Origin of the sequence: Bradyrhizobium sp. HKCCYLS3013 (assembly GCF_051167615.1) — a bacterium.
Classification (GTDB): Bacteria; Pseudomonadota; Alphaproteobacteria; order Rhizobiales; family Xanthobacteraceae; genus Bradyrhizobium.
Genome location: NZ_JBNPTK010000021.1, coordinates 1 through 114,891 on the forward strand (window position 1 = coordinate 1; position 114,891 = coordinate 114,891).

General features: G+C 67.1%; 89 protein-coding genes. 36 read left to right on the forward strand and 53 right to left on the reverse strand.

Annotated features, from left to right (window positions below; all coding sequences use genetic code 11):
- The first annotated feature begins 18 nt into the window (after window positions 1-18).
- Genes ACQR1F_RS28165 through ACQR1F_RS28190 form a run of 6 tightly spaced genes read left to right on the forward strand, consistent with a single transcriptional unit; the run spans window position 19 to window position 28,544 of the window.
- Complete coding sequence (locus tag ACQR1F_RS28165) at window positions 19-10,203, forward strand: amino acid adenylation domain-containing protein (RefSeq protein WP_434914247.1); 10,185 nt, start codon at window positions 19-21, stop codon at window positions 10,201-10,203.
- Window positions 10,200-16,592 (forward strand): SDR family NAD(P)-dependent oxidoreductase, encoded by a 6,393-nt coding sequence (locus ACQR1F_RS28170; protein WP_434914248.1) that lies wholly within the window; start codon window positions 10,200-10,202, stop codon window positions 16,590-16,592. The genes ACQR1F_RS28165 and ACQR1F_RS28170 overlap by 4 nt, the downstream gene beginning before the upstream one ends.
- Window positions 16,589-20,566 (forward strand): type I polyketide synthase, encoded by a 3,978-nt coding sequence (locus ACQR1F_RS28175; RefSeq protein WP_434914249.1) that lies wholly within the window; start codon window positions 16,589-16,591, stop codon window positions 20,564-20,566. The genes ACQR1F_RS28170 and ACQR1F_RS28175 overlap by 4 nt, the downstream gene beginning before the upstream one ends.
- Window positions 20,563-21,750: a cupin-like domain-containing protein gene (locus tag ACQR1F_RS28180; protein WP_316182728.1), complete on the forward strand. Its 1,188-nt coding sequence runs from the start codon at window positions 20,563-20,565 to the stop codon at window positions 21,748-21,750. Before ACQR1F_RS28175 ends, ACQR1F_RS28180 begins: the two co-directional genes overlap by 4 nt.
- A 13-nt stretch (window positions 21,751-21,763) precedes the next feature.
- Window positions 21,764-27,328: a type I polyketide synthase gene (locus tag ACQR1F_RS28185; RefSeq protein WP_434914250.1), complete on the forward strand. Its 5,565-nt coding sequence runs from the start codon at window positions 21,764-21,766 to the stop codon at window positions 27,326-27,328.
- Window positions 27,321-28,544 (forward strand): trans-sulfuration enzyme family protein, encoded by a 1,224-nt coding sequence (locus tag ACQR1F_RS28190; RefSeq protein WP_434914251.1) that lies wholly within the window; start codon window positions 27,321-27,323, stop codon window positions 28,542-28,544. The genes ACQR1F_RS28185 and ACQR1F_RS28190 overlap by 8 nt, the downstream gene beginning before the upstream one ends.
- A 3-nt stretch (window positions 28,545-28,547) precedes the next feature.
- Here the strand turns inward: ACQR1F_RS28190 and ACQR1F_RS28195 are convergent, their stop codons facing one another.
- Together ACQR1F_RS28195 and ACQR1F_RS28200 are read right to left on the reverse strand one after the other, a co-directional pair.
- Complete coding sequence (locus ACQR1F_RS28195) at window positions 28,548-29,129, reverse strand: DUF697 domain-containing protein (protein WP_434896274.1); 582 nt, start codon at window positions 29,127-29,129, stop codon at window positions 28,548-28,550.
- Window positions 29,126-29,773, reverse strand: coding sequence for an AAA family ATPase (locus ACQR1F_RS28200; RefSeq protein WP_434885972.1), 648 nt, complete (start codon window positions 29,771-29,773; stop codon window positions 29,126-29,128). Before ACQR1F_RS28200 ends, ACQR1F_RS28195 begins: the two co-directional genes overlap by 4 nt.
- Before the next feature lie 225 nt (window positions 29,774-29,998).
- Between ACQR1F_RS28200 and recQ the strand changes: the two genes are divergently transcribed.
- Window positions 29,999-31,804: a DNA helicase RecQ gene (gene recQ, locus ACQR1F_RS28205; RefSeq protein ID WP_434914252.1), complete on the forward strand. Its 1,806-nt coding sequence runs from the start codon at window positions 29,999-30,001 to the stop codon at window positions 31,802-31,804.
- Window positions 31,805-31,891: 87 nt separating this feature from the next.
- Here recQ and ACQR1F_RS28210 read toward each other — a convergent pair whose 3' ends face one another.
- From ACQR1F_RS28210 to ACQR1F_RS28225, 4 genes are all read right to left on the reverse strand, one after another.
- Window positions 31,892-32,797 carry a biotin/lipoyl-binding protein gene (locus ACQR1F_RS28210; protein ID WP_434914253.1) on the reverse strand — a complete coding sequence of 302 codons (906 nt, stop codon included), beginning with the start codon at window positions 32,795-32,797 and terminating at the stop codon, window positions 31,892-31,894.
- Window positions 32,798-32,999: 202 nt separating this feature from the next.
- The gene (locus ACQR1F_RS28215) at window positions 33,000-33,566 is read right to left on the reverse strand and encodes a cytochrome b (protein ID WP_434914254.1); all 567 of its coding nucleotides are present in this window, start codon (window positions 33,564-33,566) and stop codon (window positions 33,000-33,002) included.
- 81 nt (window positions 33,567-33,647) lie between these two features.
- Window positions 33,648-34,556, reverse strand: a complete 909-nt coding sequence (locus ACQR1F_RS28220) for a sigma-70 family RNA polymerase sigma factor (protein ID WP_434914255.1) — start codon at window positions 34,554-34,556, stop codon at window positions 33,648-33,650.
- Complete coding sequence (locus ACQR1F_RS28225) at window positions 34,553-35,311, reverse strand: SDR family oxidoreductase (protein WP_434914256.1); 759 nt, start codon at window positions 35,309-35,311, stop codon at window positions 34,553-34,555. Before ACQR1F_RS28225 ends, ACQR1F_RS28220 begins: the two co-directional genes overlap by 4 nt.
- A 143-nt stretch (window positions 35,312-35,454) precedes the next feature.
- Between ACQR1F_RS28225 and ACQR1F_RS28230 the strand changes: the two genes are divergently transcribed.
- Together ACQR1F_RS28230 and ACQR1F_RS28235 are read left to right on the forward strand one after the other, a co-directional pair.
- Window positions 35,455-36,660: a M20/M25/M40 family metallo-hydrolase gene (locus ACQR1F_RS28230; RefSeq protein ID WP_315804982.1), complete on the forward strand. Its 1,206-nt coding sequence runs from the start codon at window positions 35,455-35,457 to the stop codon at window positions 36,658-36,660.
- 631 nt (window positions 36,661-37,291) lie between these two features.
- Window positions 37,292-37,975 carry a GNAT family N-acetyltransferase gene (locus tag ACQR1F_RS28235; protein WP_434885219.1) on the forward strand — a complete coding sequence of 228 codons (684 nt, stop codon included), beginning with the start codon at window positions 37,292-37,294 and terminating at the stop codon, window positions 37,973-37,975.
- A 225-nt stretch (window positions 37,976-38,200) separates the two neighbouring features.
- Here the strand turns inward: ACQR1F_RS28235 and ACQR1F_RS28240 are convergent, their stop codons facing one another.
- Window positions 38,201-38,353, reverse strand: coding sequence for a hypothetical protein (locus ACQR1F_RS28240; protein WP_316182718.1), 153 nt, complete (start codon window positions 38,351-38,353; stop codon window positions 38,201-38,203).
- Between the two features lie 416 nt (window positions 38,354-38,769).
- On the opposite strand from ACQR1F_RS28240, the gene ACQR1F_RS28245 reads away from it, so the two are divergent.
- Window positions 38,770-39,147: a hypothetical protein gene (locus ACQR1F_RS28245; protein ID WP_315804984.1), complete on the forward strand. Its 378-nt coding sequence runs from the start codon at window positions 38,770-38,772 to the stop codon at window positions 39,145-39,147.
- A 271-nt stretch (window positions 39,148-39,418) separates the two neighbouring features.
- Here the strand turns inward: ACQR1F_RS28245 and ACQR1F_RS28250 are convergent, their stop codons facing one another.
- The 3 genes from ACQR1F_RS28250 to ACQR1F_RS28260 form a co-directional block, all read right to left on the reverse strand.
- Entirely contained in the window at window positions 39,419-39,874 is a 456-nt protein-coding gene (locus ACQR1F_RS28250) for an RbsD/FucU family protein (protein WP_315804985.1), read from the reverse strand.
- Between the two features lie 69 nt (window positions 39,875-39,943).
- On the reverse strand, window positions 39,944-40,282 hold the full coding sequence (locus ACQR1F_RS28255) for a hypothetical protein (RefSeq protein WP_315804986.1): 339 nt from the start codon (window positions 40,280-40,282) through the stop codon (window positions 39,944-39,946).
- Between the two features lie 216 nt (window positions 40,283-40,498).
- Window positions 40,499-41,146, reverse strand: a complete 648-nt coding sequence (locus ACQR1F_RS28260; RefSeq protein WP_434914257.1) for a hypothetical protein — start codon at window positions 41,144-41,146, stop codon at window positions 40,499-40,501.
- 171 nt (window positions 41,147-41,317) lie between these two features.
- On the opposite strand from ACQR1F_RS28260, the gene ACQR1F_RS28265 reads away from it, so the two are divergent.
- The gene (locus ACQR1F_RS28265; RefSeq protein ID WP_434914258.1) at window positions 41,318-42,055 is read left to right on the forward strand and encodes a hypothetical protein; all 738 of its coding nucleotides are present in this window, start codon (window positions 41,318-41,320) and stop codon (window positions 42,053-42,055) included.
- A 24-nt stretch (window positions 42,056-42,079) separates the two neighbouring features.
- On the forward strand, window positions 42,080-43,660 hold the full coding sequence (locus ACQR1F_RS28270) for an endonuclease/exonuclease/phosphatase family protein (protein WP_434914259.1): 1,581 nt from the start codon (window positions 42,080-42,082) through the stop codon (window positions 43,658-43,660).
- Window positions 43,661-43,823: 163 nt separating this feature from the next.
- Here the strand turns inward: ACQR1F_RS28270 and ACQR1F_RS28275 are convergent, their stop codons facing one another.
- The 7 genes from ACQR1F_RS28275 to ACQR1F_RS28305 all read right to left on the reverse strand — a co-directional run bounded on the left by ACQR1F_RS28275 (window position 43,824) and on the right by ACQR1F_RS28305 (window position 52,023).
- A complete protein-coding gene (locus ACQR1F_RS28275) occupies window positions 43,824-44,834 on the reverse strand; it encodes an ABC transporter ATP-binding protein (protein ID WP_315805006.1) in 1,011 nt (336 codons plus the stop codon).
- Complete coding sequence (locus tag ACQR1F_RS28280; RefSeq protein ID WP_434914260.1) at window positions 44,831-45,826, reverse strand: ABC transporter ATP-binding protein; 996 nt, start codon at window positions 45,824-45,826, stop codon at window positions 44,831-44,833. Before ACQR1F_RS28280 ends, ACQR1F_RS28275 begins: the two co-directional genes overlap by 4 nt.
- Window positions 45,826-46,731: an ABC transporter permease gene (locus ACQR1F_RS28285; RefSeq protein ID WP_316218590.1), complete on the reverse strand. Its 906-nt coding sequence runs from the start codon at window positions 46,729-46,731 to the stop codon at window positions 45,826-45,828. Before ACQR1F_RS28285 ends, ACQR1F_RS28280 begins: the two co-directional genes overlap by 1 nt.
- A complete protein-coding gene (locus ACQR1F_RS28290; RefSeq protein ID WP_316182707.1) occupies window positions 46,728-47,708 on the reverse strand; it encodes an ABC transporter permease in 981 nt (326 codons plus the stop codon). Before ACQR1F_RS28290 ends, ACQR1F_RS28285 begins: the two co-directional genes overlap by 4 nt.
- 50 nt (window positions 47,709-47,758) lie before the next feature.
- Window positions 47,759-49,354, reverse strand: a complete 1,596-nt coding sequence (locus ACQR1F_RS28295; protein WP_434914261.1) for an ABC transporter substrate-binding protein — start codon at window positions 49,352-49,354, stop codon at window positions 47,759-47,761.
- Window positions 49,355-49,435: 81 nt separating this feature from the next.
- Window positions 49,436-50,380 carry a CobW family GTP-binding protein gene (locus ACQR1F_RS28300; protein ID WP_434914262.1) on the reverse strand — a complete coding sequence of 315 codons (945 nt, stop codon included), beginning with the start codon at window positions 50,378-50,380 and terminating at the stop codon, window positions 49,436-49,438.
- The gene (locus ACQR1F_RS28305; protein ID WP_434914263.1) at window positions 50,377-52,023 is read right to left on the reverse strand and encodes an amidohydrolase; all 1,647 of its coding nucleotides are present in this window, start codon (window positions 52,021-52,023) and stop codon (window positions 50,377-50,379) included. The genes ACQR1F_RS28300 and ACQR1F_RS28305 overlap by 4 nt, the downstream gene beginning before the upstream one ends.
- 183 nt (window positions 52,024-52,206) lie before the next feature.
- Here ACQR1F_RS28305 and ACQR1F_RS28310 point away from each other — a divergent pair, with 183 nt between their 5' ends.
- Window positions 52,207-53,748, forward strand: coding sequence for a PLP-dependent aminotransferase family protein (locus ACQR1F_RS28310; protein WP_434914264.1), 1,542 nt, complete (start codon window positions 52,207-52,209; stop codon window positions 53,746-53,748).
- A 4-nt stretch (window positions 53,749-53,752) separates the two neighbouring features.
- Here ACQR1F_RS28310 and ACQR1F_RS28315 read toward each other — a convergent pair whose 3' ends face one another.
- A complete protein-coding gene (locus tag ACQR1F_RS28315; protein ID WP_434914265.1) occupies window positions 53,753-54,571 on the reverse strand; it encodes a sulfite exporter TauE/SafE family protein in 819 nt (272 codons plus the stop codon).
- Window positions 54,572-54,752: 181 nt separating this feature from the next.
- Here ACQR1F_RS28315 and ACQR1F_RS28320 point away from each other — a divergent pair, with 181 nt between their 5' ends.
- Both ACQR1F_RS28320 and ACQR1F_RS28325 read left to right on the forward strand, forming a co-directional pair.
- On the forward strand, window positions 54,753-55,166 hold the full coding sequence (locus ACQR1F_RS28320) for a nuclear transport factor 2 family protein (RefSeq protein WP_315805015.1): 414 nt from the start codon (window positions 54,753-54,755) through the stop codon (window positions 55,164-55,166).
- Window positions 55,163-56,551 (forward strand): NAD(P)/FAD-dependent oxidoreductase, encoded by a 1,389-nt coding sequence (locus tag ACQR1F_RS28325; protein WP_434914266.1) that lies wholly within the window; start codon window positions 55,163-55,165, stop codon window positions 56,549-56,551. Before ACQR1F_RS28320 ends, ACQR1F_RS28325 begins: the two co-directional genes overlap by 4 nt.
- A gap of 58 nt (window positions 56,552-56,609) precedes the next feature.
- Here ACQR1F_RS28325 and ACQR1F_RS28330 read toward each other — a convergent pair whose 3' ends face one another.
- From ACQR1F_RS28330 to ACQR1F_RS28375, 10 genes are all read right to left on the reverse strand, one after another.
- Entirely contained in the window at window positions 56,610-57,242 is a 633-nt protein-coding gene (locus ACQR1F_RS28330; protein WP_316182696.1) for an urea amidolyase associated protein UAAP2, read from the reverse strand.
- A 9-nt stretch (window positions 57,243-57,251) separates the two neighbouring features.
- Complete coding sequence (locus tag ACQR1F_RS28335; protein WP_434914267.1) at window positions 57,252-58,061, reverse strand: urea amidolyase associated protein UAAP1; 810 nt, start codon at window positions 58,059-58,061, stop codon at window positions 57,252-57,254.
- Window positions 58,058-58,660: an urea carboxylase-associated family protein gene (locus ACQR1F_RS28340; protein WP_315805019.1), complete on the reverse strand. Its 603-nt coding sequence runs from the start codon at window positions 58,658-58,660 to the stop codon at window positions 58,058-58,060. Before ACQR1F_RS28340 ends, ACQR1F_RS28335 begins: the two co-directional genes overlap by 4 nt.
- Window positions 58,661-58,671: 11 nt before the next feature.
- Window positions 58,672-59,064, reverse strand: a complete 393-nt coding sequence (locus tag ACQR1F_RS28345; protein ID WP_257165825.1) for a RidA family protein — start codon at window positions 59,062-59,064, stop codon at window positions 58,672-58,674.
- 29 nt (window positions 59,065-59,093) lie between these two features.
- Entirely contained in the window at window positions 59,094-59,861 is a 768-nt protein-coding gene (locus ACQR1F_RS28350) for an amino acid ABC transporter ATP-binding protein (RefSeq protein WP_434914268.1), read from the reverse strand.
- 12 nt (window positions 59,862-59,873) lie between these two features.
- On the reverse strand, window positions 59,874-60,530 hold the full coding sequence (locus ACQR1F_RS28355) for an amino acid ABC transporter permease (RefSeq protein WP_316182685.1): 657 nt from the start codon (window positions 60,528-60,530) through the stop codon (window positions 59,874-59,876).
- Window positions 60,527-61,171, reverse strand: a complete 645-nt coding sequence (locus ACQR1F_RS28360; RefSeq protein WP_316218580.1) for an amino acid ABC transporter permease — start codon at window positions 61,169-61,171, stop codon at window positions 60,527-60,529. The genes ACQR1F_RS28355 and ACQR1F_RS28360 overlap by 4 nt, the downstream gene beginning before the upstream one ends.
- A 136-nt stretch (window positions 61,172-61,307) precedes the next feature.
- The gene (locus tag ACQR1F_RS28365) at window positions 61,308-62,162 is read right to left on the reverse strand and encodes a transporter substrate-binding domain-containing protein (protein ID WP_434889941.1); all 855 of its coding nucleotides are present in this window, start codon (window positions 62,160-62,162) and stop codon (window positions 61,308-61,310) included.
- 25 nt (window positions 62,163-62,187) lie between these two features.
- The gene (locus ACQR1F_RS28370; protein ID WP_434914269.1) at window positions 62,188-63,021 is read right to left on the reverse strand and encodes a nitroreductase family protein; all 834 of its coding nucleotides are present in this window, start codon (window positions 63,019-63,021) and stop codon (window positions 62,188-62,190) included.
- 435 nt (window positions 63,022-63,456) lie between these two features.
- The gene (locus ACQR1F_RS28375; protein WP_434914270.1) at window positions 63,457-63,945 is read right to left on the reverse strand and encodes a MarR family winged helix-turn-helix transcriptional regulator; all 489 of its coding nucleotides are present in this window, start codon (window positions 63,943-63,945) and stop codon (window positions 63,457-63,459) included.
- A gap of 174 nt (window positions 63,946-64,119) precedes the next feature.
- On the opposite strand from ACQR1F_RS28375, the gene ACQR1F_RS28380 reads away from it, so the two are divergent.
- The 4 genes from ACQR1F_RS28380 to ACQR1F_RS28395 are packed head-to-tail and all read left to right on the forward strand — an operon-like array spanning window position 64,120 to window position 69,794.
- Complete coding sequence (locus ACQR1F_RS28380) at window positions 64,120-65,397, forward strand: amidohydrolase/deacetylase family metallohydrolase (RefSeq protein ID WP_315805027.1); 1,278 nt, start codon at window positions 64,120-64,122, stop codon at window positions 65,395-65,397.
- Between the two features lies 1 nt (window position 65,398).
- On the forward strand, window positions 65,399-67,771 hold the full coding sequence (locus ACQR1F_RS28385) for a xanthine dehydrogenase family protein molybdopterin-binding subunit (protein ID WP_434914271.1): 2,373 nt from the start codon (window positions 65,399-65,401) through the stop codon (window positions 67,769-67,771).
- Window positions 67,768-68,598 carry an FAD binding domain-containing protein gene (locus tag ACQR1F_RS28390; protein ID WP_315805029.1) on the forward strand — a complete coding sequence of 277 codons (831 nt, stop codon included), beginning with the start codon at window positions 67,768-67,770 and terminating at the stop codon, window positions 68,596-68,598. The genes ACQR1F_RS28385 and ACQR1F_RS28390 overlap by 4 nt, the downstream gene beginning before the upstream one ends.
- Window positions 68,595-69,794, forward strand: a complete 1,200-nt coding sequence (locus ACQR1F_RS28395; RefSeq protein ID WP_434839036.1) for a 2Fe-2S iron-sulfur cluster-binding protein — start codon at window positions 68,595-68,597, stop codon at window positions 69,792-69,794. Before ACQR1F_RS28390 ends, ACQR1F_RS28395 begins: the two co-directional genes overlap by 4 nt.
- Window positions 69,795-70,571: 777 nt before the next feature.
- Here ACQR1F_RS28395 and ACQR1F_RS28400 read toward each other — a convergent pair.
- The 8 genes from ACQR1F_RS28400 to ACQR1F_RS28435 form a co-directional block, all read right to left on the reverse strand.
- The gene (locus tag ACQR1F_RS28400) at window positions 70,572-72,305 is read right to left on the reverse strand and encodes an ATP-dependent nuclease (RefSeq protein ID WP_434914272.1); all 1,734 of its coding nucleotides are present in this window, start codon (window positions 72,303-72,305) and stop codon (window positions 70,572-70,574) included.
- Entirely contained in the window at window positions 72,233-72,547 is a 315-nt protein-coding gene (locus ACQR1F_RS28405) for an AAA family ATPase (RefSeq protein WP_434914273.1), read from the reverse strand. Before ACQR1F_RS28405 ends, ACQR1F_RS28400 begins: the two co-directional genes overlap by 73 nt.
- Window positions 72,548-72,800: 253 nt before the next feature.
- Entirely contained in the window at window positions 72,801-74,408 is a 1,608-nt protein-coding gene (gene guaA, locus ACQR1F_RS28410; protein WP_434914274.1) for a glutamine-hydrolyzing GMP synthase, read from the reverse strand.
- A 502-nt stretch (window positions 74,409-74,910) separates the two neighbouring features.
- Entirely contained in the window at window positions 74,911-76,209 is a 1,299-nt protein-coding gene (locus ACQR1F_RS28415) for an RsmB/NOP family class I SAM-dependent RNA methyltransferase (protein WP_434914275.1), read from the reverse strand.
- Window positions 76,210-76,222: 13 nt separating this feature from the next.
- Window positions 76,223-76,555 carry an MAPEG family protein gene (locus ACQR1F_RS28420; RefSeq protein ID WP_316216338.1) on the reverse strand — a complete coding sequence of 111 codons (333 nt, stop codon included), beginning with the start codon at window positions 76,553-76,555 and terminating at the stop codon, window positions 76,223-76,225.
- Between the two features lie 142 nt (window positions 76,556-76,697).
- Window positions 76,698-77,720 carry an NADP-dependent oxidoreductase gene (locus ACQR1F_RS28425; RefSeq protein WP_316182665.1) on the reverse strand — a complete coding sequence of 341 codons (1,023 nt, stop codon included), beginning with the start codon at window positions 77,718-77,720 and terminating at the stop codon, window positions 76,698-76,700.
- 185 nt (window positions 77,721-77,905) lie between these two features.
- Window positions 77,906-79,393 carry an IMP dehydrogenase gene (gene guaB / locus ACQR1F_RS28430; protein WP_316216336.1) on the reverse strand — a complete coding sequence of 496 codons (1,488 nt, stop codon included), beginning with the start codon at window positions 79,391-79,393 and terminating at the stop codon, window positions 77,906-77,908.
- 254 nt (window positions 79,394-79,647) lie between these two features.
- On the reverse strand, window positions 79,648-79,896 hold the full coding sequence (locus ACQR1F_RS28435) for a hypothetical protein (protein WP_434914276.1): 249 nt from the start codon (window positions 79,894-79,896) through the stop codon (window positions 79,648-79,650).
- A gap of 134 nt (window positions 79,897-80,030) precedes the next feature.
- On the opposite strand from ACQR1F_RS28435, the gene ACQR1F_RS28440 reads away from it, so the two are divergent.
- Window positions 80,031-81,518, forward strand: a complete 1,488-nt coding sequence (locus ACQR1F_RS28440) for an MDR family MFS transporter (RefSeq protein ID WP_316182661.1) — start codon at window positions 80,031-80,033, stop codon at window positions 81,516-81,518.
- Between the two features lie 15 nt (window positions 81,519-81,533).
- Here the strand turns inward: ACQR1F_RS28440 and ACQR1F_RS28445 are convergent, their stop codons facing one another.
- A complete protein-coding gene (locus tag ACQR1F_RS28445; protein WP_434914277.1) occupies window positions 81,534-82,709 on the reverse strand; it encodes a sialate O-acetylesterase in 1,176 nt (391 codons plus the stop codon).
- A gap of 218 nt (window positions 82,710-82,927) precedes the next feature.
- Between ACQR1F_RS28445 and ACQR1F_RS28450 the strand changes: the two genes are divergently transcribed.
- Complete coding sequence (locus ACQR1F_RS28450) at window positions 82,928-84,307, forward strand: O-antigen ligase domain-containing protein (protein WP_434914278.1); 1,380 nt, start codon at window positions 82,928-82,930, stop codon at window positions 84,305-84,307.
- Here ACQR1F_RS28450 and ACQR1F_RS28455 read toward each other — a convergent pair.
- The 11 genes from ACQR1F_RS28455 to ACQR1F_RS28505 all read right to left on the reverse strand — a co-directional run bounded on the left by ACQR1F_RS28455 (window position 84,292) and on the right by ACQR1F_RS28505 (window position 96,455).
- Window positions 84,292-85,350 (reverse strand): acyltransferase family protein, encoded by a 1,059-nt coding sequence (locus ACQR1F_RS28455; RefSeq protein WP_434914279.1) that lies wholly within the window; start codon window positions 85,348-85,350, stop codon window positions 84,292-84,294. The two genes, ACQR1F_RS28450 and ACQR1F_RS28455, sit on opposite strands and share 16 nt — an antisense overlap.
- Before the next feature lie 300 nt (window positions 85,351-85,650).
- A complete protein-coding gene (locus ACQR1F_RS28460) occupies window positions 85,651-87,627 on the reverse strand; it encodes a glycosyltransferase family 2 protein (RefSeq protein WP_434914280.1) in 1,977 nt (658 codons plus the stop codon).
- Window positions 87,627-88,844: a hypothetical protein gene (locus ACQR1F_RS28465; RefSeq protein WP_434914281.1), complete on the reverse strand. Its 1,218-nt coding sequence runs from the start codon at window positions 88,842-88,844 to the stop codon at window positions 87,627-87,629. Before ACQR1F_RS28465 ends, ACQR1F_RS28460 begins: the two co-directional genes overlap by 1 nt.
- Window positions 88,841-90,316 (reverse strand): HlyD family secretion protein, encoded by a 1,476-nt coding sequence (locus ACQR1F_RS28470; protein WP_434914282.1) that lies wholly within the window; start codon window positions 90,314-90,316, stop codon window positions 88,841-88,843. Before ACQR1F_RS28470 ends, ACQR1F_RS28465 begins: the two co-directional genes overlap by 4 nt.
- 198 nt (window positions 90,317-90,514) lie before the next feature.
- The gene (locus ACQR1F_RS28475; RefSeq protein WP_315805044.1) at window positions 90,515-92,014 is read right to left on the reverse strand and encodes a tripartite tricarboxylate transporter permease; all 1,500 of its coding nucleotides are present in this window, start codon (window positions 92,012-92,014) and stop codon (window positions 90,515-90,517) included.
- Window positions 92,014-92,508 carry a tripartite tricarboxylate transporter TctB family protein gene (locus ACQR1F_RS28480; RefSeq protein WP_315805045.1) on the reverse strand — a complete coding sequence of 165 codons (495 nt, stop codon included), beginning with the start codon at window positions 92,506-92,508 and terminating at the stop codon, window positions 92,014-92,016. The genes ACQR1F_RS28475 and ACQR1F_RS28480 overlap by 1 nt, the downstream gene beginning before the upstream one ends.
- Entirely contained in the window at window positions 92,505-93,473 is a 969-nt protein-coding gene (locus ACQR1F_RS28485) for a Bug family tripartite tricarboxylate transporter substrate binding protein (protein WP_434839024.1), read from the reverse strand. The genes ACQR1F_RS28480 and ACQR1F_RS28485 overlap by 4 nt, the downstream gene beginning before the upstream one ends.
- A 244-nt stretch (window positions 93,474-93,717) precedes the next feature.
- Window positions 93,718-94,080, reverse strand: coding sequence for a hypothetical protein (locus ACQR1F_RS28490; RefSeq protein ID WP_316182646.1), 363 nt, complete (start codon window positions 94,078-94,080; stop codon window positions 93,718-93,720).
- Window positions 94,081-94,160: 80 nt separating this feature from the next.
- The gene (locus tag ACQR1F_RS28495) at window positions 94,161-94,439 is read right to left on the reverse strand and encodes a DUF3551 domain-containing protein (protein WP_315805047.1); all 279 of its coding nucleotides are present in this window, start codon (window positions 94,437-94,439) and stop codon (window positions 94,161-94,163) included.
- Window positions 94,440-94,539: 100 nt separating this feature from the next.
- Entirely contained in the window at window positions 94,540-95,235 is a 696-nt protein-coding gene (locus ACQR1F_RS28500) for an RlmE family RNA methyltransferase (RefSeq protein ID WP_316182643.1), read from the reverse strand.
- Between the two features lie 146 nt (window positions 95,236-95,381).
- Complete coding sequence (locus tag ACQR1F_RS28505; protein WP_316182641.1) at window positions 95,382-96,455, reverse strand: Ppx/GppA phosphatase family protein; 1,074 nt, start codon at window positions 96,453-96,455, stop codon at window positions 95,382-95,384.
- A 200-nt stretch (window positions 96,456-96,655) separates the two neighbouring features.
- On the opposite strand from ACQR1F_RS28505, the gene ACQR1F_RS28510 reads away from it, so the two are divergent.
- From ACQR1F_RS28510 to ACQR1F_RS28565, 12 genes are all read left to right on the forward strand, one after another.
- A complete protein-coding gene (locus ACQR1F_RS28510) occupies window positions 96,656-99,031 on the forward strand; it encodes a xanthine dehydrogenase family protein molybdopterin-binding subunit (RefSeq protein ID WP_316239136.1) in 2,376 nt (791 codons plus the stop codon).
- Between the two features lie 423 nt (window positions 99,032-99,454).
- A complete protein-coding gene (locus ACQR1F_RS28515) occupies window positions 99,455-99,745 on the forward strand; it encodes a RebB family R body protein (protein WP_315805051.1) in 291 nt (96 codons plus the stop codon).
- Window positions 99,746-99,806: 61 nt separating this feature from the next.
- Window positions 99,807-100,076, forward strand: coding sequence for a RebB family R body protein (locus ACQR1F_RS28520; RefSeq protein WP_315805052.1), 270 nt, complete (start codon window positions 99,807-99,809; stop codon window positions 100,074-100,076).
- Window positions 100,077-100,148: 72 nt separating this feature from the next.
- Window positions 100,149-100,418 (forward strand): RebB family R body protein, encoded by a 270-nt coding sequence (locus ACQR1F_RS28525; RefSeq protein ID WP_172108194.1) that lies wholly within the window; start codon window positions 100,149-100,151, stop codon window positions 100,416-100,418.
- 74 nt (window positions 100,419-100,492) lie between these two features.
- Window positions 100,493-100,765, forward strand: a complete 273-nt coding sequence (locus ACQR1F_RS28530) for a RebB family R body protein (RefSeq protein ID WP_172108192.1) — start codon at window positions 100,493-100,495, stop codon at window positions 100,763-100,765.
- Between the two features lie 68 nt (window positions 100,766-100,833).
- The gene (locus ACQR1F_RS28535) at window positions 100,834-101,055 is read left to right on the forward strand and encodes a RebB family R body protein (RefSeq protein ID WP_315805053.1); all 222 of its coding nucleotides are present in this window, start codon (window positions 100,834-100,836) and stop codon (window positions 101,053-101,055) included.
- A gap of 1 nt (window position 101,056) precedes the next feature.
- Window positions 101,057-101,689 carry a RebB family R body protein gene (locus ACQR1F_RS28540; protein WP_434914283.1) on the forward strand — a complete coding sequence of 211 codons (633 nt, stop codon included), beginning with the start codon at window positions 101,057-101,059 and terminating at the stop codon, window positions 101,687-101,689.
- A gap of 98 nt (window positions 101,690-101,787) precedes the next feature.
- Complete coding sequence (locus ACQR1F_RS28545) at window positions 101,788-102,132, forward strand: hypothetical protein (RefSeq protein WP_315805055.1); 345 nt, start codon at window positions 101,788-101,790, stop codon at window positions 102,130-102,132.
- A gap of 6 nt (window positions 102,133-102,138) precedes the next feature.
- Window positions 102,139-103,194, forward strand: coding sequence for a hypothetical protein (locus ACQR1F_RS28550; protein ID WP_316216324.1), 1,056 nt, complete (start codon window positions 102,139-102,141; stop codon window positions 103,192-103,194).
- 26 nt (window positions 103,195-103,220) lie between these two features.
- Window positions 103,221-103,904 (forward strand): hypothetical protein, encoded by a 684-nt coding sequence (locus tag ACQR1F_RS28555; protein WP_434884410.1) that lies wholly within the window; start codon window positions 103,221-103,223, stop codon window positions 103,902-103,904.
- A gap of 122 nt (window positions 103,905-104,026) precedes the next feature.
- Entirely contained in the window at window positions 104,027-104,749 is a 723-nt protein-coding gene (locus tag ACQR1F_RS28560) for a hypothetical protein (protein WP_434839022.1), read from the forward strand.
- 178 nt (window positions 104,750-104,927) lie between these two features.
- Window positions 104,928-106,484: a hypothetical protein gene (locus ACQR1F_RS28565; RefSeq protein WP_434914284.1), complete on the forward strand. Its 1,557-nt coding sequence runs from the start codon at window positions 104,928-104,930 to the stop codon at window positions 106,482-106,484.
- A 102-nt stretch (window positions 106,485-106,586) separates the two neighbouring features.
- Here ACQR1F_RS28565 and ACQR1F_RS28570 read toward each other — a convergent pair whose 3' ends face one another.
- A complete protein-coding gene (locus ACQR1F_RS28570) occupies window positions 106,587-108,242 on the reverse strand; it encodes a helix-turn-helix domain-containing protein (protein WP_315805060.1) in 1,656 nt (551 codons plus the stop codon).
- Between the two features lie 304 nt (window positions 108,243-108,546).
- Window positions 108,547-109,344: a hypothetical protein gene (locus tag ACQR1F_RS28575; RefSeq protein ID WP_316182627.1), complete on the reverse strand. Its 798-nt coding sequence runs from the start codon at window positions 109,342-109,344 to the stop codon at window positions 108,547-108,549.
- A gap of 125 nt (window positions 109,345-109,469) precedes the next feature.
- Here ACQR1F_RS28575 and ACQR1F_RS28580 point away from each other — a divergent pair, with 125 nt between their 5' ends.
- The 3 genes from ACQR1F_RS28580 to ACQR1F_RS28590 all read left to right on the forward strand — a co-directional run bounded on the left by ACQR1F_RS28580 (window position 109,470) and on the right by ACQR1F_RS28590 (window position 113,011).
- The gene (locus ACQR1F_RS28580) at window positions 109,470-109,964 is read left to right on the forward strand and encodes a YaiI/YqxD family protein (protein WP_316182626.1); all 495 of its coding nucleotides are present in this window, start codon (window positions 109,470-109,472) and stop codon (window positions 109,962-109,964) included.
- Between the two features lie 4 nt (window positions 109,965-109,968).
- Window positions 109,969-111,780 (forward strand): ABC-F family ATP-binding cassette domain-containing protein, encoded by a 1,812-nt coding sequence (locus tag ACQR1F_RS28585; protein WP_434914285.1) that lies wholly within the window; start codon window positions 109,969-109,971, stop codon window positions 111,778-111,780.
- A 151-nt stretch (window positions 111,781-111,931) separates the two neighbouring features.
- The gene (locus tag ACQR1F_RS28590; protein WP_316216318.1) at window positions 111,932-113,011 is read left to right on the forward strand and encodes a D-TA family PLP-dependent enzyme; all 1,080 of its coding nucleotides are present in this window, start codon (window positions 111,932-111,934) and stop codon (window positions 113,009-113,011) included.
- A 167-nt stretch (window positions 113,012-113,178) separates the two neighbouring features.
- Here ACQR1F_RS28590 and ACQR1F_RS28595 read toward each other — a convergent pair whose 3' ends face one another.
- From ACQR1F_RS28595 to ACQR1F_RS28605, 3 genes are all read right to left on the reverse strand, one after another.
- A complete protein-coding gene (locus tag ACQR1F_RS28595; RefSeq protein WP_434848028.1) occupies window positions 113,179-113,466 on the reverse strand; it encodes a hypothetical protein in 288 nt (95 codons plus the stop codon).
- On the reverse strand, window positions 113,463-114,701 hold the full coding sequence (locus tag ACQR1F_RS28600) for an NAD(P)/FAD-dependent oxidoreductase (protein WP_434914286.1): 1,239 nt from the start codon (window positions 114,699-114,701) through the stop codon (window positions 113,463-113,465). Before ACQR1F_RS28600 ends, ACQR1F_RS28595 begins: the two co-directional genes overlap by 4 nt.
- Before the next feature lie 4 nt (window positions 114,702-114,705).
- Window positions 114,706-114,891: hypothetical protein (locus tag ACQR1F_RS28605; protein WP_434914287.1), on the reverse strand; the 186-nt coding region annotated here is incomplete at its 5' end.

Below are 114,891 nucleotides of genomic sequence, written 5' to 3' on the forward strand. Positions count from 1 at the left end.
ATGTTCGCCCCCGCCAGCATGGCGCGGCTGGCCGGCCATGTCGCGACCCTGCTCGGTGCGATGGCGAGGGCCGACGGTGCGGCACGGCTCAGCAGCCTCGCAATGCTCGGCGCCGACGAACGGCGCCAGCTACAAACGTGGAACGCGACGGCAGCGCCCCGCGCCGCCGACGAGACCATTCTCGATCTGCTCGATGCCGCCGCGCGCGACCATGCCGAACGCCCCGCGATCATCCATGCCGGCGGCGAGATCTCCTATGCCGATCTGCACCGCCGCGCCGATCATCTCGCGGGACACCTCGCTGCCCGCATTCCGGCGACCAACGCGCTGATCGGCATTGCGCTCAACCGCGGGCCGGAGCTGATCGTCGCGATCCTCGCCGTGCTCAAGGCGGGACACGCCTATGTGCCGCTCGACCCCGCCTATCCGGCCGAGCGGCTGCGCGTGATGGCCGCGGACGCCCGGCTACAGCTGGTGCTGACCGACGGCAGCACCGCCGCGTTGCCCGATGATCTCGTGCAGCTCCGGCTCGACGATCCCGCGCTGCTGCGACCGCCGCCGGCGCGACCGCAAATCCGTCCGCTGCCCGATGACCTCGCCTATGTCATCTTCACCTCCGGCTCCACAGGCCGACCCAAGGGCGTCGCCATCCCCCAGCGCGGCCTCGTCAATCTGGTCCACGCCCAGACGGCCGCGTTCGAGATCGAAGCCGGCGACCGCGTCCTGCAGTTCGCCTCGCCGAGCTTCGACGCGTCGGTCTCGGAGATCGCCACGGCGCTCTCGAAAGGCGCCGCGATCGTCACCGGCGACGCAGAAACGCTGCGCCCCGGACCGTCCCTGGCGACGCTCGTCCAATCCTGCGCAGTGACCCATGCGACGCTGCCGCCGACGGCGCTGCGCGTGATGGAGCCGGACGATCTCGCCGGCTGCCGCGTCCTCGTCGTCGCCGGCGAAGCATGCCCCGGCGATCTCGTCGCGCTGTGGTCGCCACATCGCCGCATGCTGAACGCCTACGGCCCGACCGAGGTCTCGGTCTGCGCCAGCATCAGCGCGCCGTTGTCGGGCGACGCGCCGCCGCCGATGGGCGCACCGATCGAGAACGCGCGCATTCACCTGCTCGACGCCCAGTTCAACGAAGTGCCGGTCGGCGTTGCAGGCGAGGTGTATGTCGCCGGCGCGGGGCTTGCGCAGGGCTATCTCAACCGCCCGGATCTGACGGCGGAGCGCTTCGTCGCCGATCCGTTCGGACCGCCGGGCACCCGGCTGTACCGCACTGGCGATCGTGCCCGCTGGCGCGCCGACGGCACGCTGGAGTTCCTGGGACGCGCCGACCACCAGGTCAAGATCCGCGGCTTCCGCATCGAGCCCGGCGAGGTCGAGAGCGCGCTGCGCCGTCACGATGGCGTCACTGCTGCCGCCGTGGTGCCGCAGGAGAATCCGCAAGGGCGGCGTCTCGTCGCCTATGTGGTCGGACGCGACGGCGTTGCGCCGTCCATCGCAGGGCTTCGCAGCCATCTCGGCACACTCTTGCCGGACTACATGGTGCCGGCGCTGTTCGTCACGCTCGATGCGCTGCCGCTCACCCCCAACGGCAAGCTCGACCGCAAGGCGCTGCCCGAGCCCGATCTCGCTGCTGCGTCCGAGGCACCCCACCGCGCGCCGCGCTCACCGTCTGAGCAGGTGCTCGCCGCGATCTGGGCCGAGCTGCTCGGCCACGACACGAACGGCATCGACGACAATTTCTTCGCGCTCGGCGGCGATTCCATCACCAGCATCCAGATGGCGACGCGCGCGCGACGCGCCGGGCTCGTGATCACGCCGCGCGACGTGTTCCAGCAGGGCACGATCGCGAAGCTCGCGAGCGTTGCAACCGCGGCCCAGCAGGTCACCGCCGACGATCGCGCGGACGGCGGCCCCATTCCGCTGACGCCGATCATGCGCTGGCTGCTCGAGCGCGGCAGGAATGTCGACCGCTTCAGCCAGAGCATGACCGTGCGGCTGCCGCGCGGCCTGACGTCGCAGCAACTGATCGCCCTGCTCGATGCCACGTTGTCGCGCCATGCCATGCTGCGGTCCCGCCTCGCATTCGATCCGATCGATGGCAGGCCGTCGCTGCACATCGCGCCCTCCGACACAGCGCTGGCGCGGCGCCGGCTGCGCCAGGTCGATGTCGCCGCGTTGACGCCGGAGCAGCGCGCGCAGCGGATCAGCCAGGAGATCGGCGCTGCCGAGGCGCGTCTCGATCCCGCAGGCGGCGTGATGCTGCAGGCGGTTCAATTCACGGCCAGCGTAGCTGATAACGACGCGCTGCTGCTCGTACTGCATCATCTCGCCGTCGACGGCGTGTCGTGGCGGATCCTGATCGAGGAGCTCGCCGCGTCGTGGCACGCTACGACGGCCGGCCAGCCGGCTCAGTTGCCTGCGCTCGGCACCAGCTTCGGGCAGTGGTCGCGGCTGCTTCAAGCGCGGTCGCGACATTCCTCCGTGCAGGCAGAGCTGCCGCATTGGCAGCGAACATTGGCGGCAAGCGCCGCTCCCCTGCGGCTGACGCCGCCCCGCCAGCCCGTTGCGAACAGCGTCAAGCATCTGACGCTGACCTTCCCGGCAGCGGTGACTGCGCGCGTGATGAGCGAGGCGCCGCGACGGCTCGGCGCGCGGGTGCTCGACATCCTGCTTGCGGCTTTCGTCACGACGCTCGCCGATGGCGATGCGGCAGCGCAGACCATCGTGATCGACCTCGAAGGCCACGGCCGCAACGAATTCGACCCTGCCATCGACCTGTCGCGCACCGTGGGCTGGTTCACGAGCCTCTATCCCGTTCGCTTCGACCTTCCCGCCGGAGATTCCACGACCACCGCCGGCGACGCCGAACGCCTGCTCGGCGCGCTGCACGCCGTGCAGTCCGGTCTCGCCGACGTCCCTGACGACGGGCTCGGCTTCGGCCTGCTGCGCTACCTGAACGAGGACGCGGCGCGGACGCTCGACCGCCTGCCGACGCCGCAGGCGGGCTTCAACTATCTCGGCCGTTTCTCGACCGATCATGTTGCGGATTGGAGCATCATCCCGACGGCACTGCCCGGCGACCTCGTCGAGCAGGCCGAGTTGCGTCCGGCCCATGCGATCGAATTGAACACGGTGGTGATCGGCCAGGGCGCCGACGCCCGCCTCAGCGCCACCTGGTCCAGCGACCGAAGCCTCGTCGATGACGACGTCGTGCAGGTGCTCGCGACGCGCTGGTTCGCCCTGCTCGAGCGCCTTGCCGAACTGACGCCGGCCGCGCCGCATCCGGCCGCAAAGCCGTCGGTCCGTCAGCTCCGGCTGTCGCCATTGCAGCGCGGCCTGCTCTACGAGAACCTGTCCGATCCCGTCCGTGCCGACGTCTATGTCGTCCAGCTCGAAGTGGAGTTTGCAGGTGAGCTCGATCGCGACCGGCTGCGCGGCGCGATCGCCGCGCTGATCGCGCGGCACGACAATCTGCGCGCGGCGTTCCGGGCCGACGACAGCAGCGGCTTCACCCAGAGCGTCGTGCCCGCGGTCGATCTGCCCTGGCGTCAACTGACGGTCGACGCTGATATGAACTTGCAGGCGGCTCTCGATCAAGTCCGCCACGACGACCTGACGCGCCGCTTTGACCTGGCGGCTCCGCCCTTGCTGCGCAGCAGCCTGGTCAGCGCCGGCGCGACCAACGTCCTGATCCTGACGCTGCATCACATCCTGATCGACGGCTGGTCGATGCCGATCGTATTGCGCGACCTGATGCAGCTCTATCACGGGAAGGCCGAGCTGCCGCCGGCGGTGCCGTTCAGCCGCTATCTCGACTGGCTCGACCGTCAGGATCGCGCCACGGCGCTGACAGCCTGGCGCGCGGCCTTCGACGGCTGGAGCGGCCCGCTGCTGGTCGCGCCGAACCTGTCGGGCCATGGCAACGCAACGCAGACCGACGTCGCGCTCGACGAGCACGAGACCCAGCGGCTGGTCGCGGCCGCGCGCTCGCTCGGGATCACGCTGGCCACCTTGATGCAGGGCGCCTGGGCGCTGTGGCTCGCGGCGCGCGCCCATCGCGACGACGTCGTGTTCGGCATCACCGTCGCCGGGCGTGACGCCGCGCTCGACGGCGCCGACCAGATCGTCGGCCTGCTTGCCAACACCGTCCCGTTGCGCGCACGCGTGTCGCCCGCGCGCATGATCAAGGCATTCCTCGGCGAGTTGCAGGACCGCCAGGCCGCGCTGATCGCCCATCAGCATCTCAGCCTCGGCGAGATTCAGCAGATGCTCGGCACCGACGCGCTGTTCGACACGCTGCTGGCGTTCGAGAACTATCCGCTCTCGGCTGATGCCATCGACAATGCCGAAGCGTTGCGCATCACCCGGGTGCAGGGGCGCGACGCCAACCACTATCCGCTGAGCCTTGCGGTGCTGCCCGGACCGCGGCTGACGCTGCGGCTTCACGTCCGGCCCGGTCTGTTCGACGGCGCGTCCGCGACCGAGCTGATTGCGGAGCTGCGCCGGCTGCTCATGGCTCTCGCTGACGATGGCGACATGCCGATCGGCCGCGTGCTGGGAGCCCACGCGAGCCGCGATCCGCGGATTGCGGCCTGGAATATGACCGCGCAGCCGGAGCCGGCGGGCCACCTCCTGGATGGCTTCCTGCGGCAGACCCGCGTCGCGCCGTCCGCGCCCGGCCTGATCTGGCGCAACGAGACGTTCGACTATGCGCGGCTGGATGCGATGTCCGGCCGGCTCGCCGGCCAGCTTGCGGCGCGCGGCGTCGGCGCCGACGATCTCGTCGCGCTGCATCTGCCGCGCTCCCCCGCGCTGCTGATCGCAATTCTCGCGGTGCTGCGGATCGGCGCCGCCTACCTGCCGATCGATCCTTCGTTGCCACGCGATCGCATCGGCTACATGCTGGATGACGCCCGGCCCGCGCTTGCCATCACTGCCGACGCGTCGGCGGATCTGCCAGCCCCGGTGCCAGTCCTCGCGATCGATCTCGGCGCTGCGGCTGCCGCGCCCGCCTTGCATCAGGCGAATCCGCTCCAGGCCGCCTACCTGCTCTACACATCCGGCACGACCGGCCGGCCCAAGGGCGTGACCGTCACCTATCGCGGCTTGGGCAACCTGCTGGCGGCCGTACAGTCGGAGCTCAAGCTCACGCCCGACGATCGCTTCGCCGCCACCACGACGGCGGCGTTCGACATCTCGATCGTGGAATTGCTGCTGCCGCTCGTCACCGGCGGCTGCGTCGTGCTGGCGGCTGAGGACGAGGCCACCGCTCCCGACCGGCTGGCGGCGCTGATCGCCGCGGCCGGCGTCACCGCGATGCAGGCGACGCCGACGGTCTGGAACATGCTGACCACCGCAGCGCCCGGCGCACTCGCCGGGCTGAGGGTCGTGAGTGCCGGCGAAGCGCTGACCGAGGCGACATTGCGCCGTCTCGCCACCTGCCGCGTTGCCAGCGTTCATAACTACTACGGCCCGACCGAGACCACGATCTATTCGACCATGATGCGGTTCTCGGCCGACGACGGCGGGCGGCCGCCGATCGGCACGCCGATCGCCAACACCGTCATCCGCATCCTCGACGACTGGCTGGCGGACGTCCCGGCCGGCGTCGAAGGCGAGATCTACATCGGCGGCGTCGGGCTCGCGCGCGGCTATTGCAACCGGCCCGGTCTCACGGCCGAACGCTTCATCGCCGATCCCGGCGGCCCGCCCGGCGCGCGGCTCTATCGCACCGGCGACCGCGGCCGCTGGCGCGACGATGGCGTGCTCGAATGCTTCGGCCGCGTCGATCACCAGATCAAGATCCGCGGCCTTCGGATCGAGCCCGGCGAGATCGAGCACGCGTTGCAGCGTCATCCGGAGATCGCCGACGCCTGCGTGATGGTGCGCGAAGCCCGCGGCAATCCGCAGCTCGTCGCCTATGTGGTGCCGCGCCAGGACGACTGCCCTTCGCTCGACGCGTTGCGCAGCCATCTCACCTCGTTCCTGCCGGACTACATGGTGCCGTCGCGCATCATCGATCTGCCGGCGTTGCCGCGCAGCCGCAGCGGCAAGGTCGACCGCGCCGCGCTGCCCTGGTCCGAAGCGGAAGCGGCCGAGCGCGCGCGCCGTGCGCCGGACACCGTCACCGAGAAACGCCTCGCGGAGATCTGGGCGTCAGTCCTCGATCAGGATCACATCGGCATCGACGAGGATTTCTTTGCGCTCGGCGGCGATTCCATCCTCGCCATCCAGGTGGTGATGCGCGCGCGCCAGGCCGGCCTCGTCTTCAGTGCGCGCGACATCTTCCGGCAGCCGACGGTCGAGCGCCTGGCGGCCCATGTGCAACATCAGGCCGCAGCGGCGCCGGCGGTCCGCACGCCGGATATTTCGTGGCCAGAGACGGAAGAGCTGCAGCTCACACCGTTGCAGCTCGGCCTGCTGCGCCACAGCCTTGATGACGACGCGGCCGGCGCCTATCGCATGCAGACCGCGATGATCATCACGGGCAGCCTCGATGAAGCGGTCCTCCACGCCGCCTGGAAGGCGGTCGTGGCCCGCCATGCCGTGCTGCGGACGACGATCGGCGAGCGTGACGGCCGCTACGTCATGGTTATCAGGCCCGATGCCGAGGCACCATGGCAGACGCGCGATCTCAGCACTGACGACGATCCCGAGCAGACGCTGCGCGATCTCCTGGCGCATGACATGACGACGCCGTTCCGGTTCGACGGCACGCCGCTGCTGCGGCTGATGCTGCTGCGCCTCGCGCCGGATCGCCACGCCCTGGTGATCAGCAATCATCACGTGCTGCTCGATGGCTGGTCATTGTCGCTCGTGCTCGAAGACCTGTTCGTTGCGCGCGCGGCCCTTGCCGCCGGCCGTATCGAGGCGCTGCCGCCGCGCGCGCCGTTTGCCGCGTTCGTCCATTGGCTCGCCCAACGGGATCGCGAGGAGAGCGCAAGCTTCTGGCGCCAACACCTTGCCGACGCGGCGACGATGGCGCGCATCTCGCTGCCGACGCCGGCCCGAGGCAGCGGCCAGCGCGCCTTGAAGCGGATGCTCGGCGAGGACAGGTCGACCGCGTTGCGCCATGCGGCACGGCGGCACCATGTCAGCGCCAACACGCTGCTCCAGGGCGCCTGGGCGATGATGCTGTCGCGCCTGTGCTCGTCCGAGGATCTGGTGTTCGGGACCACGATCGCCTTGCGCCCGCCGGAAGTGGAGGGCATCGCGCGGATGGCGGGGCTGCTGATCAACACGGTCCCGGCGCGGATCAGGCTCACGGAGCAGGCGAGCGCCGGCGAGTGGCTGGCGCGGCTTCATGCCGAGCAGGCGGAACGGATGAGCTACGCATATGCTGGCCTCGGCGACATCATGCGCTGGACCGAGCGCGCGGAGGGCGAGCTGTTCGAGACCCTGATGGTGTTCGAGAACCAGCCGGCCACGTCGATGGACGGGATGCTCGACGATCTCTCCATTCGCGCGCTGCCCGTGGAACAGCATACGCATTATCCCCTGGCCGTCGCCGTCATGCCGGGCGACTCCTATGAGCTCGCGTTCAGCTACGACGCCGGCCGGTTCGCGGCGGAGGATATCGCGCGACTGGCCGACGACTTCATCGCCGTCATCGAGCGCCTGGCCGCGGCGGACCGCGATCTGCCGCTGCATCGCCTGCTCGGTGCCGACGCCAGGGATCTGCAGCAGATCGCGGCCTGGAACGCGACCACGCCGATGGTCCTTGCCGAGGAGACGCTGACCGAGCTGCTCGACGAAACCGCCCGGGACCATGCCGACGAGCCGGCGCTGATCGGCGATTTCGGCCACCTGACCTATCGCGAGCTGCACGACGCCGCCGATCGCCTGGCCGGCCGGCTGCGCGATGACGGCGCGCGCCCGGGTGAGTTCATCGGCATCGCCTGCGAACGCCGGGCCGGCTTCGTGACCGCCGCGCTGGCAGCTCTCAAGGCCGGACTCGCTTACGTGCCGCTGGATCCGTCCTATCCGCCCGACCGCCTCGGCTTCATCATCACTGACAGCCGCGTGCAGCGCGTGCTGACCGATGGCGCGGCGGCCTGGCTCCCTCCGGCAGTCCGCCGCATCGGCATCGACGAACAGGACGTGCCTGCTGCGACCGGCAATAAGCCGCGCCAGCCGCGGCCCGCGATCTCGGCCGACGACCTTGCCTACGTGATCTACACGTCCGGCTCGACCGGACGGCCGAAGGGCGTCATGGTTCCGCATCGCGGCGCCGCTAACCTGATTCGCGCCCAGCGCGCCGCGTTTGGCGCAGGGCCTGGCGATCGCGTGCTGCAATTTGCCTCGCCCAATTTCGACGCCTCGGTGTGGGAGATCTGCATGGCGCTCGGCAGCGGCGCCGCACTCGTCGTTGGCACGCCCGATGACCTGTTGCCGGGTGACGCTCTCGTCGACTTCGCCCGGCGGCACGGCGTCAGCCACGCCACCCTGCCGCAGAGCGCGCTCGGCGTCATGGCACCGCGCGATCTCGACGGTTGCCGCGTGCTGGTGGTTGCCGGCGAGGCCTGCCCGGCCGAGACGGCACGGCTGTGGGCTCCCGGCCGGACCTTCATCAACGGCTACGGCCCGACCGAAACGACAGTGTGCGCCTCGCTCAGCGCTCCGCTTGCCGGCGACCGCACGCCGCCGATCGGCCGCCCGATCCTCGGCCTGCGCTGCCACGTGCTCGACGACAGGCTCACTCCGCTGCCGATCGGTGCCGCGGGCGAACTCTACGTCGCCGGCCGCGGCCTTGCGCGCGGCTATCTCGATCGACCGGGCCTGACCGCCGAACGCTTCATCGCCGACCCGTTCGGCCGACCGGGCGAGCGGCTGTATCGGACCGGCGACCGCGCTCGCTGGCTTCCCGACGGCACCCTCGAATTCCTCGGCCGCAGCGACGCTCAGATCAAGCTGCGCGGCTTCCGCATCGAGCCGGGCGAGATCGAGGCGGTGTTGCGCCGGCACGCGACGGTGGAGGCTGCGGCCGTCGGTCTCGAGGCCAGCCGCGGCGATCAGCGTCTGGTGTGCTGGTGGTCAGCGAAAAGCGGTGCCGACGCTGCGCCGTCCGAACTTCGCCGCCATCTCGCCGAGCACCTGCCGTCCTACATGCTGCCGGCACAGTTCATCCGGCTCGACAGCCTGCCGCTCAACCCGGCCGGAAAGATCGACCGGCGTGCGCTGGCGACGATGCACGGATCGGATGTCTCATCCGATGGTCGCACCATCGCGCCCCGCGACGACATCGAGTTCCGGCTGCAGGCGATCTGGCAGGAGCTGCTGCAGACGCCGTCGATCGACGTCACCACGAGCTTCTTCGAGCTGGGCGGCGACTCGCTGATCCTGATCCAACTGATCGCGCGCTGCCGCAATGAGTTCGGCCTCAAGCTGCGAGCCGGCGACATTGCCGCCGACCCGACCATCGAAGGCATGGCGCGGCTGTTGCGCGGCACGGTCCCGGCGCAACCGGCGAAGGCGCTGGTGACGCTGCGCGGCAACGGCGCCGCGCCGCCGCTGTTCTGCATCCATCCGGCGACCGGAACGGTGTTCTGCTATCTCGACATCGTCTCGCGCCTGTCGGTGCCACGCCCGGTCTATGGACTGCAGGATGTCACCGGCCGCAACGCGGGGCCGGCGAGCCTCGTCGACCAGGCGCAGAGCTATCTGCGGGAGATCCGCAGCGTTCAGCCGCACGGCCCCTATCATCTCATGGGCTGGTCCTTCGGTGGCGTGGCGGCCTTCGAAATCGCCCGCCAACTCGCGGCGGAGGGAGAGACGGTGGCGTCGCTGCTGCTGCTCGACGCGCCGGTCAAGCCCGCGGGCGGATGGGAGGTCAGCAAGGCGGAGATCATCGCCGACCTCACGGGCGAGGCCTCCGACGATGCGACGCTCGACTATGCGAGAGCCGCCGCGGTGCTGAGCCGCAGCGGCGAGTTTCCGCCGGACATCACCGCCGCCCAGGTGGAGGAGATCGTCGAGGCTTATGTCCGCTGCGGAAAGCTGCTCGGCACCTATCAGCCCACGCCCACCATGGGACACGCCACCTTCTTCCACGCGCGCGTGCGCGGCAATCCGGCTGCGCCTGCGGGCTGGCGCGAGCTGATCGGCGGAGAGTTCGAGCTGATCGAGCTCGATTGCGATCATGATGGTCTGATGCGCGGCCTTCATGCCGAGCGCGTGGCCCGGCGGGTGGATCAGTCATGACCGAGCATCGTTCCTCACCACTGTCGCATGTGACGATCGAGGCGCCGATCCTCCAACGCCTGCAGCGCGCCGTGGCCGAGCAGCGCATTCCCGCACCGAGCCCAACCTACGATGAGGCGCGGGCCTGGTTCGCCATCGACACCGGGGCGGATCAGTCGGGCATCGTGGTTCGCGCGGCCCGCGAAACCGATCTCGCCGGCCTTGTCGCACTGGATACGGCCTGCTGGCCGGAGCCGCTGCGCAGCCGGCCGGAACGCCTCCTGCGGCGCATCCACCAGGCTTCTGGCGATCATATCGTGGTGCTGCGGCAGGAGCGCATCATCGGTGCGATCTACACGCAGCGGATCGCAGATGCGCGGGCGTTGCGCGATCTGCCCGCGGAACAGTTCGAGACGCTGCACGCGCCCGACGGCACGGTTGCGCAACTGCTCGGAGTCTGCGTCGATCCTGATCACGCCCAGACCGGCCTCGGCGAGGCGCTGGTGCAGTTGGCGCTGCGGCTCGCCCGCGCCGCCGGCGCGACGACGATCGTCGGCGTGACGCTGTGCCGGGACTTCGCCGCCTCTGACGACGACATCATCGCCGCCTATGTCGCCCGCCGCGATGCCAACGGGCTGCCGGTCGACGCGATTCTGCGTTTCCATGCCGCACGCGGCGCTCGCATCGTCGACGTGCTGCCCGGCGCCTTCCCCGGCTACGCCGCAGGCGGCGAGGCCGGCGTGCTGATCGAATACGACGCGGACCGCCTGGATGCGATCACCACGAGCAGCGCCGGCCAGCCCATCGTCAGCGCGCGCGATCTGCCCGAGATCGTCGCCGCTACCTTGCGCGATGTGCTGGGGCCGGCGCGCGCGAAAGATTTCGCGCCTGGACGCACCTTGCATGCGATGGGGCTGGACTCGCTCGACCTGCACAGCCTGAGGGCCGGGCTGAACCGCGCGCTCGGCACCGCGATCGATGCCACCTTCTTCTTCCGTCATCCGACGCCGGAGCAGATCGTCAACGGCCTGATCGCGCCATCCTCTGCGCCGAAACGTGCGGCCGCCCCGCGCGGCAGCGCCTCATCATCGACCGCTCGCCAACAGCAGACAGGCCAGACCGCGGCGCCGGTGGCGATCATCGGGATGGCGTGCCGCTTCCCGGGCAACGTAACCAGCCCGGAGGAGTTCTGGACGCTGCTCAGCGAAGGCCGCGATGGCATCACCGATGTCCCGGCCACGCGCTGGAATGCGGACGTTCTCTGCAATCCCGCCGGCGGTCCCGGACGCATCACGACGAGGCGCGGTGGGTTCATCGCCGATGTCGATCAGTTCGATCCCGGATTCTTCGGGCTGTCGCCGCGCGAGGCGGCGGCGATGGATCCGCAGCAGCGCCTGCTGCTCGAATGCAGCTGGGAGGCGCTGGAGCATGGCGGCATCGATCCCACCGCCCTCGCCGGTTCGGACACGCAGGTCCTGATTGGCCTGTTCGGACACGACTATGAGCGCATCGCCGGCGCCGCCGGACGGCTCGACGGCCACTACGGCACAGGCAACGCCGGATCGATCGCCTCGGGGCGCATCGCCTATACGCTGGGGCTGCAGGGCGCGGCGCTGTCGGTCGACACCGCCTGCTCTGCCGGCCTCGTTGCCGTGCATCTCGCGGTCAAGGCGCTGCGCGCCGGCGATTGCCGGATGGCACTGGCAGGCGCCGTCAACCTGATCCTCGGCCCCGAGCTCAGCATCGCCTTCTCGCAGGCCAGCATGCTGGCACCCGACGGACGCTGCAAGCCGTTCTCCGCCGAGGCTAACGGCTATGTGCGCAGCGAGGGCTGCGCCGTGCTCGCGCTCAAGCGGCTCGACGACGCGCTGGTCGATGGCGACCCCGTGCTCGCTGTGATCGAAGGCAGCGCCGTCAACAATGACGGCCCGAGCAACGGCCTCACCGCGCCGAACGGCCTGGCGCAGCAGGCTGTCATCCGCCGCGCGCTCGACGATGCCGGCATCGCCGCGTCCGACATCGACTATGTCGAAGCGCATGGCACCGGCACGCCGCTCGGCGACCCCATCGAGTTCAACGCGCTGGCCGCCGTGCATGGCGGCCGCGAGCATCCGCTGCTGATCGGCTCGGTGAAGAGCAATATCGGCCACACCGAGGCGGCCGCGGGCCTCGCCGGGTTGATGAAGGCGGTGCTTGCGCTTTGCCATGGCGCCGTCCCGCCGCAACTGCATCTCGGCGCCATCAACCCGCTGCTCGAGCTCGCCGCGATTCCGGCCAGCATTCCAACGCAACTGCAAGCCTGGGAGCGGCGTGATGGCCGGCGCCGCCGCGCCGCCGTGAGCTCGTTCGGCTTCTCCGGCACCAACGCGCACGTCGTCCTCGCCGAAGCGCCGCGGCCGGACGACCGTCCCGACGATCCGCGGCAGCACCATCTGCTCGTCCTCTCGGCGCGCTCGCCCGCGGCGCTGCACGAGCTCGCGCGCCGCTACCTCGATCATTTCGCATCCGTCGTCGGCACGCAGACGCCGGGCGACATCGCCGCGACTGCGGCCGCCGGCCGCAGCGCGCAGCCGCATCGGCTCGCGATCGTCGGCAGTGGCCCGGGCGACTGGCAACGCGAGCTGAGCAGCCATCTCGCAGGAGAGCCGTATTCCGACGTGATGGCGGGCACGGCCGGCAAGGCGCCCGTGGTCGCCTTCCTGTTCACCGGACAGGGCTCGCAATATCCGGGGATGGCCGAGGAGCTCGCCGGCAGCCATCCGGGTTTTGCTGCCGCATTGCACGAATGCGCTGAGCTGTTTGCGCCGTTCCTCGACAGGCCGCTGCTGGAGATCATGAACCCCGCCCCCGGCGAGCCGGACATGATCGCGCAGATGCGCTACGCGCAGCCCGCGCTGTTCGCGCTCGAATATGCCCTCGCGCGGCTGTGGATCGACTCCGGCATCACGCCGGCCGTGGTGATGGGTCACAGCCTCGGCGAAGTGACGGCGGCGTGCATCGCCGGGGCGCTCGACCTTGCCGAGGCCGTCGAGCTCGTCGCGATGCGCGGACGGCTGATGCAGGCGACGCCTGACGGCGCGATGGGCGTCGTGTTGGCCGACGCCGCCTTCGTCGAGCGCCGCGTGGCCGGCCAGGAGGTCGTGATCGCGGCCTACAACAGCCCGCAGAATTGCGTGATCTCGGGCGCGCCGGCCGCGGTCGAAGCCGCGCTCGCCGATTTCGCCCGCGAGGGCATCGAGGTCCACCGGCTGCATGTCTCGCGCGCGGGTCACTCGCCGCTGATGGACAGCATGCTGGCGCCGTTCGGCGACACCTGCCGCAAGCTGCATCCGCGGCGGCCGCGGATCAGCATCGTCTCCAACGTCACCGGACGATCGATCGATGACGAGCTGATGGACCCCTTGTACTGGGTGCGCCATGTGCGCCAGCCGGTCCGCTTCCGCGACGGCATCGCGACGGCCGCTGCGCTCGGCGCCAATGTGTTCATCGAGATCGGGCCGCGGCCGGTGCTCACCGGTGTCGCCCGCGATTGCCTTGCCGACAATGCGGTCGCGCTGCTGCCGAGCCTGGTGCCGACGGAGTCCGCGTGGCAGACCCTGTCGCGGGCGGCAGGCGAGCTGTTTGTGCGGGGCGCTGAGATCAATTGGCGCAGCCTCGATTGCCGGCCGCCGCGGCGCGTCGCACTGCCGACCACGCCGTTCGAGCGCAAGCGCTACTGGATCGACCCGAGCTCGGACGCAGAACCGCAATCATCCCCACGCGTCGAAGTGCCGACACCCGATCCGGCCACCCTGATCGGTCCGATGATCCCGCTCGCGCTGGACGGAGCGGTTCATGCCACCAGGCTCGGCGGCGGCCGGTGGCCGGCCCTGGAGACGCACCGCATCGGCGAGAGCGCGACGCTGTCGGCGGCGGCGATGCTCGCGATGATGGTCGAGGCGCATGGCAGCGGCCCCGGCGGAGCCTGCCCGATCAGCCTCGCGCCGCTGCGCCTGTCGTCGCTGGTCTTTCATCGGCCGCTGCATCTGCCGGATCACGGCGTCGACGTGCAGACCGTGCTGCTGCCGCAGGGCGCCGGGACGAGCCGCGTGCGGATCGCAAGCCGTAACGCTGCAGCGAGCTGGACGGTTCATGCCGAAGCCGAGATCGGCGACGTCGTCGTGGACGGGCTTGGCACGGCGACGGCAGAGCTCGACGCGCTCCGGCATGAACTAACAGACGACACGATCGATCGACTCGCCGAATGGCTGCGTGCCCAAGGCTGCGAGCCGGGCATCTCGATCGCGAGTCTCGCGGCTCTTACGACCGGCCGAGGCGAGGCGCTCGGGCAGATCGGCGCCGCCGACGTGCCGCCAGCGCTCGCCGGTGCGATACGGCTGGACGCGGCGCTGCTGGTCGCACAGGCCGCGCTGCCGGTTGCCATCCCTTGCGGCATTCCGGCCGGATGCGAGCGCATCGACCTGCTCGGGGACATAGGGACCATCGCCTGGTCGCACGCGCGGCTGCGCAGCGTCACGGCCGACGGCAGGGCCGCCGTGGTCGACCTCGATGCCTCCACGGCCGATGGCGCACCGGTGCTGCGCATCAGCGGCCTGACCTTCGTCCGTGCCGTCTCGGCGCGTCCGGCCGAGACGCCCGCGCACAATTTGCACGTGGTCGAATGGATCGACGCGCCGCCGCGCAAGCTCCCGCCCCGCGCGTCGATCGTACGGCCGTGGCTGCTGCTGGCCGATCACGCCGCGCAGACTCTACTGCTCGCAACATCGCTCGGCCGCCGCGGCGTCCGCTGCATCGTCGCGACCGACGATGTCGATGGCTGCCGCCATCTCGACGACGGCGTCGAGGCCGTGATCGATGTGCGGGCGTCGTCCGCCGAATTCACGGCCGAAAGCACGCCGGCCGAGCGGCTGACGACGATGGGACCACGCCTGCTCGCATTGTTGCAGCGGCTGACCCGGCTCGCGCGACCGCCGAGGCGGCTGTTCTCGCTCAGCCGAAGCGCCATGGCGGCCAGCGCAGAGGACCGGGTCGACGTCGCGCTCGCCGCTTTGCAGGGCCTCCCTCTCGTGCTCGGCCGTGAGCAGACCTGGCTCGGCATGAGGCTGGTCGACATCGACGCCTCGGCCCTGAGCGACGCCGCCTTTGCCGACTGGCTGATCGGCGACCTCACCGACAGCGCACCGGCGGAGTGGCGCATGGCATGGCGCAACGGTCGCGCGCGCGTGCCACGGCTGCGCGCGTCCGGAGCATCGGCAGCGACGCCGCCGCTGGGTCTTGCCGGGCGAACCCAGCTGATCGCCGGCGGCGGCGCGCTCGGCGCCGCACTCGCCCGCTGGCTCGCCACCAGCGGCGCCACCCACATCGTGATCGCGAGCCGCTCGGCCGAGACGGCAGCGCGCGCGCTTGCCGATGAGCTGCGGGCGCAGAACGTCACGGTGATGCTGCGCTCGACCGACCTCGGCCGGCGTGACGAGGTCGCCGCATTGCTCGATGCATGCAGCCGCGAAATGCCGCCGCTCGGCGGCGTCTTCCACACCGCCGGCAGCCATGATGACGGCGTGATCGAGACCCAGAGCTGGGATCGCATCGGCGCGGTGCTTGCGCCCAAGCTCGACGGCGCCTGGCATCTGCACGAGCTGACCCGCAGCCAGCCGCTCGATCATTTCGTGCTGTTCTCCTCGGCGTTCGGGCTGCTGGGCGCTCCCGGCCTCGCCGGCTATGTCGCCGCCAATGCCGGACTGGACGCGCTCGCGCAGCATCGGCGCGCGGCGGGGCTGCCGGCGCTCAGCATCAATTGGGGACCGTGGTCCGGCCTCGGCATGGTCGGCGCCGGCGAGCGGGCGACGCGGCGTGAATGGACCCGGCAGGGCCTGCGCGAGATGCCGGGTGAAATCTGTCTCGCGGCGCTCGGCGAACTCATCAGGACCGATCTGCCGCAGGCCGCGGTGCTGGACGTCGACTGGGCGCAGTTCGCCAGCGCCTGCGCCGGCGCGCCGCCTGCCCTGGTCGATGCGTTCGTGGCGCCGCAGCCCAAGGCGGCCGCGACGGCCGGCGCCGTGCCGTTGCGCGTGGTCCGGCCGGAGCCTTCGGCGGACGATCGGTTGCGGATGGAGCTTGCGCGCCTGCCCGCACGCCGCCGCCGTGCTGCGCTCGCCGACCATCTTGCCGGCCTAGTCGCCGCGGTGCTCGGCTTCGCCGGTGCTGCCGAGATCGATCGCACGCGCGGCTTCTTCGCGCTCGGCATGGACTCGCTCGCCACGCTGGACCTGCGCAACCGCATCCGCGCCAGCCTTGGCCACCGCATCGAGCAGACCACGCTGTTCAGGCACGGCTCCGTGGACCAGCTCGCAACCTTCCTCGACGCCGAGCTGTTCGATCGGCCGTCAGAGCTGACCGGAGTGCGGGCATGACGCGACGACGTGCCCCCATTGCCATCATCGGCGCCGGCTGCCGCCTGCCGGGAGGCATTGCCGACCTCGACACCTATTGGGATCTGCTCCGCTCCGGCCGCGACGCCATCGGCGAGCTGCCGGCGGGCCGCTGGGACAATGACGCCCTGTTCGATCCCGATCGCCGCGCGCCCGGCCGCACCTATGTGCGGCGCGGCGCCTTTCTCGACGATGTCGACGGCTTCGATCCAGAATTCTTCAACATCAATCCGCGTGAGGCGGCCTCGCTGGACCCGCAGCAGCGGCTGCTGCTGGAGGTCGCATGGGAGGCGATCGAGAATGCCGGCGTGCCCATCGGCACGCTGCGGGGCAGCCGCACCGGCGTGTTCGTCGGCATCGGCCAGCCGCAATATGGACCGCGCGAGCTCTACGGCGCCGATCCCGCGTGCATCGGTCCCTATTCCGGCACGGGCGCCCTGCTCTGCTTCGCGTCGGGACGGCTGTCGCACGAGCTCGGGCTGAACGGACCGAGCCTGTCGCTCGACACCGCCTGCTCCTCCTCGCTGGTGGCGCTGCATCTGGCCTGCCAGAGCCTGGAGAACCGCGAGTGCGACCTCGCACTGGTCGCCGGTGTGCATCTGCATCTGACGCCCCAGGTCACGCTGTTCCTGTCGCGCACCGGCGTGCTCGCGCCGGATGGCCGCAGCAAGGTGTTCTCTGCCGACGCCGACGGCTTCGGCCGCGGCGAGGGCTGCGTCGTGCTCGTGCTGCGCCGGCTGGAGGACGCTGCCGCAGACGACGTGCTCGGCGTGGTGCGCGGCGCCGCGGTCAATCACGACGGACCGGCCAGCGGGCTCACGGTGCCCAACGCAATCGCGCAGGAGCAGGTCATCCGTGATGCCCTGACGGCGGCGGATGTACCACCGGAGGCGGTCGGCTATGTCGAGACCCACGGCACCGGCACGCGGCTCGGCGACCCGATCGAGCTTGAGTCGCTCGCCGCCGTGTTCAACACGCCGCAGCGCACGACGGAGCTTCCGCTCGGATCGGTCAAGAGCAGCATCGGCCATCTCGAAGCCGCGGCCGGCCTTGCCGGGGTCGTGAAGACGCTGCTGATCCTGAAGCATCAGCAGCTGCCGCCGCAGCCGGGTGTCGGCACGCCGAACCCCGACATTCCCTGGCACGCCCTGCCATTCACGCTGCCATCGCGTCTCGAGGACGCGCGCGATGAGTTGCGCTTTGCCGGCATCAGCTCATTCGGCATGAGCGGCACCAATGCGCATGTCGTCGTGGAGCGTTCAGATCCCAGGTCGGAAGCGGAGCCCGTCTCAGTTGCGCATGCGTCGACGCTGCTGTTGTCGGCGCAAGGACCGCAAGGGCTGACGCTGCTGGCCGGTGCGATGCGCGACCGGCTCCAGGGCGTCAACCAGAATGAATTCGCCGGCATTTGTTCGAGTATGCTTCGGCACAGGACGCCATTGCGGCACCGGCTCGCCATCGTCACTGATCAGCCTGACCAGGCGCGAGCCGCGCTCGATGCAGCCGTCTCGGGCAGTCGGCATCCGGCGCTGCTGATCGGCGAGGCCAGCCGCCGCAGCGGAGGCGCGGTCGCGTTCCTCTTCACCGGCCAGGGCGCGCAGCGCCCGGCAATGGCGCGCGCGCTGCACGCCTCCGAGCCGGTGTTCCGCGACAGCATCGAACGCTCGATCGCGCTGACCGCGCGCGAGTTCGACGTGCCGCTGCGTGATCTCCTGCTCGGCGACGTCGATCCCGGACAACTGCGCCGCACCGGATGGGCGCAGCCGGCGCTGTTTGCATTTGGACTTGCATTGGCCGAGCTGTGGCGCGCCTGGGGCGTGGTACCGGATGTCGTGCTCGGCCATAGCCTGGGCGAGTATACTGCGGCCTGCGTCGCCGGCGCCTTCAGCCCTGAAGACGGTTTGCGCCTGGTGTGCCGGCGCGCGGCCCTGATGCAGTCGCTGCCCGAGGGCGGCGCCATGGCGGCGGTGCGCGCCGATGCCGGGCGGCTCGGCGCGCTGGTGCAGCGCTATGGCGGCGAGGTCGAGATCACGGCGACGAATGCGCCGCGCAGCGTGACCATCGCGGGGCCGACGCGGGCGATCGAGGATGTCATCGCGCGCTGCGGCCGCGACGGCGTGGCCGCGCAGCGCCTCGACGTCTCCCACGCCTTCCATTCGCAGGCGATGGAGCCGATCCTTCCGGCGCTGCGGCAAGCAGTGTCCGAGGTCCGGTTCATGACGCCGGCCGTCGAGCTGATCAGCAATCTCACCGGCGCCGCCGTGAACGCCGACGACATCGCTGATCCCGAGCGCTGGTGCCGGCACACGCGCGAGCGCGTGCGTTTCGAGGACAGCCTGCGGCAGCTCGCGGAGCGCGACGTCACGGCCGTCATCGAGATCGGCCCGCAGCCGGCCCTGATCGGACTCGGCCGCCAGACCCTGCCCGATGCGGACATCTTGTGGCTGCCGAGCGTTGCGCCCTCCGGCGCCGATGCCTGGCAGATGCGCCATTCGCTGGCCACGCTCGCGGTCGACGGATCGGCGGCCGATGTCGTAGCCAGCCAACCGCCGGCGCCGCGCGTGCCGCTGCCCAATACGCCGTTCAACCGGCGGCCGATCCGCCTGGCGCCGGCCGCCGCGGCGGCCACGCCGGCACAGCGCAACACGCGGGTGATCGGCCGCAGGCTTGCGCTGCCGCAGTCGCATGGCGAGGCGCGGTTCGAGACCGAGCTCGCCGGGCGCGATCCGTTCCTCATCGAGCATCGCGTGTTCGGCGAGGTGATCGTGCCGGCCGCCTGGCATCTCGCCACGATCTTCACCGGCCTGCGGACACTGTCCGCGGCCGGTCCGCTGACGGTGCGCGACGTGACCCTGGTGCAGGCCGCGCATCTGTCGCCGCAGGGCATCGTCATGCAGCTCATGCTTACCCCGCAGCCCGGCGGCCATCGCATCCGCCTCATCAGCCGGCGCGCCGATTCCGATCCGTTCGACGACGAGGCCTGGACCACCCACGTCACCGGTCGCGCCGATCTGCCTCTCAGCGCTCCCCGCGATTGGGAGCGGCACGGCGGCGCGCCAGCTCGATCCGGCGCGCTCGATGGTAGAGCATTCTACGACGACCTCGTGGCACAGGGCTTCGACCTCGGACCGTCGTTTCAATGGGCCGATGCGATCCACTGCGATGGCCGCGAGCTGACAGCCGAGCTGCGGCGTCCCGCGCATCTGGTCGATGTCACGGATGCCATCATTCATCCCGGGCTGCTGGACAGCGCGTTCCAACTGCTCAGCCGCTTCTGGGACCGCCGCGACACCGACATCGCGCATCTGCCCTTCCGCATCGACCAGCTCCGCCTCTGGCCACACCGCATCGAGGCATCGCTTGCATGCGTCGCCTGGCGCGAAGACGGTCCGAACGCTCAGGGAAATTCTCCGGCGGCGAACGTGCAATTGATGATGGGCGACACGCCGCTGCTCGAAGCCAGTGGCTTCGTGTTCCGCGCCGCCAGCCGGCGCGTGCTGACCGGCGATACCGCGGCCGCATCCGGCAGAGCACCAATCAAGGCTGCGTCCCCGACATCAGCGATGATCTCCGTTGCGGGGCGCCATGCCACCGACCGCAGCCGCGCCGCGATCGAGCGGCATCTGCGCGAGCTGCTCGGCCATGTTCTTGGACTGGCCGATGCCGATACGATCGCGCCGCGGACGCGGCTGTTCGATCTCGGCCTGGACTCTCTTGCCGCCCTGGAGCTGCGCGAAGATCTCGGCGAGCGGCTGGGGGCGCCGCTGCATGCCACCCTGCTGTTCGACTATCCGACCATCGAGGCGCTGCTCGACCATCTCGGCGGCCTGTTTGTGGATCCCGCTGCACAGTCCGCACCTGCCATGCCTCAACCGGTCGCGACGGCCGAGATCGACGATCTGTCCGAGGAAGAGGCCGAGCTGTTGCTGCGTCAGGAACTGGAGCGACTGCAATGACGTCATCTCGCCATGATCAGCCGGTGATCGCGACCTATGATGCCGCCGATCTGCCCGCACGCCGGGACGAATTGCTCGAGCGCCGCCAGCCGGCGGTCATCTCCGGCCTGTTCAAGGGACAATTGCTCGGCGAGCTGACCGACGCGCAGAAGGTGCGCGAGGCGCTCGGCGACCTCCAGGTCATGATCGGCGTCAACTACATCGATGCGCATCTCGCCAACATCCGCAACTTCGTGCAGGGCAGCAGCGCCCCGATCGCAATCGACAAGAAGCCGGGCCTGCTGCGCGACTATCTCGATCTGATCGAGCGCGAGCCCACGACGCGCGCGCTCACCAGCGAGCAGCCGACGCCCGAGAGAATCCTGGACGATTGCAATCTCGGTGCGGTCGGAATCGAGAAAGTGCATGGCGGCTACGGCAATCCGCTCGCGCAGCGCAGCGCGAGCGAGGCGCATTCGCTGATGTTCGTCGCCAATGCCGGCAACGCCTCCGATCTCCACACCGACTGGGACGGCCGCGACGTCCTGCTGCATCAGGTGTTCGGCCGCAAGCGCATCGTGCTGTTTCCGCCGAAATCCGGCTTCAAGCTGTTTCCCATCGACATCTTCTCGACCGTCGCGGTCAACGCGATGGACGATGCCGAGCGTGCGGCGCTGATCGCCTATGCCGGCGGCGTCGAGGTCGTGGTCGAGGCCGGCGAGACCATCCTGATGCCGGCGTTCTGGTGGCATCACGTCGGCTATGTCGATGCCGCGATGTCGGTGAGCTTCCGTTTCGGCGGCGTAACCGATCCCGACGCGGTCGCCCTGATCGGCAGCGTGCACCGCGATTGCCACATCCAGAACATCGTCGCCGGCACGTTGGATCCACGCCGTGCGGAGGCGAGCAAGGCCGCCGCGCGGCGGCTGCGCGCGGCTGCGGCCGAACCGGCGCCGAGCGCACGCGAGAAGTACCGTGCGATGCGCATACTCGCCGCCGAATGCTATCGCAGCACGCTGCTTCCGGGCGAGCAGGCACCGGCCGAGCCGGTGATCACCGCCGAGGACTTCCTCGACGGCGCGCTGTGCGCCTTCTACCGGCGCCCGCCCAAGGGCCCGGCTTGGCGCCAGCGCATCTGGCAGAAGCGCGAGGCGTTCAACGAGGCCGTCCGCCGCTTCGGCCGGCGGCTGGCCTATCAGGCCTGACGTAGCGATGGTCATGAGCAGTCCAGAGCCCAAGGACCCGTCCCTCATCAAGCAGGCGCTGCTGACGATCCGCCGCCTCGAGGCGGAGATCGCGCGCCTCAAGACGCCGGCGCCGATCGCGATTGTCGGCATGGCCTGCCGCCTGCCCGGCGCCGGTACGCCCGCGGAGCTGTGGGACAGTCTCGCCAATGGACGTGACGCAGTGACCGAGACGCCACGGGATCGCTGGGACAACGCCCGCCTCGTCGATCCGGATCCCGCCACGCCGGGGCACATGACCGCGCGCCACGGCGCGTTCTGCGCAGGCGTCGATCGCTTCGATGCCGACTTCTTCAACATCGCGCCGCGCGAAGCCCACGCCATGGATCCGCAGCAGCGTGTCCTGCTCGAAGTGAGCTGGGAGGCGCTGGAGCGCGCCAACCAGGATCCGACCGCGCTCTACGGCAGCGCCGCCGGCGTGTTCGTGGGTCTCGGCACTTTCGACTACGCAACGCTGCAGGCGGCGCCCGAGGATCGCGACCGCGTCGGGCCCTATCATGTCAGCGGCACGGTGCTCAGCGTGGCCGCCGGCCGCCTGTCCTATGCCCTCGGCCTCACCGGTCCGAGCATGACCATCGACACCGCCTGCTCGTCGTCGCTGGTCGCGATCCACCAGGCCTGCCGCAGCCTGCAGCAGAACGAATGCAGCCTCGCGCTCGCCGGCGGCGTCGGACTGATCCTCAGCCCAATCCCGAGCATCGCCTTCTCCAAGGCGCACATGCTGTCGCCGCGCGGGCGCTGCCGCACCTTCGACGCCGGCGCCGACGGCTATGTCCGTGGCGAGGGCTGCGGCGTCGTGGTGCTGAAGCGTCTCGCCGATGCCGAGGCCGACGGCGACACCATCCTCGGCATCATCAGAGGCAGCGCCGTCAACCAGGACGGCGCCAGCGGCGGCCTGACCGTGCCGAGCGGAGCGGCGCAGGAAGCCGTCATGCGCGAAGCGCTCAGCCGCGCCGGCCTCGCTGCGTCGGACGTCGCCTATGTCGAGGCTCATGGCACCGGCACCCCGCTCGGTGATCCCATCGAGCTGCGGGCGATCGGCCGTGTCTATGCCACCGAGCGCAACGAGCCGCTGCTTGTTGGATCGCTGAAGACCAATTTCGGGCATCTGGAAGCCGCGGCCGGCGTTGCCGGGCTGATGAAGACCCTTCTCAGTCTGCGGAACGGCATCGTGCCGCCGCATCTGCACTTCGAGACACCCAATCCGAACATCGACTGGGATCACTACCGGCTTGCAGTGCCGCGCAAGCCGACGCCCTTGCCGCCGGGCCGACGCGTCGCCGCCGTCAGCGCCTTCGGCTTCTCCGGCACCAACGCCCATCTCGTCATCGAGGTGCCCGTGCCCGCGGATGTGCCGGCCATTCCGGCGCCTTGCGGCGACGAGCTGCTGGTGATCTCGGCAAAGTCCGCCGCGGCGCTGCGCGAGCAGGCCGAGCAGCACGCGGGTCTGCTGGACGCATTGCCGGCGGCCGAGCTCCGCGATTATTGTGCGACAGCCGCGACCTGCCGCGGCGCGTTCGGGCATCGCCTCACGGCGATCGCATCCGAGCCCAGCGAGTTCGCGCGGCAGCTACGCGCCTTTGCACGCGGTGACGCCACCTCGCAGGCCGCTTCCGCGGTCGCTCGCAGCGTGAGTGGCGACGGCGAACGAACAACCGACCGCCACGCCGCCGCTGCGGCGTTTCTCGCGGGCCGCAGCGTCGACTGGTCGATGCTCTGGCCACGGCAGAGCTGGCGCAAGCGCGATGTCGCCACCACGGCGTTCCAGCGGCAGCGTTATTGGTTCGACCTCGCAAGCGGCACGCCCCGCTCTCCGATCGGCGCTCTCGTCCGCTCGGCCGCGCTCGACGCGACCTTGTTTCATTTCCGGCTTGGCCCTTCGCTGCAGCCGCTGCTTGACGATCACGAGGTGCAGGGCGCGATCGTTGTCGCCGGCGCCGTATGGATTGCGGCCGCCCGCGAGGCGGCCATGCGCCTCGGCGTCAGCGACCTCAGCGACATCAGGCTGCCACAGCCCCTCACGCTGCCGCGTGGCGCTGACGTGGAGGTGGAAATCGCCGTCACTGATGGCGATGCCGATGGCGGCCAGCTCAAACTGATGGGCCGTGCCGCTAATGAGTCGGCATGGCGGCGGTGCCTGACAGCGCGCTTGCAGGACGTCAGCGGGGCTGCACCCGCGAGCGATCTCGCTGCGCTCCGCGGCGCTTGCCCCGACGCGCTCGATGTCGTCGCGCTCTATGCGCGCGCCCGCCGGTTCGGGATCGCGCTCGGCCCGCGCTTTCGCCATCTGCAGCAGGTCTGGCGCGGCCGAGACCAGGCCCTGGCGCGCTGCGCGCCACTCGATCATCTCACCGCGGATGAAGCAGGTCCGCTGCATCCTGGCTTGATCGATGCGGGCTTTCAATTGCTGCTCGCGGCGCTCGGCGACGACTACAATGCGCCGATCGTCCCGGTGCGTTGCGCCGGCCTGCGATGGACGGCTGGTCCGGACCAGGCGACCGGCTGGTGGCACATGCGCCTGACGCGCCGCGATGCCGACAGCGTCACCGCCGACCTGCGCCTGCTCTCGGACACGGGCGATACGCGGCTCGTGATCGAAGGCTTCGAAGCGCGCGCCATGCCGGCCGACTGGCTGGCCCACGCGGATGCCGCGCCCGACGCCTGGTTCATCGCCGAGCATTGGCGCGCGCAGCGGCTGCACCGGCCCGCCGTCCGCAAGATCGCGGCATCGGTTGCCGCGACAGGCGAACGTCTCGCGACAACGCCGGCCTACGTCGCCTATCGCGACGGCCAACGGCTGCTCGATGAGGTCAGCCTTTGCTATGCCGCCGGCGCGCTCCATGCGCTCGGCTGGCGCCGTCACCTCGCGCTCGACGGCTCGGTGGAGACGATCGCGGTGCGCTTCGGCATTGCTTTGAACCAGCGCGCCCTGCTCGCGCGCATGCTGTCGATGTTGGCGGAGGCCGGCCTCATCGCCACGATATCCACCGGCTTTGTCGATCGGCCCGACCGGCCGCTGCCGCCGCGCGCGCCCGCCAATTTGCCCGACATCTCGATCGCCGCCGAGTGGCGGCTGCTGTCGCGTTGCGGACCCCGGCTGCACGAGGTGCTCACCGGCAAGCTCGATCCGCTCGAATTGCTGTCACCCGCCGGCGATCCGCGCCAGCTCGCTGAGCTCTATTCTGAGCCGTTGCCGACGCGCTGTATGAACACGCTGCTGAAGCAGGCGCTGGCGTCCTGGGCCGAACAGGCAGCCCCCGGTCAGATCCAGGTCCTGGAGATCGGTGCCGGGACCGGAGCGACCACGGCCGCCGTGCTCGATGCGCTGCCCAGAGATGCCACACGCTACGTGTTCACCGACATCGGCACCGTGTTCCTGACCGATGCACGCGACCGCTTCGGCGAGCAGATCGAGACGAAGCGTCTTGATATCGAAGCGGAGCCAGCGAGCCAGGGTCTCACGCTGCGAAGCTTCGACATCGTGGTCGCCGCCAACGTGCTGCATGCGACGCGAGACCTTGCCGTCACGCTCGCCCACGCGCGCCAGTTGCTGGCGCCTGGCGGTCTGCTGGTGCTCGTCGAAGCGGTGACGCCGCAGCGCTGGCTCGATCTGACCTTCGGCATGACCGACGGCTGGTGGCGCTTCGATGACGACCGGCGCAAGACCGGCCATGCTTTGCTCGACATCGCCGGCTGGGGCCGGATGCTCACACGACACGGCTTCGACGAGATCTCACCGCTGCTTGGCGCAGAGCCGTTCGGTCAGACCGTCATCCTCGCGCGCGCCGGCCATGTCGTTGCCGAAAGCGAATGGCTTCTCGTGGCCGACGAGGGAGGTGAGGCGGCACGGCTGGCGCAGGTGCTGGCCGAAGCCGGCGCGCAATGCAGCCTGCTGCAACCACCCGAGCTGCATCGCCGTGCGGCCGAAGCGACGGGCCGCGTTCACGTTGTCGACTGCACGGCGCTGGATGCGGCCGGCGCTCCCGACGTCGCAGTCGAAACCATGCGCGCGGCGATCCTCGACACGACGGCGCGCAGTCTCGCCACCTTGCAGCTTGCTGCAAGCCTGTCCTCGCCCGCGCGCGTCAGCATCCTGACCCGCGGTGCGATCGCTGCATCACCGGGCGACCAGGTCGATGGTCTGGTCGCAGCCTCGCTGCCGGGGCTGATGAAAGTGGCAGCGCTCGAGCTGCCGAATCTGGCCGCACGACTGATCGATATCGACGCCAGCACGACCAGCGCCGATCTGCTGGCCGCGCTCGATTGCGACGAGGGCGAAACGCTTCAGGCGGTCCGCAACGGGCGCCGTTTCGTGCCGCGGATTGCGCCAGCCCCGCCGAAGCGGACCGAGGGTTCGCCCGCCACACTTTCGTTCGACGGCATCCAACTGATCACCGGCGGCTATGGCGGTCTTGGCCTGGCGCTCGCGGAAGCGCTGATCGCGAAGGGCGCGCGCAACATCGCGCTGCTTGGTCGCCGCCCGCCCGATGAGACCATTGCGCGGCGTCTCGCAGGCTGGAGCGCCGCGGGAATCCAGATCCATGCGCTGGTGGCCGACGTCGCGAGCGAGCATGCAATGCAGTCGGTGCTCTCTTCATTGCCCGCCGACGTCCCCATCCGCGGCGTGTTTCACGCGGCCGGCGTGCTCGACGATGCGCTGTTGACTGAACAGTCGCCGGGGCGGCTGGCCCTGGCGTTCGATCCCAAAGTGGCCGGCGCGTTGGTGCTGCATCGGCTGTTTGCGCAGCATGACCTCGGCTGCTTCGTACTGTTCTCCTCCGCCGCATCGCTGCTCGGCTCGGCCGGACAGGCCAGCCATGCGGCCGCCAATGCCTGGCTCGATGCGCTGGCCGCCCATCGGCGTGCGCGTGGGCTTGCCGCAATCAGCATCAACTGGGGCGCCTGGTCGGAGACCGGCGTCGTGGCCGAACACGACCATCAAGGCAATCTGCAGCGCCTCGGCATCGGCGGGATCCGCACCGCGCAAGGTCTCGACGCGCTCTGGCGCATCCTGAAAGCCAATCCGGCGCAGATCGGCGTGGTGCCGCTCGACGTCGATCGCTTCCTGGAGCGCCGCCCGGCGGCGCCTCAACTCGCGGAGCTGCGCGCCGGCCGCGAGCGGCACGTTCCAGCAAAGGCTCGGACGGAGATCGCGGAGCCACGTCCTTCGGATGAGACGCTGCTTGCCAGGGTCCTGGCCGATCTCGCCCGGTCGCTCGGGCGTGATGCAGGCGATGGCATCGATCCCGACCGGCGCTTCGCGGAGCTTGGCCTGGACTCCCTGAGCGGCCTCGACCTGCGCAACCGCCTGCAGGGCCGCACCGGCATCCGCCTGCCGGCCACCGTGATCTTCGACCATCCGACACCGCGGCTGCTCGCATCGCATCTCGAAACGATGCGGGCGGATGCGCCTTCCGCCGAACCCGTTCCGGCAGGCGACACGCCAATCCTGTCCGACGGCGAGCTCGATGCCCTGTCGGAGGACGAACTCGATGCGCTGATCGACATGCTCGCTGCGGAGGGCACCGGCCGTGACTGAGAACAATGCCATCAGACTGAGCACGTCGCGGACCGGGACCGGGATGCCGGATCAGCCTTGCGGACCACAGCTCCATCTGTCCACCCGTGCCGTTCAAGCAACCGCAGAGCGGCAGACTCCGCAGCCCGCGATCCAGCCGGCCTCGACGGTGTTCTTCGACACTGTCGAGACTCTGCACGAAGCCGAGGCCAATCCGTTCGACGTGTTCTTCTATGGCGGCATGGGCACGCCCGCCGTCAGCAGGATCGAGACGGCGGTCGCCCAGCTCGAGCTCGGCGAACGCGCCATCCTGGTGTCGAGCGGCAGCGCCGCGGTGACCGCGGCCCTGATCGCCTTCGCCCGCGCCGGCCAGCATCTCCTCGTCGCCGACACCGTCGCGTCGAGCACCCGCCGGTTCTGCGAGACCGTGCTGCGCGGCCTTGGCGTCGAGATCGAGTTCTACGATCCGGCCGCCGGCGCCGACATCGCCCGGCTGCTGCGGCCGGGGACCTGCGCGGTCTATATGGAATCGCCGGGCTCGCTGTCGCTGGAGATGCAGGACGTACCCGCCATCGCGGCTGCGGCGCGATCGCACGGCGTCATCACCATTCTCGACAACAGCTGGGGCGCGTTCGGCGCGTTCCGGCCGTTCGAGCACGGTGTCGACGTGGTCGTGGTGTCGCTCGGCAAGCAGGCGGCGGGCCATGCCGACCTGATGCTCGGCGCCCTCGTCACCTCGCACCGCCATGCCGCGCGGCTGAAGGACATCGCCGTACAGCTCGGGCACGTACCCGGCGCGCTGGAATCGTATCTGGCGCTGCGCGGCCTGCGCAGCCTGCCATTGCGCGGCGAGCGCCAGCTGCGCACCACGATCGAGCTCGGCCGCTGGTTCGCCGCACGCGCGGACGTGCGCCGCGTGCTGTGCCCGGCACTGCCTGGCGCGCCGGGGCACGAGCTGTGGCGGCGCGACTGCAGGAGCGCAGCCGGACTGCTGACGATCGCCTTCGCCGCCGAGGCCCGCGACGACGTCATCGCCGCCATCAACCGCCTCGCTCTGAGCCGGCTCGGCTTCGGCTGGGGCGGCGCCGAGAGCCTCGTGCTGCCGATCCTGGAGCCGCCGCCGCGGCAGTTCGCCAAACAGCCGGCGGATGAATTCTGGGTGCGGCTCTCGACCGGCCTCGAGGAGGCTGCCGATCTGATCGCCGACTGGTCGCGCGCACTCGATGGAGACGCGTAGCGGTCACGCGCCGAGGTCGGCAAGGCTGCCGCCCTGCTCGAAATGATCGAGGAAGATGCCGCCGAGCACGCGCGTGGTGGTCATCGCCGTCAGCGAGAACACCGCGATCCCGTACAGGTTGGCGCCGGGCACCACACGACTCAGCGCCGCCGTGGTCAGGCCGCCCGCCACCACAGGCGCCGCAGCCGCCATCAGGCTGGCAACGATCGGGCGCGCCTGATCGTATTGGAACGGCACGCTGTACTCCTCGGCGAGCTTCTTCAGCATATGCAGCACGATCAGCCCGACCCCGACGGGGCCGGCGAAGGGAATCGGGATCAGCCCACCCGCGGCGGCATAGGCGGCATAGCGCTCGACGATCAGCTGGCCGCGCTGCCGGTGCGGCGGCACGACCGCCGACGACACGCCGGACACCAGCGCCGGCGCGATCACCTCGTCGACCGGGTCCGAACCGGCATCCGCAGGCGCCGCCTTGGCCTTCACGCTCTTGCCCTCGGCGACCTGCGCGTCGTCGCCATCAGCAGCGCCGGTGCCGCGCATCTCCCCCATGGTCCGGCCGACCGCCTTCGGCAGCTTGCGGCTCATGCCGCGGCCTCGTGGAGGAACAGACGATCGATCTCGTCGGCGATCGCCGCGATGTCCTGCGCCGCGCGCCCGCCCTCGTCGATCAGATCCGGCGTGGCGCCATACAGCGCGGCTTCCGGATAGGCGACGCGGTTCTGCATCTCGCTGTCGAGCAGCGGGAAGCCGGCCTTCATGATCTCCGCACGGATGTGCTTGGCGATCACGGACTCCCGCGTCGTCTGCGTCAGCAGGCAGCGGAACAGCGGCCGCCAGCCCTTGATGCCGTTGACCAGGATCGCAAGCGTGTCGAGCATGGCATCGACATCCAGCGGCGACGGCTTCACCGGAACGATCACGAGATCGGCCGCGGCCAAGGCGCCGAGCGTCGAGGGCGTGCGGAACCCCGGCGTGTCGATGATCACCAGCGCCGATTTTGCGAGCTCCTTGGCGGTGCGCCAAACGCCTTCGGTGGCATCCTCGACGACGCGCAGGCCGGCGAGCGCACGCTCCCGCTCGGCGAGCCGCACCACCGATCGCTGCGGATCGGCATCAACCAGCACCACCCTGCGCCCGGCGAGGTGCCAATGCACCGCCAGGCAGGTCGCGACCGTACTCTTGCCGCTCCCACCCTTCAGCGTGGCCAGCGTGATGATCCGATTAGTCATATCAGCTCACCCCGGGAGCCCATGCGCGTATCAGGATAGGAGCATAATGCGATGCAAGTCGATTCTGCCATAACTCCTCGGCTTGTCCAACGCGCCCCCTGCCGCTGTCCCCCGCCCCATGCATCGCCTGGCCGAAATGCGCGCCAGCGGGCAGCTTTCGCTTGACGGCGGCGGGCTGCGACGGGACTTATCCAGTCCCTCTGTCCGTCGAAGAAGTGCGTTGCCATGGCCGCCGATCCGCTCTCGATCCTCAAGACCGTGTTCGGCTATGACAGTTTCCGCGGACGGCAGCGCGACATCGTCGAGCACGTGATCGCCGGCCATAACGCCTTCGTGCTGATGCCGACCGGCGGCGGCAAGTCGTTGTGCTACCAGATTCCGGCGCTGGCGCGTCCCGGCCTCGGGCTGATCATCTCGCCGCTGATCGCGCTGATGGAGGACCAGGTCGCGGCGCTCCGGCAGGCCGGCGTGAAGGCCGCGGCGCTCAACTCGCGGCTCTGGGGCGCGGAGAAGGATCTGCTGTGGCAGGACATCGAGCGCGGCGAGCTCGACCTGCTCTACATGGCGCCGGAGACGCTGCTCAAGCCCGAGAACCTCGAGCGCCTCGAAACCGCGCAATTGTCGCTGATCGCGATCGACGAGGCGCATTGCGTTTCGCAATGGGGCCATGACTTCCGGCCCGAATACCGCGCCCTCGACTGCCTCGCCGGGCTGTTCCCCACCATACCGCGCATCGCGCTCACCGCCACGGCCGATGCGCCGACCCGCGCCGAGATCGTCGAGCATCTCGCCATCGGCGACGGCAACAGCTTCATCGCCGGCTTCGACCGGCCGAACATCCGCTATGGCGCGGCCGAGAAGGTCAACAGCATGCAGCAGATGCTGGCCTTCCTCAAATCGCGCGAGGGCGAGAGCGGTATCGTCTATTGTCTGTCGAAGCGCAAGACCGAGGAGGTCGCGGCCTCGCTCAGCGATCACGGCTTCCCGGCGCTGCCCTATCATGCCGGCATGGAGATGAAGGCGCGGGAGAAGAATCAGCGCCGCTTCCAGCTCGAGCAGGGCCTGATCATGGTTGCCACCATCGCCTTCGGCATGGGCATCGACAAGCCCGACGTGCGCTTCGTTGTTCATGCCGACCTGCCCTCCAGCATCGAGGCCTACTATCAGGAGACCGGCCGCGCCGGGCGCGACGGGCTGCCCTCCGAGACACTGATGCTGTACGGCGCCGAGGACATCGCGCTGCGCCGCCGCTTCATCGACGAGTCCGACGCGCCCGATGCGCGCAAGCGCACCGAGCGCCGCAAGCTCGACGCGCTGCTCGGCTTCGCCGAGACCTGCCAGTGCCGCCGCCAGGTGCTGCTGCGCTATTTCGGCGACGATTGCGCGCCCTGCGGCAATTGCGACATCTGCCTCGACCCGCCGGAGACCTTCGACGGCACCATCGCCGCGCAGAAGCTGTTGTCCTGCATCCACCGCACCGGAGAGCGCTTCGGCCAGGCCCACGTCATCGCGGTGCTGCTCGGCGAGAGCGACGAGCGCATCGAGCGGCTCGGCCATGACAAGCTCTCGACCTTCGGCATCGGCAAGGAGCACGACCGCAACGCCTGGCGCTCGATCGTGCGCCAGCTCGTCGCGCACGGCCTGATCAGCGTCGACGTCGCCGGCCATGGCGGCCTGTCGATCTCGCCCGAAGGCCGCCAGTTCCTGCGCGACAGGCCGCAGCTCAGCCTGCGCGTGCTGAAGAAGGCGAAGCGCGACCGCAAGGTCCGGGAGCGCCAGACCGCGACGGCGTTTCCCGACATCGACCGCGAGCTGTTCGACAAGCTGCGCGTGCGGCGGATGGAGCTCGCCAAGGCGCAGAACGTCCCGCCCTACGTCATCTTCCACGACAAGACGCTGGCCGAGATGGCGGCCCGCCATCCACGCTCCGTCGCGGAGCTCGCCAGCATCCCCGGCGCCGGCACGGTCAAGCTCGCGCGCTACGGCGAGGCCTTCGTGGCGGTCATCAACGCGCATGATGCGGGCGATTGAGACCGGCGGCACGTTCGCTGGGCGCGCGCAAGGTTCCTCTTTACCAAGTTCACGGCGGCATTCGAGGTTGCGCAGGGATGGTCATGGTCAGATGCGCCGCTGCATCGACGCGGGTTGGAGATCCTGCTCGCAGCGACAGCTCTTCTGCGCCCTCTCCCGCAAGATCTGCGAAACCATCCGCTCCGTCCCGGTCAGGCCAGTCAGGATCGTCGCACCGACCGCCATGCCTGATCTCAATCCGGTGGGCATCGCCGCCCTCGGCAGGCGGATCCTCAGCGCGATCCGGTCTTCGTTGTCCGGCGAGCCGGACGCTGCGCCGATCAGTTCGGCATCCGCAACATGTCCATACAGCCGGATGGAAGGCAGGCCCGGCACGTCGATCGTGACCGCCTGTCCGATCGCGACATAGGTGATCTCGGAGACCGCGAGGGCAGCGATGATATCGGGCTCGCCCGGCGTGACCACGGCCATCAACGACCGATCTGCCCTCACGACGTCCCCGACATGGAGACCGCCTGCGGCCACGACGCCGGCGACGGGAGCGATGACGTCGTTCAGCGCGACCGTCGCGGCGCGCTCGTCCCGGTGCTCGATCCGTGCCAGAACCTGTCCCGCAACGATCTCCTGATTGTCGGTCACGAGCAGGTCCCTGACCCGGCCGGACACCGCCGACCTGACCGGGACTTCGTTCATCCTGACATAGGCATCATCGGTGTGGACGAGATACTGGCCGACGGTCACATATTCGACCATCCATGGCAGCGCGACGAGCATTCCGATCATCAGGCCGAGCCCGGCGAGCGGCCACAGCGCACGTCCAGCGGCCCCCCTGGGTGTGGCGCGCGGGTCCGCCGGCGAACGCTCCTTATGCACAATGCCCGGCCGGGATCCGCCCGGCGCTTGCTGTCCGTCCACCGTTCGCTCCTCACGACCACGGCATCGGGCGCGTTTGCTGCCTCGGCGCCGTCCTCGTGACGTGAGGGTCGCGCCCACCGGATGCTCGTGACGCCGATGTGGCGGCTCGCAGGCCGGTTGATAATGGCGCCTGGACCGAATTGGGTCTTCAATTTCTCGAAACAATGCCCGCATCGACGGCACCGCGACGCCACCTCACAGCTCGACACGAGACGGCTCTGACGACCGCGGCGGAAGCGACCGGTGCAATCCATGATTTCCGACAGGCGTGTCGCCTTCCCTAATCGTCCGAGTGAGGCAGCATGCGAAGCAGCGTCCGGTCCCGGAAGATCCAGTGATGGATCAGCGCGGCGGCCGCATGCATTGCGGCCACGATGACAAGGGAGTGGGCGAGAATTTCATGCACTTCCTTGACGTTGTGAGCAAACGCGCGATCCTTGGGCCAGGGCGACGCGATCTCGGCGATGCCAAACAGCGGCAAGGACTCACCGCGCGCAAACTGCAACACGATGCCAATGACGGGCACGGCAAAGAGCAGCGCATAGAGAACATAGTGCGCGAAACGCGCGGCCGGATCCTGCCACTTTCCCATCCATGTGGCGAATTCGGTCGCTTCCGGCGGCGGAGATGGATCGGCCAGCCGCCAAGCCAGGCGCACCACCAGAAGCATGAGGATCGCGATCCCGGCCGTCACATGGACGAGCAGGCCGGACTCGCGCGGCGCGCCCTTGGGCAGCACGTCACCGAACACCCCAAGCGCCCAGGCGACGGCCACGAGAACGACCGTCAGCCAATGCAGCGTCTGCGGAATCGCGCCGTAGTCCCTCGTCGAGTTGAAGAGCTGCATCTCAGACCTCTGTTAATAAAAGATGCTCCTGGCGCGACCGTCCCTCGTTGATGTGGATCAAGCCCTTGCAGGTCTGGGTGCTCAGACCGGCAGGACGAGTGCCAGCTCTGCATCGGCCATGACATAGCGGACGTAGCGGTAGTCGCGGATGAAGCTGATCTTGCCGTCGCGCCAGCTCAGCCACATGAAGTAGCTGGGCTGCGGATCGCCCGGGCGTTCGAACACGGCGATCACTTCCCGGCCCTCCAGCCGGGCCGGCGCCAGCCAGACGCCGTCCATCCCGGCATAGATGCTGAAGAACATCCCGACATCGGTCGAGCCGACACGGACGGGATGAGTGGACTGGTGCAGTTTGACGTCGTGCGCCAGCAGCGCACGCAGGCCGTCCCAATCACGCCGGTTGAACAGGCTGACATAGCGTGTCACCGCATCGGAGGCGGGTCTCGCCGCCGGCCGTGCCTCGGCCACAGCGTTGATCTCGGAGAGCCGCGCCCGGGCGCGGGCGAGATGCGCCTTCACCGAGTCCACCGTCAGGCCGAGCAGCGCCGCGATGTCGGCGAGCGGCTCGTCGAGCACGTCCTTCAGAACGAGGACGCTGCGCTGAGTGATCGGAAGCTCCGCGAAGCGCGACACCGCGGTCCGCACCGCCTCCTCGCGCATCATCATCTCCATGGCATCGGGCACGGTGTCGTCGGCGACGCCGTCGGCCGCCTCCATCGGTTCGGCAGCCCGGATCACACGGCTGCGCAGCAAGTCGAGCGCCCGGTTGTGCGCGACCCGGAACAGCCAGGCGCGCAGCATCGCGACGTCGCGCATCTCGTTCACCGCGACGAGCGCTTTTGTCAGTGTGTCCTGCACGACGTCCTCGCCGTCGATCACCGAGCCCATCAGGCGCGCGCAATAGCGATGCAGCTCCGGCCGCAGCTGCTCCGCCAGGGCCACGAGCTCGGCGCTGCGCACGCCGGGCGAAGCATGTCCGCCGTCACTCAAGCTGCCGCTCCTTCCATCACCGTCACGCCGTCGTCGCCGTTCAGACCGAACACCACACCATCGGCGAAGCGCTGGTCCTCCAGCACGGAGACGACGCGATCGCCGAACGCGCGCGGCAGCATCGGCGCGCCGAAACGGGCGACGAACGCTTCCGGCGTAATGCCCATCGCGCCCGCATAGGCGCCCGCGGCCGTATCCCCCACTCCCGTGCCGAGGATCATCATGCGCGGCACGATCGCCTGGAAGCGGATGCCGAGCCTGTCGTCCTGCGACACGCCGTTGGCGTATTTCGCCATGAACCAGAGCATGCGCTTGGCGCCGCCATAGCCGCCTGACATCTGTGAACCGCCCACCGCCGCGCCGCTCGATCCGACCAGGACGCGGCTTCCTGGTTTCAGGGGGAGCTTGAGCGCCGCCTGGATCCAGTACAAGCCCGCCTTGACGTCCGTGTCCCAGGCAACCGAGAAATCCCTCCAGGTCAGCCGATCCAGCCGGTCCATGTGCGGCGTCGTTCCGGCGTTCAAGATCAGGATGTCGGGGCGGATATCGCCGACGATGCGATGCGCGGCGGCCTCGTCGGTGACGTCGGCCGCGATCGTGGCCACGCCGAGGCGGGCGGCGACGGCATTCAACGCGCCGGTTCCACGCGCGACGACGGTCACCTTGGCACCGCGATCGACGAGGGCCTCCACGACTCCCAGGCCGAGGCCGCGGCTTCCGCCGGTGACGACGATCGTCTTGTCTTTCAGGCTCATGATGATGCTCCAATGTCGAGATGACATGAAGACGATCGAGGCATCGGAAAAGAGTCAGGCGGCGAAACCAATGCGAGCCCTCTTGCGCAACCGGCCGCCCGGCTGGATGCTCCGGGTACATCGTTCATCATGGGAATCGCTTCATGTCCGTCGACACCGCCGCCGCCACCGATCGTCTGATGCGTTTTCTCGCCGTGCAGGGCGTGACTGGACAGGAAAAGGCGATCGGGCGCGAGATCATGGCGGCGCTGAAGCAGGCGGGGGTCCCGGCCAAGGCGATGCGGCTCGATGATGCCAACACCCGGATTCCGCTGCCGACCGAGACCGGCAACCTGATCGTCGAGCTGCCCGGCCGCGGCACGATGCACAACCAGCCGCGCGTCATGTTCATGACCCACATGGACACCGTGCCGCTGTGCGCCGGCGCGCAGCCGAAGATCTCCGGCCGCAAGATCGTCAATCAGGCCAGGACCGCGCTCGGCGGCGACAATCGCTGCGGCTGCGGCATTCTCGTCACCCTCGCGGCCGAGCTGATCCGCGAGAGGCTCGATCATCCGCCGATCACCCTGCTGTTCTGCGTGCGCGAGGAGAGCGGGCTCTATGGCGCGCGGCACGTCAACACCGACGACCTCGGCGGGCCCGAGATGGCGTTCAACTTCGACGGCAGCTCCGCCTCCGCCGTCACGATCGGGGCTGTCGGTGCCGACCGCTGGGAGGTCGAGATCTTCGGACGCGCCTCGCATGCCGGCGTCGCGCCTGAGCGCGGCATCAGCGCCACCATGATCCTGGCGCTCGCGCTCGCCGACGTCAAAGCCGGCGGCTGGTTCGGCAAGGTGGTGAAGGGCAAGGGCAAGGCCGCGAGGCTTGGCACCAGCAATGTCGGCCCGGTCACCGGCGGCGAAGGCCGCCCCGCGGGCGACGCCACCAACGTCGTGACCGACTACGTCCACGTCCGCGGCGAATGCCGCAGCCACGATGCCAAATTCATCCGCGAGATCACCAAGGCCTACAAGACGGCTTTCGAGAAGGCGGCCAAGCAGGTCACCAACAGCGAGGGCAAGTCCGGCCGCGTCAAGTTCAAGGCCGAGACCGACTATCATCCGTTCCGGATGAAGGAGACCCTGCCCGTCGTCAAGCGCGCCACCGCGGCCGTCGCCGACATCGGCGCCACGCCGACCTTGCGCGCCGGCAATGGCGGCCTCGACGCCAACTGGATGGTCCGCCACGGCATCCCGACCGTGACCTTCGGCACCGGCCAGAACGAGCCGCACACGACAGACGAATGGATCAACCTCGACGAATACGACCGCGCCTGCGCGCTGGCGCTGCGGCTCGCGACGATGGGCTGACACGACGCCGATGCAGGAAGCCTGCGCAACGCCGGCGCGGGACATCGTCACCACCACTTCCCTCCTTCGGGCGATCGATCTGCAGACAAGGCCGAGCGATCTCGCGGCGGCGTACGCCCGAGTTTTGCATGGAGCTGACCTCTCCTACGAAGAAGAGGCGCAGGGAAGACCGGGTATCGGCTGATACCCGCGGTCCGCGTGCAACAAGAAGCACGCGGCAGAACCACAGGTTCAGCCCAATATCCGGCCTTCCCTGCGCGACGGTTTGACAGCTTATACGAGCTCTCCCCGGGGAACGGCTGTCTTGCCCCCGTCGCCTGCGGATCATCACCGCCGGCTTGGCATCAGCACCGCGATGCCAGGACCACACGATTTCGCCGTCGCGTCGCTCCGTTCGTCGGCTCGGCTGTGACACCAGGCTGCGGAGCAACACGCCCATCGCATCTTCCGGCTCGACGCTCGTGACGATCGCGAAACGTCCCTCTTCAGCGAGCCGGGATGTCCGGAAATGTGGAGGTGATTTGCCCGACGTGACAAGGGAGAAGTCCGCGACAAACTGGCACGACGGCCAGTTGGCGCATGGAGGGCATGCGAGGATTGCCCGTCGTGCACATCGGCCGGATCCGCGCGCGTGCCGGCTGGCACACTGCGCTTGCGCCTGGCGCGACCAGACGATTCCGTTCGGCCCATGTCAGACGGCGGTAAGCTTGATGACGTTCACATCACGTGGCGCAGGTCGCATAGGCAGCTTTTGGAGCGAGGAGAGCCTTTGACTCATGACATCGGCGAGAGCCGCGTGACACTCGAGATCGCGGACAACCGGAATCTGCAGGGCTTCAAGAAAGAATTGCGGGAGGCCTTCTCGGCCGCCGTGATGGACGAGGTCGGCTCGGTCCCGGACCAATCGATCCCCTCCGACGACGACATCGAACAGTCAGTCAACGCGGCGGGCGCCGTGACATATCAAATCCTGTTGGACGGCACACCCGTCGGCGGCGCCGTCCTGACCATCGATCCAATCTCGCATCACAATTCGCTCGATCTGTTCTACATCTCGATCCGGCAGCATGGCCGCGGCATCGGGCAAAGGGCCTGGCACGCGATCGAGGCGCGCTATCCGGACACCAAGGTGTGGCAGACGTTCACGCCCTATTTCGAGAAGCGCAACATTCATTTCTATGTCAACAAATGCGGCTTCAAGATCGTCGAGTACTACAACGCCTACAACCCGCTGCCGCACCAGCCGCCGCTGCAAGGCATGCCTGACGACGGCGACTTCTTCCGCTTCGAAAAGCTCATGCAGGACGGTCGGTGAGCGGATGGAGCACGTTGGCGCTGAGCGATCGATCAGTTGTCTTGCGCACGGTATTTCGGCCGTCAACGCATGCTTTGCGTGGGGGCCGCCGGTGTTGCGGCGACCCGTCGCTTCATCCTCACGGCGCAGGCAAGCGGGCCGGTGCCCCGGCAAGCCCATCGCACGTGTCGCGCAAGCTCATCTAAACGCGCATCTGTTCATGGACGAGCGCTCGTGGTCGGGTCGTCAGCTCTTTCGCTCGAGCGTCGAGACGACTTCGTAGAGGCCAGGGTCGGCCTGGCCGAAAGCGTTGTTGCCCTGGATCAGGCCGCGCGCCATGAGGCGCTCGATGACGCGCGCTGCGGCGTCTTGATCCGCGCTTTGCGCGTAGTTCACCACGCGCGTCCCATCCAGGCTGCGATGCAGGCTCGCGGATATCCACCCGTCCACCTCTCGAGCCGCTTCGGCGGCCCTTGCGAGATGGTCGATCAGTGGCTGCTGCTGACGCCGGAGACGTAACGCCGAGGTTCCAGGAAGTCAATCCGCCGACAGGCCCACCTCCACGGCGATTCGACGACGCGCACAAGTTCGGTCGGCGACCCGGAACTCCAAAGGGCAGCAGCGGTTCTAATGCGGTGGACCCTGACATTCACTTTGGGAGCGCCGCTGGCACCTGAAGCGAAGTCGGATCCAGCACGGCAACTGATCATCCGTCTACCGGCATGCCCCGCTTCTGACAGTCGTCAACAGTTCTCGGCAGAGCCGGACACCTCAAGACATCCGCCGATCACGGCGCACTTCACTGGAGGCCTGACATGTCGACCAAGAAATCTCTGCTCGGCCGCACGGCCGCAATCGCTTCATTGACTGCACTCGCGATCGGCGCCTTGACCCCGACCAGCGCCGACGCTCGGAATGGGCGCTGGCACGGCGGTGGTGGCGCTGCCGTCGGCGCGGCGCTGGCGGCCGGAGCCATCGGCACCGGTCTTGCGATCGCCGCAAGCCGCGACGCCTATGATTACTACGATGGTCCGGTCTATGGCGGCCCGGCCTATTACGAGGCTCCCGCCTACTATGGCGTGAACCCGCACGCCTATGGCTACTACCGCAAGGGCGAATACCCCTATCAGGTCTATGGCGGCGACAGCCCGAACGCGGTCTGCGCGCAGGGCACGACCTGGAATTGCCGCTGAGGCCGCTTCTGATTGAAACCTCGGCGCGGCACCGGGCGAGGTCTCGTGGCGCTCGCCCGGCGCTGGACTCCCTTTTCTGCCGTCGTGACCAGTCCCGTAGCCGCCATGAGCGCAGCGACATGCAAGACCGACCTCTCGCCGGGTCGCTTCCCCTGACGCCCATTGAGCCGCGGCGGGCGCGACGCGTCGAACGCGAAGCGGATGACCGATCGCGACCTACTGGCATGCACACCCCTGCCCAGATGCGGCGCGCCAGCCCGCATCGTGATCGCTATGCGCCATCCAGCGGGATGACGCCCTTGCTGAAGATGAAGCAGCCGTAGAACCGGCGCTCGCCGGTCGCGATCACGCAGTAGGCGCTCTTGGCCATTTCATAGAATGCGTAGCGCTCGACGCCGACCAGCGGCCACGGCCTGCCTTCGGCGCTGTTGGTCACCGCCTGGACCTCCTGCTGCACCGGCGTCACCTCCTCCGGCTTGCCGACGACCTCCATCCGGATGGCGGCATCGTCGATGAAGGTGTCGAGCGGAAGCACCGACAGCACCGCCTGGACGGCCCTGGCCGCACTCACATTGTCGATGCGCAGCAACTCGCCGAAGACGGTCTGCCGCGCGATCGCATCCGCCGGAAAGTTGGTGTCGCAGATCACGAGACGGTCGCCATGCCCCATCGCTCTGAGCGCGTAGAGCACGTCGGCATTGAGCAGCGGATCGATCCCCTTGAGCATGTGGTCTCCCTGTCAGTTTTCATGGACGGACCATGTCGGCAGTTGCGACCGCAGCCATCGCATTGCGGGCTACGCTCGCCCCTCGCCGACCAGCCGAAGATCGATGCTGCCAATCAGGTCCGCGCGCAGCGTTTCAGCGGCAGCCATCGCCGCCATGGTCTGTCGCAAGGTGCTCACGTTCGATCCGAGCGAAACGATGCCGCCGAGCACCGCGGCAATCGCCCCGAGGACGACGACCGCATTGGACCCGAGCAGGCCCAGTACCGCCCCGAGCAGCAATGCGGCGCCGCCGGATATGACGATCTTCGAGGCCAGGATGATCTTTCGACACCGCTCGGCCATTTCGGCAAGCTGTTCGATCCGCCGCTCGATGAGGGAGATTTGATCGCTCGGGTCGTCCTCATCCATCAGACCAACTGTTCTCCACGGTGTTTGCTTTGGGCTAATTCCGTCCCGCCCACCAACGTACGGCCATTGACTGGACATTCCAAGAGATGGTTTGCAGCCGTGAGGAATCGACCTTGATGAAGTTCGCGATCATCCGACATGGTACGGTGTTGGATCACGCCAACACATGACATTTGGCTTTGCCACGGCGCGACCAAGGCGAGGAGGCTCTCGAGGCTAGGCCGGCACGGGAACCCCGGCCTTCTTCTCCAGCGCGGCCACCCGGTCGCGAAGGCTGCGGATCTCCGCGACCAGGTCGAGGACGTCCGGCGCGGGCTGATGCCCGATCATCCCGACATGGGTCGTGGTCACACGAATGGTCGACGAGTTGATCTCCATGCTGGTGTGGGAGCTCGCAACTGGACCCGGTTGCAGTGCAGGCGTTGCGGGGACTGCGATCGTAACGCCACCGGCCACAATTCCGTCTGGAGCGGCAACGGTTTTCTCGAACCGCGCGGCGCCTTTAACGGTCATGTCTTCGAGTTTCGCAGCACCGTGAATCGAAACGCCCCCCGCGTAATGCTTGCCATCGTTGAGAACAAGCTCGTCTGCCTGGGAGTGCGAGAGCGCCGCGCGCGCCGCCGGGGGCACTTTCGGGCTCTGGAGCTGCACCGTCTCGACGTTGCATACCATCATCGCTCGCCCCAGCCAGGCCGGAGCCAGCAAGAGACGCCCCGCGTGGGCCTCCGCGCCGTCAAAATCGATTCTGAGCATGCCGGGATAGCCCTGCGCGTCGACGGGAATCCTGACGTTGCCGCTCTGCAGCACAGTCGTTGATCCTTCCAGGATGACCGACGTGTCGGTGAGTTTGATGTCGCTCGTCATGTTCGCCGCCTCCCGTTGAAGATGTAACTTAAAATATCGTCAACTCGGCCGCCGCGGGTTGATTCACGTCAACGCTCCATCGGCTGGCGCCTGCGACCGTTAGCTATCAAGTAGGATGTTCTGGCGCGTGACAGGCCGCGCTCAGAACATGCGAACTGGCGGGGTCTTGAAATGCCCAATGATCTGCACACCGTCCTGAGCGGCATTCACGGATTGAAGGTCGACGCAGTCGAGAGGTCGGTTCCGGCCTGCGCGGACCATGCCTTTGCCTGGGCAGGCAAGCTGCTCGCCGCCCCCCATCCTCGCGCCCGCGCCGATTTCGGCTCGGCTCATCAGCGGGCCTGGCTCGATGCCATGAGCAATCTAAGCGCATGGAAGACGCGGCAGATCGATGTGAACCTGCCGGCATCGGAGAAGCTGCTGATTGTCGGATGGTACTTCCCGGAGCTCGCGAGCCTGCTCGGCACTGCGAAAGAAAAGCATGTGGTCGTTCTGGTATCGAATGATGCTCCCTGGCTCTCCGAGCTGAAGGACGCGGGCACCACACTGAACTTCCGGGCCGAAGGCGGTGCGTCGGCGCTCGCCGCGTACATGCGCGAAGGCCGCAACGTGTTCGCGATGATGGACAACATTCATCCGGGCACCGAGTTCATCCGCAGCCCATTCTTCGGGCGCCCCGCCAAGACCCCGGCCGCCATTCTGAGGCTTGCGATCCGCAACGGCTACACGCTGGCGCTGATAGCGCCCAGGGACAACCGTGTGGAGGTGGTGGCGACACTGCCCACCGCCGGCAAGCAGCCGGAGGATCTCGCTGCCTGGGTGAACCAGAAGATCGAACAGGAGGTCAGACGGGCGCCGGAACGCTGGCTGTCCTGGCCGACGCTCGCCTACCGCTTCCAGGCAAGCTGATTCACCAGTCAGGAGGACGCGCGCATGCCCACCACGTCGTTCAATCAGCTCGCGCAGCAGGCCGACGCACTTCACCCGCCGCAATCGCTGCACAGCCTCTTGTCCAGGCTGCGCTACCCCGGAGCGGCACCGGGAACGACCCTGCCGACGGCTTCGTTCGCCGACGCAGCTTGGCGCCTGTCGGGCCCCTCCACGACACGAATTTCATTCTTGCACTACAACATCTGGTGCCTGCGCGCGAAGATCGGACTGAAGGAGATCGTCGCCGCTGCCGGGGGAGTGGGCCACTTCGCGGCTTGTCTCGGGGTCTCGTCGGCCGAGTTCATCGGCAAGGCACTGGAGATGGTCGGGGCCGACATCGGAGATGTCTGCGACCGCATCTTCCCACCGATCGTGGAAGTCTGCGGCGTTTCCGTCAACCCGCTGAACGATGCCTGCAAGCTGGTGGGCGACTGCCTCTCGCTCGGCGGATACATCATCGAACATCTCAGTTCCGACCTCGACTGGCTGATAAGCCTCTTCTCGATCCCGGAGGAGGTCGTATTCGAGCTGCTGATGCAGATGGTCGCGCCGGTACTTGGCGTGTTCGAAGTGAGCGCCATGGAGAAGCCGGTTATCCCCGAGCGCGCCGACGAAATCGGCCGGAGGGTGTTCGCCTACGACCTCGTATCGCTGGTCGAGGCTTGGGACCAGGATACGAGGGATAAGATCCTGGCACATGGCACCGCGCAGCATGTCGAGGGACCGACCGGCTCCCTCGCCTACAAGCAGCTGCAGAGTGGGATTCTCGTACTCAGCCCGACGCGGACGATCGAGAATGGCGGCGGGCATGTCTATGCCGCGGACGGCGTGTCGCGAGTCATGCCCGGCGGATGCGAGATGAGCTACATGTTCGATTCCGACAAATGGGCGAACAAGGGGGTGCAGCTCACGCGTATCCCGGTTGGCTTTGGTGCGATCGAGCTATATTCGACGCACGTTTATGCCGGCGACGGCGGCCTTCTGTCGCCCGGCCCGACCGACGCGGAGAAGATCGACGTCAGGCGCAGGCAGATTGACGAGTTGATTGCCTTCATCAAGGCGACGCACCTTCCATCCAACGTGGCCATTGTCGCCGGAGATTTCAACATCGGCGCGGACACCGACGAATACCACAATCTGGTCGCGGCGATGGAGCAGGCCGGCTTTTATGACCTGTGGACCGTCCCGTTCGATACGATGAAAAGCGATGGTTTGACCGACCGTCACGGCGAGGGCGACGAGCCGATCTACAACGACTTCAATACCAACTGTAAGGTCTATCGCGCCAGCGAGGCATATCGGCAAGCCTACGATCCGGCCCTTGCCACGCCAACGATGTCGGACGATGTCGATTACTACTGCGACGACATGCAGCCGGACGACGCGAATCCCACCGGATCCAGGATCGACTACCTGTTCATGGAACGTGCGACTGCATTTCACGGCTTCATTCTCGACGTCTCGCGTGTGCGCCGGCGCGCTTTCAAGTCACGCATTCGCTGGGTCGTCACCCCCGGCCCGCAGGACTATCTCTCGGACCACATCGGATTGGAGACGACTTTGTTCGCCAGCCCAAGGCACTGACCCAAGATGCGTTTCGGCGGAAGCGCATCATGATCTCATCCCTTTGTTGGAGCATGATCTCCGCGGAAAACATATTTTTGATTTTCCGAATTACACTCCAGCTGGAGCCGAGCAGGCTCGCGTGCGCCGAGCTGATATCGCGCGATTGCACGGCCCGCTTGTCTCAGGGCAGCTCGGCAGCACGGTGGCACGCAACGTAATGATGTGATCCGATCGCATCCAGAACGGGGAGACGCTGCGAGCATTCGTCGATCGCCATCGGGCAGCGCTGCGCGAAACGGCAGCCGGGCGGCGGATCGACCGGGCTCGGCGGATCGCCCTTGACGAGATAGCGGCGCTTCAGGTCCTCACGCATCGGGCCGGGCGGCGCGGCGGCCGCAATCAGCGACCACGTATAGGGATGACGGGGCGCGGCGAAGATGTCGGCCGCCGGCGCCTGCTCGACGATCTTGCCGAGATACATCACCGCGACCTCATCGCAGAATTTCTGAATCACGCCGAGATCGTGCGAGATGAAGATGTAAGTGAGATCACGCTCGCGCTGCAGCCGCTTCAACAGATTGAGGATCTGCGCCTGGATCGCCACGTCGAGCGCGGACACCGCCTCGTCGCAGACGATCAGGTCGGGCTCTGGCGCCATCGCCCGAGCGATGCACAAACGCTGGCGCTGGCCGCCGGAAAATTGATGCGGAAACAGGTCGGCGGCTTGCGGCGGCAATCCAACCTCGGCCAGCAGCCTGCGCACCCGCTCGTCGCGCTCGCTGCGCGTCCCGATTCCGAGCAGGTCGAGGGGCTCGCGGATCTGATCGCCCGCGCGGCGGCGCGGATTGAGCGCCGAGAACGGGTCCTGGAACACGATCTGCAGATGCCGCCGCACCTCGCGCAGCGGCTGGCCGGTGAGGCCCGCAATGTCGCGGTTGCCGAACACGATCTGGCCGGATGTCGCCGGCACCAGCCGCATCACGGCCTGCGCGGTGGTCGACTTGCCCGAGCCGCTCTCGCCGACGATGCCGAAGGTGGTGCCGCGGCGAACGCGAAAGCTGACGCCGTCGACCGCGTGCACGAAGGACGGCTTGCCATGGCGGCGGCCGGCCGGAAAATGCACGACGAGGTCGTTGACGTCGAGCAGCACCTCTTGGGCGCCTGTCCCGCGGATGGCTTCCGCCATGCTCATGCCGCGATCTCCGTCCTGCGCCAACACGACACGGCGTGCCCCGGGGCAATCGGCTCGAGCGCAGGTTGCAGCTTCGCACGGCAGATGTCGCGGGCCTGCGCGCATCTTGCGAGAAAGGCGCAATCGGCACCGCGCGCGCCGAGTGGCGGCACCATGCCGGGGATCTCGCCGAGATCGACCCAGGGCCGCGGCGGCTCGCCAAGGGCGAGGTGCGGAACACAGTTCAGCAGACCCCGCGTATAGGGATGGCGCGGCGCTGTCGCGATCGCGTCCGCGGCCCCCGCCTCGATGCAGCGTCCGGCATAGAGCACCAGCATCTCGTCCGCGAGCTCGGCGACCGCGCCGAGATCGTGGGTGATCAGCAGGATCGCCGTGCCGGTGCTGCGCTGCAGCTCGGCCAGCAGGTCGAAGATCTGCGCCTGCACGGTGACGTCGAGCGCGGTGGTCGGCTCATCGGCGATCAAGAGCTTCGGCCGCCCGGCCAGCGCCATTGCGATCATCACGCGCTGGCGCATGCCTCCCGAGAGCTGGTGAGGATAGGCATCGATCCGCTGCCCGGCCGCGGGAATCTGCACGGCGCGGAGCAGCTCGATGGCGCGCGAGCGCGCCGCCGCGCGATCGAGCCCCTGGTGCCAGCGCAGCACCTCTCCGATCTGATCACCCACGGTGAACAGCGGGTTGAGTGCGGTCATCGGCTCCTGGAAGATCATCGACATGGCGCTGCCGCGCAAGCTCCGCATCTCCTTCGGCGACAGGGCCAGCAGGTCCCTGCCCTCCAGCACGATGCGGCCCGACGTAATGACGAAATCCTCCGGCAGCAGCCGCATAAGCGCCAGCGCCGTCATGCTCTTGCCACAGCCGGATTCGCCGACCAGCGCCAGGGTCTGCCCCGGCGCGACCGTGAACGACAGGTTCTCGATCACCGGGACGAGGCGGCCGGCCCCGTTGCGCATGCTGACGTTGAGATCATCCACTTCGAGCAGCGCACTCATCACGACCTCCGCCGCAGACGCGGATTGATCGCGTCGTTGAGACCGTCGCCGACCAGGCTGATCGCGAGCACCGCAAGGAAGATCGCCGCTCCCGGGAACATCACCGCCCACCAGGCATCGAGAATGTAGTTGCGGTTCTGGCCCAGCATCAGTCCCCAGCTCATGACGTTCGGGTCGCCCAGACCGAGGAAGCTCAGGCCGCCCTCGAACAGGATCGCGACGCCGATCGCCAGCGTCGCCGACACGATCACCGCGGGCAGCGCATTGGGCAGCAGCACGCGCAGGATCAGGTTCGCGTTGGAGGCGCCCGCCGCGCGCGACGCCTTGACGAAATCGAGATCGCGCAGCCGCATGAACTCCGCCCGCGTCAGCCGCGCCACAGAGGTCCAGCTCACGCCGCCGATCGCAAGCGTGATCGTGGTCAGCTTCGGCCCGAACAGTGTTACCAGCACCATCGCGAACAGCAATGGCGGCAGGATCTGGAAGAACTCGGTGATCTTGACCATGGTGGCATCGATGGCGCCGCCGAAAAAGCCGCCGACCGCGCCGATCACGAGTCCGATTGCGATCGTGATGAGCGCCGCGACGGCGCCGACGGCGAGCGTCGCGCGCCCACCATGGATGAGGCCGGCCAGGACGTCGCGTCCGAGATAGTCGGTGCCGAACCAGGCATCAGCATCCGGCGGCATGAACGGGGCGCCGACGAGATCGAGCGGATCGACCGGATACAGCGATGGCCCGACCACGGCCACCAGAATGATCAGGATCAGCATGCAGGCGCCGGCGACGCCCGACGGGCTCTTCATGAACTGCCGCAGCGCCAGGCGGCCCGGCGACGCGGCGGTTCGCGCGGGCAGATCGGCCGGCGACGTCGACACCTGCGAGGTGCTCTCGATCACCGTCATCGCCGTCCTGTCCGAATTCGCGGGTCAACGAGGCGGTAGACCACGTCAGTCAGAATGTTGGCGGTCATCACCATCAGCGCAGAGAAGAACAGCACCGCCATCAGGGTCGGATAGTCGCGACGCAGGATGGAATCGAACACCAGCCGGCCCATGCCGGGCCAGCTGAACACGGTCTCGACCAGCACGGCGCCGGCGAACAGATTGCCGAACTGATGGCCGGCGACGGTGACGATCGGGATCAGCGTATTGCGCAACGCGTGTTTGCCGACCACCAGCCATTCCGGGAGCCCCTTGGCACGGGCGGTTCTGACATAGTCGGCCGACAGCGCCTCGATCATGTTCACCCGCGCCAGCCGGCTGTATTGCGCGATGAACACGAGCGCGAGCGTCAGCGAAGGCAACACCAGATGGCGGCCGACATCGAGCGCGTAGGCGAAGCCCTGCTTGGGATTCACCACGTCGGTCATTCCGACCACGGGGAGGATCGGCCATACCGAGCCGAACAGCAGCAGCAACATCAGCCCGGTCCAGAAGATCGGCGCGGCATAGCCCGCCAGCGAGACCACGGTGACGGCGTGGCTGAAGGGGCCGTTCGGCCGCCGCGCGCTGACCACCCCGAGCAATGTGCCGATCGCGAGCGCACCGGAAAGGGCGCACAGGGTCAGATAGAGCGTCGCCGGCAGCCGCTGCAGGATCAGGCCGAGCACGGGCTGGTTGAAGTAGTAGGAGTAGCCGAAATCGCCGACGGCGACGTTCGCGAGATAGATGGACAGCTGCTGCAACAGGCTCTGGTCGAGGCCGTATTTGGCCCGCAGTGCCGCGACGACCTCCGCCGATGCGCCGCCCATCTCGCCGGCGATCACCTGGACGGGATCGCCGGGAGCAAGATGGATCAGGCAGAAGTTGAGCACCAGCACGGCGATCAGCAGCGCGACAGCATTGATGATCTGCCGGGCCAGATGGGTGGCGAATGCCATGGTGCAGCAAGTCTCCTCGTGGCTCTCACGAAACCGGGGATAGCTCCGCCTCAGGTCTTCGGCGGCGTTTCCCAGTAGAGCTCGTCGAGCGGCGACATCATGCCCCAGATCGAGTTCGGGAGATTGCCCAGCCCCTTGGCGAAGGCATTGTAGTACGGGCTGACGTTGATGAAGTAGATCGGCACATCCGAGACGACGATCTTCTGGAACTCCGAGTACAGCGCCTTGCGCTTCTCGGGCGAGGTTTCGACCGCCGCCGCCTGCAACAGCTCGTCCACCTTGGGATTGGAGTATTGCTGCGTGTTCGACCAGATGACGCCCTTGCGGATGTTCGACGTCAGATAGGTGCGGTTGACGCCGATCACCGGGTCACCCCAGTTGTAGACGGTGTCCATGGTGAGGTCGAAATCGAAGTTCGAGACGCGCTGCGCCCAGGTCGGGAAATCCGGCGCGGCGCGCACCTCGAGATTGATGCCGACCCGCTTGAGCTGCGAGCGCAGGTACTCGGCGACGTTGCGCTGCTGCTCGTCGGCGCCCGGAATGTAGTCGATGGCCAGCGAGAAGCGCGAGCCGTCCGCCCCCTTGGCGTAGCCGGCAGCATCCAGCAGCGCGGCCGATTTGGCGTAGTCGACCTTGTAGGGTTCGACGGCGGCTTCGGCGAGCGGCGAATCCGGTGCGATTGGCCCCAGCGACGGCGTGGCCTTGCCGCCCATCAGCTTGGAGACGATGAAGTCGCGATTGGCCGCATAGGCGATGGCCTGGCGCACGCGGACATCATCGAGCGGCTTCTTTTTGGTATTGAAGGCAAGCCAGTTGAGCGGGCCGACGCCCGCCATGCCCTTGTCGGTCACGACCAGGTTCGGCGCCTTCTGCAGACGATCGATGTCGCGCGCGCCGGCGATGAAGGGCAACGCGCTGAAATCACCGCGCTCCATCGAGACGACGGCCGCATTCTGATCCGAGACCAGCCTCACCACGATCTTGTCGAGCTTGGGCCGGCCAGGGATGAAGAACTTGTCGAATTTCTCCAGCGTGTAGTATTCGCCCTGCTTGTACTCGGTCAGCTTGAACGGGCCGGACCCGATCGGCTTCAGATTGGCCGGATGCGTCTTGAGGTCCTGGCCGTCGCCATAGATGTGCTTGGGCAGGATCGGCATCAGCGCCGGCGACATCGCCAGGAGCAGCGACGGGCTCGGGTTTTTCAGACGGAGGATGGCGGTCGCGGGATCAGGCGTCTCGACCTTGTCGACCGCCGCCAGCATCGTCTGGAACGGATGGTTGGCCTTGATGGCCATGATCGAAAACGCGACGTCCTCGGACGTCACGGGGTGGCCGTCGTGGAAGACGGCGTCCTTCACCAAGTGAAGCGTGACTGAAAGCCCGTCAGCCGCGACCTCCCAGGACTGCGCCAGATAAGGTTGCGGATTCCACTTGTCGTCATAGCGCAGCGGGCTCGCGAAGATCTGGGCGGTCGGCATGGCCGTCGCCATGCCCGACTGCACGGCGCCGTTGAAATGCCGCGGCACCTGCGTGGTCGCGACCACCAAGGTGTTGCCGCCGGATGACTGCGCCTGCGCCGCGGGGGATGCGGCCGTGGCCGCGACGAGACCGAGAGCTCCGAGCACAAAATGTCGTCTGATCAACATGGCTATCCCGCTTCCTGATTCACGACCGGGTGGATGATGAGAAACTGGCGTGGTGGTCCAATGGGCTCTGATGTCATTGCGTCACGCTGCGGTAGACAAAGCACGGTCGAGGATCGCGTCGAGCTCCTGATCCGATGGCAGATCCGCGGTCCCCACGCCGGCGAGCGTGATCGTCTCCGACGCGGTCGCCGGACCATCCTCGGCCGGCGTCAGCGACCAGTTGCGCGACACCAGTTGGAACACCTGCGCGCGGCCGTCGCCGTCGACCCGGCAAATTCCCTTCAGCCGCAGCAATTCGCGCGGCAGGGCGCGCACCGCGGCGGCCAGCCTGTCGCGATTGAAACGTCCGGCCCGCTGATAGGTCCAGCGACGGAAGTCGTTCTCGTGGTCGACCGTCTCCGCGACCAGATCGGCGCGGAAACGCGCCGCCCGCCCCCGCCCGAAGACCGCCTGATGCACAGGCGTCAGGGTCGACAATTGTTCGATCGGCACATTCGGCCGGATGGCGCCGATGGCGGCGCACGCCGCCTTGCGCTGGCTCTCGCTGGCCAGATCGCATCTGCTCAGCAGCACCACGTCGCATTTGGCGAACTGATTGCGGATGGTCTCGCCGATGTGCCGGTCCTCGCACTGCACCGTGATGCGGGTTGCATCGGCCAGCACGACGACGCCGTCGAGCTGCAGCGACGGCTCGACCAGCGCGATCTCCGCGATGCGCCAGGGATCGCCGACGCCGCTGGCCTCGATCACCACGCGATCGAAGCGCCCGATATCGTCGAGCAGCCGCGCCAGCGTATCGAGAAAGCCCGTCCCGATGCTGCAGCAGACGCAGCCATTGGTGAGCGACATCGTCGTGCCGTCGTGGCTGCGGATCAGCGCGGCATCAACATTGATCTCGCCGAAATCGTTCACCAGCACGGCGCAGCGCTCGGTGCTAGCCGACAGCAGACGGTTGAGCAGCGTCGTCTTTCCGGCGCCGAGAAAGCCGCCGATCACGGTGAACGGAATGGGCGCGGATGCCGTCATGCGCGCGGCGCTTCCTTGACGATGCCGCCGACGACAGTGCCCCAGACCGCAACGTCCTTCAATGTCTCCGGCGTGACCGTCAATGGATCCTGCTCCAGGACCGCGAAGTCCGCGTACTTGCCGGTCTCGATACTGCCGATGAGATGATCGAGCTTGAGCGTGTAGGCTGCGCCGATCGTGATGGCGTTCAGCGCCTGCTCCACGCTCAGCGCCTCGGTCTCGGCACCGAGCTTGCGGCCCGACGAGGAGACGCGGTTCACGGCGCACCACGCGGTGAACAGCGGCGACAGCGGTGTGACCGGCGCATCTGAGTGGATCGAGTAGGGAACGCCGATCCGCTGTGCCGTGCCTGTCGCATCGAGGCGGTTCGCCCGCTCTGGTCCCATCGTCAGCTCGTAGTGGGAATCGCCCCAGTAGAAGACGTGATTGGCAAACAGGTTGACGCAAAGACCGAGCGCCTTCATGCGGCGGAACTGCGCGGCGTCGGCCATCTGGCAGTGCTGCAGCGTGTGGCGATGATCCAGCCGCGGGTGAGCGGTCTGCGCCTTTTCCACGGCGTCCAGCGCAAGCTCGGTCGCCTCGTCGCCATTGGTGTGGATGTGAAGCTGGATGCCGGCCTTGTGGTAGAGCTCGACCAGGCGCGGCAGCTCCTCCGGCGCGATGTACCAGAGGCCGTTCGGCGCGCCGTTGTGATATCCAGGCCACCGTAGGCGGGCCGTGAAGCCCTGGATCGACCCGTCGACGACCAGCTTGACAATGCCGTAATGCAGCTTGTCGTTGCCGGACTCGCGCAGCGCCGCGATCTTTTCGATGGCCTTGTCCGGAGGATGCGTGGCCGAGGCCAGCGCCGGTACCAGGCGCACACCGAACTCCGCCTGCTGCGTCGCGGAGCGATAAAGGTCCAACGTGTTGTCGGTGAGATCGTTGTGCAGATCGGTGATCGTGGTGACGCCCTGCACGCAGGCCGATGACGCGTAGCGCTGCACGTCGGACATGGTCAGCAGCTCCGACAGCGGATTGCCCACCAAGCGGAACGCCCGCAGCCGGGCTGCGATACCCTGCAGTTCGCCGCTGGCCAGACCGCCGGCTCCGGCGACGACACCGGAGATGTCGGTGGCATGCAGAAGCTGCGTGCGCTCCAGCACCAGCGTGTTGACCACACTGATATGGAAGCTGGCGTGGATCACCATGATCGGCCGCGTCGTCGAGACCCGGTCCAGTGCTTCGCGCGTCAGCTTCTCACCACCGATATGCAGCGGATCGAAACCCCATGCGAACAGCGTTGCGTTCGGATCAGCCATGCCGGCTTCGGCCTCGCGGAGGCGTGCCACGATCGCATCGATGTTGGGAACGCCGGCGACCGCCCTGCCCTCCGGCGAGCGCCGTTCGAAGGCCCCGACATAGGGCAGCGACCACATCATGCCTTCCATGATGTGGCTGTGGCCCTCGACGAACCCAGGTAACAGCACCTTGTCGCGGAAGCGCGTGTCGATCCGACCATCAGGAGCGAATTGCGCGATCTCCGCTTCACTGCCAACGGCAACGATCCGCCCCTCCCGCACCGCAACGTGCGTCGCAAACGGGCGTGACGGATTCATCGTCACGATCCTGCGGGCCGCGTAGACGACGGTATCTGAGCTCACCGCGAACTCCCTCAACTTCCCAAGCCGTTGTCGAAACCTGCGGTGTCGGATGGGTCCAGGCCAGCGCCAGATGCCATGCACAAATGGAGCCAGCCCATGCGAGCCACGCCCGCAATCATTCCGCTATGGCGCGGTTTTTGCTTTAGTTTGAGCGCCTCACGGCTTTCAGGACCAAATACCTCGATGGCAAAATTCGCGCCCCTGCGGCGATCCCAAGCGACCGGACCGGCTGTTCCGATCCATGACGTGCTGTTCTGGATCTCGCTGTTCGACGGCCTGGACCGCGGCGGCACCTTCCTGCAGCTTCAGATCCGGCAGATGATCGTGACCGCGATCGAGGACGGCCGTCTGCCGCTCGGCGTCCGCATGCCGTCGAGCCGCGATCTCGCAGCCCTGCTGAAGGTATCGCGCAACACCATCGTCATCGCCTATGAGCAGCTGGTCGACCAGAACTTCCTGGTGTCGCGCGAGCGCAGCGGCTACTTCGTGGCCGGCCTGCCCAAGCACATCGGCGAAGCCCGGCAGCCTGCGACGGAGGTCTACAGCCGGCGCTGGACCGAGCGGTTCGCGCTGCAGCCGTCGGCGCTTCGCAATATCGTCAAGCCGCTCGACTGGCAGACCTATCCGTATCCCTTCATCTTCGGGCAGTTCGACCCGAGCCTGTTTCCGACCAACGACTGGCGCGAGAGCGCGCGCGCGGCGCTCAGCGTCCCCGAGATCAACAACTGGGCGCGCGACATGATCGACGGCGACGATCCGGCGCTGATCGAACAATTGCAGCGGCAGGTGCTGCCGCGCCGCGGCATTCGCGCCCGTGCCGACGAGATCATGCTCACGATCGGAGCACAGCACGCCCTCTATTTGATTGCGAAGCTGTTCCTGCAGCCCGACACCCCGATCGGCATCGAAGATCCCGGCTATCCCGACGCACGCAACATCTTCGGCATGATGACGTCGCAGGTTGTGCCGCTTCAGCTGGACGATCAGGGCCTGGTCCCTGACGGGGCGTTCGCGCGCTGCGCGCTGGCCTATGTCACGGCGAGCCACCAATGCCCGACCACGACCGCGATGTCGCGGGCGCGGCGCGAGGAGATTCTCCAGGTCGCTCGCGAGCGCGACATCGTCCTGATCGAGGATGATTATGAAAGCGATCTGATGCCGGAGGGCAGCAGCCTGCCGCCGCTGATGAGCCTGGACCGCGACCAGAGCGTGCTCTACGTCGGCAGCCTGTCGAAGGCCTTGGCCCCCGGCCTGCGGCTCGGCTACGTCGTGGCGCCTGCGCCCGTCATCCGCGAGTTGCGCGCGTTGCGCCGGCTGATGCTGCGCCATCCGCCGCTGAACAACCAGCGCGTCGCGGCCTTGTTCATCGGTCTCGGGCACTACCGCTCCCATCTGCAGCAGGTCGGCCGCGTGCTGCTCGAACGCGCCACCCTGCTCGACGCGCTGTTGCCGCAGGCGCTGCCGGGCTGCACCTGGTCGCGCGGCCCGGGCAGCACCAGCTACTGGATCACCTGCCCTGCGGGAACGGATACGATCAAGCTGTCAGAGGTCGCACGCGCCGAAGGCGTGGTCATCGAGCCCGGCGACGTGTTCTCGATCAACCCGGAGGCGACGCGCAACTGCTTCCGTCTCGGCTTCTCCTCGATCCGCACGGACCGGATCGCGCCGGGAATTGCCAAGCTGGGCCAGATCTTCACGCGGTACATGTCGTCGCAAACGACCTGAGCGGCTACAGCAGGTCGCTCAGCCCCTTGAGCGCACTACCGAGTGCGACCACCGCGAGACTTGCGATCGACACCCGACGATGCAGCGTGTCGCTGCCGCGATGAAAGCCGAGATCGCCGAGCCAGGTGCCGACCAGCATCACAGGAATGCCGAGCGCGGTCAGGACCGCAATGTGCAGGTCCAGGAGATCGAACCAGGCGAGGCTGGCGGTCGCAACGATAGAGGAGACCAGGAAGAACACCATCATCGACGCGCGGGCGGCAACCCGGTCGAATGCGCCCGCGTTGTAATAGACGATCACAGGTGGCCCGGGCATGCCTGCAAGGCCGTTGAACAGACCGGCGGCGAGGCCGACCAGCGCCGTGATCCAGCGCGCTGGCGCCGCCGTCAGCCGAAACCCCGCATTGAGCAGCACGACCGCGCCGATGGTGATCAGCGCGATGACAACGCGTGCCACTGAGGCGGATACCAGACTCAGGACCAGCACACCGGTCGGTGAGCCGATCAGGCCTCCGAGAGTCAGCCAGCGCAGAGACGACCAGTCGCAGACCCGCGAGGCGCGCGGCAGATCGCCGAGCCCGATCAGAAGCTGCAGACAGACTGCAACCGGCACCGATTGCGTCGGCGGCATGAACAGGCCGAGCAGCGGCACGGCCGTCAGCGCAAAACCGAAGCCCGTGAAGCCGCGCACGAGCGCCGCGGCAAAGATCGACAGCGCCGCAGCGAGCACCAGGGCCGGGCTCGGCAGCGATGTGGCGGCGATGTCATGGACCGCGACGGCCAGTTCCTGCAGGGCCATCGTCAGCGTGGGGCGTGAGAGCACAAAGGCGGCATCATCCGGCCAGTCAGCAACTCCGCCATGGTGATGAAAGGGCCAGCCGGCGCCCCACCATCGGGCCAGTTCTGGCCGCAGAGGTCGCGCGCTCTGGTTCTAGGGCCTCCAGCCGATCGCGTGGCACATGCGAGCCAAGCTCCAGCCGCGGCGCGATGCGCAAGGACATGACATGGCCGATCTCGAAACCGTCCGCAGCGAACTGCTCGATAATCTGTTCGCCGCCTTCAACCGGCACGATGGCGCAGGCGTGATGGCCTGCATGACCGACGACATCGTGTTCGACGCGGCCGCAGGGCCCGACAGCTGCGGCCGTCGCATCAGCGGCGCAGCCGACGTACGCGCCGCGTTCGAAGCGACCTGGGGCGGCATGCCCGACGTCAGCTGGGAGTGCACGCGCCATACGGTGTTCGGCGATCGGGCCCTGTCCGAATGGATCTTCCGTGGAACTGCACCGGACGGCCGGCGCATCGAGGTGCAGGGCTGCGACCTGTTCGGCTTCCGCGGCGACAAAATCTGTACGAAGAGCGCCTTCCGCAAGGACCGCCCGCCGCAGCCGGCCACGAGCGCGAGTGCCGCGCGATGAACATGCATGCTTTGCCCACGGCTGCGTATGATCCCCATTACGACCCGCTGGTCGCCGACGGCCCGGGTCGCAACCGCGACTACGCTCCGACCTACTGGATCGCAACGGCTGGCACCCCTCCGGAGAGCGACGGTCCGATCACGACCGACACGACGGCCGATGTCGCCATCATCGGGTCGGGCTATACCGGCCTTGCCTGCGCGATCTTCCTGGCGCGCGAGCACGGCATCAAGGCGGTCGTGCTCGAAGCCAACCGCGTCGCCTGGGGTTGCAGCACGCGCAACGGCGGCCAGGCCCAGAATGCCTCGGGCCGCCTGACGCGCTCGCAATGGATCGAGCGCTGGGGGCTCGACGTCGCCCAGCGCATGCATGCCGAGGTGTCCGAAGGGTTCGAGGCCTTCGAGGAGCTGGTGCGATCGAGCCCTGTCGATGTCGAGCCGCAGCGCGGTGGGCACCTCTACGTCGCTCACCGCCAGCGCAATCTCGACAAGATCGCGGCGGAGTCGAAGGTGCTGAATGACGTGTTCGGCTACGCCTCGCGCGTCATCTCGCGCGAGGAATTGGCAAGCGACTTCGTCAATGAGGCCGAGGCCGTCGGCGCGGTGCACGAGCCGCTCGGAACCGGCGTGCATCCGGCCAAGCTCGCCTTCGGCTATTTGCAGATGGCGCGCGCGCTCGGCGTGCGGGTTCATACCGCAAGCCCCGTGACACGCATCGAGCAGTCCAACGGCAGATTCGTTCTGCATACGCCCGGCGGCGCCGTCAGCGTGAACGGCGTCGGCATCGCCACGGGGGCCTATACGTCGCTCGGGCTGACGCCGGAATTGTCGGGCCGCTGCATGCCGATCCTGTCGAATTCATTGGTGACGCGGCCACTCTCCGCGGCCGAGCTTGCTGCGACCGGCTTCAAGTCGCGGCAGGTGATCACGGACACGCGCACCTTGCGCTTCTACTACCGGTTGCTGCCGGACGACCGGGTTCAGATCGGCAGCCGAAGCGCCATCACCGGCGCCGATGCCACGCATGACCGGCACCTCCAGCTCCTGATCGACGGCCTGCACCGCAAGTTTCCCGCACTCACGGGCATCGAGATCGATTACTCCTGGTGGGGCTGGGTCGATGTCAGCCACGACATGATGCCGCGCATCGTGCGTCCCGATCCCAAGGCGAAGCTCGTCTATGCGCTCGGCTATGGCGGCAACGGCGTATCCTATTCGGCGCAGGCTGGCCGCCGCATGGCGCAGATGCTGGCGGGCCAATCGTTCAAGGGACAGGACCTGCCGATCTTCACCTCGCCGCTGCCGACGCATCCCTTCGCGCCGTTCCGACGCATCGGCCAGCGCCTGCTCTATCGCTGGTATCACCTGCGCGACGAAGCAAGTTGAGCCTCTCAAGCTTGATGCAACATCGATCAAGCGAGCTTGCGAGCAGAATTGACAGCTTTCATGGCACAGAGGCCTGCCTGATCTCCACGCGGATTGGTGTCGGATCGAAACCGTTGCAGGGATTGTTGACCTGCGGACAATTCGAGATCACGAACAACACGTCCATCTCCGCAGTGACGTCGACGTAGTTGCCGGCCGCCGAGGGGCCGTCCAGCACGGTGAAATTGCCGTTTGGGTCGATCGGCACGTTCATGAAGAAGTTCAGGTTGGAGACGATGTCGCGCTTGGTCAGGCCGTAGCGCGACAGCTCCAGGATGAAGTTCTCCCGACAGGCGTGCAGGTAGCGGGTCGCCTCGCCGAAGCGCACGGCATTGCTCTCGCACGAACAGCAGCCCGCCGAGGTGTCATGGCGGCCGCAGGTGTCGGCAGTGATCCGCGCCATCACCCGGCCGCGGTTGGAGATCAGCCGCGTCCCGAGCTCGAGATAGGCCGAGCCCTGGACACGCAACGTGTCCTGCGCGCTGTAGCGCTCGGCGGTGTCGTCGGCGGCATACATCAGCGCGTCCACCGCCTGCTCGCCCTCGCTGTCGATGATACGCAGCGTCTGGCCCTTGTTCAGCACCCGTGACCAGGGCTGCTCGGCGGGAATGTCGAAGACATAGACGATGCGGTCCGGATCGGTCGGCGACATGAGCGCTCCTCAGGCGAACAGCTGATCGGTGAAGGCGTAGGCGCGCGACGCTTCCGCTGATGCCGTGCGGCAGACGTCATCGGCCGCGGGCGGCGGCAGCCGATGCTGGATCAGGGTGATCGGCGCGCTCGCCACCGGCCGTGCCGGATCGAGCGGATGGGCGCAGTTGGAGACCGCGACGATCAGGTTCATCTCGGCGCGCAGATCGACGAAATCACCGGGTCGCTTGCGCGCGGCGTGCCAGACGAACCGCCCGGTCACGTCCGTCGTCACGGGCGCAAAGAAGGTCACGCAGGGCGGGATGTCGCGCACGCCCAGTCCGATCTTGGCAGCGGCGGAGATGAAGTTCGCCTGCGTGTTGCGCGTCACCTCGCCATAGGCCGCGAGCGTCGAGTCCGCGGTCGAGCCGCCGACCAGAAGATCGTGCGCACCTGAGGTATCCTCGATCACCGACAGCAGCACCCGTCCCATGTCCGACAGGATCATCCGGCCCTTCGACAGCGCTGCGCTCCATTGCACCTTCACCGTGTCGGCACAGTTGATCCGTTCGCTCGGATCCTCGGCGCGCCATGCCAGCAACGATACGCTCGAGCGCCCCTGATCATCGATGATGCGCAACCCCTCGCCGCGCGACAGCCGCACCGTCGTGTGCCAGCCGGGCGGCACCTGCTCGGTCTGGATGATCGCGTCCGGCGCAATCGGCGCACCGTCGAGCGCCGTCGGTGCAGGCAATTGCTTGAGCTCCTGCCCCGCCGCGCGAAGTTCCTCGTAACGGCGGCGGTTGGCGGCGGCGCGCTCCGCCTTGTTCCCTGCGCTCATGCTGATGTCACCGTGAAATGCGCCTCGACCGGCTGCCCCGCCTTGCCGTTGATCGGCAGGATGTCCTGCGGACAGGCCGAGAACGCGATCACCAGGTCCATCTCCGCGCGCAAGCGCACATGGCCGCCGGGAACGGGGCGCGGCGGCGCGGCAAAGCCGAGCGTGCCCTCGGCATCCCACGGAATGTTCATGAACAGGTTGAGCGGGCTCGGCACCTCCGGCGGCGTCAAGCCAAGCTCCGCCATGCCGGCAAACAGATTGTCGGTGCAATTGTCGTGGTGGCCCTCGTGTCCGAGGAACGCGTAGCGATGGCGGTCGCAGGCCGCGATCAGCGTGTCGTGGATGCCGCCCGAGGTGTCCTCGACCAAGGTCAGGATCGGCCGGCGCATATTGGTCCGGAGCACGTCGCCCGGCCGCGGCACCAGATGCAGCGAATGTGCCCGCGTGTGCTCGTTCGACATGAACTCAGACAGGTCGGCGCGGTTGAAGGCCCAGGTGTCGACCACCTGCTCGCCATGGGTGTTGATCACGGTGACCACCTGGCCTGCCCTGACGAAGGCCGCCTTGCCGCGCCGTGCCGGAATCTCGATCGGATCCATTGACCTCTCCCTCAGGGCTTGTAGGCGACCATGTCGATCTCGACGATGCCGCCGCGCGCCAGGTCGCAGACACCGATCGTGGTCCGGCCCGGCCGGTGCGCATCGTCGAAATGGCTCGAAAAGATTGCGTTCATCGGCGCGTAGTCGCGCTTGAAGTCGGTCAGGTAGATGCGGGCAAACACGACGTTCGCGAAGCTCATGCCGCAGCCCTTCAGCACGCGCGCGAGATTGTCCATCACCTTGCGGGTCTGCGCCTCGATACCGTCGGGCAGCGGCAGCGCGTCGTCGTCGGGATCGGTCGCCAGCTGGCCGGTGACGAACAGGAACGGGCCTGCCTGCACCGCATGGCTGTAGGGCGTGACCGGCTTCGGCGCATCGGGGAGCAGATGATAGATCGGATCCATGGCGTGTCTCTCCTCGTGTCGTTTCTGGTTCATCCGGCGGCATAGCGCTGGATGAACTGGCGCGCGCGCTCGGTATCCGGGTTGACGAAGAAGCGCTCCGGCGGCCCGGTCTCGACGACGCGGCCGCGATCCATAAACAGAATGCGGGTCGCAGCGTCGCGCGCAAAGCCCATCTCGTGGGTCACGATCACCATCGTCCGCCCCTCACGCGCGAGCTCGCGCATGACCACCAGCACCTCGCCGACCAGCTCCGGATCGAGCGCACTGGTCGGCTCGTCGAACAAGAGAACATCCGGCTTCATCGCCAGCGCCCGCGCAATTCCGACGCGCTGCTTCTGGCCGCCGGACAGCCGCGCCGGGAACACATCGCATTTGTCGGAGAGCCCGACCTTGGCGAGCAGCGCCATCGCCTCCTCGCGCACCTCGGCCACGGGGCGCTTCTGCACCTGCACCGGCGCCTCCATGAGATTCTGAAGGACGGTCAAATGCGGCCACAGCGCGAAATGCTGAAACACCATGCCGATCCGCGTGCGAACTCGCGACAGCTCGCGATCGGACATCACGACACCGCCATTGTTGATGCCGATGCGGTCGCCATTGAGATAGATCTGTCCGGCGTCGGGCCGCTCCAGCCAGTTGATGCAACGAAGCAGGGTCGACTTGCCGGAACCGGACGGGCCGAGCACGCAGACCGTCTCGCCACGCGTCACCGTGAAGCTGATGTCGGAGAGCACCTCCAATTCGCCAAAGCGCTTGGAGATGCCGGCGACGTCGAGCACGGCCATGTCGTCGGTCATCCCAGGTTCCTTTCAGCGCCGCGCCGCCGCCAGCCGGTCGATGCCGCTGACGGCGGCTTCGATCACCAGGCAGAGGCCCCAATAGAGGACCACGGCGGTGATGAAGGCGGCGAACGGCACGTAGTGGCGCGACTGGATCGAGCTTGCGGCATGCGTCAGCTCGGGCAACGCAATGATGGTGAGAAAGGCGCTGTCCTTGACGATCTGGATCATCTGGTTGCCGATGACGGGCCCTGCCGCGAGCAGCAGCGGCGGCAGGATGATGCGGCGGAACAATCGCGCCCCGGAGAAGCCGAAGGCGACACCGGCCTCAAGCGGCTCGCGCGGCTGTGCCGCCCAGGCGCCACGCAGGATCTCAGCAAGGTAAGCGGCGTGATAGACCGTCAGCGCCACCAGCCCGGAGCTCCAGTTGTCGAGCCGGATGCCGAACGAGGGCAAGCCATAGTAGACGATATAAGCGAACAGCAGGAACGGCACGCAGCGCATGCCGTCGACGAACACGCGCACGGTGAGCGCCAGCCAGCGCCGCTGCGACATCAGCGCCGGCGTCAGCACGAACGCGATCACGAGGCCTGCGATGGCCGACAGCACCGACAGGATCGTGGTATTGCCGAGCCCGCTCAGCAGCAGATCCCGCTCGCTCCAGACGATGGCGAAATCCCGGATCATGCCGCCTCGCTTGCGCGCTGGCGCTTCTCGATGAAGCGCTGCAGGGAGACGAGCGCGAACACGATCGGCGCATACATCGCGATGGCCACCAGGAACGGCGGCAGCGGCTCATAGGTCTCGGCGCCGATCCGCACCGCCGCGCGCGTGATGTCGACCACGCCCACGACCGCGAGCACGGGCGTTACCTTGATCAGCAGCGACATCTCGTTGACCAGGCCAGGAAGACTGACCCGCACGATCTGCGGCAGCACGATGCGGCGGAAGCGCAGGCTCGCATGCATGCCCACGGACTGCGCCGCCTCGTACTGCTCCTTGGGAAAATTCATCAGGGCGGCGCGCCAGACCTCGCAGTTGAACGCCGAGGTATTCATCACCAGCGCCAGGATCGCCGCCGACACCGGCCCGATTGCGATCCCGATATTGGGCAGCGCGAAGAACAACAGCAGCAGCAGGGTGACGAGCGGCGTCGCGCGCAGGACCGAGACGTAGACGGCCACGATCCGTGCGATCACCGGCACGTCGGCCCAGCGCAACAGCGCGAGACCCAATCCGATGGGAAGCCCGATCAGGATGCCGACGAAGGACAGCGTCACCGTGACCACGGCGCCCTGCAGGATGGCCAGGACGTCGGCCGTGCTCATGACCATCCATCCGCAGCGCCGCGCGGGGGCCGGCGCCCTGCACCGGCCGACCGCGCCCGCTGGAGGACCACGCGACCGTCAAGCGGACGGGCGCGCAGCGATCGCCACCCGCACATGAATTGCCCTCGCCGCGCCGTCAGAATTCCGGCTCGAACGTGACCGGCAGATCAGGGAAGGCTTCGCCGAACCACTTCTTCTGCAACTCGGCGAAGCGCCCGTTTTCCTTCTCCTTGGCGATGAAGCCGTTCAGGAATTCCACCAGCTCAGTATTGCCTTTCGCGACCGCCCAGGCCGGATACGACTTGCCGGAGACAGGCTGGCCGACCGCGAACACGTTCGGCTTCTCGGCGACCAGCGCCTTGATGTTGATGATTGTGTTGACGACGTAATCGACGCGGCCGAGCGCGAGATCCTGATAGGCTTCCGGATAGGAGGTGTATTCGACCACCTTGCCGAGCTTGCCGCCCTCCTTCTCCAGCATGTCCTTCAGCTCAGGCAAACGACCGAGCAGCGCGCTGCCGGCCTGAACGCCGACCGTCTTGCCGCTGAGATCCTTGATCGCGTTGATGCTCTTGTCGTCCTTGCGCTTGACGTAATAATGCGTCGCGTCGGCAATCGGACTGGTGAAGTCGAGCGACTTCTTGCGCTCCTTGGTGATGATCGCCGCGGTGATGGCGACGTCGTATTTGCCGGTGGAGACGCCGGCCAGGATGCCGGTCCAGGGCAGGATCTGCTGCTTGATCTCGAACGGCGCATATTTGCGCAGATCCTCGATCAATTCGTTGTCGAAGCCGGTCGGCTTGCCGTCCTTGACGAACTCGAAGGGCCGGAAGTCGTCCTCCGTGGCAACGATGAGGCCCCGCTTCTTGATCTCGTCCATGCTGCCGGCCTTGGCGGTGAACGCGGCCGGCAGCGTCAGCGCGGCCGCCAGCAGGGCCAGCGCGACGCGCCGCGACGGCGCCGACAGGCGGAGAAACGAAGGCTTGGTCATCTCACATCTCCTCATATGAAACTGATCAGTCGAAGCTGAAGCCGTGCGCGCGCAGATAGGGTGGGAAGGCCGCGCCCTCCGCCTTGGCGGCCTGACGCGCCTTGTCCTCCGACCAGCCGTAGAAGTCGGCCTCGCCGAACTCGGCATTGCCGCGCTGCTGGTCTTTCGGGATCGCGTGCCGGGCATGCCGCCGCCGGTCGTAATCGTCCAGCGCCGCGGGCAGCGCATCGTCGCCGTAGCGGTCGACATGCGTGGTGATGCTGCGCGGCAACCGCAGGCTGACATGGCCCTCCACAGCGGGATAACCGAGACACAACCCGGCGACCGGAAACACCATGTCGGGTAGTTCCAGCACCTTGCCGACCGTGTCGATCTCGTTGCGGATGACGCTGATCGGACAGGTTCCGAGACCGGCCGATTCCGCGCACAGGATCATGGTCTGCAGCGCCAGCGCTGCATCGACCGAGGCATTGAAGAAGCCTTCCAAGGTTCCGTTCTTGACGGGCTTGCCGCGCAGCTCGCCGATGCGCTGCAGCCGCCGGGCATCGCCCAGAAACACGAAGAACGCCGGCGACACTCCGATCCAGGGCATGCTCGGAAACAGTCTGCCGATCGCCGCCCGCTTCTCCGCGTCACGCACGCGCATGATCGAGGCCTGCTGGAAATCCGACTTGGCCGAGGCGCTCAGCGCGCAGGCGACGAGCAGATCGAGCAGCCCCTCTTCCGGCATCCGGTCGCTATAGCGGCGCACCGTCTTGCGGGACAGCACGCCGTGCAGAAATGCACTGGGCTCGGCGTCGCCGCCGTCGGGCCCGCCATCTCCGAAGCGTGTTGCGATCGCATCAGCATGTTCGGACATCACGACGCCTCTCCCGCGTCGCGCGCAACACACCGCGGCGCACGGACGCCATTGACCGGAGCAATGATCGGCGGATCGCGCCGCGGCAGACATCGCATCGCTCACTCCACACGCCGCGACATCGGTGTCGCCGCCCGGATTCATGTCGCTGCGACTTCCGCGCAGCTATCATTCGAAGCGTCAGCAAGGGACATGCCAAACGTCGGAGCGCCTTGCGCATCGGCGTTGGCGCACCGGGTCCCGCGACGACGTCCGGGGAAATAGAGCTACCAAATAGCTCGTTTGCGGACAAAACGCCGCGGTGCGGAAATGCGGAGCATGCTTCGTAGTTGCGGCGGCTGGCACCCTTACGGGGTACCGCGCTCCGGCGAGGCGCTGCTTTTCGGGCAGCACCATGCCCATTATCTAATCGGAGCTCATCGCCATCGGTTGCCGTCAGTCGGGCGACCTCGTCGCATTGAGCCTTTGCTCCTGTGCCTTGACGATCGTCTGCATCATGGCAATGAACCGCTTCTGATCGACCCTGGTCAGATCCGCAACCGTCGCGAGATGCGCCGCCCGTGCCGGCCGCTCGATCTTGCGCAGCAATGCCGCGCCAGACGGGGTCAAACGACAGGTCCGCGACCGTCGGTCGTGCTGTCCGACGCTGCGATCGACGAAACCCCGCGCCTGCAGCCGCTTCAGCGCGCCTGTCGTGGTGGTCCGGTCGAGGGCGATGTCCTGGGCCAGCGCCGTCTGATCGGCCGCTCCCCGTTTCGCCAGCGCCGTCAACAGGCTGTACTGCAACGGCGTGATCTCATAGGCGGCGCATTTCTCCTGGAACAGCGCGACGTGGATCTGGTGCAGCCGCCGGATCAGGTAGCCCGGACGCTCCTCGAGCGGCCAAGACGATCTATCGGCTTTAGGCTTGTTCCTTCCGGCCATCGAACGGCTCCCGCATAAGCGCTGATCACGTTGCATCAATTTGAAGCTGTCTATGGCACGGATCTTGATGTAATGCGAAGCATGCTTCGTAACTAAGTCGGCGCATCATTTGCGTTGGCTCGTCGAAGAAGGCTTTGACCGGGACGACCACGCGCCCCGGAAAGGAGACCTTGCATGTCCGTGAGCGCCTCGTTCGACCTCCTGCTGCGCGGTGGCCGCGTCATTGACCCCGCTTCCGGCATCGATGGCTTGAGAGACGTCGCCATCCGCAACGGCCGCATCGCGGCCGTCCAATCCGACATTCTGCCGACCAGCGCCAAGGACGTCATCGATGTCAGCGGCCAGCTCGTGCTTCCGGGACTGATCGACACCCACGCCCATGTCTATCAGTACGTCACCGGCCGCTTCGGCATGAACGCGGACATGGTCGGCGTGCAGTCGGGCGTCACCAGCCTGATCGACCAGGGCGGCCCGTCCTGCATGACCCTGCCCGGCTTCCGTCACTTCGTCGCAGATCAGGCGCAATCGCGCGTCTATGCCTTCCTGTCGGCCTATCTGGTCGGCGGCCTCGAGGGCCACTACTATCCCGATCTCTACCGGCCGGATTGCGTCGACATCGATGCGACGGTGAAATCGGCGGTCGCCAACCGTGACCTCGTTCGCGGCATCAAGGCGCATGCCGAGATCGGCGGCTTCGCGCGCTGGGGCATCCGTGTCATCGAGATGGCGGCCGAGATCGGCCGCCGCGCCGAGCTTCCCGTTTACGTCCATTTCGGCCAACTGTGGGGACTGCCCGCAAGCGGCACCAATGGCGAGGATGTCGACACCATCCTGGAGCGCGTGATCCCGCTGCTGCGTCCGGGCGACGTGCTGGCGCATCCGTTCACGCGGCATCCCGGCGGCTTCGTCAACACCAAGGGCGAGGTGCATCCGGTGATCCAGGCCGCGCTCGATCGCGGGCTCAAGGTCGACGTCGGCCATGGCAGCCATTTCTCCTACCGCCTGGCACGCAAGGCGATCGACGCCGGCATCGTGCCGCATACGCTCGGCGCCGACATCCACGGCTACAACACCCATGTGCCGGCGCCCGCGGGGACGCCGGACGAGCATGCCGACGACGAGAACCATCCATTCGCGGGCCAGGCCAAGTTCAGCCTCGTGCAGGCGATGAGCTCGATGGTCGCGCTCGGTCTGACCTTGGAGCAGGTCGTGCCGATGGTGACGTCGAACCCCGCCGCCATGCTCGGCCTGTCCGATCAGATCGGCGCGCTGCGCCCCGGGATGGCGGCCGATGTCAGCGTGCTCCGCGAGCAGCAGGGCCGTTTCGTGCTGCGCGACAACGAGAAGACCGAGGTGATCGCCGAGAAGCTGCTGCAGCCGGTGTTCTGCCTGCGTGCCGGCGTCCGCCACGATGCGACGGCCCCGATCCTGCCTGCAGCGGTCGCGGCCTGACGTGACGGGCGCGGCCCCGCCCGTCTCGGATGCCCGCGCGCCGCGTGGCGTCGGCGCGCGCCTGCCGCGCAAGGAAGACGACCGTTTTCTGCGCGGCCGCGGTCAGTATGTCGCCGACATCAGGCTGCCGGGACTAAAGGACGTCGCCTTCGTGCGCAGCCCGATCGCGCATGCCAGGATCAAGGCGATCCACGTTCCCGCTGAATACCGCGACGTCGTGTTCACGGCCGATGACCTCACTGGCATCAACCCGATCCGCGCGGTCTCCGGCCTGCCCGGCTTCAAGATCTCCGAGCAGCCGGTGCTGGCGACCGGCAAGGTGCGCCATGTCGGCGAGCTCGTGGCGATGTGCGTCGCCCGCAGCCGCGCCGAAGCGGAGGACATCGCCGCGGCGGTCGAGCTCGACCTGGAACCGCTGCCGGCGGTGCACGACATGCGCATGGCGCGCGAGGCTGGCAGCGCGCTGGTGCACGAGCACTGGGGCGACAACGTCTTCCTGGAAACCAACTTCGAGGTCGACATATCAGCCGCGCTTGACGCGCCGATCAAGGTGACGCGCGAGATCACGACCGCACGCCAGTGCATGGCGCCGCTGGAGGGCCGCGGTGTCGTCGCGACCTTCGATCACCGGCTCGATCAGCTGACGCTGCACACCGGCTCGCAGATGCCGCACATCGTGCGCAACGGTCTGTCCGACTGCCTCGGCATCGAACAGGGCCGCATCCGCATCATCGCGCCTGACATCGGCGGCGGCTTCGGCCACAAGGGCATCCTGCTGCCCGAGGAGGTCTGCCTCAGCTGGCTCGCCATGCACAGGGGCTGGACGGTGCGCTGGCTCGAGGACCGGCGCGAGCATCTGAGCGCCAGCGCGAATTGCCGCGAGCACGCCTATCGCATCACCGTCTACGCCGATCGCGACGGCCGGCTGCGCGGCATCGACTGCGTGGCCACGGTCGATTCCGGCGCCTATTCATCCTATCCGTTCTCGGCCTGCCTCGAAGCGGCGCAGATCGCGAGCATCCTGCCGGGGCCGTATCGGATGCCGGCCTATCGCTGCCGGACCTACTCGGTCGCGACCAACAAATGCCCGATCCTGCCGTATCGCGGCGTCGCCCGCACCGGCGTCTGCTTCGCCCTCGAGCTGCTGCTCGACGCCGTCGCGACCGAGGCCGGGCTCGAACCCGGCGAGGTCCGGCTGCGCAATCTGGTGCAGCCGCAGGACATGCCGTTCGACAACATCACCAACAAGCATTTCGACAGCGGCGACTATCCCGGCGCGCTGCAGCGGGCGCTGACGGCGATCGATGTCCCCGCCGTGCGCGCACGACAGCAGCGCGGCGAGCCGGACGGCCGGCTGATCGGCACCGGCGTGTCGATCTATTGCGAGCAGGCCGCGCATGGCACCTCGGTCTATGCCGGGTGGGGCATCCCGATGGTGCCCGGCCATGAGCAGGCCACCGCGCGGCTGACGCCCGACGGCGGACTCGAGCTGCGTGTCGGCGTCCACTCCCACGGCCAGGGACTGGAGACGACGCTCGCCCAGGTCGCGCACGAGATCCTCGGCGTCGATCCCCACAAGATCCGCGTCGTGCTCGGCGACACCGCGATGACGCCCTACTCCACCGGCACCTGGGGCTCACGGTCGATGGTGATGGCCGGCGGCGCCGTGGGCACGGCCTGCGCGCAACTCGTCGCGCGCGCCACGCGCATCGGCGCCAAGCTGCTGCAGCTCGCGCCCGAGGCGGTCACGTGGCGCGAGGGCCAGGCCTGCGGGCCGAACGGCAGCGTCAGCCTCGCCGAGATCGCTCACACCTGGTACCGCCGGCCGCAGGACCTGCCCAACGACGTCGATCCGGCGGGCCTTGAGGCGACCGGCGGCTACAAGCCGGTGCGTGACAGCGGCACCTTCTCCTACGCGGCGCATGCCGTGACGGTCGCCGTCGATCCGGATCTCGGCGAGGTCGAGCTGCTCGACTACGTCGTCGTCGAGGACGGCGGCGTCCTCGTCAATCCGATGATCGTCGACGGCCAGATTCTCGGCGGCCTCGCCCAGGGCATCGGCACCGCGCTGTACGAGGAGATGCCGTTCGACGATGCCGCGCAGCCGCTGGCGACAACCTTGGCCGATTACCTGCTGCCGGGTCCGACCGAAGTCCCGGAGCCGCGCCTGTTCCACATGGAGACGCCGTCGCCCTACACGATGTTCGGCGTCAAGGGAATCGGCGAAGGCGGCGCGATCGCGCCGCCGGCGGCAATCGCCAACGCCGTCAACGACGCGCTGCGGCCGCTTGGTGCTGAAATGATGCAGTCGCCGCTGTCGCCGCGCCGGATCGTCGCGGCGGTGCTGGCAGCGAAACAGGCGAGCTCGCCGTGAAGGCCGCCTCCTTCAACTACGCGCGTCCCCAGAGCGTCAGCGACGCGGTCGGCCTGCTCGCGAAGGCCGAGGACGGCACACGGATCATGGCCGGCGGACAGTCGCTCGGTCCAATGCTCAATCTGCGTCTCGTGCAGCCGCCGCTCATCATCGACATCGCCGGCCTTGCCGAGCTTCGTTCGGTCGAGCGCGATGGCGATGCGCTCGTGATCGGCGCCTGCGTCACCCATGCCGACATCGAGGACGGCCGCCTCCCCGACGTGACCCATGGCATCTTGCCGCGGATCGCCCGTGGCATCGCCTATCGCGCCGTGCGCAATCGCGGCACCATCGGCGGCTCGCTAGGTCATGCCGACCCGGCCGCCGACTGGGTGACGACGCTCACGGCCCTCGGCGCCAGCGTGCAACTGACAGGCGCGGCGGGACGGCGTGACCTCGCCGTGACGGAGTTCATCCAGGGCGTGCTGCAGACGGCGCTGCGTCCCGGCGAGCTGGTCACCGCGATCCGCCTGCCCTCGCTGTCACCCACGGCACGCTTCGGCTACGCCAAGGCCTGTCGCAAGCCTGGAGAATTCGCCCATGCAATGGCCGCCGTGCTGATCGAGCCCGACACCGCCCGCAGCCGCATCGTCATCGGCGCCATCGACACGACACCGATCATCATCGACGATTCATCCCTGTTCGGCGGCGCGACCAGCCATCTCACCCCGCAGTTCGATCGCGCCCTCGCCGACCGCCGGCTCATCCAGGCCGGCGTGGCCGATCCGGCCGCCCGGCACATCCATGTCAGCGTGCTCGCGCGGGCGATCGCGGAGGCGGCCGCGTGAACAAGATCCAGCTCACCGTCAACGGCAGTGCGATCGAGCCAACGGTCGAACCTCGCACCCATCTCGCCGACGTCCTCCGTGATCAGCTTGACCTGACCGGGACGCATCTCGGCTGCGAGCACGGTGTCTGTGGCGCCTGCACGCTGTTGCTCGACGGCGCTCCGGCCCGTTCCTGCATCACGCTCGCCGTGGCCTGCGCTGGCGCTGCCGTGACGACGATCGAAGGCCTGGACGAGGATGAGATCGCCGCCGAGCTGCGCGTGGCTTTCACGCGCGAGCATGCCCTGCAATGCGGCTACTGCACGCCCGGCATGATCATGTCGGCGCGCGACCTCGTGCTGCGCCTCGATCACGCGGACGAACACGCCATCCGTGTCGGCCTGAGCGGCAATCTGTGCCGCTGCACCGGTTACGCCGGGATCGTACGGGCGGTCGGCGCTGTGATCGCGGCACGACGGCAGCGAGGCATCGCGGCCGTGATCGGCGCAGGTCGGACATCGCTCGGCCCGCTGGGATCGCAGCCCGGCGCCATCGCTGCCGCGGCCTCGCCAGCGCGGCCAGCGGCGACGGGCATCAAGCGCTCCGGCGACGTGGCCCTCGGTTCGCTCGATCCTTCCGAGGTCATGCCCGCCAAGAGCTTCGATGCGTCGTTCACGGTGAACGCCGCGCCAGAGCAGGTCTTTGCGCTGTTCGGTCAGCCCAAGACCCTCGCCGCATGCTTTCCCGGCGCCACCATCACGGATCTCCCTGCGCCCGATCGCATCGAAGGCGCGATCAGTGTCGCCATCGGCCCGCTCTCGGCCGTGTTCCGCGGTTCTGCGCGCATCGACCGCAACGCGGCGGACTTGTCAGGCCGGCTCATCGGCACCGGACGTGACCGGCTGAGCCGCACCTCGACCTCCGGACAGATCAGCTGGCGCATGCTTCCGATCGACGACGGACGAGCCACCCGCGTCGAGCTCGCGATCGGCTACAGCCTCTCCGGCCCGCTGGCGCAGATCGCGCGTGATGGGTTGGTGCGCGATCTGGCGTCGCGCATCACCACGACCTTCGCGCAAAACTGCGAGCGGCATCTCAACGGCACCGCGGGCCCGGCGGAGACACCGGAGCCGCAGCGCCTCAACGCGCTTGCCCTGCTGCTCGACGTCGTACGCAAACGCCTCACCGGCTTGGCCCATCGCCTGCGCGGGCCATGAGACCGCCGCGCACCGGCGAACCGGCTCTCGCTCACGGCCGGCTGTGACATCGGCGCTGAAAACCCGCGCGCGCCTCGTCCCGGCACCTGTCTCCACGTTTCAAACAACGGGCATGCCCCGGCTTTCTCGCGGCGAGATTCGCCCGAGCTTTGCCATCAATCGACCTCTTCGTCCGAAGAAGAGGCGCAGGGAAGACCGGGTATCGGCTGATACCCGCGGTCCGCGTGCAGCAAAAAGCACGCGGCAGAACCACAGGTTCAGCCCAATATCCGGCCTTCCCTGCGCGACGGTTTGACGGGTTATAGGCGCTCTCCCCGGGGACCGGCTTTTTGCCCCCGTCGCCAGCGGATCATCATCACCGCCGGCTTGGCATCAGCACCGGGATGCCAGGACCACACCACTTCGCCGTCGCCTCACTCCGTTCGTCGGCGCAGGCTTTGACACCCGGCTGCAGAGCAACGCGCCCATCGCATCTTCCGGCTCGACGCTCGTGACGATCGCGAAACGTCCCTCTTCAGCGAGCCGGGATGCGCGGAAATGTGCAGGTGATTTGCCCGACGGCGCAAGGGAGACGTGCGCGACAAACTGGCACGACGGGCAGTTGGCGCATGCGGGGCATGCAAGGATTGCCCGTCGGGCAGATGCTCAGTTGGACGACGACGGACTGTCCGCGCATGGCTCTCGCCGTCGCCACGTCTCGACCAACTTTCTCGATGGTAGCGAAGGGACAACGAGTTTGGCGCAATGTCGTCACAACCCTGTACAGTAGCTAAGAAGCTATTGACTCGGCGGCAAGAACCTTGCGATTCGCACGAACGCAGCCTCAAACCGCGCAAGGGTTTCTTGAATTGGCTTGCCTTCTCCTTTAAGCAACTCTGGGTGCTGCAGAAGGTAAAGAGCTGGATCAAAGTGACTGTACTCAGCAATCTCAGCCGGGAGCAGCTTGAAGTAGGCTTCGGCCTTTTTTACTAGCCTAGCCGTACTAGTATCCGCTGCCTCCAACTTTTCAACCGTTAGCTCATGAACGCCTCTTAGCGCGTATGTTTTGTTGACAAGATCGACAAAGAAAGCTGGGTCGAAAAAGTCTTCGATATCCGCCTCATCTTTCCCCGCAACTTCGGTAGCAAGAATTATACGGTCATTGTTGAGGAGGGCCGCCTTGTAAAGATCTTCTAACTTTCGCTTCTGCCCGCGCTCATAGTCGGTTAGCACGGCCACATTGAGCTTATTGCCGTAGAACAGTCGCACGAACGGCAATACTTTATCGATGCCACCCGACGGGCACACAGCCCAGGATGGAGAAAGGTGCGACCTCCCCGCCTCCTTAAGCGCCGACGAAGCTGCCTGAAGAAAAAGAATATCACTCGGCCCTTCGACTAACAATGTATTGGTGCCGATAACAAGAGTTTGCGTGACTTCAAATCCCATTGCCCCAAAAATAGGAAAATTGGTTTGAGGATCGGTCGTGAGCACGTCAGACCGAATCTTAGTACCGATCAACACTTTCCGACCGCGCCTATCGATCTCAACAACATCCTCAACAGTGCGAACTGAAACGAGATCGTTAGCAGGCACCATAAAAGGTGAATGCGTCGACCAGATTACCTGATGCTTAGGCGCAATCTGCTCGTAGAAAAATCGCAGAAGATCCTTTTGCGCAGTCCCGTGAAGCGTAAGGCCAGGCTCATCCAGCAATAGGATCACATTGCCGTTAGTCTTTCGAATTTGAGCGAACTTGACCAAGAAGGAGAAGAACCAGATGAAGCCCGCCGACCGCTCAGAAAAGGGCACTGTCACGCCATGAAGCGCGTTTTCGACGCGAGCACGCGCGACCGGTCCGGAGTTAAACGGAGCCGGATCACCGCTCTTTCCCTCCGAGAATACTACCTTTATCTTCAATTCATCATTTTGCGTCCAATACTCAAAAATTTGATCTGTGATACGGAGCGCAGCCGCTTCACACTTCGCATTTAGCTCCTCAAAATGAGTGGTAGCTACCAAGTCCTCCAACGTAGTTCCAGCATACTCAAGAAAATCGAGAAATACGCGATCTCCGCTCGACAGCAGCGCCCCATTTTGCTTCTCTTGATTCAACTGGTTGACCGAGAGAGCGCCACTCATTCGATCGTAATGCGAGAAGTACATAAACTTGGGCATTCGCGCCGAAAGAATATCGATTGCGCGCAGCACTGCCCGATGCTTACGCCACTTCCCGATGACCGCAATCATGCTTTCTTGGCTAGGGGTCCGACTTGTTATGCCAGCCAGAGCTTCGTAAACCTTTGCCGTGGTCTTTGCGGCACTGATCGGAGCCGCATCTTCTTCAGTCAGTCCTGCCAGCTTGGAGAGATGCCCAATAACCTTTTCTTCATCGACATCGATCTCCCACGTGGTTGTTTCAGATTCATAAGTTTTGGAAACGCAGACACAGGAGCTTTTTAGCGCCCCTTGTCCAAGCTCAGCCTCCAAAGCTTTGATGTCGAAAGCGTCAAGCTCCCAATACGTTCGCATGACTTCAGCACCCCGTCTGGATGTCGCTCAGCATAATCGGCTAGATGCCGACGGGGGTAGTTTTCGATCTTACCATAGTCCTTGAAATTGGGATCGACCGAGCGAATGCCTTCGATGGCCTTAAGGAAGGCCGACTTTCCAGCCTCATTCTTGCCGACTAAGCAAGTAGTTTGCGCGATCTCGACTTCATTAGAATCAATGATGTTTCGATAGTTGGTCGCTCGCGCTTTGATGAGCCTCATTGAACGCCCTCCTAAATCAATATCCAGAATGTTGCTCGGTACAAAAACAAACCTGAAACGAACGAGCGTCTACTTCAAGTGGTATCTGTGAATGATAATCGTCGGTGCGAGGCACTCCAATCGCTGCACTCTTTACTGAAAGCGGCCCTGCACCGCGACTAGTGGCTAAAAAAGAGGTTAGACGATCGACAAACTCCATCTCAAGATGGTAGGTGGCTTTCGCTGAAAAGCACCATCGAAGTTGACGTTTCCCCTACTCCCACTCGATCGTCCCCGGCGGCTTACTGGTCACGTCATACACCACCCTATTTACGCCCTTCACCTCGTTGATGATGCGCGTCGCCGTGTTGCCGAGGAACTTCATGTCGAACGGATAGAAGTCCGCGGTCATGCCGTCCGTCGACGTGACGGCGCGGAGGCCGACGACGTAGTCGTAGGTGCGGCCGTCGCCCATGACGCCGACGGTCTTGACGGGGAGCAGCACGGCAAAGGCCTGCCAGATGGTGTCGTAGAGGCCGGCCTTGCGGATCTCGTCGATGTAGATGGCGTCGGCCTTGCGCAGGATGTCGAGCTTGTCGACCGTGATCTCGCCGGGGCAGCGGATGGCGAGGCCCGGGCCCGGGAACGGGTGGCGGCCGACGAAGACGTCGGGCAAGCCGAGCTCGCGGCCGAGCACGCGGACCTCGTCCTTGAACAGCTCGCGCAACGGCTCGACCAGCTTCATGTTCATGCGCGCCGGCAGGCCGCCGACATTGTGGTGCGACTTGATCGTCACCGAGGGGCCGCCGGTGAAGGAGACGCTCTCGATCACGTCGGGATAGAGCGTGCCCTGCGCCAGGAAATCGGCGCCGCCGATCTTCTTGGCCTCCGCCTCGAACACGTCGATGAAGAGTCGTCCGATGGTCTTGCGCTTCTGCTCGGGGTCGGTGACGCCGGCGAGCTCGCCGAGGAAGAGTTGTGAGGCGTCCACATGCACCAGCGGGATGTTGTAGTGGTGCCGGAAGAGATCGACGACGGTCTCGGCCTCGTTGAGCCGGAGCAGGCCGTGATCAACGAACACGCAGGTGAGCTGGTCGCCGATCGCCTCGTGGATCAGCACCGCGGCCACCGCAGAGTCGACGCCGCCGGAGAGGCCGCAGATCACCTTGCCCTTGCCGACCTGCGCGCGGATCTTCTTGATCTCCTCCTCGCGGAAGGCGTGCATGGTCCAGTCGCCGCCGAGGCCGGCGATGTTGCGGACGAAGTTGCGGATCAGTTTTGCGCCGTCGGGCGTGTGCACCACTTCGGGGTGGAACATCAGGCCGTAGTACTTGCGCGTCTCGTCCTGGATCACGGCGAAGGGCGCGTTCGGCGAGACGCCGGCGACCGAGAAGCCCGGCGGCATCTGCGTGATGCGGTCGCCATGGCTCATCCACACCTGGTGCTGCTCGCCCTTCTGCCAGACGCCGTCGAACAGCAGGCTGTTCGTCTTCACCTCGACGTCGGCGCGGCCGAACTCGCGGTGGTGGCCGCCCTCGACGGTGCCGCCGAGCTGGGCGGCCATCGTCATCTGGCCGTAGCAGATGCCCATCACCGGGACGCCTGAATCGAAGATCAGCTGCGGGGCGCGCGGGGAGCCCTCTTCGTGGACGGATTCGGGGCCGCCGGAGAGGATCACGGCCTTCGGGTTCATCTGCCGGAAGGCGGCCTCCGCCTTCTGGAACGGCACGATCTCGCAATACACGCCGTCCTCGCGCACCCGGCGCGCGATCAGCTGCGTGACCTGGCTGCCGAAATCGACGATCAGGATCTTGTCATGGAGCGCGGCCACCGAGGTGTCGGCGGCGGCGGTGGTCGGGGTGTTGTTGGCTGGGGCTGTCATGGCAAGGAATTACGCCGCTGCGGGGGGACTCGCAACCCTTGGCAGCGGGCGATTCACCGGCGCGTGCCGCGCCCACCGCTGTCGTCCCGGCCAAGCGGGCTGGGGCAATGCGCAGCATTGCGCCGGGCCGCGCCGAGCCGGGATCCATAACCACAGGATGCGGGGCTCGGGCAGGCTGGCCGCTCCATCTCGCACCTCATAACGGCCGCGGCGTATGGGTCCCGGGTCGGCGCACCACGCGCTGCGCGCGCGGGGCTTGCCCGGGACGACACTTGTTTTGTGGCCCCGGCCTTCGTCCCGGCCAATCGGGCCGGGCAATGCGCAAGCATTGCGCCGGACCGCGCCGAGCCGGGACCCATAACCACAGGATGCGGGGCTCGGGCACGCTGGCCGCTCCATCTCGCGCCTCATAACGGCCGCGGAGTATGGGTCCCGGGTCGGCGCCCCACGCGCTGCGCGCGCGGGGCTTGCCCGGGACGACAGCGGAGGGTGTTCGCGGCAGCTAGGCCTTCTTCAGCACCGACACGAAGAACCCGTCCGTGCCGGTGCGGCGGGGGGTCATCAGCCAGCCTTCGGGGGTCTGCAGGGCGGCTTCGGCGAAGGCTTCGGCCTTGTCCCAGAGAACGGTAGCGGTTTGCTCCGGCGGCTGGACCGCGAATTCCGGGTGCCGCGCCACGAACGCCCGCACCTGCTCGCCGTTCTCCGGCTGCAGCACCGAGCAGGTGATGTAGGCGATGCGGCCGCCGGGTTTGACCAGGCGGGCGGCGCGGTCGAGCACTTCGGCCTGGTCCTTGAGGCGGATCTCCAGGGCGCCGGGGCGCATGCGCCATTTGGCGTCGGGGTTGCGGCGCCAGGTGCCGGTGCCCGTGCAGGGGGCGTCGATCACCACCAGATCAGCGGAGGCGCTGATGTCGGCGAGCGGGTCGGCGTCGCCCTTCGGGGTGCGGATCTCGGCGTTGTGGACGCCGGCGCGCGACAGCCGCTCGTGGATCGGCGCGAGCTGGCGCTTGTCGGCGTCGGTGGCGATCAGGCGGCCCTTGCCCTGCATCATCGCGGCCAGCGCCAAGGTCTTGCCGCCGGCGCCGGCGCAGAGGTCGATGACCTGCTCGCCGGGCTTGGCGGCGGTGAACAGGGCCGCGAGCTGCGAGCCCTCGTCCTGGACCTCGATCGCGCCCTTGATGAAATCCTCCTCGGCGTGGATTCCGGGATTGCGCGCGTCGGCCCCGAGCGTGATGCGCAGGCCGAGCGGCGACCACGGCGTCGGCACGGCGCCGAGATGCTTGAGCGACGCCTGAACCTTCTCGCGCTTCGCTCTCAGCGTGTTGACGCGCAGGTCGAGCGGCGCGCGGCTGGCCATCGCCATGGCCTCGGCGACGCGGTCGTCGCCGAACACGGCGGCGAGATACGGGTCGAGCCAGTCGGGATAGTCGCCGGCGACCGGCGGCGGCGCGCCCTCGGTGGTGCGCGCGGCCAGCGCCTTCTCCTCGGCGGCAGTGAGCGACGGCGGCGCGAAGCGGCTGCCGTCGCACATCGCGGCGATGGTCGGCACATCAAGGCCGCGCTCGAGCTTGAGCATGCCGAGCACCCGCGCCCGCGCGGTGTCGTCCTCCATGACATAGGCGCTGGAGGCGCGGCGGCGCAGCACGTCCCAGACCAGGCCGGCAATGGCGGCTCGGTCGCCGGAGCCGGCGAAGCGGTGGCTGGTGCCCCAATCCTTCAAGGCCTTCGCCGCCGGCGCCCGCTGGGACTCGATGGATTCGATGATGTCGATGGCGGCGGACAGCCGGGCGGCGGGGGTCATTCAGTATCCAGTCTCAGATCAGGAGAAGCATCTTCAGGGCGAAATACAGCCACATCGCCAGCAGCACCAGCGCCGAGGCGGTCCAGGCCAGCCCGCGCTTGTCTGCCCCACTGATAAAGCCGGCATTGACGAAGCGGGTGACGACGAACACCCAGGACAGCAGCACGATCACCAGATCGGCATGGCGCAGCGGCAGCGCCAGCGCGATCAGGGCATAGAACAAGGTCGGCAGGCCGAATTCATCGGCGGCATCCGTGGCTTGCGCCTTCCTCTTATTCCAGAACAGCAGCGCGAAGGTCAGTGCAACCTCGACGAAAACGGGCAGCAGCACCATGGGCAGCGACATCGACAATCCCCCCTTGGGAAAAGTGAAGGCCCGGCATGATGCCGGGCCCTCGTGGATGAACCGGTTCCCTCAGGACTCCCGATAAGGGGCTGTGGTTCCCGTGATTTTACGGTCGCGCTGAAGAATCACATCAAGTGTGGCTTCAGGCCTTGTCCGGCCCGACCCGTACCAGCTGCTTGCCGAAATTGGCGCCCTTGAGCAGGCCCATGAACGCCGCGGGCGCGTTCTCCAGGCCCTCGGTGACGTGCTCCTTGTACTTGACCTTGCCGTCGCGAACCCAGGCCGACATGTCCTTGAGGAAGTCGCCGTGGCGGGAGGCGAAGTCGGAGACGATGAAGCCGCGGATCAGGAGCCGCTTGGTCAGCACGTTGCGCATCAGCGCGCCGGCCCATTTCGGCGCCACCGACTGGGTGTCGTTGTAATGGGCGATCAGGCCGCAGACCGGCATGCGCGCGAAGGCGTTGAACAGCGGGAACACTGCCTCGAACACCGCCCCGCCGACATTCTCGAAATAGACGTCGATGCCCTTCGGGCAGGCTTCCTTGAGCTTCGCCGCCAGATCGGGATCGCGATGGTCGAGGCAGTCGTCGAAGCCGAACTCGGATTTCACGTAGTCGCACTTGTCCTTGCCGCCGGCGATGCCGATGGCGCGGGCGCCCTTGATCCTGGCGATCTGTCCGACCGCCGAGCCGACCGCGCCGGAGGCGGCGGCGACCACCACGGTCTCGCCCGGCTTGGGCTGGCCGATGTCGAGCAGGCCGGTGTAGGCGGTCATGCCGGGCATGCCGAGCACGCCGACGGCGGTCGAGATCGGCGCGAGGCTCGGGTCGATCTTCGCAAGACCCTTGCCGTCGGAGACCGCATGCGTCTGCCAGCCGGCGCGCGCCAGCACGATGTCGCCGGCCTTGAAGCCGGGATTGTTGGAGGCCGCCACCTCGCACACGGTCCCCGCCTCCATCACGCCGCCGACCGGCACCGGCTGGGCGTAAGACGGCCCGTCGCTCATGCGCCCGCGCATGTAGGGATCGAGCGACAGCCAGATCGTGCGCAACAGCACCTCGCCGGCGCCGGGAGTCGGGATGGCGTGCTCCTCGAGGCGGAAATCAGACGGCTTGGGCTCGCCGACGGGACGGGACGCGAGCACGATGCGCTTGGCTTGGGACATGGTGTTTCCTCTTGTTTGTTGATGTGGCGTTCGGTGCCGACCCCACGGGAGCCGTCATTGCGAGCGAAGCGAAGCAATCCAGGGCCGCGCGCGCAACCCCTGGATTGCTTCCGCCGTCGCCCTTCGGGCTATGGCGGACAAGTCGTCGCTTCGCTCCTCGCAATGACGGAGAGAGCGGTGGTTGTTTACACCCCGCCCGGATAGTTCGGGCTCTCGCGGGTGATCGTCACGTCGTGGACGTGGCTTTCGCGCAGGCCCGCGCCGGTGATGCGGACGAACTCGGCCTTGCCGTGGAATTCGGCGAGATCCTTGGCGCCGACATAGCCCATCGCCGCGCGCAGGCCGCCGGCGAGCTGGTGCATGACGTTGCCGACCGGGCCCTTGTACGGCACCTGGCCCTCGATGCCTTCCGGCACGAGCTTCAAGGTGTCCTTGATGTCCTGCTGGAAGTAGCGGTCGGCCGAGCCGCGCGCCATCGCACCGACCGAGCCCATGCCGCGATAGGCCTTGTAGGAGCGGCCCTGCCACAGGAACACCTCGCCGGGCGTCTCGTCGGTGCCGGCCAAGAGCGAGCCGACCATGGCGACGTCGGCGCCGGCGGCGAGCGCCTTGGCGAGATCGCCGGAGAACTTGATGCCGCCGTCGGCGATCACCGGCACGTCGGCCTTCTTGGCGGCTTCCACCGCATCCATGATCGCGGTCAGCTGCGGCACGCCGACGCCCGCCACGATGCGGGTGGTGCAGATCGAGCCCGGGCCGATGCCGACCTTGACGGCGTCGGCGCCGGCATCGATCAGCGCCTGCGCGCCGTCGCGGGTGGCGATGTTGCCGGCGATTACCTGCACCGCGTTGGAGATGCGCTTGATGCGGTTGACGGCTTCCAGCACGCGCGAGGAATGGCCGTGCGCGGTGTCGACCACGACGAGGTCGACGCCGGCCTCGATCAGCTTCTCGGTGCGCTCGAAGCCGCCCTCGCCCACCGTCGTCGCCGCGGCGACGCGCAAGCGGCCCTGCGCGTCCTTGCACGCGAGCGGATGCGCGACCGCCTTCTCCATGTCCTTCACGGTGATCAGGCCGACGCAGCGGTACTGGTCGTCGACGACGAGCAGCTTCTCGATGCGGTGCTTGTGCAGGATCTTCTTGGCCTCGTCCTGGCCGACGCCCTCGCGCACGGTGACGAGGTTCTCATGCGTCATCAGATCGGAGATCTTCTGCCGCGGATCGGTGGCGAAGCGGACGTCGCGATTGGTCAGGATGCCGACCAGCTTGCCGGGGATGCCCTTGCCGCCGCCGGTGACGACCGGAATGCCGGAGAAGCCGTAGTCCTTCATCAGCGCCAGCGCGTCGGCCAGCGTCGCCTCCGGCGAGATCGTCAGCGGGTTGACCACCATGCCGGATTCGAACTTCTTGACCTGGCGCACCTGGGCGGCCTGGCCCTCGGGATCGAAATTGCGGTGGATCACCCCGACACCGCCGGCCTGCGCCATCGCAATCGCCATGCGCGCCTCGGTGACGGTATCCATGGCGGACGCCATGATCGGAATGTTGAGCGGGATCTCGCGCGTCACGCGCGAACGGATGTCGACCTCGGAGGGCAGCACATCGGACAGGCCCGGCTTCAAGAGCACGTCGTCGAAGGTGAAGGCTTCGCGAAGTGTCTGGACGGTCGCCATCGTCAACTCCTTGTCTGCGGCCAAAACGGCCGCGATGCGGTTACGGATGAGCGGCGCCGCCGTCGAGACCATGCCTCGCCGTCGAATCGGTGCCCATCGGTGGGGTTGACGCGGGTCGATAGCATGGGCCTGTGACGAATCAAAGGGCCGATCCGCCATCCTCCCGCGATTGCGAAGAACGGCCCAGACCGACCCCTGATACGCAACAAAAAGTCGTCAAAGCCCCGATTCCGGGGCAGAAGTTCCGCGCGCCTCTAGCGCCAGGCGCCAGGCGGCGGCCCGTAGCGGCGGATGGCGTCGACCACCTCGCGGTGCCGCCGGTCCTCGCGCCGCATGCGGACGGCGATCAGCGCGTGCGCCGACGGCACCAGCAGCAGCACGTGGAAGAACAGGCCAAGGACGAGGCAGATCAGGCAGAGCAGCAGATTGAAGATGGCCGCGAACGGCTGCCCGTTGAGCAGCAGGCCCAGCGGCGGCACCAGGGCGGCGAGCAGATAGATCATCGGCACATCTCCAATAACGATGACGCGGCAGCGTCACGCTGCATCTAGGGGGCCATGCCAGCAGCGCAATGGCCTCGTTCGTCGCAGGGTGCTACAGCCGCGGCGCCGGCCTTCCCCGTCCCTCCCGAGATTCGATGAACAAACAACGCGTCATTCCGCTGATCGTCGCCACCGCCCTGTTCATGGAGAACATGGACTCCACGGTGATCGCGACCTCGCTGCCGGCGATCGCCAGGGATATCGGCACCAGCCCGCTGACGCTGAAGCTCGCCATCACGTCTTATCTGCTGTCGCTGGCGGTGTTCATCCCGGCGAGCGGCTGGACCGCCGACCGGTTTGGCGCGCGGCGGGTGTTCTCCAGCGCGGTCGCCGTGTTCATGATCGGCTCGATCGGCTGTGCGCTCGCCAACTCCGTCGAGAACTTCGTGTTCGCGCGCATCCTGCAGGGCATGGGCGGCGCGATGATGACGCCGGTCGGACGTCTTGTCCTCTTGCGCTCCGTCGACAAGAGCGCGCTGGTCGGCGCGATGGCCTGGGTCACGATCCCCGCGCTGATCGGTCCTGTCATCGGACCGCCGGTCGGCGGCTTCATCACCACCTATTTCTCCTGGCACTGGATCTTCCTGATCAACATCCCGATCGGCATCGTCGGCATCATCATGGCGCTGCGCTTCATCGATCCGATCAAGAGCGACAATCCCGAGCCGTTCGACCTCACTGGCATGGTGCTGGCCGGCATCGGCCTCGCCGGTCTCGCCTTCGGCCTCTCGGTCGCCGGTCTCAACCTGCTGCCGTGGTCGGTGGTCGCGAGTCTCGTTGCGATCGGCGCGATCTCGATGACGCTCTACGTCCGCCACTCCTGGCGCACCAACTCGCCGGTGCTCGATTTCTCGCTGCTGCGGCTGCCGACCCTGCGCGCCTCGATCGTCGGCGGCTTCATGTTTCGCCTGGGCATCGGCGCCCTGCCCTTCCTGCTGCCGCTCTTGATGCAGCTCGGCTTCGGCCTGTCGCCGTTCCAGTCCGGCCTCGTCACCTTCGGCTCCTCTGCCGGCGCAATGGGCATGAAGGCGCTGGCCGCGCGGCTCATCCGCGCCTTCGGCTTCCGCCATCTGATGACGGTCAATGCCGTCGTCAGCTCGGTCTTCCTTGCCGCCTGCGCGCTGTTCACGCCGGCGACGCCGCTGCTGCTGATCCTGATCATTCTCGTCGTCGGCGGCTTCTTCCGCTCGCTGCAGTTCACCGCGATCAACACCGTCGCCTATGCCGAGGTCGAGACCGCCCAGATGAGCCGCGCCACGACGCTCACCAGCGTCAACCAGCAGCTCGCGATCTCCGCCGGCGTCGCGGTCGGCGCGTTCTCGGTGGAGACCACGATGTGGATGCACGGCGCGAGCCAGCTCACCGCGGCGTCCTTCGCGCCCGCCTTCATCGTCGTCGCCATCACCTCGGCGCTGTCGTCGATCCTGTTCTGGCAGATGCCGGATGACGCCGGCAGCGAGATCTCGGGCCGCAAGGTCGCGGCGATCGCCAGTCGCAAGGGCGCCGAGAAGGGCGCGGAGAAGGCCGCCAGGAAGTCGGCGAGCGAGACCACGCAGGATGCGCGGGATCAGCGGCTGGGGTAGCGGACGGTTCTCCGGTCAAGGTCTCCGCGCGCCGGACCTCCAGAATTCGGCCAGGCGATCGGCCCACATCCGCGCGTGCTGCTCGGTGCCGGCGTGGCTCATGTGGCAGCGGTCGTGGCGCAGCGGAAGGCCGATCTGGTCGGTGTCCGGCCCCGGATAGACGCCGATCGCAGGGTTCGGCACGGCGGCCTGTGCCGACCGGATGATCTCGTCGGGAACGCTGCCGCAGAGCGTCGCCGCGGCAACGAAGATCGGCGCGGTCACGTCGGCCGCGCGCAGCCCGGCAACGATCTCGAGATCGTTCCGCAAGTAGGACAGCCGTCCCGCCTCCTTCATCTTCGCGGTGACCTGCAATTGCGTGCCGTCCTCCGCACCATTGGTCGAGAAGGCGAAGGCGTTGGACTCGCCCTGATGCCAGAGCACCGCGCTCGGCTCGAGACCCGCGTCGCGCAGGCCGGCGATGGTCGCGAGCAGCACCTCGAAATACTTGCCGCCGCGGGCGCGCCACTCCTCGAGATAAGTCCCGCCGATCGCAACGGGTGCGATCACGACCGTCTTCGCCAGTCCGCGATCGATCAATTCGTCGCCCAGCCGGGTGGCGACGTTCTCGCCCTCGCCCGGCGTTCCCAGCAAGGGATTGCGCGCCACGTAGCAGCGGCCGTCGAAGCGGTCGAAATTGTAGAACCGGTTGTGAGGCTGATAGAGCCGGCCACTCTGATCGGGCGCGCCGGTGTTGGAGATGTTCGACTGGCCCGCGGTCAGAAGCACCACCAGCCCCTCGCGCGGAATCGCGTCGCAGGCAATCGGCGTCGCCCTGGCTCGCGCAGCCTCGTTGTCCGGCACGAGACAGCGCGAGGCGCTGCCGCCCGCGATGAAATCCGCATCAGAACCGTACAGCGCACGGGCCAGGTTGCGTCCCTGCAGCAGGTTCTGGACCTCCGGATCTCCGCTGGCGCCATCGATACGACGGTCGATGTCGGCAAAGGCGGCGCGCCGCGAGCGCACCTGCTCCAACAGTGCCAGGAAGCCTGGGGCGGTCGAGATGGGTCCGACGGCGCAGGGAACGCAATTGCCGTCGCGCGATTTGGCCGAGGTGGTCGGCTGGCAGACGTCGCGGGCCGGCAGCACCTCCGCGGCTCCTGCCGTCGCAGTCAACGAGACGACCAACCACGCGGCGAAAAGTGTGGCCATGATTACGCGTCGGATCATGCTCGGATCACTTCTTTCGTCGCCTCGGTTGACGGCCGCCTTGGGCGCCGGGCCTCTGACTTTCCAAGCCATGCGGCTGTCCCAGCCATGCGCGCCGGCACGGTCTCGTTCGAACGTGCGTCGGGAGCCGGGGTTTTCCATTATAGTCCGACTTCATGAAAGAGAGCCGAATCGACCCGCAGCCGCTTGCGGCGATGGCGATGAACTGTTGGCCGTCCGCGCTTCTCCTGGCAGCGACGGCGCTCGCCGTGCCGGCACTCGGCGGCATCGTCAGGCCGGCTTTCGTGCTCGGCTGCGCGGTCGCCGGCTGGTTCGCGTGGCGTCGCAGCCCCGCAGCCCACGTGCAGTCGGCGATCCTGATGTTCGCCTTCGCTCCCTTCGTGCGCCGCCTGGTCGACATCTCCGCGGGATTCGATTCATCCGGCATCATGCTGAGCGGCCCGCTGCTGTTCATCATCGCACCAGTTCCAAGTCTGGTGCTCTCGCCCTCGGACAAGGACAGGCCGGGCAATCCATGGCTCGTGGCGCCCCTCATCGTCCTCGCCTGCATCGTTTATGGCGGCGCGCTGTCGATATTCCAAAACGACTGGTTCAACGCCGCCAATGGCGGAATGAAATGGGCCGCGCCCGTGCTCTATGCGATCGCCCTGCAGCAGCGGTCGCGATCCGACGGCGCCCTGCTCGATGCAATCACGCGCGTCTTCCTGCTGGTGCTGCCGGTCACCGGCCTCTACGGCATCTGGCAATATGTCGATCCGCAAGGCTGGGATCGGTTCTGGATGGTGAATGCCAGCATCACCTCGGCCGGCTATCCGCTGCCCTACATGGTCCGCGTGTTCAGCACGATGAACGGCCCCGCCAGCTACGCGACCTTCACGGCCACCGGCCTGCTGCTGGTGGGCTTCCTGCGCCCGGGATGGCTGTCGATGGCGGCGATGGCGCCCGCAGCACTCGGCCTGTTGCTGTCGCTCTATCGTACCAGCTGGATCACGCTCGCGGTGGGCGTGCTGTTCTGCATGCTGCTCCCCGCGACGCGGCGTCGCGCCGTATCGATCACGGTCGGACTGGTCGGCGCGGTGATCGTCACAGTCATGTTCACGCCGTTCGCGGAGGTCATCACCTCCCGTCTGGAATCGCTCGGCAGCGTGTCGCAGGACAGCAGCGGCAGCGAGCGGCTGGATGAGTTCGTCACGCTGTGGAATGCGCCGAACAGCATGGTCCTGGGATCGGGCTTCACCATCACCGACGTCGGCGTCGCCGGCGCGATGCCGATCGACGGGCAGATCATCGCAAGCTGGGTGACGATGGGCATTCCGGTCGGACTGATCTGCCTCGCGGCCTATGTCTGGGTCGGGCTCGCCGCCACCGGAGCCGCGTGGCGGATGCCGACGCGCGAGGGCGCCGTGCTCGGGGCGCTCGCCATCAGTGCGCTCTTGGTTCAGCTGCCGCTGACCAGCATCTCCTCCGGCGAGGTTTCGGCGCTGTTCTGGATGCTCGTCGCGATGGCCTGTCCGCTCGACCAGACGGCCGGCGCAGCACGGCGCACCGTCGCCGCGCGGCAGCATCAGGCCGGCGCCTGATCGGACGTTGCAACGCGCGGCGTGATCGCCGCGGTCTGCGGCTTGCGGGAGGCCGGCGATGCGAGCCCAAAGACGGCCAGCAGATTGAGCCGCCGCAGGATGGCATGCGCGATCAAAGGAAGCACCACGCCGGCCGCCGTTCCGGCCAGCAGGTAGACCCATGGCAATGGCGGGATGTGCAGCTTCAGCATGATGATCCGCACGCCCGAGCCGGCAAGGATGTGCAGCACATAGATCGTCATCGACGCGACGCCCGCGGCCGCAAGCCAGCGATGGCGCGTTGGCGCGAGCAGCTTGCAGAGCCCGACCGTGCCGGCGATCCCGAGCACACAGGCCGGCAGGGAGGCGAGCCCGTTGGCGTCCATGCCGGACAGCTGGCCGCCCAGCGCCACTGCGGCCGCAAACGCAATCCCGATCACGACCGGAGAGGACCAGCCGAACGGCCGCCATTCCGCCACCACGCGGGTGCCGTAGACGCCCGCAACGTAGAACGGCAGATGATGCAGGGTGAGTGCGAGGTCAGGCCGGATCGGCAGCGCGAGGAACACACCAAGCCCGGCCAGCGCGAGCGGGATCAAAACCGTCCGCGACGGAACCAGCACCGCGAACACATGGCAGATCATCAGCGCGTAGAGGAACCAGAACTGTGCGATCGGACGATACCATATCGCGGCGAGATCTCCGGGATGGATCGGGATGTTGGCATCCCGCGCCAGCAGCATCGTGATCCCGCCTTGGATCAACGACCACAGCACGTAGGGATAGGCGATGGTCCAGAGCTTGGAGGTGAGGAAGGAACGCGCGCCGCGCCGCAAGCTGTGCTGCACGTTCAAGCCGGCCAGGAAGAAGAACAGCGGCATGTGGAACGTATAGAGCGTGTAGTCCATCCAGCGCGCGACGGCTCCATCCGGGAAGATGCCCGGGCGCACGAGACCGCCAAGCACATGACCGTACACCACCAGGATGACGCCAAGGCCACGCGCGAAATCGATCCACGCCGTGCGCGCGGTGTCAGCCGTTGCCCTCTGCGTTCCAGCGTCCATGCCCGACATGTCCTGCTTCTGTCGCGCAGCCCGCGTCCAGTCCGCGATGCTGCGAAGTCAGCGCGCCCCAAGTCATATCGCAGCCGGCTTTGCAACGCCGTCGGCGCCTGCAAGGACATCGGGGGTATTCTCGCGTTAGTCTTAACCAACCGATAAGCCTCTGCCGGATGGCTGCACCTCCGCCGGGGATCGCGACCGAAGCCAGGCACGAGGTGGAGACGCTCGCCATCCCGCCCGGCCGGTGGGTACGCTGCCGCCTGCGGCGGCTGCTTTGCCCACCCTACCGCTGGATCCGGAACGTCAGCGACCGACGAAGCCGCGGCGCGCCAACCCTGCGAGGGCCCCGCGCAGGCGGGCGCGGCCGGTGATGACGCCGCAAGAGGAGCTGAACAGGCGGACGACCAACTGGCGCCGCTGCGCCTCGGTCGGGTGCATGCGGAGGTGCATCGTCGTCCTGGAAACATCGCTCACCGAGGCCTCGATCCATCCGAGGCCGTCGAGATGCACCGGCAGCAGCGCCCCTGGCCGCATCGTTCCGCGGCCGCGCGACCGGGCCACGCGTGCCGACGACAGAGACAGCGCCTCGATCTTGCACGGCACGACCTCGCCGTTCTGCGCCAGCCAGCCCGCCTCGTCGCTCGGAAACAGGTCCTCGCCGCGCGGCAGCTCGAAGCAGACGAGAAACGCGATGAAGGCGATCAGCATCGCGATGCCGGCCCATAACAGATTGAAGTAGTCGATCGACGAGATCTCGCTGGCTGCGTTCGGCGACACGAACGCCCAGACGATGGCCGCCGCCGAGCTCGCGGCGATCGCGCCGAAAACCGCGGCGAGCTTGCCGTGGACGCGCGGCTTGGAGCGGTCGCCGCCCTTGTCGGTCACCTTGAAGGGGCGGCCGAACGGCCGGACCAGCGCGCTGAGCAAGGTGGCAGTGACGGCAAAGCAGGTCACTGCATGGGTCGCTTCCATGAACAGCGGCAGGGTCTTGGAACGCGAGATCCAGCCCATGTAGATGATCGTCCCGAGCAGCGCCGGCACGCCGTAGCGCAGGAACGACAGATAGTCGGCCTCGAATGCCGGCAGCCCGGCGAACCAGTAGATCGGCGGCGCGATCAGAAGCAGCACCATGAACGGCTTGCAGGCCCAGTTGAGCACGCCATGCAGGAAGTGCCAGCGCTGGGTGAAGCTGTAGCCGCGGCTGTGCAGCGGTCCATCGCGCAAGAGCGCGACCTGGATCGTGCCGAGGCACCAGCGGGCGCGCTGGGTGATGTATTCGGGCACGCCTTCCGCCGAGAGGCCGAAGCTGAGCGGCTCGTTCAGCCAGACCGTGCGATGGCCGCGCTTGAGCAGCGTGTAGGTGAGGTTGAGATCCTCGGAGATCGCCGCATGCGGGAAGCCGCCGATCTCCATCAGCCGCTCGCGACGCACGACGAAGGAGGTGCCGACACAGAACGCGCAGCCCCAGGCATCCTTGGCCGGCTGGAACACGTCGAAGAAGAAGCGCTGGTCGTCGACCCAATGGCCTGATGACAGCAGATTGTGCTGGATCGGATCGGGGTTGTAGTAGAACTGCGGCGTCTGCACGACGGCGATGTCGGGCTCGGACAGCAGCAGGCCGACCGTGCGCTGGAGGAAGTCACGGCGCGGGGCGAAGTCGGCATCGAGCACCAGGATCACCGGCGCGTTCGACAGCTGCGCCGTCGCCGCAAGCGCGTTGTTGAGATTGCCGGCCTTGGCGCCCTTGTTGTCGGGCCGCGTCAGATGGCGCGCGCCGACCTCGTCGCAGAACGCGCGGAGCCGATCACGCCGGGTGTCGTCGAGCACCCAGACGGTCTTGTTGGGATGGTCGAGCGCGAGCGCGGCCAGGATCGAGCGCTCGACAATCTCCATGGGCTCGTCATAGGTGCAGATGAAGACGTCCACGGCCGGCTGCTCGCCCCGTGCGGCCAGCGCGCGCTGCGCGGCGTCGGCCTGTCCCGAGCGGTCGACGCTGCGGGTCAGAATCAGGATCGACATCAGCGTGTAGGAGATCGCCACGATCTCGAGCGTGATGAACAGCCGCGGCCACAGCGCCTGCAGGGTCAGGTCGAACGCCGGCAGCGTGTCGTGCCAGCGCCATAGCGTGTAGATCAGGAGGAACGACGCTGCGGTACCGCCGAACAGCAGGCGGTCGCGCCGGCGCGTCGGATCGAGCAGGCGAGCCATCACGAGGAGCCCGAGCAGGACTCCGAGATCGGTGGTCAACACCGAGGCGTCATTGCTGGGGAGCGGAAACATCAGGGCACCCTTGCGCCGGTGAAAGGATTCCAGCCGGTCTCGGCGAGCACGGCCCAGGCAGTGGCACCGAGATGCGGACGCTTGTAATAGAAGAAGTCCTGGATGGTGGTCGCGCCCGTCGGATCGATCGACAGCCCCGTGGTGAGGCGCGCGTTGCGCGTCGCGTTCAGAAGTCCCGTTGCCGTGCGGTCGTCACGCAATCCTGCAAGCAGCCGCTGGCCGGCGGCGGCATCTCCGACCATGCGATAGGCCAGCGCCGCCTGCGCCGTGCCCTCGACCCAGACGCCGTCGCGATCGCCGTTGAAATCGAAGCCGCCCTCGACGGCGAGATGGGTTTCGGCAAAGCGCAGCGCCCTGCGCCAGTCGGGCGCATCCGTCACCGCCATCCACGGCCAGAGCTGGACGTCGAGCGCGAGCAGATTGTCGTCGGCGAGGCGGCCGTCGGGCTTGGTGCCGAGCAGGAAGTGATCGCCGCGGAACGTGCGATCGAGCAGCCGGCGCGCCGTCTGCGCGGCATCCCGATAGCGCGGCTCCGATGTGATACGAGAGAGCCAGGAGGCCACGGCGTAGACATCGGCATTGTGCTCGGTCGACATCCAGCTGAGGCGCACCTGCTGCGGATCGTAACCGTGATAACCGCCGCTGAAGCCGTCCGCGCCGTTCGTTGCGTTGGCCATGATCCAGTCCATCAGGCGCCGCGCGCCGGACAAGTAGTCCTCCTCACCGGTCGCCTGATGCAGCGTCAGCAGCGCCAACGCTGCCCAGGCAACGTTGCCGGTCGCGGTGCCGTCCTGCGCGGCGTCCTCGCCCCAGATCTTCTTGTGGTCGTCCCACCAGCCCGGCAGCAGCGCCGCGCCGGGGCCGACAGGACCGGCGCGATAGGCGTTACGCAGGCGGCCATCGCCGAAGCTGCGATCATGAGCGCCGGCATGCACCAGCGCGTTGCCGATCACGCGGCCCTCGTCGACGCGACCGCATGCGACCAGCGCGATGGCGGCCAGGGCGTTGTCATAGGTGAACGCCGTCGTCGAAAGGCCGAGCGGCAGCCCCTCCTCGTCGGCACCCGGCTCGTAGCTGCGGATGAACGCCGCGTCACGGCCGGCGAGGCCGGGCTCGACGGCCTGCATCAGTCCCGCACACAGCGACGTCTCGGCGCGCATCGGCGATGCTCCGCCGAGCAGAGCGATCACCGCCACCGTCATGGAGAGAAGCCTCATTGTGCCGAGACCGCGCGCGCTGTCGGCAACCACTGCTCGTCGATGACCGGCTGCTGCGCCGGGTGCGACCGCAAGGCAGAGTCGAGCTTGCTGACGCCGGCGCGGCGCGTCGCTTCGCCCGGCTCAGACGGGTCCAGATCGGTCAGCGACGCAACGAGGTGGCCGAGCCGGCGCCATGTCACCGACATCGACGGCACGATGCCATTGTCGCGCGTCACGGTGACCCACTGCCCCACCGTGCAGGCCGGCGTCGCCGCGGAGGTCGGCTGCGCAGCCGGCTTTTCGTCGGCAGCGTCAGGCGTGATCATGACGTAGAGCTCGCGCCGCTCGGTCTGCGGAAATGGCACGGCAAAGCGCTCGTCGACCTTGTCGCTCGTCTTCGGCAGCACGGCGCTGACGATGCCGCTATGGAAGCCGCCGCCATCGATGCGCACCTTGGTGCCCGGCTTCATCGCTTCGCCCTGGCGATAGGAGAAGATCGCGACCACGAAGCGCTTGTCACAATCGACCACCGAGGCGATCGTATCGCCGGCGCTGACGTGGCGTCCGGTGTCGGCGCCCACCGCCAGCACCTTGCCGGGACCGGGCGAGAGCACGTCCGCGGCAGCGAGCCGCGCCAGCCGCGCGCGCTCGGACTTGATCAGGCCCTCGAGATCCTCGAGCACGGCGGCCTGCTGCTTCTCCTCGATCTCCATCCGCCTTGCATCGAGATCGATGTCACGGCGCTTCTGACTGAGCATGTTCAGCGCGACCAGATCCTCGCCGACATAGACGCCGGCGTCGAGCGCCTCCAGCTGCGCCAGCTTCTGGTTCAGCTTGGCAGTCTGCGCATCGGTGTCGTGCAGCGCCGCCGCATATTGCTGCTCGGTCGGCTTCAGCATCTCGACGCTGGCGGCATCGCGCGCGACCATGCGGTTCTGGCGGTCGACGATGGCCTTCTTTTCGCTGCTCTGCGCGTTCGACTGCGCGACGCGGGCACGCAGCTCCTCGATCTGGGACTGCAACTGCGCCTTCAACTGACCGGCCTGGCTCGCGATCTCCTGATCGAGCGAGCTGACATAAGCGACATCAGACTGATGCTTGGCACGCGTGGCGTCGAGCTTCTGACGCGCGTCGCCCGCCTTTTCTTCCAGCGAGATGAGCGTGGTGCGGTCGAGCCGCGGATTGGTGATCTCTGCGAGGCGGTCGCCGGACCGAACCTCGCCACCCGGCTTGGCCGTGAGCGAATCGACCTGGCCCGCGATCGGGGACGTCAGCAGCATCACCGGCGCATCGACCACGGCGCGATCGGACTGGTCGGCCACGATCGGCGGCACCACCGCGGTCAGCATCAGCGCCGAGAGGATGCCGGCCACGCCGAGCGCCGACACCCTGAGGATCACGGGATGGCGCGGCGGACGGGTTGCGGTCTTCGGAGCGGCGGGACGTTGCGCGGGGGCTGGCTTGAAACCGTCATCGAAGCGATCGGTCATCGGGTCTCTTTCGGTTTGGGGTGACACGCCCCGAAAGACGCTTCCTCAGCTGATCCGGAGTTCCAGGCTCCGGTCTCGATGGCTCAACCCAAAACCGGATCGCGGGCACATCGTTTCACGCCGCGCCCGATCTCCGCGCTCACCTCCGGTCACGTTATGTTGCAGTGCGATGGCGCGGTTTCCGCTTGCGCGCCACACTCAATCCTCATTCGCCTTGAAGCGGCCGAGTCCCTTCAAGATGAACGGCGCGATCAGCGCAATCAGCGCAACCACCAGAAGCGTTGCAGAGATCGGCGACTGCAGCAGGGTCATGGGATCCCCGAGGCTGATCGCGAGCGCCCGCCGCAACTGGCTCTCGGCGATCGGCCCGAGGATGAGCCCGACAACGACCGGCGCAATCGGGAAATCGAACCGGCGCATCAGGAAGCCGAGCACGCCGAAGCCGGCCAGCATCGACAGTTCCACGACCGACGGCTTTGCCGCGATCGTGCCCATGGTCGCGAACACGAGGATGCCAGCATAGAGCCAGGGTGTCGGGATCGCGAGCAGCTTCACCCACAGCCCGACCAGCGGCAGGTTGAGGACGAGCAGCATCGTGTTGGCGATGAACAGGCTCGCGATCAGGCCCCAGACCAGATCGGGCCGCTCGGCAAACAGCAGCGGTCCCGGATTGAGGCCATATTGCTGGAAGCCCGCGAGCATCATCGCGGCGGTCGCCGAGGTCGGCAGGCCGAGGGTCAGCAGCGGCACCAGGGTGCCCGCGGCCGAGGCGTTGTTGGCGGCCTCAGGGCCGGCGACGCCTTCGATCGCGCCCTTGCCGAACTGGTCAGGATATTTGGTCAGCCGCCGCTCGGCCGAATAGGACAGGAAGGTGGGAATCTCGGCGCCGCCCGCCGGCAGCGCGCCGATCGGAAAGCCGAACAGCGTGCCGCGCAGCCACGGCTTCCACGACCGCTTCCAGTCCTCGCGCGTCATCCACAGCGAGCCCTTGATGGCCTCGATCTTCTCCTCGCTATGGTGACGGCGCGAGGCGACGTAGAGCGCCTCGCCGACTGCGAACAGGCCGACCGCCAACGTCGTCACCTCGACACCGTCGAGCAGTTCCGGCACGCCGAAGGCGAGCCGCGCCTGCCCCGTCAGCTTGTCGATGCCGATGAGACCGAGCGTCAGCCCGATGAACAGGCTGGTGAGGCCACGGATCGGTGAATCGCCGAAGGTCGCGGACACCGTGACGAAGGCGACGCACATCAGCGCGAAGTAGTCCTCCGGACCGAAGCGCACGGCGATGTCGACGAGGTAAGGCGACAGGAAGGCGAGACCGATGGTGGCGATGGTGCCGGCGACGAAGGAGCCGATCGCCGAGGTCGCCAGCGCCGGGCCGCCGCGGCCGGACTTGGCCATCTTGTTGCCCTCGAGCGCGGTCGCCATCGAGGCGCTCTCGCCTGGCGTGTTGATCAGGATCGCGGTGGTCGATCCGCCATACATGCCGCCATAATAGATGCCGGCGAACATGATCAGCGAACCGCCGGGATCGAGCTTGTAGGTGACCGGCAGCAGCAGGGCGACCGTGAGCGCCGGCCCGATGCCCGGCAGCACCCCGACGGCGGTGCCGAGGAACACGCCGACCAGCGCATAGAGCAGGTTCATGGGCTGGACGGCGATCGCCATCCCATGCGCGAGCGCGGCAAAGGTGTCCATCAGAGCAGTCTTTCGAGCGGACCGGCGGGAAGGCTCAGGGTGAGGAGACGGTCGAAGGCGAGATAGATCACGGTCGTCAGCACGGCGCCGATGACGAGATCGGTGACGAAGGCGCGCCGGCCGAACGCGGCCGACGTCGTCACGAACAGCGTCGTCGTCGCCAGGATGAAGCCGCCACCGAAGCCGATGATCGCGATCAAGAGCGCAAGGCCGGCGAGGATCAGCAGCACCGCGACCGGATCGGAGCTCTCGCGCGGCGGCAGCTTGCCTCTCACGGCATCGATCAGATTGGCCAGTGCAAGAATGCCGAGCCCGATCGCGATCACGACCGGCATGACCTGCGGGCCCATGCCGTACATCGTGGTCGCCGGGATCTGATTGGCGTCGTAGACCAGCACGAGCGCAACGGCCGCGAGCAGCGCCGCAATGACGATGCCGGCCTTGTCGACGCCTCCCGAGGCGGGTGTCTCGGCGCCGGCGCGCTCCGTCGTCATGACTTGACGAGGCCGACCGACTTCAACACGTCGGTGACACGGACGTTCTCCTTTTTCAGGAAGTCGGCGAACGCATCCCCCGGAAGATAGGCGTCGTCCCAGCCCTTCTGCTTCAGGATCTCCTTCCAGGCATCCGACTTCACCATCTTTTCGACGGCGTCGCTGAGCACCTTCTTCTGCTCCGGCGTGATGCCGGGCGGCGCGACCACCGAGCGCCAATTCGCGAGCACGAGGTCGATGCCCTGCTCCTTGAAGGTCGGGATGTCGACCCCGGGAATGCGCTTCTCCGAGGACACGCCGATCGCGCGCAGCTTGCCGCTCTTGATCTGCCCGTCATACTCCGACAGGCCGGAAATGCCCGCCGTGACCTTGCCGCCGAGGATCGCCGCCAGCGACTCGCCGCCGCCCGAGAACGGGATGTAGTTGACCTTCTTGGCGTCGGCGCCGACGGCGCCGGCGAACAGCGCCGCCATCACGTGATCGACGCCGCCGGCCGAGCCGCCGGCGAAGGTGACCTTGGCGATATCGGCCTTCAGCGCCGCGGCGAGGTCCTGCGCCGTCTTGATCGGCGAGTTGGCCGGCACGACGATGACCTGGATCTCCTCGGTCAGCCGCGCGATCGGCGTCACCTGCTCCAGCGTCACCGGCGACTTGTTCATGGCGAGCGCGCCGACCATCACGAAGCCGTTCACCATCAGCTGGTTGCCGTCGCCCTTGGCGCCGGTGACGAACTGCGCGATGCCGACGGTGCCGCCGGCGCCGGCGACGTTGGTCACCTGGACGCTGCGCGCCACGCCCGACGCCACGAAGGCCTGCTGCATGGCCCGCGCGGTCTGGTCCCAGCCGCCGCCGGGCGCGGCCGGCGCCATCACCTTCAGTTCCAATTGCTGGGCAGAGACCGGTGCACCGGCCAGGAACGTCAACGCAACAGCTGCGCCGAACAGGCGCGCACAGAATGACTTCAAGGACCCCTCCACGGCCGCCCCGGCGGCTCACGTTTCTCTATCCGCGTCTCAACCCCGATCATGCGGCACCAAGACGCGCACGGCTGCACGATCGACTGCGCACGGACCGGTCAGATCAGCTCTTGGATTCTCGAGACACAGCAAAAGCTTACAGGCCCAAAGGGGGCATTCAAGGCGCTACCCTGCGACAGGATGGCGCACCCCCTTTACGCGAGGCACTTTGCCGCTCAGTGACCTGGAGGGCTCAGCCGCAAGTCCAGACCATTCCCACCGGCGTCCGCGTCCAGCACGGGCCGAAGCTGCCGCCATTGTAATGGCCGCGATAGAAGCCGGGCTGGCCGAAATAATGCCACTCGCCGTTGTAGAGCATGTATTTCGGGGTGCCGTCGATGTACCAGTGGCGGCGGCTGCCGCGCGGCGGGCCGTTGCGCATCGCTTCCTTGTCCGCGTACAGCGGGAGGCTGTTGTTCGGCGGCTGCTTATAGCCCGGCAGGAAGCCATAGCCCTGCCAGCGATGAGCCTTGCGCTTGTGCGACGGAGCGGCCGTCGCAAGCGCGGGCACCAGCAGCAGAAGCATCACAAGCGAAACGATGAAACGATGCGGCATGGCGGCAGCCCGATGAAGAGGAGGTCGCGAATCTTCAGTCCGATTGCGGCACGGCAACGGCCGCAGCGTCATGAAATGTTTCAGCGATGCCGCCGGTGCTTGCCGCGCGGCGGCGGTGCCGGCGGCGCGTAGAATGGATTGAGGTCGCACATCGCCGCGCGGCCGGACGCCGTGGCGCGGCATTGCGGCAGCGACGTGTAGCTGCAGTCGATCCACTCGCCACCGCCAAACCGGCCGCCTTCATAGACCTTCATGCACACGGGATAGCGCGGATCGTAGGCCTGGGCATGAGCCGGCGCCGATATGGCCGAGCCCACCATCAAAGCGACCGCGACAGCGCTGCAGGTCAGGACACGCATTCGGGGACCTCCGGAAGGGGTCTCGTCGGCCCAAGCCGATTCCCGAGACCGTGTTGCATCTGCTCTGTATCGCCGGCGCGGGCCGCTCGCAATGACGCCATTACAACAGGTCGGCCTGCTCTCCGCCGCGGAAACCCATCGCCAGCACGTAGCGCTCCGACGAATCCTGCCGGCTCGCGGCCGGCTTGACGTGGCGGACGCTGGCGTAATCGCGCTTGAGCTGCGCCATCAAGTCGGCATCGGCGCCGCTCTGGAACGTCTTGGCGAGAAAGCTGCCGCCCGGCTTGAGCACCTCGCTGGCGAAATGCGCGGCAAGTTCGACGAGACCGACGATGCGCAGCTGGTCGGTCTTGCGATGGCCGGTGGTGTTGGCCGCCATGTCCGACATCACCACGTCGGCACGCCCGCCGAGCATGGCGCGGAGCTTTTCCGGCGCATCCTGGGCATGGAAGTCGAGCTGGGTGAAGGTGACGCCGGGGATCTCGCCCATCTCCAGCAGATCGATCGCGATCACCTTGCCCTTCCCGGCTTCGGCCCCGACCCGACGCGCCGCGATCTGGCTCCAGCCACCGGGCGCGGCGCCGAGATCGACCACCGTCATGCCGGGCTTCAGCAAATGATACTTGTCGTCGATCTCGAGCAGCTTGTAGGCCGCGCGCGAGCGGTAGCCGTCGCGCTTGGCCTTCATGACATAAGGATCGTTGAGCTGGCGCTCCAGCCAGAGTTTCGAGGACAGCTTGCGCTTGCCCCCGGTCTTGACCTGCACATGCATGCGGCCAGTGGTGTCTTTTGCCATCTTGATCTCTGAGGTCATTCCGGGACCGCCCGTCAGGGCGGGACCCGGAATCCAGAAGTTGCGGAGCGAGATTCCGGGTTCGCGCCAAACGAAAGCAGCTTCGCTGCTTTCGTCCGACCGCACCGGAATGACGTCGTCAATTCTTGCTACGCCGTCCTGAGCGCGCCGTCCTCGCGCATCATCTCGACCAGCATGCCCTCGCGCAGGCCGCGATCGGCGACGCGCAGCCGCGGCAGCGGAAACGCCAGGCGAATCGCGTCGAGAATGGCGCAGCCCGCCAGCACGAGGTCGGCGCGGTCGATGCTGATGCAGTTGTTCTCGGCGCGCTCCTGGTAGCTCATCGCCAGCAGCTTGGCGATCGTCGTCGTGATGTCGGCATCGTTGATCCAGATGCCGTCGACCCGGCGCCGATCGTAGCGCGCGAGGTTCAGATGAATGCCGCCGAGCGTCGTCACGGTGCCGGAGGTGCCGAGCAGATGCATGCCGGAGAGGTCGCCGCCATTCTCGGCCGCGAACGGCCCGACATGCTCGGCCACGGCCTCGACCATGGCGGCATAGATCTCCGGCGTCACGTCGCGACCGCCGAAGCGTTCGGCCAAGGTCACGACGCCGAGCGGGATCGACATCCAGGCCTTGATGCGCGGCTCGGCGTTGCGGTCGGCCGGATCGCGCTCGATCCTGACCAGCTCGCTGGAGCCGCCGCCGATATCGAACAGGATGGCCCCGCGCCCGCCCGGATCGAGCAGCGGCGCGCAGCCCTTGACGGCCAGCGTCGCCTCGGTCTCACGGTCGATCACCTCGAGCTCGATGCCGGTCTCGGCCACCACCCGGCTGCGGAACCCGTCGGCATTGGCGGCGGCGCGGCAGGCCTCGGTCGCGATCAGGCGCAGGCGGCTGGCCTTCTTGGATTGGATCTTGTCCCGGCAGATGCTGAGGGCGGCGATGGCCCGATCCATCGCCGCATCGCTGATACAGCCGGTGGTCGAGATGCCCTCGCCCAGCCGGACGATGCGCGAGAACGAGTCGACCACGCGGAAGCTGTCGCCCGAAGGACAGGCGATCAGGAGCCGGCAATTGTTGGTTCCGAGGTCCAGGGCCGCGTAGACGCTGCTGCCATTGCTGGCGCAGGAAGGCGTCGCGACGTCCAGACCCGGACGCAAGCCGGGCTCCAGGTTCCCGCGCGGCGTGGGACTCTCCCGCAGCCGCGTGTCATTGATCATTCAAATGTCTTTCCGCTGGCCGGACCGGCCCAGATGGAAGTTCTCTTTCGCTAGACATTATCAGTGGATAGCGCCGGCGCAACAGCCCCTCCGTCAGGCGTGATGCACCATTCCTAATCAACCGTTGTCCGGTCGCGGGCGCTGCACTATCTGGGAACAGCCCGCATTTGCGACCAATCCAGCCCGTTGGGTCCTCATCCATGCAAGATCACACCTCCCCGGCCTCCCTCGAAAACGCGATCGCGCTGCAGAAATTCGGCGTCGGGCAGCCGGTCCGGCGCAAGGAGGACGACACGCTGGTGCGCGGCCACGGCAAATATACCGACGATTTCAACCTGCCCGGCCAGGCCCATGCCTGGATCGTGCGCTCCAGCCATGCCCACGGCATCATCAAGGGCATTGATACCGCGACCGCAAAGGCGATGCCCGGCGTGCTCGGGGTGTGGACCGGCGCCGACCTCGCGGCGGCCGCCTATGGCCCGTTCACCTGCGGCCTGCCGCTGAAGGGCCGGGACGGCTCACCGCTGCTGCAGACCAATCGCCCGGCGCTGGCGACCGACAAGGTGCGCTTCGTCGGCGACCCCGTCGCCTTCGTCGTGGCGGAAACCGCCGCGCAGGCCCGCGATGCGGCCGAGGCGGTCGAGCTCGATATCGAGCCCCTGCCCGCGGTCACCAATGCCGAGGAAGCCGCCAGGCCCGGCGCGCCGCTTCTCTACGACCACATCCCGAACAACGTCGCCCTCGACTACCACTATGGCGACACCGCCAAGATCGAGGAGGCCTTCGCCAAGGCGGCGCACGTCACCAAGCTCGACATCGTCAACACCCGCGTCGCCGTGGTGTCGATGGAGCCGCGCGTTGCGCTGGCGGCCTTCGACGGCAAGACCGAGCGCTTCACCTTGCAAGTGCCGACCCAGGGCGTCTCCGGCAACAAGGCAACGCTCGCCAAGATCCTCAACGTCGCGCCGGACAAGGTCCGCATCCTCACCACCAATGTCGGCGGCTCCTTCGGGATGAAGAACGTCTCCTATCCCGAATATGTCTGCATCCTGCATGCGGCCAAGGCGCTGGGCCGTCCGGTGAAGTGGCGCGACGAGCGTACCACCGCCTTCCTGTCCGACAGCCAGGGCCGCGACCAGATCATCCATGGCGAGCTGGCGCTCGACGCCGACGGCAAGTTCCTCGCTGTCAGGCTGTCCGGCTACGGCAATCTCGGCGCCTACATCATGGGCGTGGCGCCGCTGCCGCTGTCGCTCAACACCGGCAAGAACCTCGCCAGCGTCTACAAGACGCCGCTGCTCGGCGTCGACATCAAGACGGTGCTGACCAACGTCACCCTGATGGGCGCCTATCGCGGCGCCGGCCGGCCCGAGGCGAACTACTTCATGGAGCGGCTGATCGATACCGCCGCGCGCGAGATGGGCATCGACCGCCTCACCATCCGCAAGCGCAACTTCATCAAGCCGAGCCAGATGCCGTTCCCGGCGGCGTCCGGAGTCACCTATGATTCCGGCGACTTCGCCGCGGTGTTCGAGAAGGCGCTGGAGGTCTCGGACTACGCCGGCTTTGCCAGGCGCAAGCGCGAGAGCCGCAAGAACGGCAAGCTGCGCGGCATCGCGGTCGGCTCGTATCTCGAGGTGACCGCGCCGCCGTCGGGCGAGCTCGGCAAGATCACCTTCGACGCCGATGGCGGCGTGACGCTGACCACCGGCACGCTCGATTACGGCCAGGGTCACGCGACCCCGTTCTCGCAGGTGCTGTCGGCGCAGCTCGGCGTGCCCTTCGAGAAGATCCGGCTGGAGCAGAGCGATTCCGACCTCGTTCGCTTCGGCAACGGCACCGGCGGCTCGCGCTCGATCACCGCGACCGGCCAGGCGATCGTCGAGTCCTCGCAGCTCGTCATCGCCAAGGGCAAGCAGGCGGCGGCGCATCTGCTCGAGGCCTCGGAAGCCGATATCGAGTTCGCGGGCGGCCAGTTCACCATCGCCGGCACCGACCGCAGCATCGACATCATGGAGCTGGCGCGGCGCATGCGCGAGGGCAAGATGCCCGAGGGCGTGCCGGCCTCGCTCGACGTCGACCACAATTCGACCGCGACCGAGTCGACGTTTCCGAACGGCTGCCATGTCTGCGAGGTCGAGATCGAGCCCGACACCGGCGTCGCGCAGATCGTCGCCTACACCGCGATCAACGACTTCGGCACGGTGATCAACCCGATGATCGTCGCCGGCCAGCTCCATGGCGGCGTCGCGCAGGGCATCGGCCAGGCGCTGATGGAGCACCTGCGTTACGACGAGAGCGGCCAGCCGATCACGGGATCGCTGATGGACTACGCGCTGCCGCGCGCCTCCGACGTGCCGATGATGACGGTCGACAACCATCCGGTGCCGGCGAAGTCCAACCCGTTGGGCACCAAGGGCTGCGGCGAAGCCGGCTGCGCCGGCTCGATGGCATCCGTGATCAACGCGGTGATCGACGCACTGTCCGACTACGGCGTGAAGCATCTCGATATGCCGCTGACCACCGAGAAGCTCTGGCGCGCAATCCAGGACGGCAAGGCGAGGACCGCGGCGTAGAACCGTCGTCTTCGGCGCATCGCCGTCGCTTTTGCCTGATCAAGCCCGGCCCGAACGGCCGGGCTTTCGTTTGCGCAGATGGCAGAGGATCCGTTCGCACGGCGACGTTGCCGCGCGCCGGTCTCACGCTCCCTCCATACGCGATCGCCCTGCCCGCAGCGGGGGATGCCAGTCGCGATCACCGCAGCAGGCGTGCGGAAAAATCGCTGAATTGCGGCAGAACCGATGAAGTCATCCGGTTATTTTCGCCGGGATTCGTCCCTGAGTTCCATCCCTTTCGACTATCGCGAGCGTCCCGATCTTCCTTAGGTTGCTGCAACGCCGGTTGGCATCTTCAACACACGCCGGACGCCGGTGCCACGCCAAACGACGCACGACTGCGTCACGCGGTGGATGTCGGCTCAAACGAGGGAGAATGACGAGATGGCTTTCCCGACGTCGGTCAACGACCAGATCACCGATTCCGTCACCCAGGCGAATACCAAGGTGCTCGGAGATGCGCCCGCGATTGCGATGGGCAACCTCTATCAGGCCACGGCGCAGGCGCTCGCCAATGCGGCTCACAACGCGACCAATGCGCAGCAGCAGAGCTACGTGACCACGCAGGCCGCCACCACCATGGGCGTCGCCACGCTCTACTCGCTCGACACCGCCACCACCGGCGTCGCGACGGCCGACATCCTCAACACCGGCGTCAAGGGCCTGACGAGCTGACGCGCACGTCCCGTTCGACCACCCACCTGCTGAAATGACCTCCACCTGAAAGGATCGAGCCATGGCATTTCCGACCTCAGTCAACAATCAGATCACCGATTCCGTCACCCAGGCGAACACCAAGGTGCTCGGCGACGCGCCGGCGATCGCGATGGGCAACCTGTTCCAGGCAACCGCGCAGGCGCTCGCGAACGCTGCGCACAATGCCACCAATTCGCAGCAGCAGAGCTATGTGACCGCGCAGGCGGCAACGACCATGGGCGTCGCCACGCTCTACTCGCTCGACACCGCCTCCACCGGCGTCGCCACCAAGGACATCCTGTCGTCCTGACCAGGCCCGAGCGCGGGATCGGGACACTCCCCGATCTTGGCCCTCGCCTCATGATCCCAGGGAGCTGGTGAGATGGCATTTCCCACGGCAGTCAACAGTCAGATCACGGACTCCGTGACCCAGAGCAACGTCCAGGTCCTCGGTACGGCACCTGCGATCGCAATGGGCAACCTGTATCAGGCGACGGCGCAGGCGCTGGCGAATGCCGCGCACAACGCCACCCTGGCGCAGCAACAGATGTACGTCACTGCGCAGGCAGCGACGACGGCAGGCGTCGCGCTGCTCTACTCACTCGACACGGCGTCGACCGGACTGGCGACGTCGACCATCCTGAAGAGCTAGGCACCATCCGCGCGTGATGCCCGGCTGATCGAGAGACGACCACACGCCAACAGCACTCGCAAAGGAGAGACATCATGGCATTCCCCACCGCCGTCAACAGTCAGATCACCGACTCCATCAGCCAGGTGAACACCAAGGTGCTCGGCGACGCGCCGGCCGTCGCGATGGGCAACCTGTTCATCGCCACCAGCCAGGCGCTGTCCAACGCGGCCCACAACGCGACCAACAACCAGCAGCAGTCCTACGTGACGATGCAGGCCTCGACCACGCAGGGCATCTCCACCCTGCTGACCCTCGATACCGGCACGACCGGCATCGCCACCGAAAAGGTGCTCGGCCTGGTGTAGCGGTCCGTCCACCGACGGTGCCACCCGGCTAGCCGCAGGCTTGCGTCCGGCCAAGGGAGCCGTTCGTCGTGCCAGCCGCCTCCGCATCGTTGACGGCCGTGGTCGACGGCAACGTCGTCAATGTCGGGCTCGCCCCATCGGTCGCCATGGGCATGACCTATGTGGCGATGGCCGACAGCCTCGGGCTCGCCATGGCGAACGCCGCGGCCAATCAGCAACGTGGCCAGGTCCTGGCCGGCGCGGCGCTCGCGCAGGTCCTGGCGATGATCATTGCGCAAGGGAGTTCGTGACATGAGCGATCCGGGTACGGTCAACGGCCAGATCATCGACTCGACGACCGGCGTGGTCACGCTTCTGACCGGTCAGTCTCCGTCGCAGGCCTTCGGACTGCTCGACGCCGTGATGGTCGAGACGCTCGGCATGGCCATGCACAATGCGATCGGGCGGCAGCAGGGCGCGAGCGTGATCGGCTCGGCGGCAGTGACCGCGGCGTGCGCCAAGATGCTGTCGGTGCCGCTTCCCATTGCACCGCCGCCCGCGCCGAAGCCCCCGCCGCCCGCCGTCGATCCGCTCCCCGGACCGCCGCCCAATCCGTCGCCGAGCGCAGCCGTCGCCGCCGCCTTTGCCGAAGCGGAAAGCGCGGTGACCGCGCTGAAACTGCAGGCCAGCTCGGCCTCCAGCCTGGCGCAGACCGCGCAGGCAGATCTCAACCAGATCGTCACCGACGCCGGCGGCACGACGCCCTCGACGCCGCCAAACCCGAGCAGCTCGATCGCGACCGCCTATGCGGATGCGGCGAGCGCGATCGACACGCTGAAGGCCCAGGCCGCGACCGCGAATGGCCTGGCGCAGACCGCGGAGAGCGACCTCAACAAGCTGATCACCGAGGCCGGCGGCACCCCGCCCGCTCCTCCGAAGACCTGACCAGATCCTGAGCCGAAGACCCGACGACGAGACCGCCATGATCCGGGGCGCCGCAACCAGCACCGGCCGCAGCCTTCGGATCGGTTGAGGATACGCAGATGCCCAGCAATGTCGACGCCCAGATCATCGACGTGATCAACCAGGTCCAGAAGGCGACCATGGCGCCGCAGGTCGTACTCACCAGCGGCGCCGGCAAGGCCTATCAGTCGGTGGCGCAATCGGCGGCCATCGCCATCCAGGACGCGGCCGATGCGCTGCGCAACGTCTCGACCATCGCGACCACGGCCTCCGGCGTCGCCATGGCGCAGTTGCTGGCGACCGGCGAGCCGAAATACGCCGAAGCGCTGGTGACGGCGCAGAGCATGATGAAATCGGCGACCGACGACTTTGCCCAGATCGGCGCGGCCGCTTCCACGATCCTCAAGAACTTCCCGTCGGGGTGATGTGTCATGTCGGTGACGGTCGCAAACAGGCTGATCCAAGGCCGTGGCGGCCTCTCCGAGATCGGCGCGGTGGTTCTGGCGTTCATCGACGGCGGCGTGCAGTGGCTCGAATGGGCGGTGCGGGCGCCCACGGCGAGCTACAGCTTCCCCGACGAAACCAGCATGATGGCCGAAATCCAGGACGGGCTGCACGGCTCGCCGCTGGCGCTGCTGCCCGGTCTGGGCCTGCAGGTCAGCCCGGTCAAGCTCCTGACCTTCAATCTCGGTGACCTGCGCGCGATCGCCAAGGCGGAGACCGGCGCGCAGGACGCCGCGACGGCGAGCCAGACCGAGAGCATCCTCAACGCCCACGGCATCCATGCGCAGTCGGATCTCGCAGCGGTCCCGGCCCTGCTCTCGCAGTTTGGCGTGGCCACGTCGCCGCTGTTCCAGTGTCTTGGCCTCAACGAGACGATCGCGCTGTGGGAGCTGATCGCGCTGCCGCAGCCGCAGGACGGCGAGCCCGACATCCGCAACGACGCGGCCGCCTTCGCCGTGCAGCAGGCCCGCACGCCCGAGGAGTTCTGCGACTACTACCGCATCTACATGGCGCTGACGGCCAAGCTGAAGACCGCCGCCAGCTCTGCCGAGCAACGCCTGTCCCAGGCCAATGGCGCGGTTCAGACGCTGCTGCCGATGATGTTCGGCGCGCTCGACTGTCCGCAGGTGCGGGGCCTGGTGCCCCCGCACGAGGTCGCCGCGGCCGTCAACAACTGGCTGCGGCAGGGACGGCGGCTCGGTTTCGCCCGGCTGTCGGAGGGCGTCTGCCGCATCATCGAGAGCACGACATTCACGCAGGAGACCGGCGCGGCGGCCCAGCAGGTCGTCACGCTGTATCTCGCCAATGCGCAGTCGTTCCTCTCGGCCAATCATCCGAAGACCGGCCGGATCAGCCAGGACGGACGCTCCTGCATCCTGCCGACGCAATCCGGCAATCTCTACGCCGAGCTCTACCTCGGCGCCGACGGCGACATCACCTTGCGCCAATTCAGGCGGATCGCGCCGCCCGCCGAAAAGAGTTGAGTCCGACACCCCATGAGGCAGGCATCATGAGCGAGCAGCCCCCGTCCCAGACCTCTCCGCCGGAGAACGAGCCCGACATCCTGCTCGACAATCCCTATGCCAGCCCGATGTTGCCTGAAGCATTCATCGAGCAGATCGAGGAGCAGTCGGCGGCTCAGTCGGCGCGCGATACCGAAGTCGAAGCCGAGCTGATCGAGAGCGCCACCGACGAGGTCGTGTCGATCGAGGAGCATCTGGGCGAGATGGACGAGGCTGTGATCGAGGTGGACGAGCAGGTCGCCAGTCCCCTCTCCTCGCACTCCATCCACCAGATCGAGCATCGCCTGCTGGAGGCCTCCCGCGCGATCGCCGCGGCCCAGCAGGCGTTCAACGAAGCGGTTGGTCGCACGGCGGCCTCGATGGAGCGCAAGATGGCCGCGGCGCAGGCCGCCATGCTGTCACGCCGGGCGCAGGTCGAACCGCTGCAGCCGCCGGCGGACTACGCGCCGCCCACGGTCGAGACGGCCGAGCAGGCCGTCGCGGCCTCGGTCGTCGCCACGCGCCAGGCCACCAACTTCACCGATCGTCAGCTCGCGGCGATGGCCGCCACCGGCCGCGCCATCATCGCCGAGGCCCAGCAGGCGGCCGAGCAGAGCGTCATCGCAGCCGAACGCTCGATCACCGCCGCGCTGGCGGCGAGCCAGCCACAGAAGACGGCGGCTTCCGCCTGACGCCACGCAAACCACCTCGCTGCGGCTGCGGGTGATCCGACCTGCTGTGTCAGCGATACTCCCGAAGCGGTCGTAAGAACACCGCCTCCGGCACCGCCTATCACGCGGAAGGATCCAATCCGATGTGCTGCATCATCTTCGATCTCGCCAGCACCGGTGGCCTGGACACCCTCGCCTCGCCGGGTGCCGGCCTCCCTGGCGCGCTGCCCCAAGGCATGGGAACCCAAGGCGGCCTCTACGTGATCGTCAACGTTCCCACCAACAACAGATACATCGGGAAAGCCGGCAATCTGGCGGACCGCTTCGATGGTCGAATGCTCACCGTGAACGAGTTCGGACTGAGCACCAACAATCTCAGGGGCGTCGGCGCGTTCTGGGGTGTCGCTTACGCCTTCAACACGCCGCAACCTCCGTCGCCGCCACTGCCAGTCTTCAAGGTCGAGGCCGGCATCACCTACAACGCCCAAACGAACGATGGCCGCCTCGCCAACCTCCTCTTGCCCGGCCAATTCGCTCCGGGAACTCCACAATATGCTTTCGCCAGCGCGCTGCAGATGAACACGATGGAAACCTGCAGGGTCGCCGATCCCATCTATTCCCTTAAAGATCCAACGGTCTACATCGATTCAACGACAGTCGACGTCGAACAACTACTCATTCGATTCTTCAAGATGGCGATCGGCAGCGGCGGAACTCTCACAAACAAGCAAAAAAGTCTGAATGCGTTCGTGAATTCAACCGGCAACAGCATGATCGTTGCTGTGTCGTGGGGCGCATGCCAAGCGCTCGGATTCCCGACCAGCGGCTTCACGATCATCACGATCGCCAACGGAAGCGCGCTTTGACGATCGCCGCGGGACTACCGTCCCGCCGCAGCGCGCGGGCCGTGCCGATCGACCCCGAGCGTAACGCCAACGGCAAAACGGTGAACATCAGAACTGATTCCCATTCGATTGCGCCGGGGGATGCGAGGCTTGCAGGCATACGGTGCTCACATCAAACAAAGAGAAGAGGACGATCAGGATGCCAAAAGGCGACGAACCAACGATCTTCGTGACCAAGGACGACAGGCAAGTCGTCATCGCGTCAGGAGGCGAGCAGATCAGCCCCAACAGCTACGGCTTCGAGATCGAATTCTGCAGCCACAACAGCTGGGTGTTCCAATTCACTCACGTTGAAGCAGCCGACATCGAATTGACGGTTGGAGACTCGCCGGAAGCAAAAGCCGTCTGGACGATCGAGACCGATTCGGACAACGTCTTCGAACTCACGACGGGCAAGACGTGGTTTTCGACCGTCGCGGACGCCTACCTTGCCAAAGACCGACTTGCTGAATATCTCGTCGCTTCTGTATCCGGGACATCGACGCAAAAATATGTGACTTTCCTGCAATGGAAGGCGGCGCTCGCAAGCGAGGCCTTCGATACCCTCGTCAAGAATTTCTTTGGCAAAGCGCTGAAAAAAGCCGAGGCGAAGAATCGCAGCTCCACTCAAGTTCTTGTTCAACTGAACGAAAACAACATTGACGATACGACTAATGTCGGCGCGGCCCTATGGACGTTCGCCAAGAACGAGGGAAGCCCCCAAGATCCACAACCGTGGAACGATTACCTCAACAACATCCTCCTTGGGCGCAGCCAGAAAGACCCAAAAGAAGGCTTTTCTTCGCAGGTCAACATGCCCATGACCTTGCAAGGTTATTTTTTATACCAAATGGCGTGGAAACTACCTCGTGAAAATCTGCGCTTCAGCAAGGGCGTGGTACGGCCATCCTGGATCTGGTTGAACGTCATGGCCGAAGTCTATAGCGGATACATGTCATCGCTTACAAAGATCTATAAGGACGTCGGTCAGATTGATCCGGCGAAAGTTCCAGTCGAACTGAACATGACTATTGCAGAACTCAAGAAGTCCGCGTTTGTTTTCCTTGTTACGAACAAGGTGGTATGCGGTGCAATGGGCGCTCTGAGCGAGATGAATCAGCTCAAGCTCCAGGAAATCGCATACGCCGAAAAATCGACGTTGATCTTTCGGGATCCATACCCCTTTGAGGAACAGATCAATTCATATCAAGTGGACCAATTCCCGGGCTGGTGGCGCTGGTTGCCATTTCATAGCTACCTGAAGGATTTAACGGCACTCTGGTTTAAAGCTGCGCTGCTGGATGTGATCAGCAAGGAAGACTTTGATCGCACGTTTTACGGCAAACTCGGCGAAGTTCTCTTGTCGGGAGAAACGGCTGCGATTTGGCTGGACGCACTCGCAAAGTTTCAACGCGAGTACATAGAGAAGGCCGGAAAGAAACCTTACTCACGGCTCGCGACGTACGACGTCAAATCTCTCTGTAAAGCGATCAACATGGTGGAGAAAGCGCTGGGCGCAATGCTCCTGAACGCGAGCAATCCATCCACCGATCTTGCTTTCAATCTGCCGCCGCCAAATGCGCGCCCGTTTCTTGACTATTCCAGAGCACCGAAGTGGGAAGGACGCTACGACACCATGTGGTCTTCGATCAAACTACCGGGGTCCTCGCCGTCGACCGGTGATTGGACGTACCTCGTTGAGCATCGCCGGCATTAGGCGACGGAGAATGCCTTGGGTGGAAATGCGTCTTTTTCATACCAACCCTCGGCGGCGCTTACATGTTTCCAAAGCCTCTGTGAAAGAGGACAACCGCCCCCCTCACTCCGCCGCCATGCGCCGGTACTCGCGCGGGGTGCGGCCGACCTGACGGCGGAAGTATTTCTCGAAATGGCTGAGATCGGCGAAGCCGACCTGTAGCGCCACATCGGTGATCGGCTGCCGCGCATTCGTTGCCAGCAACTCCTTGGCTTTCTCGACCCGAATGCGCGACAGCATTGCCTTGCACGAGGTCTGCAGGCTGTGACGAAACAGGAAGCTCAGATGCGACTGGCTGACATGGGCCTGGCGTGCCAGGCTGCCGAGCCGGATCGGCTCGGCATAGTGATCGACGAGATACAGAAGTGCCCGGCGCAGATTGGGATGCAGGCGCGACAGCGCCGTGATGTCCTTGTTGAGCACGTGGCGAATCCAATCATCCGCTTCCGCCCCGATTTCCGGCCTCGCGGACGCTTGCTCGCGAACGGCTTCGGCCGGCGGCTTCGCCGCCGGCAACGCCGGTGACGGTGCCGCCGACGTCACCGTCACGCGCTCGGCCCGCGCGTGGAGAGCCGGGAAATAGCGCCTGATGTCCTCGGCACGGATCCTCGCACGTCCGGTCATGACCGCGAGCCGGGCGACCACGCGCTCGACCTCGAACGCGTTCTCCGGCCACGGATAGCTGCGGCACAGATCGAGCATCTCGGCGCTGATCTTGTCTTCGGCGCGATGACCATGTCCCTCGAGCGCAGCGATGACGAGCGGCTCGATGTCGTCGCAGCGCTCGCGCAGCGGCGGCACGCTGACGGGCAGAAAGTCGAGCTCGGCCAGCAATTGGCGCGAGAAGGAGCGCTCGGCCACCATGCGCGGCAGATCGCCGCCGGCCGAGGCGATCACGCGCACGCGCGTCGTGTTCGACACGTCCAGCCATTGTCCCAGGCGAGAATGCATGTGCTGCGGCAATTCGTTCTGCAGACCGGGCGCCAGCATGTCGATGTCGCTGAAGAACAGCGTGCCGCCCTCGGCCTGCCGAAACCAGTCCTGCGGCGCCCCCCGCGGCTGCGCGCAATTGACCTGCACGAACGGCAGATCGCGGCGCGGCCCGCAGCAATGGATCGCGGCGGCCAGATACGGCGTCTCGGTCCCGAACTCGCCCTGCAACAGGCACGGCAGATCGCTGTGCGACGCCTTCTCGACGAAGATCTCGAGATTTCGGACCGCCTCGCTCACACCCACCAACAGCAGCGAGCGGCCCAGGCGCTGCCGTGCCCACTCGCAGACCTCGTGGCGCTTGATCACGAAGGCGAGCTGGCGCGCGCAATCCGCCAGCGCGTCGGACAGGTCCGGCCCGCCCCGCCGCCCCTCCCAGGCCAACGTCAAACGGCCGATCCCGACGTCGGCATAGACCAGCGGCGCCGTCACGGATGGCGTCGGTTCGAGCCGCCATTCCGGCGCACGCCGCGGCTCGCGCTCGGCGGTGGCCGCAACACCGCCGTCTCTTTCGCTGAGCCAGTCCTGCACGGTTTCCGATCCGGATCGGGACAGGACGATGCGGCCGAGATCGGCGACGGCAATCTCCACAGTCGCCGCCCGCGACAGCTCCGCCAGACGCTGTGCATAGCTTGCCAGGAAATCGACGACGTTGAGATACGGCCGGCTCATCCTGGACAGATCGCGCCAGGCCTGATCGCCGCCGTCGAGTCCCCGCTGGTCTTTCATGACCCGGCTCAGCGCACGGACGCGTTGTGTCGATGATCCAACATGGCGGGCACGTTACCGCGGCTCCGACGCCGCTTCCGACCGAAGCGGCCGGCCCGATCTGCCCACCTTGTGCATCGCTTGCCAGAATTCATGGTCCCCCATGACGCAGCCCGCGGCCACGCCGCATCTCCCATGTCCGATCATTGGCCCTTCCCCCTCACAACTACGGGCCAACCAAACCATACACAATTTTAGATTGAGTGTGAATGAATTCACAATCAGGCCATCAAATGGTCTTGATGACTGATGCGATTCGTCGCGGCTATCCGCGCTGTTCGCGTGGCTGATAGATCGCCACGTGATGGCAATGCGCGAGCGGGCGGTCGCCATTGGCGACCACCAGCGCATCGAGCTCGACGAAGCGGTGACCCTTCTTCTCGTAGTTGGCAACCACACGGCCGCGCGCGGTGATCTCGTCGGCTTCTTCGATCGCCGACAGCAGTTGCATGCGGCTGCCGACGTGAATCCAGGGGCCGAGGACGACGTTGTCGACGAGCAGCCGGTTCATCACCCGCTGCAGCATGCCGGGATGGCCGAGCCGCTCGTTGGCATAGATCGGATCGCGCTCGCGAATCTCAGAAAGATAGGCGGTGGCCGCCTGCCCTGGCCACGCGCGCGGCGCCGTGCCGAGCCAGCTGCCGACAGCGAAAGACTCCGCACTGACGAGCGGCCGCACCGCCGCGGCCGGAACATCCCGGTACTCGGCCAGCACGACATCCGGCACCGACGCGGGCAGCGAGGCGGAACCGGTGGCGCAGAGCTGCCCTCGGCTGATCACCTCAAGGGCGAGCCCGTCGGAGGTCTCGTTCGCGACGACCTCCGCGATCTCGCCGTCATAGACCGGCTTGGTGAACCGTGCCTCGATCAGCCCACGCTCCAAGAACGCCCGCCCCCAGCGTGCGACGGGCTGATGCAGCATATAGGCCAGCACCTCGACGCCGGGTACGAGACCGCCGGCGAAGCCGAATCGCCGCGCCACACTGTCGTCGTGCATCTTGTTCTCGGACTGCTTGGCCGTGTTGAACGCCTCGACCGCATACGTCGCGATTCTGCCCGACATCCTTGCCTCCCTTTCACCGTTTTCGGGCGATGGTAGCGGCCGGAAAGGCCCTGGCAAGCGGCGCGTTTGGCTCGCAATTCCCGGCGCGATGGAGTACCAACCGGACCATTCCAACCGATGGCCCGATGACGACCGAAACCGCCCCGATCCGCATCTATGTCGACGCCGACGCCTGCCCGGTGAAGGACGAGATCTACCGCGTTGCGATCCGGCATGGCCTGCCGGTGACCGTCGTCGCCGGTGGCTTCATCCGCGTGCCCGAGGATCCCCTGATCACGCGCGTGGCGGCCGGCAGCGCCATGGATGCCGCGGATGACTGGATCGCCGAGCGCACCGGCGCTGACGACATCGTCATCACGGCGGACATTCCGCTGGCCAGCCGCTGCGTCAAGGCCGGCAGCGCCGTGATCGCGCCGAACGGCAAGCCGTTCACGGCGGAGTCGATCGGCATGACGCTCGCCGTGCGCAACCTCATGACCGATCTGCGGTCATCGGGCGAGGTGACCGGCGGCCCGCGCTCGTTCACGCCGCGCGACCGCTCCACCTTCCTTTCCACCCTCGACACCACGATCCGCCGCCTGCAGCGCCAGCGCGCGGCGCGGACCCAGCAGCAGAGCTAACCTCATGGCGCCGCCTCTCATCCAACTCAAGGACATCCGCCTGACCTTCGGCGGCACGGCCCTGCTGCAGGGTGTCGAGCTGTCGGTCTCGCCAGGCGAGCGCGTCTGCCTGATCGGCCGCAACGGCTCCGGCAAGTCGACGCTGCTCAAGATCGCCGCCGGCCTGGTCGAATGCGACAGCGGCACCCGCTTCGTGCAGCCGGGCGCCACGGTGCGCTATCTGCCGCAGGAGCCGGATTTCTCCGGCCATGCCACCACGCTGTCCTATGTCGAGGCCGGACTCGGGCCGGGCGACGATCATTATCAGGCGCGCTATCTCGTCGAGCAGCTCGGCCTCACCGGCGAGGAAGATCCGGCGCATGTTTCCGGCGGCGAGGCGCGCCGCGCGGCGTTGGCGCGCGTGCTCGCGCCCAACCCCGACATCCTACTGCTGGACGAGCCGACCAACCATCTCGACCTGACGACCATCGAATGGCTGGAGAACGAGCTCGACGGCCGAAGCTCGGCGCTGGTGCTGATCAGTCACGATCGCCGTTTCCTCACCAATCTGTCGCGCGCGACCGCCTGGCTCGACCGCGGCCAGATCAAGCAGATCGACCGCGGCTTTGCGGCGTTCGAGGCGTGGCGCGACGAGGTGCTGGCGGAAGAAGAGCGCGAGCAGCACAAGCTCGACCGCAAGATCGTCAACGAAGAGCACTGGCTGCGCTACGGCGTCTCCGGCCGGCGCAAGCGCAACGTCAAGCGGCTCGCCAACCTGCATGCGCTGCGCCAGCAGCGCCGCGACTATCGCGGCACGGCGGGCGCCGCCAACCTCGCCGCGGCCGAGGCCGACAAGTCCGGCAAGCTGGTGATCGAAGCGAAGGGCGCGTCGAAGAGCTTTGGTGATCGCAAGATCGTCGACAACTTCTCCATCCGCATCCAGCGCGGCGACCGCATCGGCATCGTCGGCCCGAACGGCGCCGGCAAGACCACGCTGGTCAACCTGCTCACCGGCGGCAGCGAGCCGGACAGCGGCAGCATCCGGCTCGGCGTCAATCTGGAGACGGCGACGCTCGACCAGCACCGCGAGAGCCTCGATCCCCGGACGACGCTCGCCGAAGCGCTGACGGGCGGCCGCGGCGATCACGTCATGGTGGCCGGCAAGCCGAGGCACGTCGTCGGCTACATGGAGGACTTCCTGTTCTCGCGCGAGCAGATGCGCACGCCGCTCGAAGTGCTATCGGGGGGCGAGCGCGGCCGGCTGATGCTGGCGCGCGCGCTGGCCAAGCCATCGAACCTCTTGGTGCTGGACGAGCCGACCAACGATCTCGACCTCGAGACGCTCGACGTGCTCGAGGACATGCTCGGCGACTACGAAGGCACGGTGATCCTGATCAGCCACGACCGCGACTTCCTGGACCGCGTCGTGACCTCGGTGATCGTGCCCGAGGGCAACGGCAAATGGCAGGAATATGCCGGCGGCTACAGCGACATGCTGGCGCAGCGCGGCGCCGACCTGAAGCGCGAGCATGCCAAGGCGGCTGAGGAGAAGAAGGAGGCCAAGCCGGCTGCGACAGTGCCGGCGAGCGCGCCCAAGCGCAAGCTCTCCTTCAACGAGAAGCACGCGCTGGAGACCCTGCCGAAGACGATCGCGAAGCTGCAGGCCGAGATTGCCAAGCAGCAGGCCGTGCTCGCGGATCCTGCTCTTTACGCCAAGGACCGCAAAAAGTTCGACGCCGCCTCCCTCGCCATCGCCACCGCGCAGGCCGAGCTCACCGCCGCGGAAGACCGCTGGCTGGAGCTGGAAGTGCTGCGCGAGGAAATCGAGGGGGCTTGATGTTTACGTAGGATGGGCAAAGGCGCGCAAGCGCCGTGCCCACCACGAGCTTGCGCAACAGAAGACGGTGGGCACGCTTCGCTTTGCCCACCCGACATTCTCTCCGTCATCGCTTCGCTCCTCGCAATGACGGCAACATGGAGTGAATGACATGACCACCCCGCTCGCCGCCAGGATCGCCCGTGAGTACGGCACGCCCTGCGCCGTCATCGACATGGACAGGGTCGAGCGCAACATCGCGCGCATCCAGGCCCAGTGCGAGGCCGCGGGCGTCGCCAACCGGCCGCACATCAAGACGCACAAGAGCCCGGTGCTGGCGAAACTGCAGATCGAGGCCGGCGCGCAGGGCATCACCTGCCAGAAGATCGGCGAGGCCGAGATCATGGCGGACGCCGGCATCGCCGACATCCTGATCAGCTACAATCTGATCGGAGAGGAGAAGATGGCCCGCCTCGCCGCGCTGCAGGCCAAGGCCGACATGACCGTCGCCGCCGATAACGCGACCGTCATCGCCGGCCTGCCGCAGGCGGCAAAGCAGTCGGGCCGCACGCTGTCGGTCGTGGTCGAATGCGACACCGGCCGCAAACGCGCCGGGGTCGAGACACCGGCGGAGGCGATCCAGCTCGCGCGCCAGATCAAAGCCTCCGAGGGCCTGCGCTTCGCCGGCTTCATGCTGTATCCGACCGAGAGCGGCTGGGACGACGCGCAGCGCTTCTACGACGAGGCGCTGGCCGGCGTGCGCGCCGAGGGGCTCGAGGCGGCCATCGTCTCGACCGGCGGCTCGCCGAACCTCAAGAACCTTGGCAAGCTCAGGGGCGCGACTGAGCACCGCCCCGGCACCTACATCTACAACGACCGCATGCAGGTCGCCGCCGGCGTCGCCACCTGGGACGACTGCGCGCTGCACATCTACTCGACCGTCGTCAGTCGCGCCGCGCCCGAGCGCGGCATTCTCGATGCCGGCTCGAAGACGCTGACGACCGACACTGGCGGGCTCGACGGCCACGGCCTGATCCTGGAACACCCCGAAGCCAAGATCGCGCGCTTCGCCGAGGAGCACGGCTTCCTCGATCTGTCGCGCAGCAACACCCGCCCCCATGTCGGCGACGTCGTCCGCATCGTCCCCAATCACGTCTGCGTCGTCGTCAACATGATGGACGAGGTGGTGATGGTGCGCGGCGAGGAGATCCTGGGCACGCTGCCGGTCGCGGCGCGGGGGAAGCTGCGATAGGGGGCGCTCTCTCAGCCCGTCATTGCGAGGAGCGAAGCGACAAAGCAATCCAGAGCCGCACGTGCCGCCCTGGATTGCTTCCGCCGTCGCCCTTCGGGCTCTGGCGGACAAGTCGCTTCGCTCGCAATGACCGCGGAAACTGAGGTTGGCTCCTTCCGACCTCACGATCAGTCGAGAGACATACGCCAATCATCGAGCGAGTCGTAGATCACGGTTGTCGGCCACCGCAGGTCAGCTTCACGACAGCCAGACCACGTGAGGTGCACTACAGCCACGCGGCCGTCACTCAATGCAACGAGGACATCATCACAATCGTCACGCTTTGCGATGATGCTGCTGGGCAGATTTGCCAGCGCGTGACCTGGAGCAATTTCGCGCGCCAGCTCGGCCTCGAATGTTGTCCGCACATGATCTTCGGTGAGCGCACACCAGGGCTCAGGGAGCAGCTCGATCACGACAGCCCAGCCCCTCTCAGCCACTTCAACACGCCCTTCCCCGCAGCCGCGCCAGTCGCAAACGACGCCTGCAGCAGATAGCCGCCGGTCGGCGCCTCCCAGTTCAGCATCTCTCCAGCGGCGAACACGCCGGGCAGTCGCCGCAGCATGTAGTCGGCGTCGAGCTCATCGCGGGCGATGCCGCCGGCGCTGGAGATGGCGCGCGCGAGCCCGGCGGTGCCGGTCAGCTTGATCGGCAGGGCGTTGATCAGTGCCGCGAGACGGTCGGGCGGTAGCGACGACAACGACAGCCCTTGCGTCTTTGCTGCCTCCTGCAGCAGGCCGATCGCGACCGGCGACAACTGCAACGCTTTGCGGAGCACATTCGAGAACGACTGCTTGCCGCGTGGAGCCGATAGCTTCTTGATCAGATCAGCGGCCGCGAGATCGGGCCGCAGCACGACGTGCAGCATTGCTTCGCCCGTTCGCGCGATCGCCTCGCGCAGCTCGGCCGACAACGCATAGATTGCGCCGCCTTCGATGCCGTCGCGCGTGATCACCGCCTCGCCGCGCACGCTGCGCTCGCCGAACGCCAGCGCGATGCCCTTCAGCGGCTGGCCCTCGAAGCGGTCGCGGAAGATGTCGGACCAGCCGACGGTGAAGCCGCAATTGGCGGGCCGCAGCGGCGCGATCGCGACGCCCTTCGCGGCGAGGATCGGCACCCAGCCGCCATCCGAGCCGAGCCGCGGCCAGGAGGCGCCGCCGAGTGCCAGCACGGTCGCGTCGGCTGCGACGGTGTGCGGACCGTTCGGCGTCTCGAAGGTCAGATGCCCCCGGTCCTCCCAGCCGGTCCAGCGATGCCGTAGCGCGACGCGCACGCCCTGCGCATCGAGCCGGCGCAGCCACGCCCGCAGCAACGGCGAGGCTTTCATTGCGACAGGAAACACGCGGCCCGAGGAGCCGACGAAGGTCGGCTCGCCCAGCGCCTCGCACCAGCCGCGCAGTTGTTGCGGCGAGAAGGCTTGGATGGCCGGCGCAAGCCACGACGCAGCGTCGCGATAGCGCGACAGGAACAGCGGCAGCTCTTCGCTGTGGGTGAGATTGAGGCCCCCTCGCCCCGCCATCAGGAACTTGCGGGCAACCGACGGCATCGCGTCGTAGACGGTGACGGCGACGCCGCCGCCCGCCAGCACCTCGGCGGCCATGAGCCCAGCCGGGCCGGCCCCGATGACCGCAATGTGCTTTAAAGAGGACATGTCGTCAGTTTAGGCCCCCCACCGCACCAAGCCAAAGGTCGTCATGCCCGGGCTTGTCCCGGGCATCCACGCCCGTCCACGCCGCAGTGCCAAAGACGTGGATGGCCGGGTCAAGCCCACGGCTGTCCGGTTCAGGCAGGCTGGACAAGGCGCATGGCGTGGATTCTTCTGCGATCTTGAGCATCGCCAA

Coding starts and splice junctions, on each gene's coding strand:
- ACQR1F_RS28530 (WP_172108192.1), top strand. CDS start 100,493: ATGGCATTCCCCACCGCCGTCAACAGTCAGATCACCGACTCCATCAGC.
- ACQR1F_RS28215 (WP_434914254.1), bottom strand. CDS start 33,566: ATGCAGCTCTTCAACTCGACGAGGGACTACGGCGCGATTCCGCAGACG.
- ACQR1F_RS28290 (WP_316182707.1), bottom strand. CDS start 47,708: ATGGCATTCGCCACCCATCTGGCCCGGCAGATCATCAATGCTGTCGCG.
- ACQR1F_RS28550 (WP_316216324.1), top strand. CDS start 102,139: ATGTCGGTGACGGTCGCAAACAGGCTGATCCAAGGCCGTGGCGGCCTC.
- ACQR1F_RS28450 (WP_434914278.1), top strand. CDS start 82,928: ATGAACTGTTGGCCGTCCGCGCTTCTCCTGGCAGCGACGGCGCTCGCC.
- ACQR1F_RS28495 (WP_315805047.1), bottom strand. CDS start 94,439: ATGCGTGTCCTGACCTGCAGCGCTGTCGCGGTCGCTTTGATGGTGGGC.
- ACQR1F_RS28565 (WP_434914284.1), top strand. CDS start 104,928: ATGCCAAAAGGCGACGAACCAACGATCTTCGTGACCAAGGACGACAGG.
- guaB (WP_316216336.1), bottom strand. CDS start 79,393: ATGGCGACCGTCCAGACACTTCGCGAAGCCTTCACCTTCGACGACGTG.
- ACQR1F_RS28500 (WP_316182643.1), bottom strand. CDS start 95,235: ATGGCAAAAGACACCACTGGCCGCATGCATGTGCAGGTCAAGACCGGG.
- ACQR1F_RS28270 (WP_434914259.1), top strand. CDS start 42,080: ATGCCCACCACGTCGTTCAATCAGCTCGCGCAGCAGGCCGACGCACTT.
- ACQR1F_RS28405 (WP_434914273.1), bottom strand. CDS start 72,547: ATGAGGCTCATCAAAGCGCGAGCGACCAACTATCGAAACATCATTGAT.
- ACQR1F_RS28200 (WP_434885972.1), bottom strand. CDS start 29,773: ATGACTAATCGGATCATCACGCTGGCCACGCTGAAGGGTGGGAGCGGC.
- ACQR1F_RS28470 (WP_434914282.1), bottom strand. CDS start 90,316: ATGACCGATCGCTTCGATGACGGTTTCAAGCCAGCCCCCGCGCAACGT.
- ACQR1F_RS28590 (WP_316216318.1), top strand. CDS start 111,932: ATGACCACCCCGCTCGCCGCCAGGATCGCCCGTGAGTACGGCACGCCC.
- ACQR1F_RS28330 (WP_316182696.1), bottom strand. CDS start 57,242: ATGTCGCCGACCGATCCGGACCGCATCGTCTATGTCTTCGACATTCCC.
- ACQR1F_RS28230 (WP_315804982.1), top strand. CDS start 35,455: ATGTCCGTCGACACCGCCGCCGCCACCGATCGTCTGATGCGTTTTCTC.
- ACQR1F_RS28540 (WP_434914283.1), top strand. CDS start 101,057: ATGAGCGATCCGGGTACGGTCAACGGCCAGATCATCGACTCGACGACC.
- ACQR1F_RS28480 (WP_315805045.1), bottom strand. CDS start 92,508: ATGACGACGGAGCGCGCCGGCGCCGAGACACCCGCCTCGGGAGGCGTC.
- ACQR1F_RS28320 (WP_315805015.1), top strand. CDS start 54,753: ATGGCCGATCTCGAAACCGTCCGCAGCGAACTGCTCGATAATCTGTTC.
- ACQR1F_RS28570 (WP_315805060.1), bottom strand. CDS start 108,242: ATGAAAGACCAGCGGGGACTCGACGGCGGCGATCAGGCCTGGCGCGAT.
- ACQR1F_RS28585 (WP_434914285.1), top strand. CDS start 109,969: ATGGCGCCGCCTCTCATCCAACTCAAGGACATCCGCCTGACCTTCGGC.
- recQ (WP_434914252.1), top strand. CDS start 29,999: ATGGCCGCCGATCCGCTCTCGATCCTCAAGACCGTGTTCGGCTATGAC.
- ACQR1F_RS28520 (WP_315805052.1), top strand. CDS start 99,807: ATGGCATTTCCGACCTCAGTCAACAATCAGATCACCGATTCCGTCACC.
- ACQR1F_RS28420 (WP_316216338.1), bottom strand. CDS start 76,555: ATGTCGCTGCCCATGGTGCTGCTGCCCGTTTTCGTCGAGGTTGCACTG.
- ACQR1F_RS28180 (WP_316182728.1), top strand. CDS start 20,563: ATGACGTCATCTCGCCATGATCAGCCGGTGATCGCGACCTATGATGCC.
- ACQR1F_RS28455 (WP_434914279.1), bottom strand. CDS start 85,350: ATGGACGCTGGAACGCAGAGGGCAACGGCTGACACCGCGCGCACGGCG.
- ACQR1F_RS28295 (WP_434914261.1), bottom strand. CDS start 49,354: ATGTTGATCAGACGACATTTTGTGCTCGGAGCTCTCGGTCTCGTCGCG.
- ACQR1F_RS28185 (WP_434914250.1), top strand. CDS start 21,764: ATGAGCAGTCCAGAGCCCAAGGACCCGTCCCTCATCAAGCAGGCGCTG.
- ACQR1F_RS28280 (WP_434914260.1), bottom strand. CDS start 45,826: ATGAGTGCGCTGCTCGAAGTGGATGATCTCAACGTCAGCATGCGCAAC.
- ACQR1F_RS28400 (WP_434914272.1), bottom strand. CDS start 72,305: ATGCGAACGTATTGGGAGCTTGACGCTTTCGACATCAAAGCTTTGGAG.
- ACQR1F_RS28260 (WP_434914257.1), bottom strand. CDS start 41,146: ATGACGAGCGACATCAAACTCACCGACACGTCGGTCATCCTGGAAGGA.
- ACQR1F_RS28225 (WP_434914256.1), bottom strand. CDS start 35,311: ATGAGCCTGAAAGACAAGACGATCGTCGTCACCGGCGGAAGCCGCGGC.
- ACQR1F_RS28380 (WP_315805027.1), top strand. CDS start 64,120: ATGTCCGTGAGCGCCTCGTTCGACCTCCTGCTGCGCGGTGGCCGCGTC.
- ACQR1F_RS28350 (WP_434914268.1), bottom strand. CDS start 59,861: ATGACCGACGACATGGCCGTGCTCGACGTCGCCGGCATCTCCAAGCGC.
- ACQR1F_RS28505 (WP_316182641.1), bottom strand. CDS start 96,455: ATGATCAATGACACGCGGCTGCGGGAGAGTCCCACGCCGCGCGGGAAC.
- ACQR1F_RS28460 (WP_434914280.1), bottom strand. CDS start 87,627: ATGTTTCCGCTCCCCAGCAATGACGCCTCGGTGTTGACCACCGATCTC.
- ACQR1F_RS28525 (WP_172108194.1), top strand. CDS start 100,149: ATGGCATTTCCCACGGCAGTCAACAGTCAGATCACGGACTCCGTGACC.
- ACQR1F_RS28490 (WP_316182646.1), bottom strand. CDS start 94,080: ATGCCGCATCGTTTCATCGTTTCGCTTGTGATGCTTCTGCTGCTGGTG.
- guaA (WP_434914274.1), bottom strand. CDS start 74,408: ATGACAGCCCCAGCCAACAACACCCCGACCACCGCCGCCGCCGACACC.
- ACQR1F_RS28475 (WP_315805044.1), bottom strand. CDS start 92,014: ATGGACACCTTTGCCGCGCTCGCGCATGGGATGGCGATCGCCGTCCAG.
- ACQR1F_RS28275 (WP_315805006.1), bottom strand. CDS start 44,834: ATGAGCATGGCGGAAGCCATCCGCGGGACAGGCGCCCAAGAGGTGCTG.
- ACQR1F_RS28300 (WP_434914262.1), bottom strand. CDS start 50,380: ATGACGGCATCCGCGCCCATTCCGTTCACCGTGATCGGCGGCTTTCTC.
- ACQR1F_RS28465 (WP_434914281.1), bottom strand. CDS start 88,844: ATGAGGCTTCTCTCCATGACGGTGGCGGTGATCGCTCTGCTCGGCGGA.
- ACQR1F_RS28340 (WP_315805019.1), bottom strand. CDS start 58,660: ATGGATCCGATCGAGATTCCGGCACGGCGCGGCAAGGCGGCCTTCGTC.
- ACQR1F_RS28170 (WP_434914248.1), top strand. CDS start 10,200: ATGACCGAGCATCGTTCCTCACCACTGTCGCATGTGACGATCGAGGCG.
- ACQR1F_RS28175 (WP_434914249.1), top strand. CDS start 16,589: ATGACGCGACGACGTGCCCCCATTGCCATCATCGGCGCCGGCTGCCGC.
- ACQR1F_RS28335 (WP_434914267.1), bottom strand. CDS start 58,061: ATGAGCGCAGGGAACAAGGCGGAGCGCGCCGCCGCCAACCGCCGCCGT.
- ACQR1F_RS28415 (WP_434914275.1), bottom strand. CDS start 76,209: ATGACCCCCGCCGCCCGGCTGTCCGCCGCCATCGACATCATCGAATCC.
- ACQR1F_RS28515 (WP_315805051.1), top strand. CDS start 99,455: ATGGCTTTCCCGACGTCGGTCAACGACCAGATCACCGATTCCGTCACC.
- ACQR1F_RS28445 (WP_434914277.1), bottom strand. CDS start 82,709: ATGGCCACACTTTTCGCCGCGTGGTTGGTCGTCTCGTTGACTGCGACG.
- ACQR1F_RS28255 (WP_315804986.1), bottom strand. CDS start 40,282: ATGGATGAGGACGACCCGAGCGATCAAATCTCCCTCATCGAGCGGCGG.
- ACQR1F_RS28285 (WP_316218590.1), bottom strand. CDS start 46,731: ATGACGGTGATCGAGAGCACCTCGCAGGTGTCGACGTCGCCGGCCGAT.
- ACQR1F_RS28510 (WP_316239136.1), top strand. CDS start 96,656: ATGCAAGATCACACCTCCCCGGCCTCCCTCGAAAACGCGATCGCGCTG.
- ACQR1F_RS28245 (WP_315804984.1), top strand. CDS start 38,770: ATGTCGACCAAGAAATCTCTGCTCGGCCGCACGGCCGCAATCGCTTCA.
- ACQR1F_RS28600 (WP_434914286.1), bottom strand. CDS start 114,701: ATGTCCTCTTTAAAGCACATTGCGGTCATCGGGGCCGGCCCGGCTGGG.
- ACQR1F_RS28345 (WP_257165825.1), bottom strand. CDS start 59,064: ATGGATCCGATCTATCATCTGCTCCCCGATGCGCCGAAGCCGGTCACG.
- ACQR1F_RS28375 (WP_434914270.1), bottom strand. CDS start 63,945: ATGGCCGGAAGGAACAAGCCTAAAGCCGATAGATCGTCTTGGCCGCTC.
- ACQR1F_RS28360 (WP_316218580.1), bottom strand. CDS start 61,171: ATGAGCACGGCCGACGTCCTGGCCATCCTGCAGGGCGCCGTGGTCACG.
- ACQR1F_RS28575 (WP_316182627.1), bottom strand. CDS start 109,344: ATGTCGGGCAGAATCGCGACGTATGCGGTCGAGGCGTTCAACACGGCC.
- ACQR1F_RS28435 (WP_434914276.1), bottom strand. CDS start 79,896: ATGATCTATCTGCTCGCCGCCCTGGTGCCGCCGCTGGGCCTGCTGCTC.
- ACQR1F_RS28560 (WP_434839022.1), top strand. CDS start 104,027: ATGTGCTGCATCATCTTCGATCTCGCCAGCACCGGTGGCCTGGACACC.
- ACQR1F_RS28195 (WP_434896274.1), bottom strand. CDS start 29,129: ATGAGCCGCAAGCTGCCGAAGGCGGTCGGCCGGACCATGGGGGAGATG.
- ACQR1F_RS28370 (WP_434914269.1), bottom strand. CDS start 63,021: ATGTCCGAACATGCTGATGCGATCGCAACACGCTTCGGAGATGGCGGG.
- ACQR1F_RS28545 (WP_315805055.1), top strand. CDS start 101,788: ATGCCCAGCAATGTCGACGCCCAGATCATCGACGTGATCAACCAGGTC.
- ACQR1F_RS28355 (WP_316182685.1), bottom strand. CDS start 60,530: ATGATCCGGGATTTCGCCATCGTCTGGAGCGAGCGGGATCTGCTGCTG.
- ACQR1F_RS28580 (WP_316182626.1), top strand. CDS start 109,470: ATGACGACCGAAACCGCCCCGATCCGCATCTATGTCGACGCCGACGCC.
- ACQR1F_RS28250 (WP_315804985.1), bottom strand. CDS start 39,874: ATGCTCAAGGGGATCGATCCGCTGCTCAATGCCGACGTGCTCTACGCG.
- ACQR1F_RS28310 (WP_434914264.1), top strand. CDS start 52,207: ATGGCAAAATTCGCGCCCCTGCGGCGATCCCAAGCGACCGGACCGGCT.
- ACQR1F_RS28440 (WP_316182661.1), top strand. CDS start 80,031: ATGAACAAACAACGCGTCATTCCGCTGATCGTCGCCACCGCCCTGTTC.
- ACQR1F_RS28165 (WP_434914247.1), top strand. CDS start 19: ATGGCGCGGCTGGCCGGCCATGTCGCGACCCTGCTCGGTGCGATGGCG.
- ACQR1F_RS28365 (WP_434889941.1), bottom strand. CDS start 62,162: ATGACCAAGCCTTCGTTTCTCCGCCTGTCGGCGCCGTCGCGGCGCGTC.
- ACQR1F_RS28425 (WP_316182665.1), bottom strand. CDS start 77,720: ATGTCCCAAGCCAAGCGCATCGTGCTCGCGTCCCGTCCCGTCGGCGAG.
- ACQR1F_RS28265 (WP_434914258.1), top strand. CDS start 41,318: ATGCCCAATGATCTGCACACCGTCCTGAGCGGCATTCACGGATTGAAG.
- ACQR1F_RS28555 (WP_434884410.1), top strand. CDS start 103,221: ATGAGCGAGCAGCCCCCGTCCCAGACCTCTCCGCCGGAGAACGAGCCC.
- ACQR1F_RS28325 (WP_434914266.1), top strand. CDS start 55,163: ATGAACATGCATGCTTTGCCCACGGCTGCGTATGATCCCCATTACGAC.